Origin of the sequence: Sphingomonas changnyeongensis (assembly GCF_009913435.1) — a bacterium.
GTDB classification, from domain to species: Bacteria; Pseudomonadota; Alphaproteobacteria; order Sphingomonadales; family Sphingomonadaceae; genus Sphingomonas_B; species Sphingomonas_B changnyeongensis.
This window is the reverse complement of sequence record NZ_CP047895.1, coordinates 2,632,293-2,727,500: the sequence shown is the minus strand read 5'-3', so window position 1 is coordinate 2,727,500 and position 95,208 is coordinate 2,632,293. Positions and strand designations below refer to the sequence as shown.

Annotated in this window: 72 protein-coding genes, 2 tRNA genes and 5 pseudogenes (2 of these 79 running past the window's edge); 32 read left to right on the top strand and 47 right to left on the bottom strand. The window is 69.4% G+C overall.

Annotated features, from left to right (window positions below; translation table 11 throughout):
- Window positions 1–1,244, bottom strand: partial view of a sensor domain-containing diguanylate cyclase gene (locus tag GVO57_RS13320; protein WP_160593634.1) — the 5' portion only. Its footprint begins 181 nt before the window's first position; the window shows 1,244 of its 1,425 coding nt (coding positions 1–1,244); its start codon is at window positions 1,242–1,244; its stop codon lies beyond the left edge, outside the window.
- Between the two features lie 470 nt (window positions 1,245–1,714).
- Between GVO57_RS13320 and GVO57_RS13315 the strand changes: the two genes are divergently transcribed.
- The 3 genes from GVO57_RS13315 (at window position 1,715) to GVO57_RS13305 (ending at window position 5,513) form a co-directional block, all read left to right on the top strand.
- Window positions 1,715–2,932 carry a GTP-binding protein gene (locus GVO57_RS13315; protein ID WP_233281386.1) on the top strand — a complete coding sequence of 406 codons (1,218 nt, stop codon included), beginning with the start codon at window positions 1,715–1,717 and terminating at the stop codon, window positions 2,930–2,932.
- Window positions 2,929–3,570, top strand: coding sequence for a DUF1826 domain-containing protein (locus GVO57_RS13310; protein ID WP_160593633.1), 642 nt, complete (start codon window positions 2,929–2,931; stop codon window positions 3,568–3,570). The genes GVO57_RS13315 and GVO57_RS13310 overlap by 4 nt, the downstream gene beginning before the upstream one ends.
- Before the next feature lie 77 nt (window positions 3,571–3,647).
- Window positions 3,648–5,513, top strand: a complete 1,866-nt coding sequence (locus tag GVO57_RS13305; protein ID WP_160593632.1) for a TonB-dependent receptor domain-containing protein — start codon at window positions 3,648–3,650, stop codon at window positions 5,511–5,513.
- A 116-nt stretch (window positions 5,514–5,629) separates the two neighbouring features.
- On the opposite strand, the gene GVO57_RS13300 is transcribed toward GVO57_RS13305, so the two are convergent.
- The 5 genes from GVO57_RS13300 to GVO57_RS13280 all read right to left on the bottom strand — a co-directional run bounded on the left by GVO57_RS13300 (window position 5,630) and on the right by GVO57_RS13280 (window position 11,394).
- Window positions 5,630–6,700: a tyrosine-protein phosphatase gene (locus GVO57_RS13300; protein ID WP_233281385.1), complete on the bottom strand. Its 1,071-nt coding sequence runs from the start codon at window positions 6,698–6,700 to the stop codon at window positions 5,630–5,632.
- Between the two features lie 32 nt (window positions 6,701–6,732).
- Window positions 6,733–9,426 carry a TonB-dependent receptor gene (locus tag GVO57_RS13295; RefSeq protein WP_160593631.1) on the bottom strand — a complete coding sequence of 898 codons (2,694 nt, stop codon included), beginning with the start codon at window positions 9,424–9,426 and terminating at the stop codon, window positions 6,733–6,735.
- 236 nt (window positions 9,427–9,662) lie between these two features.
- The gene (bfr, locus tag GVO57_RS13290) at window positions 9,663–10,142 is read right to left on the bottom strand and encodes a bacterioferritin (RefSeq protein ID WP_160593630.1); all 480 of its coding nucleotides are present in this window, start codon (window positions 10,140–10,142) and stop codon (window positions 9,663–9,665) included.
- Between the two features lie 94 nt (window positions 10,143–10,236).
- Complete coding sequence (locus GVO57_RS13285) at window positions 10,237–10,407, bottom strand: (2Fe-2S)-binding protein (protein WP_160593629.1); 171 nt, start codon at window positions 10,405–10,407, stop codon at window positions 10,237–10,239.
- A 231-nt stretch (window positions 10,408–10,638) separates the two neighbouring features.
- Complete coding sequence (locus GVO57_RS13280) at window positions 10,639–11,394, bottom strand: queuosine precursor transporter (protein WP_160593628.1); 756 nt, start codon at window positions 11,392–11,394, stop codon at window positions 10,639–10,641.
- 75 nt (window positions 11,395–11,469) lie between these two features.
- Between GVO57_RS13280 and GVO57_RS13275 the strand changes: the two genes are divergently transcribed.
- Window positions 11,470–11,546: transfer RNA gene (locus GVO57_RS13275), tRNA-Arg, on the top strand.
- 388 nt (window positions 11,547–11,934) lie between these two features.
- Here the strand turns inward: GVO57_RS13275 and GVO57_RS13270 are convergent.
- On the bottom strand, window positions 11,935–14,061 hold the full coding sequence (locus GVO57_RS13270) for a hypothetical protein (RefSeq protein ID WP_160593627.1): 2,127 nt from the start codon (window positions 14,059–14,061) through the stop codon (window positions 11,935–11,937).
- A gap of 610 nt (window positions 14,062–14,671) precedes the next feature.
- Between GVO57_RS13270 and GVO57_RS13265 the strand changes: the two genes are divergently transcribed.
- The 5 genes from GVO57_RS13265 to GVO57_RS13245 all read left to right on the top strand — a co-directional run bounded on the left by GVO57_RS13265 (window position 14,672) and on the right by GVO57_RS13245 (window position 19,747).
- On the top strand, window positions 14,672–15,691 hold the full coding sequence (locus tag GVO57_RS13265) for a LacI family DNA-binding transcriptional regulator (RefSeq protein ID WP_160593626.1): 1,020 nt from the start codon (window positions 14,672–14,674) through the stop codon (window positions 15,689–15,691).
- A gap of 120 nt (window positions 15,692–15,811) precedes the next feature.
- The gene (locus GVO57_RS13260; protein ID WP_160593625.1) at window positions 15,812–16,444 is read left to right on the top strand and encodes an RpiB/LacA/LacB family sugar-phosphate isomerase; all 633 of its coding nucleotides are present in this window, start codon (window positions 15,812–15,814) and stop codon (window positions 16,442–16,444) included.
- A 26-nt stretch (window positions 16,445–16,470) separates the two neighbouring features.
- Window positions 16,471–17,226, top strand: a complete 756-nt coding sequence (gene kduD, locus GVO57_RS13255; RefSeq protein WP_160593624.1) for a 2-dehydro-3-deoxy-D-gluconate 5-dehydrogenase KduD — start codon at window positions 16,471–16,473, stop codon at window positions 17,224–17,226.
- Window positions 17,227–17,235: 9 nt separating this feature from the next.
- Window positions 17,236–18,240: a sugar kinase gene (locus GVO57_RS13250; protein WP_160593623.1), complete on the top strand. Its 1,005-nt coding sequence runs from the start codon at window positions 17,236–17,238 to the stop codon at window positions 18,238–18,240.
- On the top strand, window positions 18,227–19,747 hold the full coding sequence (locus GVO57_RS13245; protein ID WP_160593622.1) for a carboxylesterase/lipase family protein: 1,521 nt from the start codon (window positions 18,227–18,229) through the stop codon (window positions 19,745–19,747). Before GVO57_RS13250 ends, GVO57_RS13245 begins: the two co-directional genes overlap by 14 nt.
- A 12-nt stretch (window positions 19,748–19,759) precedes the next feature.
- Here GVO57_RS13245 and GVO57_RS13240 read toward each other — a convergent pair whose 3' ends face one another.
- From GVO57_RS13240 to GVO57_RS13225, 4 genes are all read right to left on the bottom strand, one after another.
- On the bottom strand, window positions 19,760–20,971 hold the full coding sequence (locus GVO57_RS13240; RefSeq protein ID WP_201752649.1) for a pectate lyase: 1,212 nt from the start codon (window positions 20,969–20,971) through the stop codon (window positions 19,760–19,762).
- A gap of 275 nt (window positions 20,972–21,246) precedes the next feature.
- Complete coding sequence (locus GVO57_RS13235) at window positions 21,247–23,097, bottom strand: TonB-dependent receptor (RefSeq protein WP_160593621.1); 1,851 nt, start codon at window positions 23,095–23,097, stop codon at window positions 21,247–21,249.
- A gap of 244 nt (window positions 23,098–23,341) precedes the next feature.
- Window positions 23,342–26,617 (bottom strand): VPS10 domain-containing protein, encoded by a 3,276-nt coding sequence (locus tag GVO57_RS13230; RefSeq protein ID WP_233281384.1) that lies wholly within the window; start codon window positions 26,615–26,617, stop codon window positions 23,342–23,344.
- 11 nt (window positions 26,618–26,628) lie between these two features.
- A complete protein-coding gene (locus GVO57_RS13225) occupies window positions 26,629–27,426 on the bottom strand; it encodes a LolA-like protein (protein ID WP_160593620.1) in 798 nt (265 codons plus the stop codon).
- 380 nt (window positions 27,427–27,806) lie between these two features.
- On the opposite strand from GVO57_RS13225, the gene GVO57_RS13220 reads away from it, so the two are divergent.
- The 3 genes from GVO57_RS13220 (at window position 27,807) to GVO57_RS13210 (ending at window position 31,689) form a co-directional block, all read left to right on the top strand.
- A complete protein-coding gene (locus GVO57_RS13220) occupies window positions 27,807–30,056 on the top strand; it encodes a TonB-dependent receptor (protein WP_160593619.1) in 2,250 nt (749 codons plus the stop codon).
- A 155-nt stretch (window positions 30,057–30,211) separates the two neighbouring features.
- Window positions 30,212–31,012: an energy transducer TonB gene (locus GVO57_RS13215; RefSeq protein WP_160593618.1), complete on the top strand. Its 801-nt coding sequence runs from the start codon at window positions 30,212–30,214 to the stop codon at window positions 31,010–31,012.
- Window positions 31,006–31,689 carry a Fe2+-dependent dioxygenase gene (locus tag GVO57_RS13210; protein WP_160593617.1) on the top strand — a complete coding sequence of 228 codons (684 nt, stop codon included), beginning with the start codon at window positions 31,006–31,008 and terminating at the stop codon, window positions 31,687–31,689. Before GVO57_RS13215 ends, GVO57_RS13210 begins: the two co-directional genes overlap by 7 nt.
- 132 nt (window positions 31,690–31,821) lie before the next feature.
- Here GVO57_RS13210 and GVO57_RS13205 read toward each other — a convergent pair whose 3' ends face one another.
- The 5 genes from GVO57_RS13205 to GVO57_RS13185 form a co-directional block, all read right to left on the bottom strand.
- A complete protein-coding gene (locus GVO57_RS13205; RefSeq protein ID WP_160593616.1) occupies window positions 31,822–32,799 on the bottom strand; it encodes an FAD:protein FMN transferase in 978 nt (325 codons plus the stop codon).
- Between the two features lie 34 nt (window positions 32,800–32,833).
- On the bottom strand, window positions 32,834–33,640 hold the full coding sequence (locus GVO57_RS13200; RefSeq protein WP_160594022.1) for a DUF4198 domain-containing protein: 807 nt from the start codon (window positions 33,638–33,640) through the stop codon (window positions 32,834–32,836).
- 30 nt (window positions 33,641–33,670) lie between these two features.
- Window positions 33,671–34,222: a DUF2271 domain-containing protein gene (locus tag GVO57_RS13195; protein WP_160593615.1), complete on the bottom strand. Its 552-nt coding sequence runs from the start codon at window positions 34,220–34,222 to the stop codon at window positions 33,671–33,673.
- A gap of 45 nt (window positions 34,223–34,267) precedes the next feature.
- Entirely contained in the window at window positions 34,268–34,969 is a 702-nt protein-coding gene (locus GVO57_RS13190) for a PepSY-associated TM helix domain-containing protein (RefSeq protein ID WP_160593614.1), read from the bottom strand.
- A gap of 133 nt (window positions 34,970–35,102) precedes the next feature.
- Complete coding sequence (locus tag GVO57_RS13185; RefSeq protein ID WP_160593613.1) at window positions 35,103–36,872, bottom strand: methyl-accepting chemotaxis protein; 1,770 nt, start codon at window positions 36,870–36,872, stop codon at window positions 35,103–35,105.
- Between the two features lie 289 nt (window positions 36,873–37,161).
- On the opposite strand from GVO57_RS13185, the gene GVO57_RS13180 reads away from it, so the two are divergent.
- Both GVO57_RS13180 and GVO57_RS13175 read left to right on the top strand, forming a co-directional pair.
- Complete coding sequence (locus tag GVO57_RS13180) at window positions 37,162–38,073, top strand: ABC transporter ATP-binding protein (RefSeq protein ID WP_233281383.1); 912 nt, start codon at window positions 37,162–37,164, stop codon at window positions 38,071–38,073.
- Window positions 38,070–39,263: an ABC transporter permease gene (locus tag GVO57_RS13175; RefSeq protein WP_160593612.1), complete on the top strand. Its 1,194-nt coding sequence runs from the start codon at window positions 38,070–38,072 to the stop codon at window positions 39,261–39,263. Before GVO57_RS13180 ends, GVO57_RS13175 begins: the two co-directional genes overlap by 4 nt.
- A 189-nt stretch (window positions 39,264–39,452) precedes the next feature.
- Here GVO57_RS13175 and rodA read toward each other — a convergent pair.
- The 5 genes and pseudogenes from rodA to GVO57_RS13150 form a co-directional block, all read right to left on the bottom strand.
- Window positions 39,453–40,561 (bottom strand): annotated as a pseudogene (gene rodA, locus GVO57_RS13170) (rod shape-determining protein RodA).
- Window positions 40,558–42,630: a penicillin-binding protein 2 gene (gene mrdA, locus GVO57_RS13165; RefSeq protein ID WP_160593611.1), complete on the bottom strand. Its 2,073-nt coding sequence runs from the start codon at window positions 42,628–42,630 to the stop codon at window positions 40,558–40,560. Before mrdA ends, rodA begins: the two are co-directional and overlap by 4 nt.
- Window positions 42,627–43,139, bottom strand: coding sequence for a rod shape-determining protein MreD (locus GVO57_RS13160; RefSeq protein WP_160593610.1), 513 nt, complete (start codon window positions 43,137–43,139; stop codon window positions 42,627–42,629). Before GVO57_RS13160 ends, mrdA begins: the two co-directional genes overlap by 4 nt.
- Window positions 43,136–44,062, bottom strand: coding sequence for a rod shape-determining protein MreC (gene mreC / locus GVO57_RS13155; RefSeq protein ID WP_160593609.1), 927 nt, complete (start codon window positions 44,060–44,062; stop codon window positions 43,136–43,138). The genes GVO57_RS13160 and mreC overlap by 4 nt, the downstream gene beginning before the upstream one ends.
- 16 nt (window positions 44,063–44,078) lie before the next feature.
- Window positions 44,079–45,119, bottom strand: a complete 1,041-nt coding sequence (locus tag GVO57_RS13150; RefSeq protein ID WP_160593608.1) for a rod shape-determining protein — start codon at window positions 45,117–45,119, stop codon at window positions 44,079–44,081.
- A gap of 140 nt (window positions 45,120–45,259) precedes the next feature.
- Between GVO57_RS13150 and mutL the strand changes: the two genes are divergently transcribed.
- Window positions 45,260–47,098, top strand: coding sequence for a DNA mismatch repair endonuclease MutL (mutL, locus tag GVO57_RS13145; RefSeq protein ID WP_160593607.1), 1,839 nt, complete (start codon window positions 45,260–45,262; stop codon window positions 47,096–47,098).
- A 220-nt stretch (window positions 47,099–47,318) separates the two neighbouring features.
- The gene (locus GVO57_RS13140; RefSeq protein ID WP_160593606.1) at window positions 47,319–48,179 is read left to right on the top strand and encodes an alpha/beta fold hydrolase; all 861 of its coding nucleotides are present in this window, start codon (window positions 47,319–47,321) and stop codon (window positions 48,177–48,179) included.
- 40 nt (window positions 48,180–48,219) lie between these two features.
- Here the strand turns inward: GVO57_RS13140 and GVO57_RS13135 are convergent.
- The 4 genes and pseudogenes from GVO57_RS13135 to GVO57_RS13120 form a co-directional block, all read right to left on the bottom strand.
- Window positions 48,220–50,519: pseudogene (locus GVO57_RS13135) on the bottom strand (ATP-dependent helicase).
- 86 nt (window positions 50,520–50,605) lie between these two features.
- On the bottom strand, window positions 50,606–50,779 hold the full coding sequence (locus GVO57_RS13130) for a YegP family protein (protein WP_160593605.1): 174 nt from the start codon (window positions 50,777–50,779) through the stop codon (window positions 50,606–50,608).
- Between the two features lie 99 nt (window positions 50,780–50,878).
- Window positions 50,879–51,400, bottom strand: coding sequence for a 16S rRNA (guanine(966)-N(2))-methyltransferase RsmD (gene rsmD / locus GVO57_RS13125; RefSeq protein WP_160593604.1), 522 nt, complete (start codon window positions 51,398–51,400; stop codon window positions 50,879–50,881).
- 6 nt (window positions 51,401–51,406) lie between these two features.
- A complete protein-coding gene (locus tag GVO57_RS13120; RefSeq protein WP_160594020.1) occupies window positions 51,407–52,876 on the bottom strand; it encodes a pseudouridine synthase in 1,470 nt (489 codons plus the stop codon).
- 114 nt (window positions 52,877–52,990) lie between these two features.
- Between GVO57_RS13120 and GVO57_RS13115 the strand changes: the two genes are divergently transcribed.
- Window positions 52,991–53,077 (top strand) — tRNA-Leu (locus GVO57_RS13115).
- Window positions 53,078–53,093: 16 nt separating this feature from the next.
- Here the strand turns inward: GVO57_RS13115 and GVO57_RS13110 are convergent.
- From GVO57_RS13110 to GVO57_RS13090, 5 genes and pseudogenes are all read right to left on the bottom strand, one after another.
- The gene (locus GVO57_RS13110; RefSeq protein WP_160593603.1) at window positions 53,094–54,521 is read right to left on the bottom strand and encodes an NAD-dependent succinate-semialdehyde dehydrogenase; all 1,428 of its coding nucleotides are present in this window, start codon (window positions 54,519–54,521) and stop codon (window positions 53,094–53,096) included.
- Between the two features lie 123 nt (window positions 54,522–54,644).
- A pseudogene (kdsA, locus tag GVO57_RS13105) lies at window positions 54,645–55,492 on the bottom strand (3-deoxy-8-phosphooctulonate synthase).
- Complete coding sequence (locus tag GVO57_RS13100) at window positions 55,492–56,808, bottom strand: RraA family protein (RefSeq protein ID WP_160593602.1); 1,317 nt, start codon at window positions 56,806–56,808, stop codon at window positions 55,492–55,494. The pseudogene kdsA and the gene GVO57_RS13100 overlap by 1 nt, the downstream one beginning before the upstream one ends.
- A 7-nt stretch (window positions 56,809–56,815) precedes the next feature.
- Window positions 56,816–57,754: a KpsF/GutQ family sugar-phosphate isomerase gene (locus GVO57_RS13095; RefSeq protein ID WP_160593601.1), complete on the bottom strand. Its 939-nt coding sequence runs from the start codon at window positions 57,752–57,754 to the stop codon at window positions 56,816–56,818.
- 82 nt (window positions 57,755–57,836) lie between these two features.
- Complete coding sequence (locus GVO57_RS13090) at window positions 57,837–59,000, bottom strand: hypothetical protein (RefSeq protein ID WP_160593600.1); 1,164 nt, start codon at window positions 58,998–59,000, stop codon at window positions 57,837–57,839.
- A gap of 271 nt (window positions 59,001–59,271) precedes the next feature.
- Between GVO57_RS13090 and cobT the strand changes: the two genes are divergently transcribed.
- The 3 genes from cobT to GVO57_RS13075 are packed head-to-tail and all read left to right on the top strand — an operon-like array spanning window position 59,272 to window position 61,591.
- Window positions 59,272–60,285, top strand: coding sequence for a nicotinate-nucleotide--dimethylbenzimidazole phosphoribosyltransferase (gene cobT, locus GVO57_RS13085; RefSeq protein WP_160593599.1), 1,014 nt, complete (start codon window positions 59,272–59,274; stop codon window positions 60,283–60,285).
- The gene (gene cobS / locus GVO57_RS13080) at window positions 60,282–61,061 is read left to right on the top strand and encodes an adenosylcobinamide-GDP ribazoletransferase (protein ID WP_160593598.1); all 780 of its coding nucleotides are present in this window, start codon (window positions 60,282–60,284) and stop codon (window positions 61,059–61,061) included. Before cobT ends, cobS begins: the two co-directional genes overlap by 4 nt.
- A complete protein-coding gene (locus GVO57_RS13075) occupies window positions 61,043–61,591 on the top strand; it encodes a histidine phosphatase family protein (RefSeq protein ID WP_160593597.1) in 549 nt (182 codons plus the stop codon). The genes cobS and GVO57_RS13075 overlap by 19 nt, the downstream gene beginning before the upstream one ends.
- 67 nt (window positions 61,592–61,658) lie before the next feature.
- Here GVO57_RS13075 and cobU read toward each other — a convergent pair whose 3' ends face one another.
- The 6 genes from cobU to purF form a co-directional block, all read right to left on the bottom strand.
- A complete protein-coding gene (cobU, locus tag GVO57_RS13070) occupies window positions 61,659–62,174 on the bottom strand; it encodes a bifunctional adenosylcobinamide kinase/adenosylcobinamide-phosphate guanylyltransferase (RefSeq protein WP_160593596.1) in 516 nt (171 codons plus the stop codon).
- Between the two features lie 4 nt (window positions 62,175–62,178).
- Complete coding sequence (locus tag GVO57_RS13065) at window positions 62,179–63,405, bottom strand: serine hydrolase domain-containing protein (RefSeq protein WP_233281382.1); 1,227 nt, start codon at window positions 63,403–63,405, stop codon at window positions 62,179–62,181.
- Window positions 63,402–64,787 carry a cryptochrome/photolyase family protein gene (locus tag GVO57_RS13060; protein WP_160593595.1) on the bottom strand — a complete coding sequence of 462 codons (1,386 nt, stop codon included), beginning with the start codon at window positions 64,785–64,787 and terminating at the stop codon, window positions 63,402–63,404. Before GVO57_RS13060 ends, GVO57_RS13065 begins: the two co-directional genes overlap by 4 nt.
- Window positions 64,788–64,860: 73 nt before the next feature.
- Window positions 64,861–65,772: a histone deacetylase family protein gene (locus tag GVO57_RS13055; protein WP_160593594.1), complete on the bottom strand. Its 912-nt coding sequence runs from the start codon at window positions 65,770–65,772 to the stop codon at window positions 64,861–64,863.
- On the bottom strand, window positions 65,769–66,512 hold the full coding sequence (locus tag GVO57_RS13050) for an SDR family NAD(P)-dependent oxidoreductase (protein WP_160593593.1): 744 nt from the start codon (window positions 66,510–66,512) through the stop codon (window positions 65,769–65,771). Before GVO57_RS13050 ends, GVO57_RS13055 begins: the two co-directional genes overlap by 4 nt.
- 45 nt (window positions 66,513–66,557) lie before the next feature.
- Window positions 66,558–68,015: an amidophosphoribosyltransferase gene (purF, locus tag GVO57_RS13045; protein ID WP_160593592.1), complete on the bottom strand. Its 1,458-nt coding sequence runs from the start codon at window positions 68,013–68,015 to the stop codon at window positions 66,558–66,560.
- A gap of 102 nt (window positions 68,016–68,117) precedes the next feature.
- On the opposite strand from purF, the gene hisI reads away from it, so the two are divergent.
- From hisI to GVO57_RS13030, 3 genes are all read left to right on the top strand, one after another.
- Window positions 68,118–68,477 (top strand): phosphoribosyl-AMP cyclohydrolase, encoded by a 360-nt coding sequence (gene hisI, locus GVO57_RS13040; protein WP_160593591.1) that lies wholly within the window; start codon window positions 68,118–68,120, stop codon window positions 68,475–68,477.
- Window positions 68,478–68,539: 62 nt separating this feature from the next.
- Window positions 68,540–69,883 carry a M20/M25/M40 family metallo-hydrolase gene (locus GVO57_RS13035; RefSeq protein ID WP_160593590.1) on the top strand — a complete coding sequence of 448 codons (1,344 nt, stop codon included), beginning with the start codon at window positions 68,540–68,542 and terminating at the stop codon, window positions 69,881–69,883.
- Window positions 69,884–69,891: 8 nt separating this feature from the next.
- On the top strand, window positions 69,892–70,437 hold the full coding sequence (locus tag GVO57_RS13030; protein ID WP_160593589.1) for a DUF1003 domain-containing protein: 546 nt from the start codon (window positions 69,892–69,894) through the stop codon (window positions 70,435–70,437).
- A 10-nt stretch (window positions 70,438–70,447) separates the two neighbouring features.
- On the opposite strand, the gene GVO57_RS13025 is transcribed toward GVO57_RS13030, so the two are convergent.
- Window positions 70,448–70,702: a TetR/AcrR family transcriptional regulator C-terminal domain-containing protein gene (locus GVO57_RS13025; protein ID WP_233281581.1), complete on the bottom strand. Its 255-nt coding sequence runs from the start codon at window positions 70,700–70,702 to the stop codon at window positions 70,448–70,450.
- A gap of 489 nt (window positions 70,703–71,191) precedes the next feature.
- On the opposite strand from GVO57_RS13025, the gene GVO57_RS13015 reads away from it, so the two are divergent.
- From GVO57_RS13015 to GVO57_RS13005, 3 genes are read left to right on the top strand one after another with little or no spacing between them, the layout of a single operon-like run.
- Window positions 71,192–72,739: an efflux transporter outer membrane subunit gene (locus GVO57_RS13015; protein ID WP_160593588.1), complete on the top strand. Its 1,548-nt coding sequence runs from the start codon at window positions 71,192–71,194 to the stop codon at window positions 72,737–72,739.
- A 2-nt stretch (window positions 72,740–72,741) separates the two neighbouring features.
- Window positions 72,742–73,884 (top strand): HlyD family secretion protein, encoded by a 1,143-nt coding sequence (locus tag GVO57_RS13010; protein WP_160593587.1) that lies wholly within the window; start codon window positions 72,742–72,744, stop codon window positions 73,882–73,884.
- Between the two features lie 5 nt (window positions 73,885–73,889).
- Complete coding sequence (locus GVO57_RS13005; protein ID WP_160593586.1) at window positions 73,890–75,488, top strand: DHA2 family efflux MFS transporter permease subunit; 1,599 nt, start codon at window positions 73,890–73,892, stop codon at window positions 75,486–75,488.
- Window positions 75,489–75,630: 142 nt separating this feature from the next.
- Here the strand turns inward: GVO57_RS13005 and GVO57_RS13000 are convergent, their stop codons facing one another.
- Both GVO57_RS13000 and GVO57_RS12995 read right to left on the bottom strand, forming a co-directional pair.
- Entirely contained in the window at window positions 75,631–76,335 is a 705-nt protein-coding gene (locus GVO57_RS13000; protein ID WP_160593585.1) for a UTRA domain-containing protein, read from the bottom strand.
- Window positions 76,332–77,683 (bottom strand): annotated as a pseudogene (locus GVO57_RS12995) (formimidoylglutamate deiminase). Before GVO57_RS12995 ends, GVO57_RS13000 begins: the two are co-directional and overlap by 4 nt.
- Window positions 77,684–77,851: 168 nt before the next feature.
- On the opposite strand from GVO57_RS12995, the gene hutI reads away from it, so the two are divergent.
- The 5 genes from hutI to GVO57_RS12970 all read left to right on the top strand — a co-directional run bounded on the left by hutI (window position 77,852) and on the right by GVO57_RS12970 (window position 83,631).
- Window positions 77,852–79,075 carry an imidazolonepropionase gene (hutI, locus tag GVO57_RS12990; protein ID WP_160594017.1) on the top strand — a complete coding sequence of 408 codons (1,224 nt, stop codon included), beginning with the start codon at window positions 77,852–77,854 and terminating at the stop codon, window positions 79,073–79,075.
- Window positions 79,072–80,592 carry a histidine ammonia-lyase gene (gene hutH, locus GVO57_RS12985; protein ID WP_160593584.1) on the top strand — a complete coding sequence of 507 codons (1,521 nt, stop codon included), beginning with the start codon at window positions 79,072–79,074 and terminating at the stop codon, window positions 80,590–80,592. Before hutI ends, hutH begins: the two co-directional genes overlap by 4 nt.
- Window positions 80,592–81,377 carry an N-formylglutamate deformylase gene (hutG, locus tag GVO57_RS12980; protein ID WP_160593583.1) on the top strand — a complete coding sequence of 262 codons (786 nt, stop codon included), beginning with the start codon at window positions 80,592–80,594 and terminating at the stop codon, window positions 81,375–81,377. Before hutH ends, hutG begins: the two co-directional genes overlap by 1 nt.
- A complete protein-coding gene (gene hutU, locus GVO57_RS12975; protein ID WP_160593582.1) occupies window positions 81,374–83,041 on the top strand; it encodes a urocanate hydratase in 1,668 nt (555 codons plus the stop codon). Before hutG ends, hutU begins: the two co-directional genes overlap by 4 nt.
- Before the next feature lie 107 nt (window positions 83,042–83,148).
- Window positions 83,149–83,631: a MerC domain-containing protein gene (locus tag GVO57_RS12970; protein ID WP_268830435.1), complete on the top strand. Its 483-nt coding sequence runs from the start codon at window positions 83,149–83,151 to the stop codon at window positions 83,629–83,631.
- On the opposite strand, the gene GVO57_RS12965 is transcribed toward GVO57_RS12970, so the two are convergent.
- From GVO57_RS12965 to GVO57_RS12945, 5 genes are all read right to left on the bottom strand, one after another.
- Window positions 83,586–84,863, bottom strand: coding sequence for a M24 family metallopeptidase (locus GVO57_RS12965; RefSeq protein WP_160593581.1), 1,278 nt, complete (start codon window positions 84,861–84,863; stop codon window positions 83,586–83,588). The two genes, GVO57_RS12970 and GVO57_RS12965, sit on opposite strands and share 46 nt — an antisense overlap.
- On the bottom strand, window positions 84,860–86,209 hold the full coding sequence (locus GVO57_RS12960; protein ID WP_233281380.1) for a M24 family metallopeptidase: 1,350 nt from the start codon (window positions 86,207–86,209) through the stop codon (window positions 84,860–84,862). Before GVO57_RS12960 ends, GVO57_RS12965 begins: the two co-directional genes overlap by 4 nt.
- Before the next feature lie 107 nt (window positions 86,210–86,316).
- Window positions 86,317–88,671 carry a TonB-dependent receptor gene (locus GVO57_RS12955; RefSeq protein ID WP_160593580.1) on the bottom strand — a complete coding sequence of 785 codons (2,355 nt, stop codon included), beginning with the start codon at window positions 88,669–88,671 and terminating at the stop codon, window positions 86,317–86,319.
- Between the two features lie 137 nt (window positions 88,672–88,808).
- Complete coding sequence (locus GVO57_RS12950) at window positions 88,809–90,026, bottom strand: MFS transporter (protein WP_160593579.1); 1,218 nt, start codon at window positions 90,024–90,026, stop codon at window positions 88,809–88,811.
- Between the two features lie 47 nt (window positions 90,027–90,073).
- On the bottom strand, window positions 90,074–91,075 hold the full coding sequence (locus GVO57_RS12945) for a LacI family DNA-binding transcriptional regulator (RefSeq protein WP_160593578.1): 1,002 nt from the start codon (window positions 91,073–91,075) through the stop codon (window positions 90,074–90,076).
- Between the two features lie 110 nt (window positions 91,076–91,185).
- On the opposite strand from GVO57_RS12945, the gene GVO57_RS12940 reads away from it, so the two are divergent.
- A complete protein-coding gene (locus GVO57_RS12940; RefSeq protein ID WP_160593577.1) occupies window positions 91,186–92,160 on the top strand; it encodes a quinone oxidoreductase family protein in 975 nt (324 codons plus the stop codon).
- A gap of 12 nt (window positions 92,161–92,172) precedes the next feature.
- Here the strand turns inward: GVO57_RS12940 and GVO57_RS12935 are convergent, their stop codons facing one another.
- From GVO57_RS12935 to GVO57_RS12925, 3 genes and pseudogenes are all read right to left on the bottom strand, one after another.
- On the bottom strand, window positions 92,173–92,934 hold the full coding sequence (locus tag GVO57_RS12935) for an enoyl-CoA hydratase/isomerase family protein (RefSeq protein WP_160593576.1): 762 nt from the start codon (window positions 92,932–92,934) through the stop codon (window positions 92,173–92,175).
- 106 nt (window positions 92,935–93,040) lie between these two features.
- Window positions 93,041–93,964 (bottom strand): annotated as a pseudogene (locus GVO57_RS12930) (CaiB/BaiF CoA transferase family protein); the annotation flags it as partial.
- A gap of 413 nt (window positions 93,965–94,377) precedes the next feature.
- A protein-coding gene (locus GVO57_RS12925; RefSeq protein WP_160593575.1) for an MFS transporter crosses the window boundary here: on the bottom strand, window positions 94,378–95,208 show its 3' portion. The gene runs 435 nt beyond the window's last position; the window shows 831 of its 1,266 coding nt (coding positions 436–1,266); the start codon falls outside the window, past its right edge; the stop codon is at window positions 94,378–94,380.

Below are 95,208 nucleotides of genomic sequence, written 5' to 3'. Positions count from 1 at the left end.
GCAATCGCGGCCCGCGCCTGATTGGCAAACTCGATCGCGCGGGCAGGGGAAAGATTGGCGGCCAGCAGCCCGAATTCCTCCCCGCCCAACCGGCCGATGGCGCGTGCATCGGGAACCCAGGACAGGGCGGCAGCCACCGCACGCAGCACGGCGTCGCCGGCGTCATGGCCGTGCCGGTCATTGACCCGTTTGAACCGGTCAATGTCGATCAGCACCAGCGTGACCGGGCTGGTTTCGAGCAGCAGCGTTTCCACCCGTTCGACAAAGCCGCGGCGATTGAGCAGGCCGGTCAGCGGGTCGGTCACCGCCAGCCGCGTCATCAGGCTGCTTTCGGCCTGTGCGGCGTCGCGTTCGATGCGGACGGCCCAGAGCTGGACGGCGACGACCCCGGTCAGCCACACCGTCTGGAGCGCACAGGCGCCGAGCACCAGATACATGCCGCCGTCATCGTCCGCCGCGATGCCGCGATCCGCAAAGATGCTCCACAGCACCGCCAGCATCGGAATGGTGAAGGAAAACAGGAAGTCGCGTGCCTGGGCATTGCCCCGCCGCCATTGCCACAGGCAGATCGCGGTCAGGCCGACCGCTGCCGAAAGGATCGTCAGATTGAGCGCGCTGGCGGCCATTGGCAGCCGGGCACCGGGGCAAAAGGCCGCGATCGCGCCCAGCAGGACGACGAGCACAGCCACAGCCGCAATCGCAGACCGCAGCCGGCGTGAGATCGGCCCTCCGGCACTCGCCAGGAAAAAGCCGATCGCACAGCCGATCGCACTGGTCGAAAACAGGGTCGCCAGCCGCGCCGACACGGTGCCGGCCATCGCGGGCGCGACAAACAGCAGGGTCTGGGTCCACAGCAGCGCCCAGGCGAGCACGCATCCGGCCCAGAGCGCGTTCCACACCGGCGGGGTCCGGCGCGCGGCAAAGGCGATCAGCAGATTGCCGATCAGCGACAGGGCGAGCAGCGCCAGCCCCGCACCGATGACCAGAGCCTCGCGCATCCCGGCCTGCATCGGCGGCGGACCGGTGACGGCGATGTCGAGCAGCCGGTCCCAGGCCGGGCGTTCAAACCCGATGCCGATCGAGGATACCGGCACCGCGCGCGCCGGCGCGTCGAACGTCACGGTTCCGCCGACACGCCAGCGGCGGCCGAAATCACCTTCGCGGACGCTCTGCCGGATGGTTGCGCCGTCGGCGTAATGAAACACGGTCTCGATCGCCGCGACCCGGGTCGACCGCACGATCACCCGCGGGGCGGGGTGACGCGGGACGGCGTCGATCCATAGCCAGCCGGCCAGATATCCGCCGGCGGAAATGCTGCACGTGACCGTCCGGGCGCCCTGCACATCCGGACAGGCGTGGGGGATCCCTGCGAGCATGGCTGGCGGCGACCCGGCGGCAGGGCGCGCAGCTGCGGCGTCGCCCATCGCGACCAGGGCAAGGAACAGCCCCAAAATGGCCGACATCCACCGCAAACTGCCTGCTTTCACCCTCTATCGGCGCGGGTCGATCGTCCGTCACCGCAATGGCGATGACTTGCACAAAAAACCCGATTTTCCAATCTGGCTGCGCGCATGGCGACCGCAAATCCGCCGGGCGGCACGGGGGAAATGTGCCGGATGCGTCTGCCGGGGGAGGGGGGGTGCCGCTGCCCTCGCTTGCCCCGGCGCGCAGCAGCTGGCATATGATACAACATAACATGACAGTGCATGGGGCCATGATGTTCGACACCGAAGATACGCGCCTGCCGGTGACGGTGCTTTCCGGTTTTCTGGGAGCGGGCAAGACGACGCTGCTCAACCATATTCTCGCCAATCGCGAGGGGCGGCGCGTGGCGGTGATCGTCAACGACATGTCGGAGGTGAACATCGACGCCGATCTGGTGCGCGGCGGCGAGGCGGCGCTGGCGCAGACGCAGGAAACGCTGGTTGAAATGACCAATGGCTGCATCTGCTGCACGCTGCGCGAGGATCTGCTGAAGGAGGTGCGCGCGCTTGCCGAGGCAGGGCGTTTCGACGCGCTGGTGATCGAATCGACCGGCATTTCGGAACCGCTGCCGGTCGCCGCCACCTTCAGCTTCGAGGATGAGGCGGGGGACAGCCTGTCCGACGTCGCGCGGCTCGACTGCATGGTGACGGTGGTCGATGCCGCCAATCTGCTCAATGATTATGCCAGCCAGGATTTTCTGGCCGATCGCGGCGAAACCGCCGGCGAGGGCGATGCCCGCAGCCTTGTCGGCCTGCTGGTCGAACAGATCGAGTTCGCCGATGTCATCATCCTCAACAAGATCAGCGAGGCGGCCGATCCGGATACGGTGCGCAAGCTGGTGCGCGCGCTAAATCCCGAGGCACAGCTGATCGAGGCCGATCACAGCCGCGTGCCGCTGTCGGCGGTGCTCGGCACCGGCCTGTTCGAGGAGGGCAAGGCTGAGCAGCATCCGCTCTGGGCCAAGGAGCTTTACGGCTTTGCCGATCATGCGCCCGAAACCGAAACCTATGGCATTGAAAGCTTTGTCTATCGTGCCCGCCGGCCGTTCGATCCGACCCGGTTCCGCGCGTTCCTCAATCAAACATGGCCCGGCGTGGTGCGCGCCAAGGGGCATTTCTGGCTCGCCACGCGCCCCGACTGGGTCGGGGAAATGAGCCAGGCCGGTGCCCAGGTCACCAGCCAGGCGCTCGGCCGCTGGTGGGCCGCCATTCCCGCCGAACGCTGGCCGCGCGACAATCCCGCCTTTGACCGGCTGGTGCGCGAGCACTGGGACGAGGATTGGGGCGACCGCCGCCAGGAACTGGTGTTCATCGGCATCGGCATGGACGAGGCTGCGCTGCGCCAGCGCCTCGATGCCTGTCTTGTTCCCGAAGCCGGCTTCCGGCCCGCGCTCTGGGCGGGGCTGGCCGATCCTTTCCCGGCCTGGGGTCAGAGGCAGGCGGCATGAGCGCGCTTGCCCTTGCTCCAGTCCCATCGCCCGCCATCCCATCGCACGTCGCCTGCGGTGCCGATGCCGGCTGTTTGCGGTCGATCGCCGATCCGGCGGTCAATCTTGCCATCTGGGAGCGCGCACTGACGCCGGTGCTGGCGGATGAGGCCGAGGCGCTGGCGCGCCATGCCGATGGCGAAGTGCGCGTGACCGCTGGCCTTGGCGCGGCCGCGCGCGGGCTTGCAGATGCGATGGCGGCCGCGGGCTGGCCGGCCGCCCCGGCGCTGATCGATGATGTCGGCGCGCTTGCGGCGCTGGCCGGGCCGGTGATGACCGCCCCGGCGGTCGATCTGCGGCTCGCGATCGTCACCGGCGATGCCTGCCGCAAGTTCCACGCCGATTATGTGCCGCTGCGCCTGATCACCAGCTATGCCGGGGCGGGCAGCCAGTGGCTGTCGAACGACGATGCCGCCGCGCTGGCCGCCGGGGCGGCCACCGGGGATCTGGACATCCGCCAGCTGGCGACCGGCGATGTGGCGCTGTTCAAGGGGCGGCTGCTGAGCGACGCGCCGATCATCCACCGATCGCCCCCCATTGCCGGCACGGGCGCGCGGCGTCTGGTGCTGGTGATCAATCCGGCGGTTGCGGGCGACTGATGCCGGCGATGCCGGCAGCCGGTCATCCGGTCCCGCGCCATGCACTCATTGCAGGTGCCTTTTGCCTGGCCGTGCCGATGCTCACGACAGGTCCGGCGATCGCCCAGGAGGTCAATGATGCCACGGCCGCAACCGGCGCGCGCGCGGCCGAAAATGCCGTGCGCAGCGCCGGCGATGCCTTTGGCACCTCGATCGGGCGCGAGACCATCGGGCTTTACAACGCGGCCAATGTACGCGGGTTTTCGCCGACCGTTGCCGGCAATGTGCGCATCGACGGCCTGTATTTCGATCAGGTCTGGGGGCTCAATCCGCGCCTGCGCCGGGCGACGACGATCCGGGTGGGGCTGTCGGCGCTGGGGAGCCCGTTTCCCGCGCCGACCGGCATTGTCGACTATGCATTCCGCAAGCCCGGCGACGAAGCGGCGGTCAGCCTGCTGGGCGCGCTCAACCAATGGGGCAATGCCGCGCTCGAGGTTGACGCCAATCTGCCGGTGGCGCGGGGACTGAGCGTGGCCGCCGGCGGCGCGCTGTTCGACGACCGCTTCTACAACGGCACGCGCGGCGGTTTCTGGCAGGTCTCGCTTGCGGTGCGCTATGCGCCGGACGACGCGATCGAGATCGTCCCCTTCATGGCCCGGTCCGAAGGGTTCGACCAGACCGGGCCGATCTTTCTGCCCGCGGGTGAAAACCTGCCGCCGCGCCTGCCGCGGCGGTTCTTCAAGGGGCCGGCATGGGCGCGCTATCGCGGCGTGGCGTTCAACGGCGGGGTGCTTGGCACCTGGCGGCCGGCGCCGGGCTGGGAGCTGCGGGCCGGGCTATTCCGCTCGCTGTTCGACGATGCCCGCGGCTTTGCCAATCTGGTGACCGATCTCGATCGCGATGGCACCGGCCGCCAGCTGGTGATCGCCGATCCGCCGACAAAATTCGCGTCGACCAGCGGCGAGCTGCGCCTGACGCGCAGCTTTCGGGACGGGCCGCGTACCCATCTGGTTCACGCCAGCATCAGGGCGCGGGCAGGGGACCGGCGCTTCGACGGATCGGATTTCATCGATCTCGGCCCGACCAGCATCTTTGCGCCGACCCGCGCCCCGGCCCCCCGGTTCGGTTTTGGCGAGCAGCAGCAGGACCGGGTGCGCCAGATCATCGGTGGCCTCGCCTGGGAAGTGCGCTGGCCTGGCGTGGGCGAACTCAGCCTTGGCGTGCAGGGCACGCGGTATCGCAAGCGCATCGGTCTGCCCAGCCTGCCGCCCGTCGCCACCGACGCATCCCCGCTGCTGCACAATGCGACGCTGGCGATCGAGATCAGCCCGCGCCTTGTCGCCTATGCCGGAACGGTGAGGGGGCTGGAGGAAAGCGGCATCGCGCCGGGCAATGCTGCCAACCGCAACGAGGCGCTGCCCGCGATCCGCACCAGCCAGCGCGATGCCGGCCTGCGCTGGGCGATCAGCGATGACATGCGGCTGGTCGCCGGGCTGTTCGATGTCCGCAAGCCCTATTTCAACCTCGACGCCGATGGCCGGTTCGACGCGCTGGGCAAGGTCATCAACCGCGGTGTCGAACTGTCGGTCTCCGGCCCTGTCACCAAAAGGCTGAGCATCGTCGCCGGCAGCGTGCTGCTGTGGCCGCGCGTTACCGGCGCTGGCGTGACGCTGGGCCGGGTCGGCGAACGCCCGGTCGGGGCAATCGGCCGGCGGCTGGAGCTGAACCTGGACTGGCAGCCGCCGGTGCTGGACGGGCTGGGCGTCGATCTGGCGGTCAGCCACCGCAGCCCGGAAACCGCGACGGTCAGCGCGCTGACCCGGATTCCGGCCCGCACGCTCGTCGATCTGGGCGCGCGTTATCGCTTCAAGCTTGCCGGCCAGTCGGCGCTGGTCCGGCTGCAACTGGAAAACCTCACCGATCTGCAAGGCTTTGAGCTGCAGGGGCCGGGGCCTATGACCTGATCGCCGGCCGGCGCATCGGTGGCTATCTGACCATCGACTTTTGACGCATTTCCGGGCCGGGCTGGACCAGCCGGCCGAGGCTCGGCCGCGCGGCCGTCCCCGGGGCCGGTGCTTGCTTACTCCAGATACATGGCGCGCAGCCGGGCGACGCGGTCCGGGGTCAGTGCGAAGGTTTTTTCCAGATAGGCCATCACCGATCCGTGCTTCGCCTCCAGCCCGGCGAGAAACTTTGCCAGATGCGAGACGCCGTCCCGGTCATAAAGCGGTTCGGCGCGCACGCCACCCGGCCGTTTGGCTGCCGCCGCATAATATTGGACGATCGGGTTGTCGGGATGCGCGGCCGGGTCGATCGGCGGCATTTCGAACTCGGGCCGGCGGGTCGGCGTCGACAGATGATAATCGGCCAGGATCACGTCGCGCGGCACGCCGAGCAGCGTCAGCACCAGCGCGCTGGTGATCCCCGTCCGGTCCTGCCCGGCAGAGCAGTGATAGACGAGATTGCCCTGACCCGCGAGCAGCCGGTCGAACACCGCGCGCAGCTGCGGCTCCAGCAGGTCGCCAAGGCCGGCATAGAGATTGTCGGGCAGCTCCACGCCGCCGCCCGGCGCGGGGCGCAGTGCGGCGAACATCGCCCGCGCCGAATAGTCATTGGCGATGAACAGCGCGCCGGTGCGGTCATCCAGCATCGTCGGCGCGACCGCGCGTTCCTCCAGCGAGCGCAGGTCGATCACCGCGCCCAGGCCAAGCCCCTTCAGATGGGCATAATCGCCGTCGCTGAGCAGAGGCATGGCGCCCGAGCGGAAGATGCGGCCCCATTTGACGCGCTTGCCGCCCGCCGCCGGATAGCCGCCCAGATCGCGGAAGTTCGATCCGCGTTCGAGCGGCAGCACGCGTTCGGCAACGCGCCTGACCTCGCCGGTCTGGCGGTCGCGGATCAGGAAATACTGGCGGATGCTGGCATTCGCCGCCACATCCTCGCGCCCGTCGCGGTCGTCCCGGATGACGGGGCGGGATCCGCGCCGCGTCGCATCGGGGCTGGGCGACACATAGATGTCGACCGCTGCCGCGTCGGTCCAGGTCAGCCGCACCGTCGCGGCATCAATCCGCTCGACCCGCGCATCGCCGATCGCCTGCGCCGGGGCCGCGACGGCGAGCAGCAGTGCGCCGGCCAGAAGCTTGTGCATCATCCTTGCCTCCATGGGGATAGCGCGTGCGCGCGTCACAGGCCGAACCGGACGCCGAACATGTAACGCCGGCCGATCTGCTCGACCTCGGTCGGGCGGCTGCGATCGCCCTGAAACGCGGTGTAGCGCGCATCGGTCAGATTGTTCATGTCGATGAACAGGCCGAGCCTGGGGCTGATGTCGTAGCGGATCGCGAGGTCCAGATTGTCATAGGCCCCGCGAAACTCGTCACCCGTCGCGCCGCCGCCGGTGCCGATGCCGAGCGTTTCCAGCCAGTCGTCGCGCCACTGATAGCTGAGCCGCACCGACAGCCCGTGCTTCTCATAGTAAAGCGAGGCGTTGACGATCGTGTCCGACGTGCCGGGAAAGCCGATATTGCGCCGCTCGGGCGTGTCGAACGTGCCGCCCAGGAAGGTCACATTGCCCTGAAAGCCAAGCCCGTCGAGCGGCCCGGGCAGGAAGGTGAAGGCCTGCTGATAGTTGAGTTCGACCCCGTAGAGCCGGCCATTGCCGCCATTGAAGGTCGAGGTGAGCAGATAGCCCGACCGATCCACCCCGCCGCCGTCAAAGGCGTCGCTGCCGACCGGGCGCTGGGTGGCATAGAGCACATTGTCGACCCAGCGGTGAAAGGCCGACAGCGCGATCAGCCCCTTGCCGGGCAGATAATATTCAAGGCTGGCATCCGCCCCCCAGGTATATTCGGGGCGCAGCGTCGGGTTGCCGCCGCTGATCGTGCCGGGCAGCGTCGTGTCGTTGATCGCCGCGCCCACGCGCACCTCGCCAAAGGAGGGGCGGGCGATCCCGCGCTGCACGGCGGCGCGCAGCACGATGTCGCGCCCAAGGTCGAAGCGCGCATTCACGCTGGGGAAAAAGTCGGTGTAATCCTGGACGACGCCCAGCGGCAGCAGCACGCCGCCGCCCAGCCGTGCGGTGCCGCGGCTGGCAAGACGGAAATTCTCGATGCGGACCCCGGCGGTCACCTGGCCGCTGTCAAAGGCGAACCGCGCCATCGCATAGCCGGCAAGCAGCCGTTCGCCGAGCGTGAAGCGGTTTTCCGGTGGCACGTTCGCTGCGGGATCATAGCGCCCGGCGGTCCGCAGCGTCGCCAGCAGCGTGTCGATGTCGCGCCGCATCGCGACATTGTCGACATAGGTGAAGTTGATCCCGAGCGGAAAGCCGGTCTGCCACGGACGGCCGGTGATGTAGCGCGCGGGATCGAAGGACAGGCCGACGGCGCCCGGCGCGGAGGCGAGGTTGATCGTGTTCGACAGGGCAAAGGTGAAGCCGTCAATGTTGCGATCGGCCGCCAGGAACCCCGCCGACAGCGTCAGGGCATCGGTTTCGCGGCTGATGTCGAACTTGGCGGTATAGCTGTCGGTGAACACGTCCTGCGTGATCGGCAGCAGGATGGCCGGCGAGGTGGGCGTGTTGACCAGGCTCGTCTGGTCGAACCCGTCCAGCGCCGGGCCGCGCGCAAAGCTGCCCGGCAGCACGCCCGCGACCGTGCGGAACAACTGCACCCGTGGCAGGATCGGCTGGCTGAAATCGAACGTCACCGACGGCGCGGCCGCGCCCGGCGTGCTCGCCTGGATCAGCGGCAGATAGGTGGTGTTTTCGGTGCGCGTGTAGTTGAGCGCTGCGCTCACCCGCCATGCGCCCGCCTTGTGCTCCGCGCCCAGCGTGTTGATGTAATTGCGGGTGCGATATTCGCCCAGGTTGAACGATCCGCGGACCGGCACGCGCACCAGATCGCCGCCCGACAGGTTGCGGACGCCCGATGCCGCGCGGTCGAGCCGGATTTCATACTGGTCGCGCTGTTCGTCGTCCTTGAACTCGGAATAGATCGCCTTCGCATAGAGCCGGCTGCCTTCGGCGGGGCTGAACTCCACCCCCGCGAACAGGCCGTTATTCTCGCGCACCAGCCGGTATTGGCGGATGTCCAGCTCGGTCGGGCCGAATTGCAGGTCGGCGGGGCCGGCCTGATCGTCATACAGCCCGACCTCGCGATTGTCGGTCACCTGATCGCGCCGGTAATGCGATCCGCCAAGCACGATCCCGAACCGGTCGCTTGCCCATGACAGGCGCAGCGACCCCTGACGCTGCGGCCCGTTGCCCAGATCCATCCAGCCATAGCCGGCATCGCCGGTCGCGTGAAAACCGGTCTGGCTGAGCGGCGAATAGGTTTTGAGGTCGATGGTGGCGACGATGGCTTCGGCCTGAATGTTGGGCGTCAGCGACTTGTTGATCGCCATCTCGCTCAGCAGCACCGCCGGGATCGCATCGAAGCGGAAGGCGCGCGATGCGCCGCCTTCGTCCGCGCCGATCACCGGCACCCCGTCAAAGCTGACCGAGGTCCAGCGATTGGGCGCGCCGCGCACCTGGATATAGCGTTCCTGGCCCTGATCGCGCTGCACGGCGACCGCCGGCAGGCGGGCGAGCGCCGCGGCGCTGTTCTGGTCCGGATAGCGGCCGACCGCATCGGCGGCGGCGATGTCGGCCAGATTGTCGGCCCGGCGCTTGGCGGTGATCGAGGCTTCCTGCGCGGCGACGATCGATCCGGTGACGACGATGTCGGCGTCGCCGGCATCTTCGGCGACCGGCTGTGCCGTTTCGTCCAGCCCCGGCTCCGGTGCCGGCGCGGCGTGCGCGCGGCCCGCCATGCTGCCCAGCGCCAGCGCCAGTGCCGACACCGCGCCCGCGCGGCGAACAATCTTTCCAACTGCCGTCATGTCGTTTCCCCCATTCCCCGGGGGAGGGCGCTAGGCCCGGCGGGTGACGGTGCGTTGACGGGACGGCAGTGGTTTCATGACGCTTTGATCATGGTTTGGTGACAGCGTCGCCGCGCGGGCGGGCGGGCCGAACCGGGGGCAACGCAAAAGGGGCGCGGCGTCACCCGACGCCGCGCCCCCAATCATTGTTGCGCCACGCGCGCCGGCGGGCGCGGCGCGCGGGCCTGGGCGGGAGGTCAGCCCTCCGCCGCTTCCGACTGGAGCTGGATGAAGTTCTGCAGCCCCATCAGGCGGATCTGGTCCTGCATCTTCTCGATCGTGTCGACATGCTCCTCCTCGCTTTCGAGGATGCGCTGCAGCAGGTCGCGGCTCACATAATCGCGTACATGCTCGCAATGCGCGATGCCTTCGCGCAGCAGCGGGATGGCGTCGTTTTCAAGCGCGAGGTCGCAGGACAGGATCTCCTCGACCGTCTCGCCGATGCGCAGCCGGCCGAGCATCTGGAAATTGGGCAGGCCGTCGAGGAACAGGATGCGCTCCGCCAGCCAGTCGGCGTGCTTCATCTCGTCGATCGACTCTTTATACTCGTATTTGGCGAGCTTCTTCACGCCCCAATGCTCGAGCATCCGGTAGTGAAGGAAATACTGGTTGATCGCCGTCAGCTCGTTCTTGAGCGCGTCGTTCAGAAACTGGATAACCTTGGGATCGCCCTGCATGTCTTTGCCTCCGTCTGGCGCGCCATATAGCGCCAAATCGGGGCAAAATCATCAAAAAATGGCGGTTTTCTGCGGGGTTAGGCCGGTGAAACCGCTAGTCACTCGCACGAGCGTCTTCGATCACTTCGCGGGCATAGGGGATGCACTGGCCACAGCGCGGGCGGCATCCCAGCGCCTTATAGGCCGATAACGGATCGCAATAGCCCTGCCGCGCGGCATGGCGCACATCGCGTTCGCGAATCGCATTGCAGTTGCAGACAATCATTGCCTGATCTGCCTAGCAAAGCTGCGACTGCCTCGCAATAGCCGACAGCCGGGCGGCGCGCGCCAATGGCCCGCCCGGGCGCGGATCGCGACGATATCGGCGTTTGTCGCCCCGATTGGCGAATCGCGGGCGAATCACCGGCGCGGCGGCAGGCGGACGGGCGCGGGCAGGGCGCACGCGCAGACGGTCACGCGCGCCGCAACCACCCGCCGCGCCGATCAGATGCGCCGGTCAGACGCGGGTGGCAAAGGGGGTGAAATCGGTGTCGGCGTCGAACACGTCCACGCCCTCGCGCCGCTTCAGCCAGCCGACGACGACATAGGTGACCGGGGTCAGCAGCGCTTCCCAGCCGACCTTCAGCGCCCATTGCGTCACCAGCACCTGGATCACCAGCGCCTCCGTCCACCCCTCTGCGCCCCAAAAGGCGAGGGGGTAGAAAATCAGGCTGTCCACCCCCTGGCCGGCAAAGGTGGAGCCGATGGTGCGCGCCCATAAATGCCGCCCGCCGGTCCACAGCTTCATCCGCGCCATGACATAGGAGTTGACGAACTCCCCCGCCCAGAAGGCGAGCATGGAGGCAAAGACGATGCGCGGCACCTGCCCGAACACCGCTTCATAGGCGGCCTGATTGCCCCAGCCGGGCGCGGGCGGCAGCGCGACGACGACGAACGACATGAACGCCATGAACAGCAGCGCGCCAAAGCCCGCCCAGATCACCCGCCGCGCCCGCGCATAGCCGTAAACCTCGGTCAGCACGTCGCCGATCACGTAGGAAACCGGGAAAAACAGGATGCCCGCGCCGAACGGCCAGGGGCCGATGCCGGGCAGCACGATTTCCGCCACCTTGCCCGCGCCCAGCACGTTCGACAGCAGCAGGATGGTAACGAATGCCGCCATCACCAGATCGAAGGTGCGGAAATGCGCGCCCTGAAGCGCCGCCGCATCCACCGCGCGGATGCCGCCGTCCTGCCCGTTGCCCGTATCCATGACGCCCCTTTTGCCGCTCCGGCCCACCGTATCGCGGTTTTCGCCCGCCGCAAACCGCGCTAAGGCCCTCCCCACGCGCCCGTAGCTCAGCTGGATAGAGCACGAGCCTTCTAAGCTTGGGGTCGCAGGTTCGAACCCTGCCGGGCGCGCCATTTTTTGGGGAAATGCCTGTCTTCATCCGCTGCACGAGCCGCCTGATGGGATCATGAGTGGCGCGGGAACCGCTCGATATGGGCTGGTTGAGGAACCGCAGGTTTCTGTCGCTGAAATGTGGAACGCAGCTTTGCAATCACGCCATGGTCTTCGGCTTTTCTCGACCCAGACCCGGTCGTTCATGACGCAACCAACGAAGTCTGCATCTTACAGAAGCTGCCAAGTGGGCGCTTCACGGTGGCTTGGCAGCTTTGCGCCATAAGCGTACCTTTCTGAGCAGCGACAATCTCTCTCGAATTGGGCCTAACATTCGCTCGGGGGCGGGCGTGACAGGGAGACTAATCCGGTAAACTGCTGAGGTGTCCGCCAGGCCGCTCATGCTGCGCCCTATTTCTTGGAGAAATCGATCTGAAGCTTCTCGCGATAGACTCCGATCCGCTGGCTGGCCCGCTGGACAATATCTTCGAAGAAGAGGGTCTCTGCATAGAGTTCGCCTAGGTTCCGGCCACTTTCAGGGTCCTCGAGCGGCGTCGAGCGGAAATAGCCTTTACCCGCCGCAAATCGGGTCCAACCCGCCATCCGGAGGGGCGCGATCGTGTCGCCGATCAGATAGCCGTAGAACTTCTTCAACCGGCCATTCGACTTGGCGGCAAGCAAGTGCGCATATTCTGAGAGGTCCCCGATATGGTTGTCCATGCTGACCCCGGGGGCCTTAAACTCGATGATGATTGCCGAACCTTCTTCTCCAAAGATCGCAATGTCGGGCCGCATCGCCCCGTTCTCATCGGCGCGCCGGCGCAACGTCTCGGCCAACTCGACATCAATGCTCGCATCGAAAAGCTTCTCGCCATCTGCCCATTCAATTTGCGCGAGCGGCTTATCTGAGGCGATATAGTCGTAAAATTGATACTCTTCGCTCAGCAGCCAGATATCGTGATCAGACGTCTCTTTGCTGTCCCTCTTCATAGGGAAGAAAATGCTGTGGATGATACGCTCGTCCTGCCGTCGCTCGCCTGCCTTCACCGTCTGGACCCCTAGCTGGCGGTCGCACGCGAGCGCGAGAATTTCGACGATCGCTGAGCGGCGCACGACCAACTGGGAGAGGTTGGCCATGTCGATCGCCTTGAGTGACGCGGTGTATTTCCACGAAAGCTCGTGGACCTTCTGCCGGAAATCCTCGGTGTGTGGCTCGGCTTTTTCGATCTCCTCCCTGAGGTCGAAGATCTCCGCTGTATCGGCGATAATGCGGTCCTGATATTTCCTCAGCACCCGCTCCGCGACGCTCTTCGGGGTATCGCCATAGACGACCCTCGTCTCGGTTTCGGCGAGCATGCCCGCGTTGACCCCGAACTTCTCGGTCACGTCCGCCACCACCTGGTCTCGGCTCCAGCCGGATGGCGACACCATCTCGTCGATGATCGGATCGATCTGCTCGAAGATGCCCGCATAGGAAACGGTCTCGTCGGCAAAGAAGTCGCCGACCGGTATCTCTTCCGGAATTCCATCGAAGCCGTCGCGCTGCTCGTTGACCCGCCGGTCGAGAAGCTCGCTCTCGATCAGGACGATGTGGTGAAAGCCGTCCATCGCGCGGTTTTGCTCGGTGATCGTGCGCAGATAGCGCCGCGTGATGTCTTGGACCGGCGACGATTTGGCACAGAACGAGATCGCGTTTCGCGGCAAATCGAAGACGCTCGCGTCGAGCTTGTAGTGCGACAGGGTGAATCGCGTCGTCTTGCCGAGCGGACTGCCTGACCGTGGATCCCGCTCCTCGATGTCCGCCGCTCGGACCTCGGTCACCGGCGGCAGGTCCGCCGCGCTGAGGCTTGCCGTTTCGACTCGACCCTTGGGATATTGCGTCTCGAAAGAAATGCTGAAGTCGCCAAGCTCGGACTTCAGGCTCACGAGGCGTTGCAGGAACGCGATCAGCATGTAACGCCGCATGCTGGCGGCGGAGAATACATCACCAAGCGCGTCCGTCTTGTAAAGGCGCTCGCGCGCGGCGAGTTTCAGACCATCCAATGTTATGGTCGTGCCGATACCCTCGGCCTTGCCGTCGCTCACGGCGAAGTCCGCCAGATCGATCTTCTTGCGCGCCGCGACGAGCGGCAGAGTTCGCATTAGGACCTTGCCGTCGGATCGATAGGTGCTACGAATTCCGACGCGCTCGAAATGGTGGAAGAACTGGATACGGCCCGCGCCCTTGCACTTGCCGATCCCGGCGATCGAGAGGTCGTCCTTGTAGGATGTGTCCTTGGTAAGAAACGCCTCGATCTGGTCGTCGCCAAGGCCGCAACCATTGTCGGTGCAGGAGATGGACAATTCCGGATCGTCGCCGACCAGCCCCGACGACCGGATCTCAGCAACAAGTTTTACCTCAAGGCTCCGTTTGGCGGGATCGTCGTGCTGCCGGATCAGGAAGGAGTCGATTGAGTTTGAGATCATTTCATCAAGAACCACATAGCGGTTCGAACTGATCTTGGTGTTCTTTAAGCTTCCGCGAATATCGAGTGTCATATGTGATCCCTGGGGAAGCCTTCCCCTCCACGAATGTCTGCGAGCCGGGCCATTGCGAAGTCAAGAAACTTCACGTCCAGCATGTCGCGCCTTGAGGAGTGGAGGGCCCTCTCAAGGACTGCTAGCTTAGCGAGTGCCCATCACCTGCCATCAACCGCTCCAAACCTGCCAGTCGGCACTCGGCCCAGTGCAGCCGCTGTGGGAGGGCTAACCAGAAAATGCCGAACGTCGGCTCGCGGCAAGACCTGACGTTCGGCCCGTGACTAGGGGGTGACGGCTTTGTCCCAGTTTCAGCCAATGGGATCATTGGCAATTCCTGTCGACTTTGGGCCGGCAGCGCGGCTGCCGCCATCACCGGCGTGCGGGCGTAAACCAGCGCCCTCCATAATCCCTCTCAGTCCATCCTGATCCCTAGCCGCAGTGTCCGCCCGGCGAGCGGAAGCCCCTTTGCGGCAGGATCAGCGCGTCGGCCAGATTGTCGGCGGCAAGCGTCCGCGACAGACGCGCCCTACCACCGGCCATTCACCCCAAAACACCCGAACTGTTGTGCATTTGGCGGATTGACCTCTAAAAGAGGCGCGCCTTGCGACAAGGCCATACCGGACGGATCATGCCAAAACAGACCAAGGCACCCACCATCAACGATGTCGCCCGCCTGGCCGGGGTGTCGAAAAAGACCGTCAGCCGGGTGATCAACCGGTCCGCGCTACTGAGCGAGGAAACGCGGGTGCGGGTGGAGACGGTGATTGCCGATCTGGGCTATGTGCCCAATCCGCAGGCGCGGGCGTTGGCGCTGCGGCGCAACTTTCTGCTCGGGCTGCTGCACGACAATCCCAATGCGCAGACCGTGCTCAACTTTCAGGAAGGCGTGCTCGACGCGATCCGCGACACCGAATTCGCGCTCGTCGTGCGCCCGGTCGACCGGCATTCGCCGACGATGATGGAGGATATCCGCCGCTTTCTGGAACAGCAGCGGCTGTATGGCGTGCTGATCCTGCCGCCGATTTCGGAGAACGACGCGCTTGCCCAGCTGTGCCTGGAAATGGGCTGCGGCTATGTCCGCATGGGATCGGCGATGCTCGATGATGGCGATCACATGGTTGCCTCCAACGACCGCGAAATGGTGGGGCAGGCGGTCGACCATCTGGTCGAACTCGGCCATCGGCGGATCGCGCTGATCGAGGGGCCGGCCGGCTTCCGCTCGGCGCTTGAACGGCGCGAGGGGTTTCTGGCGGCGATGCAGGCGCACGGGCTGAGCGTGCCGGCGGACATGCATGCCCAGGGGACGTACCGGTTCGAATCCGGCAAGGCGGCGGCGGCCCGGCTGCTCGACGCGGCGGAGCGGCCGACCGCGATCTTTGCCAGCAATGACGAAATGGCCGCCGGCGCATTCCACGCGGCGCGGCTGCGCGGCCTCAATGTGCCGGAGGATCTGTCGATCATCGGCTTTGACGATTCCCCGATCGCCGCGCTGATCTGGCCGCCAATGACCACCGTTGGCTGGCCGGTGCGCGAAATGGGCCGCGCCGCCGCGCTGAAGCTGATCGCGCCCGATGATCCCGCCGCGCAGGGCGCGCGCTTTCTGGCCAGGCTCGTCAAGCGCCAGTCGGTCGCGCCGCCCCGCGCCTGAACCGAGCTGCGCCTGAACCGGCACACCCGCGAAAAGGCGGTTGAACCCCCGGTCGAAACCGGCTAGGGAAGGACATGACACCGGTTTCCACGAGAAGCCGCACCAGGAGGGATTACAGCCATGAAAATCGCGCTCATCTCCGAAAACAGCCAGGCCGCTAAAAACGCCATCATCCATGATGCGCTGACCGCAGTGGCCGAGCCGCTTGGGCATCAGGTGTTCAACTATGGCATGTATTCGGCCGAGGATGCGGCCTCGCTCACCTATGTCATGAACGGGCTGCTCGCGGGGATCCTGCTCAACAGCAAGGCCGCCGATTTCGTCGTCACCGGCTGCGGCACCGGCATGGGATCGATGCTCGCGTGCAACGCCATGCCCGGCGTGTTCTGCGGGCTGGTGATCGATCCGACCGATGCGTTTCTGTTCAGCCAGATCAATGCCGGCAACGCGATTTCCATGCCCTATGCCAAGGGGTTCGGCTGGGCGGCCGAACTCAATCTGCAGGATTGCTATCGCAAGCTGTTCGAAAGCGAACCGGGCCTTGGCTATCCCAAGGAGCGCGCGGCGATCATGGCGAGCAACCGCGGCAAGCTTGCGGCGCTCAAGTCCGCGTCGTGCCACGACATGCTGAGCGTGCTCAAGGCCGTGGATCAGGATCTGCTGCGCGCGGCGATCGCGGGCGAGAGGTTCGCCGACTATTTCTACCCCAACTGCCAGGATGACGGCATCGCCGCCTATCTGAAGGCGCTGTAAGCCTGACGGCGGAAAGGGGGGAGCATATGGCGATTTCATTCGACCTGACCGGCCGGCGCGCGCTCGTCACCGGGGCCAATACCGGGATCGGGCAGGCGATTGCCGTCGCGCTGGCCGAAGCGGGTGCGGCGGTGGCGCTTGCCGGCCGCAGCCCGGCGACGGAAACCGCCGCGCTGATCGCGGCAAAGGGGGGCAGGGCGGTCGATCTGCGCGCCGATCTGTCGTCGATCGCGCCGGTCGATGCGCTGATCGCCGACACGGTGGCGGAGCTGGGCGGGCTCGACATCCTGGTCAACAATGCCGGGATCATCCGCCGCAACGATCTGGCCGTGTTCACCGAGGAGGATTGGGATGCGGTGGTCGATACCAACCTCAAAACCCTGTTCTTCCTCAGCCAGGCCGCGGCGCGGGTGATGATGGCGGCGGGCCGGGGCAAGATCATCAACATCGCCTCGCTGCTCAGCTTTCAGGGCGGGATCCGCGTGCCGAGCTATGCCGCGGCCAAATCGGGCGTCGCGGGGCTGACGCGGGCGATGGCGAACGAGCTGGCCCCGGCGGGCGTGCAGGTCAATGCGATCGCGCCGGGCTATATCGCCACCAACAACACCGCCGCATTGCAGGCCGACGAGACCCGCAATCGCCAGATCCTCGAACGCATCCCGGCGGGGCGCTGGGGCCGGCCCGAAGACATTGCCGGGGCGGCGGTGTTTCTGGCCTCGGGCGCGTCGGATTATGTCACCGGGCATATCCTTGCGGTCGATGGCGGCTGGCTGGCGCGGTAGGCCGCAGGCATGACCGTCACCTGTTTTGGCGAGCTGCTGCTGCGCCTGTCGCCGCCCGACCGGCATCTGCTGGTGCAGGCGTCCAGCCTTGATCTGGTGGTCGGCGGGGCGGAGGCCAATGTCGCCTCGGCACTTGCCGCACTTGGCCATGATGTGCGCTTTGCCGGCGTGATCAGCGACAATCCGCTGGGCGACCGGGCGCTGGCGGCGCTCAGGGGCAGCGGGATCGACACACGCCATCTCGCGCGTGCCGCCGGGCGCATGGGGCTGTATTTCCTTGAGGCCGGGTCCGGCCCGCGCCCGGCCGCCATCACCTATGACCGTGCCGGCAGCGCCTTTGCGCTCGCCCGGCCGGAGATGATCGATTTCGCCGCCGCGCTGGCGGGGGCGCGGCTGCTGCATTGCGGGGGGATCACCCCGGCGCTCGGCCCCGGCGGGGTGGCGCTGGCGCGGGCCGCGCAGGCGGCGGCGCGCGCGGCCGGGGTGCCGATCTGCTTTGACGGCAATTACCGCGCGCAGCTCTGGGCGGCGTGGGACAGCGATCCGGCCGCGATCCTGCGCGAGCTGGTCGCCGATGCGACGATCCTGATCGGCAATCACCGCGACATTTCGCTGCTGCTCGGGCAAAGCTTTTCGGGCGAGGGCGAGGGGCGGCGGCGCGAAGCGGCGGAGGCCGCCTTCGCCGCGTTCCCGAATCTGCAGCTGATCGCATCGACCGCGCGGCATCTGGTGACGAGCGACCATCACCGCATCTCGGCGCGGGTCGATGCCCGCACCGACAGCCACCAGACCGACGAGATCGACGTGACCGGCATCATCGACCGGATCGGCAGCGGCGATGCCTTTGCCGCCGGGGTGCTCGATGGCTGGCTGATGGACGGCGATCTGGCGGCGATGGCCGGGCGCGGGCTGGCGCTTGCCGCGCTCAAGCACAGCATTGCGGGCGACATGTGCCCGGTCAGCAGGGCGATGCTGGACGATTTCAGCGCCCGTGCGGGCGATGTCCGCCGCTGACCGCTGGAGCCGCCGCGCCGTGCTGGCGGGCGGGGCGACGGGGCTGGCGCTGGCCGTGACCGGGGCGCATGCCGCATCGAGCGACATGGTGGCGGTGCGCGCGCCGTCGGGCCATTATCTGGGCAGCATGGTCGATGGTCCGGGCGACCCGGCGAGCCCGCGGGTCAGGCGGTTCACCGGGATCCGCTATGCCCGTGCCGAACGCTTCGCAGCCCCGGTGGCGGTCGTGTCGCGGGCGCCGATGGCCGAACAGGTCGCAGGCTTCGGCCCGTCCTGCCCGCAGCCAGGCGCTGCGTATCACCCCCAATCGGAAGACTGTCTGTTCCTGAACGTCTGGACCCCGGCGGAGTTGGGGCAGGGGCTGCCGGTGATGGTTTACATCCATGGCGGCGGCTATGCGACCGGCAGCGTTGCCGATCCGCTTAATGACGGCGCGGCGCTGGCCGCGCAGGGCGTGGTGGTGGTGACGGTCAATCACCGGCTCAATGCGCTTGGTTATCTCTATCTGCCCGAACGCGCGCCCGACAGCGGCAATGCCGGCCAGCTCGACCTGATCGCGGCGCTCACCTGGGTGCAGCGCAACATCGCCGTGTTCGGGGGCGATCCGGGCAATGTGACGCTGTTCGGCCAGTCGGGCGGCGGCGCGAAGATCGCGACGCTGATGGCGATGCCCGCCGCCAAGGGGCTGTTTCACAAGGCGATCACCATGAGCGGGCAGCAGGTGACGGCATCGGGCCCGCAAAACGCCGCGCGCCGCGCGCGCGCCTATCTCGACGCGCTTGGCAGCGACGTTGATCCCGCCACCGCCCCGATCGACCGGCTGCTGGCGGCGCTCGGCGCTGCTGATCCGGTGCTGGGCGGGCGGGTCTATTTCGGGCCGGTTGTCGACATGCGACACCTTGATCGCCATCCCTTCTGGCCGGGTGCGCCGGCCCAATCGGCGGATATCCCGATGCTGCTGGGCAATTGCGTGGCGGAAAGCCGGGCTTTCTATCCGCCCGACGGGCCGGTGCTGCGCGGGCTGAGCTGGGACAATCTGGCGGCGCGGATCGCACCCGAAATGCGGGTGGATGCCGCCCCCGGCTGGGTCGTCGGCCAGTTCCGCGCCCGTTACCCCGACGCGTCCCCGGTCGAGCTGTTCCACCGCATCATCACCCCGGCGCGCAGCTGGCGCGGACAGGTGGAGGAGGTCGAGGCGCGGGCGCGCGCCGGCCGGAGCAACAGCTTTGTCTATCAGCTCGATTTCGACAATGCCGCGCACACCGACGATATCGGCCTCGCGTTCGGCACCTCGGCGCATCGCTCCCCGGCCCATGCCACGATGAGCCGGGTGATGATGGACGCCTTTGTCCGCTTCGCCCGCACCGGCACGCCGGGCTGGCCAGCCTATGATCTGGCGACGCGGCTGACGATGATCTTCGACCGCAACAGCCGCGTGGTCAGCGATCCGCGCCGGTGGGAGCGCGAGCTGTTCGCCCGCTTTCCCTATGTCCAGCCGGGCACTTGAGGGGCGGGGACGTTACGGTCTCCCGGTCCGCATCGCCCGGTCGCGCGCCGACAGCCCTTCCTGCGTGCCCGGTTTCTGGCCCGGATAAAGGCCCGATCTGGGCGTCATCGTCACCAGATCCCACTCCGCCTCGACGAACGGAGCCTTGGTTGGCGTGACGACCGGATAACCGCCGACCTCGCGCTCATCATCGATCACCTGCCCGCGTCCTTCGGCGATGAAGAACAGCACGCGCAGCTCCTCGCTCCCCCGGTCCCATGGCCGCGCACCCGCCGTGGCGAGCAGGGCCGTCTCGACCTGGTCGGCGGGCAGGATGCGATAGCCATCAAGGCTGGCAAGCGGGGCCTCGGCCTCGATCAGCCGGGCCTTTGTCGTGCCATAGCGGCCGAACATCGGCAGGGGGTTGCCCAGCCTGTCGACGGCCAGATTGTCGCGCCCGTAAAAGGCCAGGTCGCCCACCCCGCCCAGCATCAGGAAGGGCAGGCCCGGATCGGTGTCATTGCCGCCGCGCATGACATTGCCGACCGCGGTGATCTCCCCGGTCACATGCGGCTGGCCGGTCCATTCAAGGTCCATCAGATTGTAATGCACGGCGCGTTTCTGCGGGTTGTAGATCAGGTTGTTGACCATCAGCACCTGCGCGCCGCCCTTGACCAGCGGGCTGCGCTCGACATTGTGCGCCCAGATGTTGCGGTCAAAGACGATGCCGGTCGCATTGTCGTGCACCAGCGAGCCTTTGGAATGCTCGCCCTTGGGATGGCTGGCATTGGCCAGCCCTTCGGCCGCCAGGTTCAGCCGGAACACGATGTCATGGCTGGTGCCCGCCCGCCACTGCGCCACCGTCGTGCCGGTAAAGCGCGGGCCCGACGCGGACATGTTTTCATCCACGCCCCACATGAAGGTGCAGTTTTCGACCACCACCCGCGCGGCGCGGACGGTGGACAGCGCATCGGCTTCCCATCCGCTCAGCCTGGGCTGGCCATCGGCCCCGGTCAGCACGCGCAGATGCGACAGCTTGACGTCATGGGTCTTGATGTCGATCCCGCCCTTGATGATCGTGATGCCGGGGGCGGGTGCGGTCTGCCCGGCGATGGTGACGAACGGGCTGTCAATCTCGATGCCCGACCGTTCAAGATCGATCACGCCGCCCACCTCGAACACGATGACGCGCGGCCCCTTGGCCGCGATGGCGGCGCGCAGGCTGCCCGGCCCGTCCTTGGCCAATGTGGTGACCCGGATGATGCGGCCGCCAGCCCCCCTTTGGTCGGATCCTGCGGATGCGCCCAGGCCGGCGGCGGTGCCGCCATTGTGGTCAGCGCAACCGCTGCAAGAACAGTGAGAAATCCCCGCATTTCCGTCACTCTCCCACCTTTTGCCGCGTTGCTTCGCAGAATCGGCCATGCATGGCAATCAATAGTGACACCGGTTACCGGCTTGGGAAGCAAAATCCGCAACGGTTACGCCTGATCCCCTGCGGGGGTGCCCGGCGCGAGACTGCGTCAGTCGATCCTGATCCCCAGCCGCAGCGTGCGCCCGGCAAGCGGCAGCCCGGTTTGCGGCAGGATCAGCGCGTCGGTCAGATTGTCGGCGGCAAATGTCAGCGACAGGCGCGCCGCGCCCAGCCGGACGATGGGGACCGCCGCCTGCATGTTGAGCTCGGTTGCCGACGGCAGGGCGATGCGCGCGCCCGCCGCGTCCAGATCGACCGAGCCGCCGATATGGCGCAGCTCGGCGCGCAGATCGGCGTCGCCGGGGAACAGATAGTCGAGCGCGAGCGCGATTTCGGTGCCCGGCCGCTGGACGAGGCGGCGGAAGGGCAGCGCATCGTCGGCATCCGCGCGGGCGCGCAGCAGGCTGGCGGCCAGCTGCACGCTCAGCCTTTTGGCCGGGCGGGCGGTCAGCGTCGCGTCCAGCCCGGTGCTGAGCGTGCCCGACAGGTTGAACCGCTGGCGCAGCGCGGTGCCGTTCACCGTCACCACCCGCTGCGACAGCGTGCCGGTGCCGCGGATGATGAACGGGTTGAGGGTCAGCGACACGCCGTCTCCCTGCCAGTTCAGCTCCAGATCGCCCAGCCAGGCGCGTTCCGGCCGCAGATCGGGGTTGATGAGGAACCGGCCCAGCGCCTCGCCGAACAGCTCGCGCGGGGAGGCAAAGCGCGTCCGCCGTCCGCCCGACAGCGTGACCGACCAGCCCGGCCCCGGCGTCCAGGCGAGCGCCGCCGAAAAGGCCGGCGCGTCGGCCACCGGCTGGCGCGGCTTGTCGCCGGTCAGCGGGGTCGTCGCCCGGTCATAGGCAAGGCCGAAGGTCGCGCGCAGCGCCTCGGCCAGCGGGGCATCGGCCTCCACCCCCAGGCTCAGCAGCCGCTGCGCATAGGCAAGGCGCGGCCCCGGAATGGCGGCGGGGAAGGGGGTGTCCACCTGTTCATGGCGGCTGTGCTGGATCTGCCCGCTCCAGCGCAGGGCGAGCGGCCCGGCATCATGCGCCAGCGTCGCGCGCACGCCGCTGGTCACATCCGCGTCGCGCTGGCGGCTGCGCAGCGCGGTGTAGCTGACATTGCGGAAGGCATCGATCCGCTGGTCGAACCATTGCCGCCACGCGGTCATGCGCAGCTCCGCCCCGTCCACCGGGACGATCTGGCCGCTCAGCGTCGCCTGGGTCATGCGGAACAGCGGATAGCGCCAGTAACGCGGGGCGGCGCGCGCCGGATCGCGGTCCGATTCAGGCGCGATGCCGCGTTCGGCGTCGATGTGCAGCACCGATGCGCGCAGGCTGGTGGTGCCATGTTCATGGCCGATCGCCGCGAACAGGCTCTGGCCGTCGAAATCGCTGTTGGTGCGGCGGCGCGATGCCGCCTGGCTGAACGGCAGGGCAGCCGGATCGGCCACGCGCTCGGCATCGCGCGACAACAGGCTGGCGGCGGCGATCACCTCCAGCCCGTTGCGTTCGATCCCGGTGACGAACGCTGCCTGGGCAAACCCCATGGTGCCGGTCTGGGCGATGCCCGTCACCCCCGCATCGCCCGGCCCGCGCGTGCGCAGATCGACGACGCCCGACACCGCATTGGCGCCATATTCGATCGGCACCGCGCCCTTGGTGATCGCGATCCCGCCGATCAGCCCGGCGGGGATGAGGCCGAGATCGACCCGCCCGTCCCATGGCACGGCGAGCGGCGCGCCATCCAGAAACACCTGCGACTGGCGCTCCTCCGCGCCGCGCACGCGGATCGTGGTTTCCCCGCGCGAGTTGGGCCGGGTGGAAACGCCCGCCACGCCGCGCAGCGCATCGGCCAGCGTGCGCGGCTGCAGGTCGAGCAGCAGATCCGCGCCCAGCCGGATCTGCGGCGGCTTCACGCGGCGCGGCTCGTCCGCCGCGGTGATGACGATCGGCGGCCACCGGCCGGCGTCATCGCGTTCGGCCTGCGCGCCCGGCTCCGCCCATTCTCCGGCATCGGTTGGGGCAGTGGGGGTTGGGGCAGTGGGGGCGGGGCGGGGGACGCCAGTGCCGGCGCGCAGGGCGCGCCGGCAACAAGGGCGGCATATGCGGCCGCCCACAGGGGCGGCCGCATCGGTCCGGTCGTCTTCGTCACTTGGTGGCTCAGTCCTTTTCAGCCCGCGCCACCAGCGTGTCGAACGCGCCGAAGAAGCGGGTGCCGACCAGGCCGGCCGCCAGCGCATCGGCGCGGCCGCCGCCGCCCTGCTGCTCCTCGATGCGGATCGCCGCCAGATCGACCACCGGCTCCCCGGCGGCGCGTGCCGCCGCCATCAGCCGCGACACGTCGCCGGTCTTGAGCGCGGCAAAGCCGTCCTCGACCTCCTTCAGCTCGCGTTCCAGCGCATCGACGCGCGCGATCTGATAGGGCGTCGGCCGGCCTTCGGTCGACATGATCGCGCCATAGACGATGTCGAGCTGCTCGCGCAGCCGTTCCTCGCCGGTGATCGCGCCGCCTTCCTTGGTCGCCACCACCTGGGTCTTGAGCGCCGAGGCGCGGTCGAGCACCGACTTGGCAAGCGCCTGGTTCGGCCCGGCCGCTGCCGCGCCGCGCCCGGCCTGGCCGATCACCGCATTGAGCTGCGCGACCAGCACCGACATGCGCCCGAACAGCGCGCTGACGCGCTGGGCGGCATCGAACTGCATCTTGCGGTCATCGACCGTATAGGTCGCCCGCCGGTCCAGCCCGATGTCGAGCGGCATCGTCACCACCTGGTCCGCCTTGGTCAGCCTGACGGTGTAGCGGCCGGGCACCACGCGCGCGCCCTGCGTCGCCGAACCGGCAAGTTGGGCGGCCGGCGGCACGACCGGCGGCTTCACCCGCATCGACCATTCGATGCGGTTGAGGCCGCGCCGCTTGGACACCGGCAGCGTGTCGACCACCTTGCCCTCGGCATCGAGCACCTCGAGCTTCATCCGCCCGATGACATGGCGGTCCTTCTGGTAGAAGCTGATGACCGCGCCCGACGGCGGGTTGGCGCCTGCGAACACGGCATCGCCGCTTGCCCAGCCGCCATTGCCGCCGATCCGCTGCTGCACCGGCCGCCCGGGGAGCAGCGTCACCGTCGCCGCCCGCGTCGAGGCGTTGAGCGCGCGCCACGGGGTGATGTCGTCGATCACCCAGATGCCGCGGCCATGCGTCGCCAGCACCAGATCATTGTCGCGCGACTGGAGCACGATGTCGCGCACCGCGACCGAGGGGAAGTCCTTGCCCTTGAACTCCGCCCAGCTCGCGCCGCCGTCCAGCGACACGAACAGGCCATATTCGGTGCCCAGGAACAGCAGGTCGGGATTGACGCTGTCTTCCTTGATGACATGGGCATAGCCGCGCACCCCCGCCGTTTTCGGCGTGACCAGCGGCTGCCAGCTGCGCCCGCCGTCGCGCGTGCGGTAGAGATAGGCCCCCATGTCGCCATAGGTGTGCCGGTCAACCGTCACATAGGCGGTCGCCGCGTCATGGCGGCTCGCCTCGACCCAGCTGATCCAGTTGCCCGCATTTGGCAGCTTCAGATTGCGGGTGACGTCGGTCCAGGCCGCGCCGTCATTGGTCGTCAGCTGCACGCGGCCGTCATCGGTGCCCACCCAGATCATCCCCTTGGCCTTGGGGCTTTCGGAGATCGAATAGATGGTCGTGTGCATTTCAGCCGCCGAGTTGTCGACGGTGATGCCGCCCGACTGCTCCTGCTTCTGCCGCGCCGGATCGTTGGTGGTCAGATCGGGCGAGATGCGGTCCCAGGTCTGGCCCTGGTCGCGGGTGCGGAACAGATATTGCGCCCCGATATACAGCGTGCCCTTCTCATTGGGCGACAGATGCAGCGGCGTGTTCCAGTTGAAGCGCAGCTTTTCCTTGTAACCCGCCTGGGGCTGAATGCCGCGCTGCGACAGGGTGCGGCGGTCGATCCGCGCCAGATTGCCGCCCTGATATTCGGCATAGGCAAAGTTCGGATCGGCCGGATCGGAAAACACCCAGAAGCCGTCGCCGCCATAAAGGTTTTCCCAGCGGCCATTGGTGATGCCGCCCGGATAGGCGCTGTCGCCCACCCAGCTGGAGTTGTCCTGCAGCCCGCCATAGACCTGATAGGGGTCCTTGTCGTCGACGCTGACATGGTAGAACTGGCTGATCGGCAGGTTCTCGCTCTTGATCCAGCGATTGCCGCCGTCGAACGACGTCCACATGCCGCCATCGTCGCCGCCGATCAGGTGGCGCGGATTATTGGGGTTGATCCACAGCGCGTGCCAGTCGCCATGCGCGCCGCCCTGGGCGGAGCCGAAGCTCTTGCCGCCATCTTCCGACACGATCAGCGACAGGTTGGTCTTGAACACCCGGTCCGGATTGGTCGGATCGACGAACATCTTGGCGAAATAGAAGGGCCGCCAGACCATGTTCTGGCTGCGGTCGCGTTCGACAAAGGTCTTGCCGCCGTCATCCGACACATAAAGCGCCGAGCGGGTGTTTTCGACAAAGGCATAGACGCGCTTGGGGTTCGACGGCGCGAACACCACCTCGGTCCGGCCCCAGGGGCCCTTGGGCAGGCCCTTGTGCGTCTCCGCGGTCATCGCGGTCCAGGTCTTGCCGCCGTCACGCGATTCCATGAGCGCGCTGCCCGACGGCGCATCCGGCCCTTCGCCGCCCGAACGGAAGGTCCAGCCCTTGCGCCGGAAATCCCACAGCCCGGCGATCAGCCGGTTAGGGTCGGACGGATCGATCGCGACGGTTGCGCAGCCGGTCGACAGGTTCGGGCCTTTGAGCACCAGCGTCCAGCTCTTGCCGCCGTCGGTCGTCTTGTAGAGGCCGCGATCGGCCGAGTCCGACCAGAGCGCGCCCGGCGCGCAGACATAGACGGTGTTGCTGTCGCGCGGATCGATGACGATATCGCTGATCCGCTCGGTCCCAGGCAGGCCCATATTGGTCCAGGTCTCGCCGCCATCGGTCGATTTATAGACGCCGTTGCCGACCGACACCGAGTTGCGGGTCCAGGCCTCGCCGGTGCCGACCCAGATGGTGTCGCGGTTGTTGGGGTCGAGCTTGACGACGCCGATCGACTGCACCGGCTGCTTGTCGAACACCGGCTTGAAGCTGGTGCCGCCGTCATCGGATTTCCACACGCCGCCCGATGCGGCGCCGACGAACAGCGTGATCTTGCCGTCCTTTTCCTCGCGCGCGGCGAGCGAGGCGATGCGGCCCGACATGGCGGCCGAGCCGATGTTGCGGATGCCGATCCCCGAAATGGTCGCGGAATCAAGCGGGGCCGAGGCGGCGGCCTTGCCGGTCTGGGCGGCGGCGGGTGCGGCCAGGCACAAGGCCGGGGCAGCAAGGGCGACCGCAAGGCCGGTCATGGTGGCGAGGCGGCGCGCAGGCGCGGTCTTGGTGATCTTGGTCATGGCGGCGGATCTCACTTGGCAGCCGGCTTGGGCGCGGCGGGGGCGGCAGGGGCGACGAAAAAGTCGGTCGGCACGTCGACATTGGCCTCTGCCGTGTCGATGGTGATGCGCGACCGCTGCGACGCGCCCTTCGGACCGTTTTCAAGCGCCATCGGGAAATAGACGCCGGCAACCTTTTCATAATCGCCGAACTCGGCCTCGGTCACGGTTTCGGCGCCACGGATGCGGCGGGTTTCGGTGACTGCGATCTCGAGGAAGGTGCCCGGATCGAGCAGATAGACAAAGCTGTCGCCGTCCTTCTCGGTGACCTTGAGCTTATAGGCGTCGGTGCCGTCGAAATCCTCGCGGCCGAGCGCCGTCACCGTCGCGCCGCTCGCGCGCGAGGCGAGCAGCACGCCGTCGATGCGGCCGCTGTCGGCGAGCGCGCGGGCCTCGTCGGCGGACATCGTCTCGGGATCGCGCCGGCCCTGGAAGGGGTTGATCGTCCAGCCCGACTTGCCGTCATAGGCCTGAACCACGGTCAGCCCCTGCAGCGTCGCATCGACGCGCACGGCATCGTCGCCGCCCGGCCCCTTCCGGCCGCGCGTTTCTACATAGCTGAGCAGGAAATCGCCCGGGAAGCGCAGCGAGCCCTTGAAGCGCAGCGTCTTGATGGCGGCCAGCGCCTCGGCCCCGCCGCGTGCGGCCAGGTTGCGCGCGACCAGTTCGTTCGCTGACAGCTCCTGCGCCGATGCCGGCGCGGCCATGGCCGTCATCGCCAGCGCCGCCAGTGCGGTGCCGGCCCGGATCCCCCATTTTGCGATCGTCATTTCTCTCTCCGCCTTGAACAGCCATGGATGCCGGCCGGAACGGCAGGGCAAAGCTGCCCGCGCCGCGGCCGGCGGCTGCTGACGGAAGACGATGGATGGCGGGTGGCTGCATGCCCCGGTGTCCGGGTGCTTGTTCCTCCCCCTCGGCACGCTCCCCCAGCCGCCGCGCCGGAGGGCGGGCACGCCCGAACCCCGGCATGTGACAATGAAACATGGACCTTGCCGCCTGACCAGCGGGCGGACGACGAACAGACGATCTGGTCGGACGAACGACACGCAGCCCAAATGGCTGCCATTCATTAAAATGAAAATCAGTCGCAACAAGGGTTGACGGTGAGATCGATTCGCAATAGCGACGCGCGGCGAAAAGGGGTATTGCCATGTCTTATCGTTATGATTTCCTTGCCTTGGGCTGTGTCGGGGCGATCGTGTCCGCGCCGGCGCTGGCCGCGCCGCAGACAGCCCAGCCCGAACAGCCGCCCAAGGCCGAAGCCGGTGCCGACGGGGCCGCGCCGCGTGCGCTTGGCGGTGTCGTCGTCACCGACACGGTGGTCGAGGATGGGTACCGGGTCGAACGCGCCTCCAACCCGCTGCTGTCGCAGCCGCTGCGCGACACGCCGCGCACGGTGACGGTGCTCGACAAGGAATTCCTGTCCGACGTGCAGGCGGTGAGCTTTTCCGATGCGCTGCGTCAGGTGCCGGGCATCACGCTGGGCGTCGGCGAGGGCGGGGCGGGCTCCGGCGATTTCATCAATCTGCGCGGCTTTGATGCCAGCAACGACATCGCCATCGACGGCTTTGCCGACCGGCTGCAATATAGCCGCTCCGACGTGTTCAACCTTGAACAGATCGAGGTTTACAAGGGGCCGAACTCGGCGCTGTCGGGCGCGGGCGGGGCCGCCGGCCTGATCAATCTCGTCACCAAGACCCCGCAGGGCGAAACCTTTCTGCGCGCCGAAGCGGGGCTGGGCAATCGCGACTGGAAGCGCGGGACGATCGACGCCAATGCCGTGCTCGATGGCAGCGGCAATGTCGCGGCGCGCCTCAACCTGATGGCGCATGATCAGGGTGTGGCCGGGCGCGATTTCATCTTTCAGCGCCGCTTCGGCATCGCGCCCAGCATCGCCTTTGGCCTGAATGGCCCGACCCGGCTGATCGCCAGCCTGCAGTTTCAGGAGGACGACAATCTGATCGATTATGGCGTGCCGTTCCTGACCACCGGGGTGCGGCCGGACTTTCCGATCAGCAATTATTATGGCTGGCGCAATGTCGATGGCGAGGACCAGTCGCTGCTGATCGCGACCATTCGGCTTGAACATGATTTCAGCGACACGGTGCGCTTCCAGACCGGCGTGCGCTGGGGCGAGGTCGAGCGCACGGCGGTCTGGTCGACGCCGCGCCCGCTCAATCCGGCATCGCTGAACGCTGCCGCCGCGGCCATCGCCGCCGGCAACACCGCAGGGGCCATCTATACGGTCGGCGGGCCGCAGGGGCTGGGGCGGTTCAGCCGCAACGAGGTGCTGGCGGCGCGCGCGACGCTGACGCTCGACTGGCCGGCCTCGGGGCGCGGGCTGGGCAACACGCTGGTCGTGGGGGCCGAGGCCAGCCGCGAGCAGCTGGACCGCGAGACGATCACCACCACCGGTCTGGCGGGGGCGCAGCGCAACCTGTTCGCGCCGACCCCCGATTTCACCGGCACGCTGACCCAGACGCGCACCAGCGGCCAGTTCGAAAACCGCGCCGAGCGGCTGTCGGCCTTTGCGTTCGACACGCTGAAGCTGGGCGAATGGCTGCAGGTCAATCTGGGCGGCCGTTACGAACGGTTCGACGTGACGCTGGGCGGCACCAATTACGCCGCGCTTGCCGACCGGACGACGTCTGAAAATCTCTGGTCGTGGCAGGGCGGGCTGGTGCTGAAGCCGAGTGCGACGTCGAGCCTCTATGCCAGCTATTCGAACGCCCGCCAGCCGCAGACGCTTGCCGCGACCGCGACCGGCACGGTCACGACCGCGAACCTCGCGCTGCCGGCGCTCGAGAATGAAAATTACGAACTGGGCGGCAAGATCGACCTGTTCGGCGAGGCGCTCAGCCTGACGGCGGCGATCTTCCGCACCGAACGCGTCAACGAACCGATCACCGTCGATGGCGACATCGTGCTCGCCGGGCGCCGCCGGGTCGAGGGGCTGGAACTGTCGGCGACGGGCAACATCACCCCGCGCTGGCAGGTCTATGCCGCCTATGCCTATCTGCGCTCGGAAATCCTGCGCGCGGCCGATACGGCGCTTGTCACCCAGGGCGAGGAACTGGCGCTGACGCCGCAGCACAGCGGCACCTTCTGGACCAGCTACACCACCGGCTTCGGGCTGAGGCTGGGCGGCGGCGTCAACTATATGGGCCGTCTCGCCACCCGCAACTCGACCGCGATCCAGGCTGCCTGGGATCTGGATGATTATATGCTGGTCAACGCGATGGCCGAATACAGCTTCACCGACCGGTTGTCGGTGCAGGTGAATGTGAACAACATCGCCAACACCCGCTTCATCAACCGCATCCGCGCCAACGACACCTATGTCATCGCGGTGCCGGGCGAAGGGCGGACGGCGGTGGCGACGCTCCGGCTGCGCTACTGATGTCAACCGGGAAGGGCCGCGATTGCGCCCGGCCCTTCCCGGTGATAGTGCAAATGGATCGCATTTGCAGAGATGCTGATTGAGATGGTCGGGGGCGGCCGGGTCCCGGTTCGCCGTTTCAGCTTGGGCATCTTGTCTTGGGCAGGGGATTGATCATGGCGCTCGACAGTGCAGGCATCGCCGCCATGCCGGCCTGTGCCGGGGCGGATGCGGACGGCACGGGCGGCGGGCTGTTTGCCTGGCGCGGCGGCGCGGACGGTCGCGATCATTCCCCGCCACCCGCGCTGCCCGGCTGGCAGCGCAGCGCCTATGCGCCCCGGCGCGGCGGCAGCCGGTCGCTGCTGCTGGCGATCCTCGCGCTGCATGGGCTGGCGATCGCCGGGGTTCTCGCCGCCCGCGCCGAGATTGGCCGGCACAGCCTGCCGGTCATGAAGACATTCGATGTCCGGCTGGCGCCACCGCCCCCCGATGCGCCGCCGCCCCCGCCGGCAACCGCCAATCTGGCCCCTGCGGCGACGGTCCAGCCGGCTCCTGCCACGCTTGTCGCCCCGCCGGCGCTGATCGCGGTGCCCGCCCCGACACTCGCGGCCCCGCCGGCGGCCCAGCCGGTTCCCGCTGCTGCTCCGGCGGCCGCGCCCGCCGGGCGACCGGCGATGGCGGAGGGCGGCGATCTGTCGGCAACCATGGTGTCGGCCCCGCCGCCGCGTTACCCGATCGAGTCGCGGCGGCGCTGCGAACAGGGCGCTGTGCTGCTTGCCGCGCGGCTGGACACCGAAGGCCGGGTGGCCGCGCTCGAGATTGCGCGGTCGAGCGGGCATGACCGGCTCGACCGTGCAGCACTTGAGGCCGTGCGGCGCTGGCGCTGGTCGCCGGTGATGCGCGACGGCGTGGCCGTGCCGGTGCGCGGCACGGTCGAAATCCCGTTCATCCTCTCGAACGCCGCCGGCCGATGCTGATCGCCATCCCCGACATGCTCGATGCCGGCGGCGTCGCCCGGCTGCGCGCGCTGATCGATGCGGCCCCCTGGGTCGATGGCAATGAGACATCGGGCAGCCAGTCTGCGCTCGCCAAGCGCAATCTGCAGCTGCCGCAGGACAGCGAGGCCGCGCAGGCGGCCGGGCGGATGGTGCTGGAGGCGCTTGGCCGCAGCCCGCTGTTCATCGCCGCCGCGCTGCCGGCCAAGGTGTTTCCGCCGCTGTTCAACCGTTATGGCGCGGGGCAGGCGTTCGGCGCGCATATCGACAATGCGATCCGCATGCGTGGGCCGGATTTCCGCCTGCGCTCCGACCTGTCGGCGACGCTGTTTCTCGCCGATCCCGACAGCTATGACGGCGGCGAGCTGGTGATCGAGGACCGGTTCGGGGAGCAGCGGGTGAAGCTGCCGGCCGGGCATATGGTGCTGTATCCGGCATCGAGCGTCCACCGCGTCGAGCCGGTGACGCGCGGGGAGCGGGTGGCGTCGTTCTTCTGGATCCAGTCGATGGTGCGCGACGATGGCGCGCGGCGGCTGCTGTTCGATCTCGATCAGGCGGTCCAGCGCGTATCGGCGACGCTGGGCACCGGCGACCGGTCGGTGATCGAACTGGCCGGCGTCTATCACAATCTGCTGCGCCGCTGGGCCGAGATCGGCTGACGGGGATCTGTTGTCGCGGCACCGGCCCGCTCCCCCACCCGGCCTCCCAACGGCAGTATCATATGGGAGGCCGGGTGGGGGAGCGGGCCGGTGCCGCCCCCGCGCCGAGAGGCGCGCAACAAACCTATCCCCTCAGCCGAGCATCTCGCCCAGCGCGCGCGACTGCCATTCGCGGCCGTCGCGGCTGAGGCCGAGTGCTGCGATCCCATGTTCATCGGCAAGCGCCACGGCCCGGTCGGGCGGCAGCACGGTCAGCGCGGTCGCCCAGCCATCGGCGGTCATGCAGCGCGGGGCGATCACCGTGACCGAGGCGGTGCCATGGGTGATCGGCGCGCCGCTGCGCGGATCAAGGCTATGGGCATAAATGCGCCCGGCCAGCGTCAGCCGCCGCACATAGTCGCCCGAGGTCGCGACCGCCATGTCGACCGCCGCGATCCTGAGCAGCGGCGTGCGCCCGGCATCGGGGGCCTCGACATCGACCCACCAGGGCTGGCCGTCCGGGCGCAGGCCCGCGCCGCGCAGCTCGCCGCCGATCTCGACCAGGAAATGGCGATGGCCGGCGGCGATCAGCGCATCGGCGACCATGTCGACCGCATGGCCCTTGGCGATGCCGGACAGGTCGAGCAGCACCGGGCGGCGGCGCATCAGCCGCCGCGCCGCCGGATCCCAGGCCAGCGCGTCATGCCCGCTTGACGCCAGCGCCGCCGCAATCTCGTCCGGGCCGGGCAGGGTGTCGCGCGGCCCCGGCGGTCCGAAGCCCCAGAGATTGACGAGCGCACCCGCCGCCGGATCGAAGGCGCCGTCGCTCAGCCGCGCGAGGTCGAGCGCCGCTGCGATCACCGCCGCAAAGTCCGGCTCAAGCGCCTGCCACTGGCCGCAGGGCAGGCGGTTGAACCGCGACAGGCTCGATTGCGGGTCCCAATGGCTCATCTGCGCGACCGCGCGGGCGAGCACCGGCGTGACGAGCGCGGAAATGCCCGCGGCATCCAGCCCGGCGACCTGCGCCGACCAGACAGTCCCCATGGTGTCGCCGCTCGCCCGGCCGATCGCCGCATCCGGGGGGGATGCGGCGAACAGGCCCGGCGACAGCGGCGGAATCGCGATCCGCATCGTCCGTCTGTCGATCAGTGGCGTGGGCGGCGCGTCAGGGCGCCAGCACCTCGAGCGTGGTAACATAGCTGGCGCGCCGCGCCGGCATCGCCTTTTCCGGCTCCGCGTCGGTCGTCACGTTCAGCCAGTACATGCCCGGCCCCGGCCACCGCACGCTGATGCTGCCATCCGCGCCGGTCTTGAGGTCGATCTGGTTGAGCGTGTCGCGGTACCGGTTGCCGCCGGGAATGATCGTGACCGGCAGCCCGGCAGCCGGCTTGCCGTCGAGCAGGAAGCGGAAGCTGGCGGTTTCGCCCGCGACCAGATCATTGGGGTGGGTGACGGGAACCAGCTCGATCCCCTTGCCGGTCGGCGTGAACACGCCGGTCGTCGGTTCGCCGGCGGTGACGAAAATCTCGTTGCGCGACACATTGTGGCTGGTGCGCACATCGGTCGCGCCGGCGGGGATCGCCTCGGCCAGCCGGTCCGGCGACAGGCCGCGCGGCAGCCGCGTCTCGACGCCGTTCAGCTTGTAGCTGCCGAACACGCTGTCATTGACGCTCATGATCTTCCAGGTGCCGCGCGCGGTCAGATGCAGGTCGAAGGTCGAACGATAGCGGCCGGTTGCCCAATTCTCGATCTTGCCCGCGCTGCCGTCCGGGGCCATCGCCAGCGGCTGGGCGCGCAGCGGCTGATGCTCGAAATAGAACAGATCGTTCGAAACCGCGGCATCGACCGTCACCCAGGCATCGTCGCCCGACAGCACGGTGGCCGACGGCATCATCCATTGCCGGTGCGCGGCGGCAGGCGCGGCGAGCAGCGTGGTCGCGCCGAGCGCGAAAAGGGCGGCACGCAGGGTCATGGTCATTCTCCTTCAGGCAGGCATTCAAGGTCAGCGGCGGACGGTCAGCGCCACCGCGCCCAGTTCCGTCGTCCCGGCCGCGCGGGCGCTGGCGGTGCCGCCGGCCCCCGGCCAGGCAAAGGGCAGACGCAGCAGCTCGCGCCCGCCAACCTCGCGCGCCGCCTCGATCACCAGCACATATTGGCCGGGGGCAAGCGGCGGCAGCGGCCCGCGCCCGGCAGTCAGCGTCAGCCGGTGCGTGCCCGGCCCGCGCGTCGCGCCCGACACGCCATCGGCGGGCAGCCGCATCGACCGCCCGGCCGCGCGCCACCATTGGCGCACGTCGCGCAGCCATTTGGCGCCTTCGCCGCCCTTCTTGGCGACATCATACCAGATGCCGAGCGTGCGCGGGGCCGCGCCCTCCTGCTCCAGCCAGATCGCGACATAGGGCTTGTGATATTCAGCGACATCAAGGCGCGGCAGCGTGACCGACAGGTCGATCGTCTGCGCCGACAGCGGTGCCGCGCCAAAGGGCAGCATGAACGCGCCGGCCATGGTCGCGGCCATGGGCCGGGACATCGCGATGCGGTGGGTGAGGATCATGGGGCGTCTCCCGGCTGGTCGAAGGGGGGCTGGTTGACCCGTGGGTCAGTGGATGAAGAACAGGGCGATGGCCGCCGGGATGGCGAGGCCGAGGCCGACCAGCGGCCAGGTCGAGCGGCGCTTGGCGGCGTGAAGCTGGAGCAGGAACAGGCCCGTCACCGCGAACACCACACAGGCGATGACGAAAATGTCGATGAACCACGCCCAGACCGGGCCGGCATTGCGGCCCTTGTGCAGATCGTTGAGATAGGCGACCCAGCCGCGGCTGCTGGTTTCAGCGGTGACGGCACCGGTTTGACGGTCGATCGCGATCCACGCATCGCCGCCCGGGCGGGGCAGGCCCAGATAGATTTCATCGGCCGACCATTCGGCCAAGCCGCGCGTCCTGACCGGCAGATTGGCATCCAGCCAGTCCGCCACCGCCGGGGGCAGGGGGCGTTTCGCATCGCTCTGGGCCCCAGTCGCGCCCCCATCCGCGCCTGCATCCGCACGCACCCGCGCGGCGAGCGGCGGCGGCAGCTGCGCCTCGAAGCTCTGGCTGACCGCCTTGCCCTCGATATCGGCGGCATGGTTGAGCGTCAGCCCGGTGACCGCGAACAGCAGCAGCCCGATCAGCGAGATGGCCGAGCTCATCCAGTGCCAGCTGTGCAGCTGGCGCAGCCAGAAGGCCTTGCGGCTCTTGGGCTTGGGGGCTGCCTTGGGCGCGGGCGACGTTTCGGTGGAAAGCGTTGATCGGGAAGCGTGCATGGTCCGTTTCGCGTGGCGTGCCATCGCACTAACGCGAACGATTATCAAAAGCAAATCTTATCCGGCGATACCAGCCGGGGAGGAAACGCGCCCCGTGCCCCGCACCTTCCGCCGATGCGCAGTCCCGCCCGGCTCAGGCGCTCAGCAACGCGTCCAGCCTTTGTCCGCCCCGCCTGCCCGAACCTGGCAGATTGTCGTTCGAGATCCGGAACCGCCCGGCCTGTTCGGCCAGCAGCAGCGCCTCGTTAGACAGGCCGCGCGCAGCCGCCGATGTCTGCTCGACCATCGCGGCATTCTGCTGGGTCATCTGGTCCATGCCGGACATCGCACCGGTGATCTCGCCGATCGTCGAGGCCTGGGCGGCATTGTCGTCAGCGATGGTGCCGAGCAGCGCGTTGACCTCGGCAACTCCGCTGGCAATGCTCTGGAGCGCGCCGTCGACCCGCTCGACCGCTGCCACGGCGGTGCCGATATCGGCCTGGGTGGCGGTCAGCTGGTCGCGCGCGCGCTTGGCTTCTTCCTCGGCGCGCATCGCGAGTGCCGAAACCAGGTCGGCGACGACCGCAAAGCCGCGCCCGGCCTCGCCCGCCCGGCCCGCCTCGACCGCCGCGTTCATCGCCAGAACGCGCGTCTGGAACGCGATCTTGTCCAGCCCCTCGATCACGCTGTCGATGCCCTGGGCGCTGTCGGCAACCCGGCCCATCGCGGCGACGGCATCGTCCGCGATCCGCCGTCCTTCCTCGACCGTGCGGCTGGTGCTGCCGGCGTTGGCGAGCGTGTGGTTGGCGGCGGTCGCGGTTTCGCGGATACGCTTGTCGATCAGCGAGACGGCGACCGAGGTTTCCTCGATGCTCGCCGCGCTGCCTTCGGTGCGGCGCGACAGGTCTTCGGATGCCTGGGCGATCTCGGTCGAGGCGCTGCGGATGGTGGCGGTGCTCGCCATCACCGCGCCCAGCAGCTGCTGAAGGCTCAGGATCGCGCTGTTGAAGTCGCGCTTCAGCGCTTCATATTCAGCCGGGAATTCGGCGGTGACGATGGCCGTCAGATCGCCGTCGCTGACTGCGCGCAGGCTGGCGGCAAGACAGCTGGTCACATGGGTCTGTTCAGCGGCGATGCGGGCATCGGCGGCGGCGCGCGCCACGCCCAGCTCGCGGATGCCGACCACGGCCTTGGCGAGCGCGCCGACCTCGTCGGCCTTGTCGCAGCCGGGCACCTCGATATCCTGCGCGCCCTGCGCCAGCCGCTGCACCGTCGTCACCAGCCGATCGAGCGGCGCGAGCACGGCGCGCGCGATCACCAGCCCAGCCCCGGCGGCGGCGGCGGCGCTCATCAGCGCGACAATCACCCCGATCACCTGGAACAGCGTCGCCGTGCGGCTTTCATCGCGCGCCAGCGACTGGCCGACATCGATCTGGATCAGCATCAGCTTTGCGATCTGTTCGGTCAGCGGATCGATCGCGGGATAAAGCTCGCCGGTCACGAACCGGTCGAGCGCGGCACCGTCGCGTCGGCGGATGATGTCGACCAGCCGGCGGGTCGCGTCGTCGGCGACCGCCATGCGCTTCTTCGCTTCGGCGACATTGGCGGCTTCATCGGCGGTCATCTGCGACTGGACATAGGCATCCCAGTTGGCGCGGATATCGGCCTCGGCGCTTTTGAGATTGGCGAGCGCAGCGGCGGGCGACACGGCGCCCGACCGGGCCTTGTGCGCGGTATCGACGATCAGCACCGCATAGGCACCCGACACCCGGTTGAGCTGGTTGAGCGGCACCAGCCGGTCGTTGAGGATCGCCCCGAGCGCCTGTTTTTCCTTGCCCGACAGCGTGAGCAACAGCCCCGACAGCACAAGGAGCGCGAGGCTCAGCACCGCCAGACACCCGAACAGCTTCGACCTGATCGTCATGTTTGCCAGCATTCTCAACACCTTCATGTCTCGCCCGGCCACAATGGCGACCGGGAAGCCGGGGCATGGGGGTACCGGACGTCCGCCGACTGTGCGGATCAACACCCTGGCCTCCGCTGTCATCATAGGAAAAACGGGCCTGCAAACGTTACGGATCAGCGATATTCCGGGTGCCGGCCGCGGCGGCGGCGGCGGGCTGGCAGGCGGGCGGCGGCGTGACGCTTTCGCTTGACGGCTGGGGCGCAACCGGGCCTGTTGCACCGGGCGCTGGCTGACCGGCGCGGGGCTGGTGAGGCGGCGTTTGGATCAGGGCATCGTGCAGGCCAATGGCCTCATCAAACATTATGGCCAGCGGCGCGTGGTCGATGGCGTCGATCTCGCCGTGCCGCAGGGCGCGGTTTACGGCGTGCTCGGCCCCAATGGCGCGGGCAAGACGACGACGCTTCGGATGCTGCTCGGCATCATCGAACCCGATGGCGGCAGCCGGCAGCTGCTCGGGCTTGCCCATCCGCGCCAGGCGCGCACCCGGATCGGCTATCTGCCCGAGGAACGCGGCCTGTATCCGGCGATGACGGCGCGCGAGACCATCGCGTTCATGGGCGCGCTGCGCGGCCTGCCCTGGCGCGAGGGACGCGCGCGCGCCGACCGGATGCTGCACGACGCCGGGCTGGGCCATGCAGCCGGGCAGAAGATCCGAAAACTGTCGAAGGGCATGGCCCAGCTGGTCCAGCTGCTCGGCGCGATTGTCCACCAGCCCGAACTGATCGTGCTCGATGAGCCGTTTTCGGGGCTGGACCCGGTCAATCAGGAAAAGCTCGAGGGGCTGATCCTGGCCGAGCGGGCGCGGGGGGCGACGATCCTGTTTTCCACCCATGTCATGGCGCATGCGCAGCGGCTGTGCGACCGGCTGGCGATCATCGCCAATGGCCGGCGCTGCTTTGAAGGGACGGTTGCCGATGCGCGCGCGCTGCTGCCGATGCGCGCGCATTTCGTGCCGCGTTCGGGCGATGCCGGGGTGCGGGCGCTGCTGCCCGCCGATGCCGCGCCCAGCGGCGACGGGTTTGATTTTTCCGTGCCGGATGAGGGGATTGAACCGGTCATTGCCCGGCTGCTCGCCGCCGGGCACGGCATTGCCGGCCTGTCGATCGAGCGGCCGGGCCTGCACGAGGTGTTCGTCAAGCTGGTGCGGGAGGCGGCATGAGGGATTTGTTCCAGCCGGCATGGGCGATTGCGCGGCGCGATTTTGCCGCCACCGTGCTGACGCCGACATTCCTGCTGTTTCTGCTCGCGCCGCTGCTGATGTTCGGCGTCGGCGCGATCGGCGGTGTCGGTGCGGCGCAGGTGGCGCGCGATGCCGGGGCGGAGGCCGGGCCGGTCGCGCTTGCCGCCGGGGCCGAGGCGGCGGCGCTGCGCCGTGCGGATAAGGTGCTGCGCGCGGTGCTGCCGCGCCGGGCCGAGGCGATGCGGCTGACGGTCACGGCCCCCGCCGCCGATCCCGCCGCGCAGGCGCGCGCGCTGGTGCTGGGGGCGGGGCCGCGGGTGCCGGCGGTGCTTTACGGTCCGCCCGGCGCGCGGCGTGTGCTGGCGGCGGAGGGGGCGTCGTCAGGCTTTGCCGGCGATTATCTGGTCGCGCTCGATGCCGCAGCCGCCGCACCGGGCGCGCCGGCGCGGGTCGATACGGTCGCCCGCCCGCGTGCGGACCGGACGCGCGAGAGCGGCCGTTCGCTCGGCTTCGGGGTCGTGTTCACGATGTTCTTCCTGACGCTGCTGCTCGCCGGCCAGGCGGTCGGCACGCTTTCCGAGGAACGGGCGAACAAGGCGATCGAGATCCTGGCCGCCGCCGCCCCGCTCGAGGCGGTGTTCCTGGGCAAGCTGCTCGGCATGCTGGGCGTCGCTTTTCTGTTCATCGGCTTCTGGGGGGCGTTGCTGGCGCAGGGGGCGGCATTGCTGCCCGCCGATCTCGCCGCACCGCTGCGCGACGTGATCGTGCGGCCGGGCTTCATCCTGTTGTTCATCGCTTATTTCATGCTGGCTTTCCTGCTGCTCGGCGCGGTGTTTCTGGGCGTGGGCGCGCAGGCCGGCACGATGCGCGAAATCCAGATGCTGTCGCTGCCCATAACCTTGTTCCAGGTCGCGATGTTCGCGCTGGCGGGGGCGGCGGCCAATGCGCCCGATGCCCCGGTCGGAGTGTTTGCGGCGATCTTCCCGTTCAGTTCGCCCTTCGCAATGGCGGCGCGCGCGGCGATGGGCGTGCCGATGTGGCAGCATGCGGCGGCCCTTGCGTGGCAGCTGCTGTGGCTGGCGGGGACGATCCTGCTCGCTGCGCGGCTGTTCCGCATCGGCGTCCTGAAATCGGGCGGCCTGCGGCTGTTCGCGCGGCGCAGCGGCTGAGGGGGGCTCTGACGTCGCGGCACCGGCCCGCTCCCCCACCCGGCCACCCAACGGCAGTATCATATGGGTGGCCGGGTGGGGGAGCGGGCCGGTGCCGCCCCCCGCGCCGTGAGGCGCGCAACAGACAAACCGGAGCGGGCCGGTGCCGCGACCGCGCCGTGAGGCGCGCAGAACACCCCACCCCGTGCGTCAGAACCCTGGCGCGGCGCGGCGGTTGTCGCGGTCGATCGACATCAGGATGCCAAGGCAGATCATCACCGTCATCACCGCCGACCCGCCATAGGACACCAGCGGCAGCGGAATGCCGACGACAGGGGCCAGCCCCATCACCATCATCAGGTTGATGCCGAAATAGAAGAAGATCGTCATCGCCAGCCCGCCCGCCGTCAGCCGGGCAAAGCGCGTCCGCGCCGCCATCGCGACCAGCATCGCCCAGCGGATCAGCAGCAGGAACGCGCCGATCAGGAACAGGCCGCCCATCAGCCCCCATTCCTCGGCCATCGTCGCGAACACGAAATCGGTATGACCCTCGGGCAGATAGTCGAGATGGCTCTGCGTGCCTTGCAGAAACCCCTTGCCCGACAGGCCGCCCGATCCGATCGCGATCTTGGACTGGGTGATGTGATAGCCCTTGCCGAGCGGATCGGCTTCCGGGTTGAGGAAGATCAGCACGCGGTTGCGCTGATATTCGTGCAGCAGGCTGAACGCGATCGGCGCGGCGGCGGCAAGGCCAAGCCCCGCCCCACATAGAGGCGCAGCGGCAGCCCGGCGAGGAAGGTGACCGTCACCCCGCCGCCTGCGATCATCAGCGCGGTGCCCAGATCGGGCTGCAGCATGACCAGCCCCACCGGCACCCCGATCAGCAGTGCCGCCGGCCAGATTGCGGTCAGCGTGCGGGTCTGGGCCGGGGGCAGCAGCGCATAGAAGCGCGCGACCGTCAGCACGATCGCGGGCTTCATGATTTCGGATGGTTGCAGCCGGATCACCCCGAAATCGAGCCAGCGCTGGCTGCCACCGCGCACCGCGCCGAGCAGTTCGACCCCGAACAGCATCACCAGCACGATCCCGTAGAGCGGAAAGGCGATCACCTGCCATGTCGCCTCGCGCACCCGCGACAGGCCGAGCGCGAGGGCCAGAAACAGCGTGAAACGCACCCCCTGGTTGAGCGCCCAGGGGGTCACGCTGCCGCCCGCCGCCGAATAAAGCACCACCAGCCCGAAGCTGCCGATCGCGGCGACCAGCAGCAGCACCCGCCATGGCAGGGCGGCAAGCGGCGCGGGGATCAGGCTGTCCCTCATTCCGGGTCTTCCTCTGGCGGGGGCGGGGCGGCGGGCTGGCCGGGCGCTGCCGATCCTTCTGCGGCGGTGGGCGCACCGGGCGCGCCGGGCGGCGATGCGGCCGCGCCGGTCGCGGGCGCGCCGGGTGCAGCCGCCCCGGCCGCGCCTGCCGCCGGGGGCGCTTCCCCAGGCTGAGCGGCCGGGGTGCCGCGCGTCCTGAAGGCGGCGGCCTCGCGCGCCATGCGCTGGGTGATGTCGCCGCCCCAGCCGGCCTCCATTTCAGTGAGCGTCGCCATCGCCTGTTCGGGATTGAACAGGAACGTCATGATGTCGCGCGCAACCGGTGCTGCCGCGCCTGATCCCGACATGCCATGTTCGACCACCACCGCACCGGCATAGCGCGGATTGTCGGCAGGGGCGAAGAACACGAACAGCCCGTGATCGCGATATTTCCACGGCACGTTCAGCCCGCCGCGCTGGCCGCCGGCGATCCGCCGCACCTGCGCCGTCCCGGTCTTGCCGGCCATTTCGATGCCGGCGATCGGCAGCCGGCTGCGCCCGGCGGTGCCATCGCCATTGACCACCTGGCGCATGCCTTCGCGCACCGCGGCCAGATATTCGGGCGGGATCGGCAGCGCATCCGCCATGCCCTTTGCCTGCCCGGCGAGCAATTGCGGCTCGAGCATCCGGCCCGAGGCGATGCGCGCCGCCGCCACCGCCATCTGCAGCGGCGTCACCAGCACATAGCCCTGGCCGATGGCGGCGTTGAGCGTGTCCGCCGCCGACCAGTCCTGATCATATTTGCGCTTTTTCCACGCGCTGTCGGGCACGGTGCCGTAATTCTGCGACGGAAAGGGCAGATCGTATTTGCGCCCCAGCCCGGCGGTGCGCGCCGCCTCGGCAATGCGTTCGATGCCGATGCGGCGGCCCATCGCGTAGAAATAAGTGTTGCAGCTCTTGGCGATGGCGCGGGTCATGTCGACCGTGCCGTGCCGCCCCAGACAGCGGTAGAAACGGTTGCCGAGCCGGTAGCCGCCGGGGCAGTGCACCGTTTCTTCCGGGCTGATCCCCGCGCCCAGAATGGCGAGCGCATGGATCGGCTTGAAGGTCGAGCCGGGCGGATACATGGCGAGCAGCGCCTTGTTGTAGAGCGGCCGGCGCTCATCCTCCGACAGCATCCGCCATTCGTCGCGGCCGATGCCGTCGGAAAAGCTGTTGGGATCAAAGGCCGGCATCGACGCCATGGCGAGGATGCCGCCGGTCTGGCAGTCGATGACGATCGCCGCGCCCGATTGCGGGCCCATGCGCCGCGCCGCATAGGCCTGGAGCGGTTCGTCGATGGTGAGCTTGAGCGTCCGGCCCGGTTCGTCGGGCCGCGTCGCCAGTTCGCGCACCAGCTTGCCGCGCGCCGTGACCTCGACACGCTTCGCGCCGGGATTGCCGCGCAGCAGCGGCTCCAGCTGTTTTTCAACGCCGTCCTTGCCGACCTTGAAGCCCGGCGTGATCAGCAACGGGTCCTTGCTCTCCTCATAGGCCTTGGCCGAGGCCGCGCCGACATAGCCGATAAGATGGCCGACCGCCGCACCATCGGGATAGAAGCGCGAATAGCCGCGCATCGGCGACACGCCGGGCAGCTCGTCCAGCCTGACGCTCACCGCGGCAAAGCTGTTCCAGTCGAGATTTTCCGCCACCTGCACGGGCTGATAGCCGGCAGCGGCATCCAGATCCTCGCGGATGCGCGCCATTTCCTCGGGCGGGAGTTTCAGCAAGCTCTGCAGCGTGGCGAGCACCCGGTCGGCATCGGTCAGCCGGTCGGGGATGATGTCGATGCGGAAATCGGTGCGGTTGATCGCGATCGGCCGGCCATTGCGGTCGACGATCCAGCCGCGCCGGGGCGGGATCAGCGTCAGATTGACCCGGTTGCTTTCCGACAGCAGCGCATAGCGCTCATTCTCGGCGATCGACAGCCAGGCCATGCGCCCGGCAAGCACCAGCCCGACCCCGGCCTGGGCAGCGCCCAGGAACATCGCCCGGCGCGTGAAGGTGAAGGTCTGGCTGGCATCGGTGACGACCCGGGGCGGCCGCTTCATCGCAGCCGCCACTGGTCGAGCCGCGCGCACAGCCGCGCGGTCATCGGGAACAGCAGCACCGCCATCAGCATCTGCGGCACGATGACGGCAAAGGGCGCGGCTCCCCCTGCCGCCAGCGCGGCCACATAGCCGAACACGATGCCGCCGATCAGGCACAGCGCGGCGATCAGCCAGTCCTGCACATAATCGCGCCAGACGAGCGTGCGTTCCGACGCCTCGATGGCAAGAAAGATCAGCGTCCAGCTGAGCATCGCGCTGCCGACCGGCTGGCCGCTGGCCAGATCGTCGAACAGCCCCAGCGGCAGCGCCGCCCAGACCGGCCACAGGCCGGGACGCAGCAGCCGCCAGGCAAGCAGCATCATCAGCCCGGCGGGCGGCAGCAGCGGCTGATCGAGAATGACGGGCAGGCCGCTTACCATCGAACCGGCCATGGTCGCGGCGACGGGCACGATGCGTGCCCGCGCCGACAGGACGGGCGGCGGGCCGAACTGGCCGGTGCGGACGTTCATGGCTGCCCAGCCCCGTTCTGGCTCCCGTTCTGGCCCCCGCTTTCCGCCGCCGGTGCGTTGCCGCTTTCGGCATCGGCCAGTGCGGGCTGGAAAGGCTGTTCGACGATGGCGTAATCGAGCCGCGCCGGATCGGCCGCCGGCAGGGCGACCGCGCCGTCGCGCGTACGCCGCGTCACCCGCGCCACCGGCACGTCGGGCGGATAGACGCCGCCCGCGCCCGAAGTCAGGAAGATGTCGCCGGGGCGGAAGGGGTTGGATTCCGCGCCCAGCGTGCGGATTTCGATCCGCCCGTCGCCAAGACCGGTGGCGATCGCCGGCAGGCCGTCCGCCGCGCGCTTCACGGGCACCACGGTGCCGCCATCGGTGATCAGCTGCACGCGCGCCGAAATCGCGCCGGCCCCGGCCACGCGGCCCACCAGCCCTTCCGGCCCGCGCACCGGCATGCCGGTGCGCACGCCCGATGTCAGCCCGGCCGACAGCATCGCGAACCGGCGGATGCTGGTGCCCGACGAACTGACCAGCCGGGCGGTCGCAACCGGCGGGCGTTCCGCGTCGACGATGCCGAGCAGGCGCTTGAGCCGCGCATTTTCAACCGCAACCGCGCGCGCCTTGATCAGCGCTGTCTCGCGCGCCCGCGCCTCTGCCTCCAGCCGGCGGACCTTGCCGGCGGCATCGACATAGGCGCCCATGTCCGTGCCCAGATCGCCGGCCGTGCGCACCACCGCGCGCCCGCCGGCGCTGAGCGGCATCATCGCGTCGCCGACCGCACCTTTCAGCGCGCCGAACCCCTGCGGGTCGACCGCCGACAGGATCAGCAGCAACAGCGCCACGACCGCGCCGGACACCGCCGCGACATAGCTGAAGAACAGCCCATATTGCGCCCGCCGCGAATGGCCGGGCCGCCGATCGGAGGGGCGTGCCATGACCGCGCCGCCCGGTTCAGGCGGTCAGCAGGACGCCGCGGAACATCGGGTCTTCAAGCGCCCGACCGGTGCCCAGCGCCACGCAGGTCAGCGGATCGTCGGCGATCGTCACCGGCAGCCCGGTCTCGTCGCGCAGCACCTCGTCCAGCCCTTCGAGCAGCGCGCCGCCGCCGGTGATGACGATGCCCTGATCGACAATGTCGGCGGCGAGTTCAGGGGCGGTGTTTTCAAGCGCGATGCGCACGCCCTCGATGATCGTGCCGACCGGTTCGGACAGGGCTTCGGCGATCTGGCCCTGGTTGATCTCGATTTCCTTGGGCACGCCGTTCACCAGGTCGCGGCCCTTGATCTGGATGGTCTTGCCGACGCCGTCGGCCGGCGGCTTGGCGGTGCCCACTTCCTTCTTGATCCGCTCGGCAGTCGCTTCGCCGATCAGCAGATTGTGGTTGCGCCGGACATAGGAGGCGATGGCTTCGTCCATCTTGTCGCCGCCGACGCGCACCGAGGTGGTATAGGCAAGGCCGCGCAGCGACAGAACCGCCACCTCGGTGGTGCCGCCGCCGATATCGACGACCATCGAGCCAATCGGCTCGGTGACCGGCATGTCGGCACCGATCGCGGCCGCCATCGGCTCCTCGATCAGCCACACCTGGCTGGCCCCGGCATTGGAGGCGGCGTCGCGGATCGCGCGCCGTTCGACCGAGGTCGAGCCGGAGGGGACGCAGATCACGATTTCCGGCCAGCGCGGAAAGCGCCGCTGGCCGTGCACCTTGGTGATGAAATGCTTGATCATCTGTTCGGCGACGTCGATGTCGGCGATCACGCCGTCGCGCAGCGGGCGGATGGCCTGGATCGTGTCGGGCGTCTTGCCCATCATCAGCTTGGCATCATCGCCCACGGCCTTGACGCGCTTGACGCCGTTGACCGTCTCGATCGCGACCACCGACGGCTCGTTGAGCACGATGCCGCGCCCGCGCACATAGACGACCGTGTTGGCCGTGCCGAGGTCGATTGCCATGTCGTGCGAAATGAATTTGAAGAAACGCGAAAAGAACATGCCCAGATCCGTCCGATAAGGTCCCGCTTCCCCCAATGGGGCCTGTCGCCCGCTCCAACGGCCATCGGCACGGAATCTTTTCGCGTTTGCACAGAGGGACCGGGTCGCGGGCCTCGGCGGCTTGGGCTAGAGCGTGGGGCATGTCAATACGTCGCCTGCCCTCGCATCTGGTCAATCGCATCGCCGCCGGTGAAGTGGTGGAAAGACCGGCCAGCGCGCTGAAGGAACTGGTCGAAAACGCCATCGACGCGGGCGCGCGGCGCATCGCCATCCGGCTGGGCGCGGGCGGGACCGAGCTGATCGAGGTCGCGGATGACGGCTGCGGCATGACTCCCGCCGACATGCGGCTGGCGATCGAGCGTCACGCCACGTCGAAGCTGCCGGACGACGCCATCGATCAGGTGGCGACGCTCGGCTTTCGCGGCGAGGCGCTGCCCTCGATCGCCAGCGTCGCGCGGATGCGGATCGAAAGCCGGGTGCGCGGCGCCGATGGCTGGGCGCTTGAGATCGACAATGGCGCCGTCGGGCGCGAAGGGCCGGCCGCGCTGCCGCCGGGGACGCGCATCCGGGTCGAGGCGCTGTTCGAACGCGTGCCGGCGCGGCGCAAATTCCTGCGTTCGCCCCGCGCCGAATATGCCGCCTGTCTGGATGCGGTGCGGCGGCTGGCGATGGCGCGGGCGGACATCGGCTTCACCCTTGATCATGACGGGCGCACCACCTTGTCGGTGCCGCCCGGCGACAGCCGGCCCGGGCGTGTCGCCGCGCTCACCGACCGCGATCTGCCGGCCAACAGCATCGCCATCGATCTGGTGCGCGACACGCTGGTGCTGGGCGGGGTGGCCGGGCTGCCGACCTTCAGCCGCGGGGTCGCCGATCATCAATATCTGTTCGTGAACGGGCGGCCGGTGAAGGACCGGCTGCTCGCCGGCGCGGTGCGCGGGGCCTATGCCGATCTGCTGGCGCGCGACCGCCATCCGCTGGTCGCGCTGTTCCTCGATCTGCCGCTGACCGAGGTGGATGTGAACGTGCATCCCGCCAAGACCGAAGTCAGGTTCCGCGACCCGGCGGCGGTGCGCGGCCTGATCGTCGGCGGCATTCGCCGCGCGCTCGATGCCGCGGGGCATCAGAGCGCGCGGGCCCCCTCGATCCTGTCGGGCTGGCAGACGGGGATGCCCGCTGCGCCCGCAGGCGCTGCCGTGCATGATGCCCTGACCGGCTGGCCGGGGCCGGGGCAGATGGCGCTTGATGGTCTGGCGGGCGGCGCACCCGCCATGCTGGCCGGTTCGGGCGGGGCGGGGTTCCCGCCGCCCGCATCACCCGCGCCCGCATCCTCCGGTCCGGGATGGGCGCCGCTCGGCCGGGCGGAGGCGGCGTTTGCGCCCGTGCCGCAGGCGGTGCGCCATCCGCTGGGCGTGGCGCGCGGGCAGGTGGCGGCGACCTATATCGTTGCCGAGGCCGAGGATGGGCTGGTGCTTGTCGACCAGCATGCCGCGCATGAGCGGCTGGTGCTTGAACGCATGCGCCGCGCGACCGCCGATGGCCGCGTGGCCGCGCAGGCGCTGCTGCTGCCCGAAGTGGTCGAGCTGGACGAACCGGCGTGCGACCGGCTGGAGGCGCGGGCGGCAGAGCTGGCGGCCTTGGGGCTGGATCTGGAACGTTTCGGCCCGGCGGCGATGCTGGTGCGCGCGACCCCCGCGCTGCTCGGCACCGATGATCCGCAGGCGCTGGTGCGCGACCTGGCCGATGATCTGGCCGCGTTCGACGCCGCGCTCAGCCTTGGCGAACGGCTGGACGCGATCGCCGCCACCATGGCCTGCCATGGCAGCGTGCGCGCCGGCCGGTCGCTGTCGGTCGCCGAAATGAACGCCCTGCTGCGCGAAATGGAGGCAACCCCGCACAGCGGCCAGTGCAACCATGGCCGCCCGACCTGGGTGAAGCTGTCCATGGCCGATGTCGAAAAGCTGTTCGGGCGCAAATAGAGCATGGTCGGGCCGGGCTCGGCTCCCGGCATTCCGGATGCAGCGCCGTAACAAAGCTATTGGGGGGCATTCGCCAGCAATCGTGCGCGCGTGCTGGTTATCCTCCTGAGACCAAATTTCTGTTTTTGCGGAGCACGCACTCGGTTGACAGCGGTTCCTGTATAATCAAAATCTTGTCCGCCGCATCAACGACAACGGCTGTTCGGGCGAAAGGGCGCGCATGTCACTGTTCAGGTCGGTGCTGATCGGGGCGATGATTGCCGGTGGTGCAGGTGGCTGCACGGCGGTGATCACGCAGGCGAGCTTTTTCCCGCGCGAAACACTGGCGGCCCCCGATCAGGTGCTGAAAGCGCCGCCTGGTTATGTCGCCACCAGCCGGATGATCGATCTGGACGGGATCGGGCAGGTCCGGGTGGTGCGGCTCGACAATCCGGGCAGCGATGCGGCGATCATCTACAGCGCGGGCAATGGCGGGTTCGTCGATTCCGACGCATCCAGCCGCATGGCCGCGAGCCTTGCCGCCGTCACCGGCGCGGACATCATCCTTTACGATTATCCGGGCCGGGGCGGCACCACCGTGCCGGCGACGATCGCTGCGGCGGTCGCGTTCGGCCCGGCGATGGTCGAACGGCTGCGGCGCGACGGCTGGCTGGGGGCGGGGCCGGTCTATGCCTATGGCCTGTCCTTCGGCGGCAGCATGGCGGCGGCGATGGTGCGTGGCGGCGGCTTTGCCGGGCTGATCATCGAGGGCAGCGCCGCCGATTATCAGGCGATCGGCCGCGATTTCGTGCCCGGCATCGCCAAGCCGTTCGTCAAGGTGCGGACCGACGAGGCGCTGCGCGGGTTCGACTATTTCGGCTATGCGCTTGCCGGCCGCGCGCCGATCCTGCTGCTGTCGGGCACCGGGGACAAGGTGATCCGCCCCCGGCGGATGCGCGAGTTTGCCGACCAGCTGACGGCCAAAGGCGCGCAGGTCACGCTGCGCCCGGTGCCGGTCGGCCATGGCGGGGCGCTGGACAGCCAGGAAGGCCGCGACGCGCTGGCGGCGTTCATGGGCCAGCGCACGGCCAGCGCGGACTGATCACCCCTTTTCCCCGGCCTTTCCGGCCCCGCCGGGTTGATCAGCCGGGCGTGACGAAGCTGTCGATCACCCGCTTGCGGCCCGATTGCTCGAAATCGATTTCCAGCTTGTTGCCCTCGATCACCGCGATCGCGCCATAGCCGAATTTCTGGTGGAATACGCGCTGCCCGACCGTCAGGTCGCTGCGCCCCGGCTGGCCCAGGCTGACCGCGCTCGCCCGTGCCTCGACCAGCCGGGGCTGGGGCTGCACCCCGCTCACCGCCGCGCGCCGCCAGCCGGGGCCGCGCCCGGTCTCGCGCCCCGCGACATGGGCAAAGGGATCCTCATGCGGCGACCATGCGGCGCGCCACAGGCTCGCCCCGCCGGCCAGGCTGTCTTCGGCAACCACATGCTCGGCGGGCAGCTCGCCGATGAAGCGCGAGGGGATGGCGCTCGTCCACTGGCCATAGATGCGGCGATTGGCGGCGTGCAGGATCGTTGCCTGCCGCCGCGCGCGGGTGATCGCGACATAGGCGAGCCGGCGTTCCTCCTCCAGGCTGGCCGTGCCGCCTTCGTCGAGCGCGCGCTGCGACGGGAACACCCCTTCTTCCCAGCCGGGCAGGAACAGCGTGTCGAACTCCAGCCCCTTGGCGGCGTGGATGGTCATCAGCGTCACCTGATCGGCGCTGCGGCCATCGTCATTGTCCATGACCAGGCTGACATGCTCGAGGAACGCGCCCAGCGTGTCATACTCCTCCATCGCGCGGACGAGTTCGTTCAGATTTTCCAGCCGCCCGGCGGCATCGGCCGATTTTTCGGCCTGCCACATCGCGGTATAGCCGCTGTCATCGAGGATCTGGCGGGCAAGATCGGGATGGTCGAGGCTGGCAGCCAGATCGCGCCAGCGCGCGACCGCGCCGACAAAGCCGGTCAGCGCGCGCCGCGCCTGGGGCGTCAGCTCGTCGCTGTCGATGATCCGCGCCGCCGCCGCCATCAGCGGCACCCCTCGGCACGGGCGAGCGCGTGCAGCCGCGCCATCGCCTTGTCTCCCAGCCCGCGCTTGGGCGTGTTGATGATGCGCTCGAACGCCAGATCGTCGGCCGGCTGGCTGACCAGCCGCAGATAGGCAAGCGCGTCGCGGATCTCCTGCCGCTCGTAAAAGCGCAGGCCCCCGACGATGCGATAGGGCAGGCCGATGGCGATGAACCGGTCTTCGAACTCGCGGGTCTGGAACTGGGCGCGCACCAGGATCGCGCAGTCGGCCAGCGGCATCGGCCGGCCCGATGCGGCGCGGCGATGATCCTCGATCATCTCGCCCACGCGGCGCGCCTCTTCCGGCCCGTCCCATACGCCCAGCACGCGCACCTTCTCGCCGCCGTCCGCCGCCGTCCACAGCGTCTTGCCCAGCCGCCCGCTATTGGCGGCGATCAGGCCCGACGCCGCGCCCAGGATGTGGCCGGTCGACCGGTAATTCTGTTCCAGCCGGATGATCTCGGCACCCGGAAAATCGCGTTCGAACCGCAGGATGTTGGCGACTTCGGCCCCGCGCCATGAATAGATGGACTGATCGTCATCGCCGACGCAGCAGATGTTGCGCCGCCCCTGGGCCAGCAGGCGCAGCCACAGATACTGGCTGGCATTGGTGTCCTGATATTCATCGACCATGATATAGGCAAAGCGGCGCTGATAGCTCTCCAGCGCATCGCGGTGCGTTTTCAGGATCGTCAGCATGTGCAGCAGCAGATCGCCGAAATCACAGGCATTCACCGCCGCCAGCCGCTGCTGATAGGCGGCATAAAGCGCCGCCCCCCTGCCGCCGGCATAGGCCTCCGCCTCGCCCGGCCCGACATCCGCCGGGGTCAGCCCGCCATTCTTCCACCGGTCGATCAGCCCGGCGAGCTGGCGCGCGGGCCAGCGTTTCTCGTCAATGCCGTCGGCGACGATCAGCTGCTTGAGCAGGCGCAGCTGATCATCGGTGTCGAGAATGGTGAAGTTTGATTGCAGCCCGACCAGCTCGGCATGGCGGCGCAGCATCCGCGCGGCGATGGCGTGAAAGGTGCCGAGCCAGGGCATCCCCTCGACCGCCGCGCCGATCATCCGCCCGGTGCGTTCGCGCATCTCGCGCGCCGCCTTGTTGGTGAAGGTGACGGCCAGAATCTCTCCCGGCCGGGCGCGGCCGGTGGCGATCAGATGCGCGAGCCGCGCGGTCAGCGCCGCCGTCTTGCCGGTGCCTGCCCCGGCAAGCACCAGCACCGGGCCGTCGGTGGTCAGCACCGCGGCGCGCTGCGGCGGGTTCAGCCCGGCCAGATAAGGCGGGTCGGCGGGGCCGGGCACGGGGGGAGGGGGATCGGGCAGGGTCACGCGCGAACAACTAGGGAACACGGGCGATGATCGCAACCGCCGCCTGCTGTGCCGTCACGTCCCGGCCCGGTTTTCCCGCGCCCCGCTCACTCCTCTTCGATGGGGGCGGTCGGGCCGTTTTTCAGGATCGAGTCGATCGCGTTGCGCGCGCCGGCCTTGGCGGAATAGGCCTCGGTCCAGAAGATCGTTTCGCTGTTGTATTTGAAATAGGCGCGATATTCGCCGCCATCGGTCTTCTTGATCACGAATTTGTGCGCCATTGGTCCCTCCCGGCTGCCGCGCCCGATGCGGCGGGCGGGGCAGGCTCGCGCGGATCACGCGGCCCGTCAATGCCGGCCATCGGCGCGGGCGATGGGAGTTCAGAGCTTGCGCAGCAGCGTCAGCTTCGCCTTGCCATGGCGGCGCACCGCGTCGACCGCAAAGCCGGGCACCTCCACATCCTCGTCAAACGCCGTCTCGATGCTCGCCCAGCAGCCCGGCTCGAGCGCGAGGCGCGGCAGCACCTTCACCCCAAGGCCCGAGCGATAGGGCGGATCGAGGAACACGATGTCGAACGGCCCGCCGGCAAAGCCTTCGGCCGCCTGGGCGCGGATTTCGGCCCCGGTCGCGCCCAGCCGGGCGATATTGGCCTTGAGCGCGGCCAGCGCCGCATGGTCGCGTTCGACGAACACGCACGCGCCCGCGCCGCGCGACAGCGCCTCCAGCCCCAGCGCGCCGGTGCCGGCGAACAGATCGGCGACGCGCAGCGCCTCGAAACTGCCGAGCCGGCTGGTCAGCATCGAAAACAGCGCCTCGCGCGTCCGGTCGGCGGTCGGGCGGGTTGCCTCGCCTTCAGGCGCGATCAGCGTGCGGCCGCGCCACTGGCCCGAAATGATCCGCATCGCCGCTCAGCCCCGCCGGGGCCGCCCGCCGGGGCGGGTGGGACGCGGCGGCCGGCCCGGCCCGGTGGGCGCGGGCGAATGCGGGCCGCCGCCGCGCGCCGGGCGGTCAGCGTCGCCGGGGCCGCTGCCGGGCGCACGGCCCTTGCCGGCACGCGGCGGCCGGCCGGCCTGATCCTGGCGGCGCTCGGGGCGGGGGCCGCGCTCCGGCTTCGTCCCGAAATCACGCCCGGTGCCGCCGTCCGGCTCCCTCGCGCGCCTGGGCGGTCTGCCATCCGGCGCTGCCCGCCTGGGCGGCCTAGTGTCCGGCGCGGCGCGGTCGGGCCGGGCGCGTCCGTGTGCGCCCTTGGCCGTCTCGTCGGTCCCGCCATGCCGGTCCGCCCGCCCTCGCGGCGCGCGGGCCTGCCGCCCGTCGCCGCCCTCATTCTCGGCGCGCAGGCGCGGACGCGCACCCGGCGCACTGCCTGGCTGACGGACGCTGTCGGCGGGGCGCTCGTCCGGCCTGACCGGCTTTGGCCGCAGCGTGCGCCCCACAGCACCGGCACCGGCCTTGGGCGCGGCGTCGCGCCCGACGGGGCGGGGGCGGCCCGCGCCGGTCCGTTCCGGGCCGCGCCGTGCGGGCGGCGGCGGGGCGGGGCGGGGATCGGCCGGCTCGAACGCGCCCTTGCCGGGCTTGAGCGTGCGGCGGAACACGACCAGATCATGCTGGCGCACTTCCGCGACTGCGCCTTCGGCCAGATCGTCGAGCACGAACGGCCCGTAACGGGTGCGGATCAGCCGGCTGACCTCCAGCCCCAGATGCTCGAGCACGCGGCGCACCTCGCGGTTCTTGCCCTCGGTCAGCGTCAGCTCGATCCACACATTGGCACCGGTGCGCCGTTCCAGATTGGCGTCGATCGCGCCATAGCGCATGCCGTCAATCTCCACCCCCTCGATCAGCGCCTCCAGATCGGCCTGGCTGATCTGCCCGTAAGCGCGGGCGCGATAGGTGCGCGGCACCCCGGTCGACGGCAGTTCGAGGGCGCGTTTCAGCTCGCCGTCGGTGGTCAGCAGCAACAGCCCCTCGGTGTTGAGGTCGAGCCGCCCGACCGGCATCACCCGCGGCAGATCGTCGGGCAGCCGGTCATAGATGGTCGGCCGCCCGGCCGGATCGCGCGCCGCCGTCAGCAGCCCGCGCGGCTTGTGGAACAGGAACAGCCGCGCCGGCGCGGGGGCGCGGACCGGCTGGCCGTCCACCGTGACGCCGTGCAGCGATGTCAGGATCGTCGCCGGGGTCGTCACCGTCACCCCATCGATCGCGATCCGCCCTTCGGCGATCATCCGTTCGACGTCGCGGCGCGACGCGATCCCGGCGCGGGCCAGCAGCTTGGCGATGCGCTGCCCGGAAAGGTCGGGCGCGCGGGACGGGCTGCGGGGCGGTGGCGGCGGGGCGGGCGGCAAGGGCGGAAACTCCAGTGAACGGCCAGCGCCATGACGCATTTTCACGCCCCTGTCATCCGCTACAGCCTGTCATCCGCCACAGCCCTGCCGGTCGGGTGGCGGCCCCGGTTGCAGCGCCGGGGGCGCTTCGCTAGAGCGGGGCCAGCCAGGCATGCGGGCGTGGCGGAATTGGTAGACGCAGCGGACTCAAAATCCGCCGTCCTCACGGATATGTCGGTTCGAGTCCGACCGCCCGCACCAGCCCAGGAGCTGCCGCTCAGGCCTGGTGGATCGCCTTGGTCACCATATAGCTTTCAAGCCCTTCCGGCCCGCCTTCGCGGCCAAAGCCCGAATCCTTGACCCCGCCGAACGGCGCGTCGACGACCGAGATGGCAAAGCTGTTGATGCCGATCATCCCGGCCTCGATCATGTCGCCCAGCCGGTTGGCGCGGCGGCCATTTTCGGTGAAGGCGAAGGCGGCAAGGCCGTAAGGCAGGCGATTGGCCTCGGCCACCGCTTCCTCCTCGCTGTCGAACGGGCGAATGAGCGCCACCGGGCCGAACGGCTCGGTCGACATCACATCGGCGTCGAGCGGCACATCGGCCAGCACCGTCGGCTGGAAGAAAAAGCCCTGGCCGAAGCGCGCCCCGCCATGCGCCACCCGCGCCCCGCGCGCCACCGCATCGCCGACCAGCGCCTCGATCGCATCGGGGCGGCGGCGATTGGCGAGCGGACCCATGCGCGTCGCCGGATCCAGCCCCGACCCGACCGACAGCGCGGCGGTGCGGGCGGCAAAGCCGGCCACGAACCGGTCATAGATGCTGCGCTCGACATGGAAACGCGTCGGCGACACGCAGACCTGGCCGGCGTTGCGGAACTTCTGCGGCACGACCATGTCGAGCGTCCGTTCAAGGTCGCAATCGGCAAACACCATCACCGGGGCATGGCCGCCCAGTTCCATGGTGACGAGCTTCAGCCCGTCGGCGGCAAGCTTCATCAGATGGCGGCCGACCGGCACCGATCCGGTGAAGCTGAGCTTGCGGATCACCGGCGAGGCGATGAGCGTGCGGCTGACCGTGTCGGGCACGCCGAACACCAGCTGGGCGACATTGCCCGGCACCCCGGCATCGATCACCGCGCGCATCAGCGCCGAGGTCGAGCCGGGCGTTTCCTCCGGCGGCTTGGCGATCACCGAACAGCCGGCGGCGAGCGCCGCAGCCAGCTTCTTGGCCATCAGATAGACGGGGAAATTCCACGGCGTGAATGACGCGACCGGGCCGGCCGGCTGGCGGATGACGATCGAGCGGGTGCCGGTCGGGCGCACCAGCACCCGGCCATAAGCGCGCTTGGCTTCCTCGGCATAATAATCGAACAGCTGCGCCGCGCCCGCGACCTCGCCGCGCGCCTCGACCAGCGGCTTGCCCTGTTCGAGCGTCAGCAGCGTCGCGATCCGCTCGGTCCGCTCGCGCAGCAGCGCCGCCGCCTTGTGCAGGATCGCCGCGCGCGCCTCGACATCGGTGGCCCGCCAGGCGCGGAACCCGGCATCGGCCGCGACCAGCGCCTGTTCGAGATCGGCGGCGCTGGCGAGCGGCACTTCGGCAATCGCCGCGCCGCGCGCCGGATCGATCACCGGCTGGGCATCGCGCCCCTCGCCGGCGCGCCATGCGCCATCGACGAACAGCTTGAGTTCGGCATCATAATCCATCGCACACGTCTCCGTCGGCGGGGTGCCCCGCATGTTGCCGCCCCAGTGGCGCGGGCGCGCGCGCCGGTCAACGCCGGGTGGGCCGGAGAGATGCGGGACAACAGCTTCGGGACGGAGGCGGGGTCAGCGCGCCTTGGCCAGCCGGTCGAACGCCTGCAGCCGGGCGAGCAGCGCCGGCATGTCGGCCAGCGGCACCATGTTCGGCCCGTCGCTCGGCGCACGGTCCGGCTCTTCATGCGTTTCAAGGAAGATCGCGGCCACCCCGATCGCCGCCGCCGCGGTCGCCAGCGTCGGCACGAAGCGGCGCTCCCCGCCCGAGGCGTCGCCGCGCCCGCCGGGCTGCTGGACCGAATGGGTGGCGTCGAACATCACCGGAAAACCGGTTTCGGCCATGATCGGCAGCGACCGCATGTCGCTGACCAGCATGTTGTAGCCAAAGCTCGCGCCGCGTTCGCACAGGATCACCCGGTCATTGCCCGCCGCCACCAGCTTGGCGGCGACATTCTTCATGTCCCACGGGGCAAGGAACTGGCCTTTCTTGACATTGACTGCGCGGCCGGTGCGCGCAGCGGCGACCAGCAGATCGGTCTGCCGGCACAAAAAGGCCGGGATCTGCAGCACATCGACCGCCTCGGCCACCGGCGCACACTGCCCGGTTCATGGACGTCGGTCAGCACCGGGCAGCCGAAACGCTCGCGGATCTCGGCAAAGACGGGCAGGGCGGCGTCCATGCCGATCCCGCGCGCGCCGTTGATCGACGTGCGGTTGCCCTTGTCGAACGAGCTTTTGAAGATCAGCCCGATCCCAAGGCCTTGACAGATTTCGGTGAGCGCCGCCGCCATGTCCAGCGCATGGGCGCGGCTTTCCATCGCGCACGGCCCGGCGATGAGGACGAAGGGCCGGTCATTGGCGAGGCTCAGCCCGCCAATCTCGACGGTGCGCGGCAGGGTGGCGGCCGGGGTCTCGGTCATCAGAACGCTCCGCATTCGGCAAGGATTTCATCGACGTCGCGGCCGCGCGCGGCAAAATGGCGGATGCGCGCCTCGTTGCCGATCACCTCCCACGCCGCCGCCTCGATCTCGTCCCACATCCGGGCCGGGATCACGACCACCCCGTCTTCATCGGCAAAGACGACATCGTCGGGCGCGACGGGCACGCCGCCCATCGCGACCGGCCGGTTGATCGATCCCAGCGTGCCTTCATATTTGATGTCGTCGCAATGGCTTGTCCGCGCATAGACGGGCAGGCCGAGCGCGCGGACATCGGCGGTGTCGCGCGTCGCCCCGTCGACGATCGTGCCGACGGCGCCGGCGCGGATCGCCAGATTGGCGTTGAGATCGCCGAAATAGGCGCGTTCGGGCACCTCGGTCGCGACCATGATGACGTCGCCGGGCCGGACGAAGCGATAGGAATGGAGCGCGCCGTAAATGCCCTTCCACGCCTCGCCCTCAGGGGCCGGGCGGTTCGGCAGGGCAACCAGCTGGATCGGCCGCGCCCGCCCGAGGATGCGGCCCGGGCTGGTCGGCCGGATGGCGGGGGACAGCACGGCGCGGTGGCCGCGTTCCTTCATCAGATCGGCAAGCACCGACGACGACAGATGGCGGCTGAGCGCGCGGAACCGCGAGACCTCGGCGGCGCGCTGCCCGGCGGCGATGGTTTCGGCGAGCGCGAAATCGGCCGGCATATTGATGTCGATCTGTTCCAGCGGATCCAGTTCGAACAGGATCGGCCGGCGGCCGAAACGCTGGGTGGGCAGCGAGCCATCCGCCGGGCGGCGGACGATATACAGGCTCATCGCCTCGATCACGGTCGGCGGCAGCTCGACGCTGTTGGGCACGCGGCCCCGGCCATAAACGGGGTCGCGCCCCGCCCAGCAATATTGCTTGGCCGATGTGACCGCGACCAGGCTGTCGGCGTCGGGATCGGCGAGCAGCGCGTCGATCGCGCGGGTCACGGTGTCGGCGGTCACGAACGGGGCGGTGCACAGCACCTGCACCCACAGATCGGCATCGGGGCGCTGCGCGGCTTCCCAGGCGAACATCTGATGACCGTCGGCGGCGTTGGACGCCAGCTCGGCCGGGCGCTTCAGCCACGTGACCGGCAGGTCGTCGGCCAGCGCCGCCAGCTCGGCGGATTCGGTGTCGAGGCACAGCTCGGTCAGGTGCCTGCACGCCAGCAGCTGGCGCAGCTTGCGCTTGAACAGATGCTCGCCGTCGAGAATGCGGACATTCTTGTTGGCCACCCGTTCGCTCTGCCCCTTGGCGGGCACATAGGCGACGATCTTCATGTCTTCCTTATCCGTTCAGCACGTCATTGGCGTGGAGCATCCCGACCAGCGCGCCGTCCACGGCCACCACCGGCAGCACCGACACGCGGCGCGGCCCGTCGCGCAGCAGCGTCAGCACATCCCCGATCGTCGCATCTTCGCCAACCGTCACCGGATCGCGGGTCATCACCTCGCCGGCGGTCAGCGCATAGACGTCGCGCCGCGCCTGGATGTGGCGGCGGATGTCGCCATCGACGACGATCCCGATCAGCCGCCGGCCATGGTCGATCACCGCCGCCGCGCCCAGCCGCCGCGCGCTCATCACCGACAGCAGCTCGGCCAGCGACGCCGATGGCAGGACAAAGGGCAGGTCCGCGCCCGCGCGCATCACGCTGCGGACCGGGATCATCCGCCGGCCGAGCAGCCCGGCCGGGTGGTGCATCAGGAAATCGCGCGCGGTGATGCCGCGTGCCCGCGCCACCGCCACGGCCAGCGCATCGCCGATCGCCATGTGCAGCGTCGTGCTCGCGGTCGGGGCCATGCCGATATGATCCGCCTCGCGCGCGATTTCCGCCGGGATCAGATGATCGACGGCGCGCGCGAGCGGGGAATCGGTGCGGCCGATGATGCCGATCAGCACGCATCCCCGCGCCTTCAGCAGCGGCAGGATGCGGACAATCTCCTCGGTCGTGCCGCTGTTGGAAAACAGGATGACGACATTGTCGCGCTGCACCGCGCCCAGATCGCCATGCGCGGCCTCGCCGGCATTGAGGCAGAAGGCGGGGGTGCCGAGGCTGGAAAAGGTCGCCGCGATCTTGGCCGCGACCAGCCCCGATTTGCCCATGCCCAGGCAGGTGATCGGCCGGTCCTGCCCGGCGATCAGCGCGACCATGCGGTCAAGCCCCGGCGGCGGTGCGGCCAGAAACGCCGACAGCGCGTCGCGTTCGGCGGCGATCACCTCATGCACCCAGGCCGCAGCATCGCCGGGTGCGGCGGGTTCGGCAGGCCGGGGGCGGGAACGGGCTGAAGGGCGGGGGAAGGCCGCGCCGTCATGCCGCGCTTTCCATCAGCACGGCGTCCAGCCGCGCCATGCCCGCCGCCCAGCGTTCGGGCGCGACCGGGCGGTCGATCCGGTCGACGATGTCGGCAAGCCCCAGCTGCGGGTCGGCCGGATCGAACGCATTGTTGGCGATGTGGAACGCCGCCCAGGCGAGCGCGTCTTCGGGCGACGGGGAGCGGGCGCGGCCGCGCTTCAGATCCGCGATCAGCGGGTCGAGCGCCGGATAGGCGTTGAGCCAGCTTGCCGTCTTGAACCGCGATAGCCGGGCAAAGGGCAGGCCAAGGAATGCCGCGACGCCAAACGCCTTGGAATCGCCGACGATCATCGCATCGACCACCGCCGCCGCACGTTCGGACGCCGAAGGTGCGTCGCGGCATTCGGGCAGCATCGCCATCTGCCCGCGCGTCGCGGCGACAGCGGCCATCAGCGTGCCCCGACCCAGATGAAGGTCGTTGAGCGGATGATTGGCGAGCGTGACAAAGGCGCGGCCGCGCAGCTGCTGGGCGATGTGCAGGATCAGCGCGTCATTCGCCTCCGGCCCCGGCCGGTGCATCGGGAAGAAGTTTTCGTGATGCGCATATTCGATCGGCATCAACAGGCGCGGCACATCGTCGGGCCAGTTGAAATCATCCGGCCGATAGGCCGCACGCGCGATCCGCGCACGCAGCCTGTCGGCCAGCGGGCGCAGCCAGCCGGTCAGCTCCGCGCGCTGGTCGGTGTCCAGATCGGGCATCTCGCCATGATCGAACAGATCCTCGGCTAACCAGACCCACTGGCTCGGCAGCGGATAGGGCGCGACGCCCCCTTCCATCAGAAAGCGCACCTTGCCCGGAAAGCGGCGCGGCGTATCGCGGTCGGCGCTGCGGCAGATCACATAATCGGGCTGAAGATCGGCAACGAAGCCCGCCAGCCCGTCCGGATCGGCCGGGCGGGTGCGATAGCTGCGATGATCCTCGCCCTCGATCAGGCACCAGCGGATCTGCGGCAGATCGGCCAGCCGCTCAAGCTCGGCCGGGCCGATGCCCGTGCCCGACCAGGGGGCGGGCGCCAGCACCGTCACCTCTGCCTCGGCCGACACGCGGCGGATCATCGGCGCAACGATGTTTTCGAACCACCAGGGCGTGATGACGGGCAGATAGAACAGGACCTTCATCGGCCTGTGCCTCCGCTGACGCGCAGCGCCCGACTGGGCGAGACCGGGTGGGCAAGGGCGATGCGGGGCAGGCAAGGGACTGAGGGCACGGGTTCGGGCTTCCGTTCGGCCAATAATGTTTCCTTTATAGACGCTCGGGACGCGCCCGCCGGGCAGGGCGGAAATATTTGCCTAGTGCGGGGGCGGGCGCGGTGATCCGCCAACCGGCCGGCCAATCGGGGCGCGATCCGGCGGTGCTTGACCCGGGGGCGCGCGGCGGGCAGGGCGGGGGATGATCGATCAATCCAACGACCTGGCGGGGCAGATCCGCGCGCGCATCGACAGCCTGACCAAGCCGCTGGGCGCGCTCGGCCGGATCGAGGCGCTGGCCGCGCAGATTGCGGCCCTGCAGGGGCGCACCGATCCGCAGATGGCGGCGTGCGCGCTGATCATCTTTGCCGGCGATCACGGCATTGCGGGCGAGGGGGTGTCGGCCTTTCCGCAGGAAGTGACGCGGCAGATGGTGCTGAACTTTCTGGCCGGCGGGGCGGCGGCCAATGTCTTTGCCAACAGCCTTGGCGTGCCGCTCAGCGTCGTCGATGCCGGCATGGCCGGGCCGAGGATGGAGCATCCCGGCCTGATCGACCGCCGCATCGCGCGCGGCACCCGCAACAGCGCGGTCGAAGCGGCGATGACCGCCGAACAATGCGCGGCGGCGCTGCGCGCCGGCCATGCGCTGGCGCAGGAGGCGGCGTGCGACGCTCTGTGCCTGGGCGAAATGGGCATCGCCAACACCTCGGCCGCCAGCCTGGTTGCCCACAAGCTGACCGGCGTGTCGCTCGATCTGCTGGTCGGGCGCGGCACCGGGCTGGACGATGGCGCGCTGGCCCATAAGGCTGCGGTGCTGGCGCGCGCCGCCGCGCGCACCGCGCCGCAGCTCGACGCGCTGACCGCGCTTGCCGAATATGGCGGGTTTGAAATCGCGATGATGGCCGGGGCGATGCTCGGCGCGGCACAGGCGCGGCGGATCGTGATCGTTGACGGCTTCATCGCCGGGGCGGCGGCTGCCGCTGCGCTCGCCATCGATCCCGCGGTCCGCCCGGCGCTGGTCTTCGCCCATCGCTCGGCCGAGCGCGGCCATGCCGCGCTGCTGGAGGCGCTGGATGCCGAGCCGCTGCTCGACCTCGGCCTCAGGCTTGGCGAAGGCACGGGCGCGCTGCTCGCCTGGCCGCTGGTCCGCGCCGCTGCGGCGATGATCCGCGACATGGCAAGCTTTTCGGCAGCGGGCGTCAGCGGCCCGCAATGATCGCCCGGATCGCCGATGAGGGGCGGGCGCTGCTCGCCGCGATCCAGTTCCTCACCCGGCTGCCGGTGCCGGGCTTTGCATTTGATCCCCGCCATCTGGCGATGGCGGTGCGCTGGTATCCGCTGGTCGGCGCGCTCATCGGCCTGATCGCGGCGCTGGTGCTGCTGGGTGCGGCGCGCATCTATCCCGCGCCGGTCGCGGTGCTGCTGGCGCTGGCGGTGGCGCTGATGGCGACCGGCGGCTTTCACGAGGACGGGCTGGCCGATCTGTTCGACGGGCTGGGCGTGATGAGCCGCGCGCGGATGCTGGAGGTGATGCGCGACAGCCGGCTGGGCAGTTTCGGCGCGCTGGCGCTCATGACCGTGCTCGCGCTCAAGGCTGCGGCGCTCATCGCCATGGCCGCGCCTGTCGCCGCCGCCGCGCTCATCGCCGGTCATGCGCTGGGGCGGCTGTCGAGCGTGCTGGTGATCGCCACCAGCCGCTATGTCCGCGACGCCGGCACCGCCAAGCCGGTTGCCGATGCGGTCGGGCCGGGCGGGCTGGCCTTTGCGGTGGCGACGGGGGCGGGCGCCGCCTGGGCCGGGGCGGTGCTGGCCGGCCTGCCGCCCGTCGCGCTCGGCGCGGGGCTGGCGGGTGCGGCGGCGGGCCATGTGCTCGCCCGGGCGCTGTTCGAACGGCGGCTGGGCGGTTACACCGGCGACTGTCTGGGGGCGGTGCAGCAGCTGTCGGAAACCGGCCTTTATCTGGGGGTGCTGGCATGGCTCGGGACGGCCTGATCCTGATCCGCCACACCCGGCCCGAGGTCGCGCCCGGCATCTGTTACGGGCTCACCGATCTCGACTGTGCGGACAGCTTTGCCGACGAGGCGGCGGCGGTGTGTGCGGCGCTGGCCGATCAGGCCGGGATCGACACCATCGTCTCCAGCCCGCTCAGGCGGTGCCGCAAGCTGGCCCAGACGCTGGCCGAACATCTTGGGCAAGAGTTTGAGATCGAAGCGGATATCCGCGAAATGGATTTCGGTTCATGGGAAGGCCTGCCCTGGGACCGGATCGGCCGCGACGCGCTTGACCGCTGGGCCGGCGATTTCATGCACGCCCGCGACCATGGCGGCGAAAGCGTCGCGATGCTGGCAGCGCGGGTGAACGCGGCGCTCGCCGCCCATCGCGCCCGGCCCGGCCGCACGCTGTGGGTGACGCATATGGGGGTGATCCGCGCCGCGCTCGCCGCCGCCGGGGTCGACGGGGCATGGTCGGCGCAGGTCGGCTATGGCGCGGTGCTGCGCTGGCCGGAGGGCGCGGGGATTTAGGGCGGTTGATCCGGCGCAGCCGGATCGGGAACCGCTCTCACCGGGGCAGCCTCGTTTCAGGCCGGTTTCAGGCCGGTTTCAGGACCAGCGGCAGGCCGGCGGCGATGAACTCGACCCGGTCGGCAATCCTTGCCATCAGCTGGTTGAGCCGCCCCTGCGCGTCGCGAAATGCGCGGCCAAGCGGCGTTTCGGGCACCAGCCCCAGCCCGACCTCGTTCGACACCAGGAACACCGGCACGTCGATCCGCCCGAGCATGGCGGCAAGCTCCGCCCCCGCGCGCTCGACATCATGGCCCGCGAGCATCAGGTTCGACAGCCACAGCGTCAGACAGTCGATCACCACCGGGCCGGACGCGCGCGCGAGCGCCGGGGCAAGGTCCAGCGGTGCCTCGATCACGTCCCAGGCGGGGCCGCGTTCGGCCTGGTGGCGGGCGATGCGCGCGGCCATTTCGGCGTCGAACGCCTCGGCGGTCGCGATCATCAGGCAGGCACCGGCGACGCCCGCCGGGGCCGCCGCCTCGGCCAGCAGCTGCGCGCGCCGGCTCTTGCCCGACCGCGCCCCGCCCAGCAGCAGCGTGATCACCCGCTCAGCGGCCGGCGTCGATCGCGGCCTTGATCTGGTCGACAAAGCGCGCCCGCGCCGCGCCCAGATCGCTGCCCGTCGCCTTGGGCCAGGCGCTCGACATGGCGATGACCAGCTGGCGCTTGGGGTCGATATGGATCAGCTGGCCGAAAATGCCCTGCGCCTGATAGCTGCCGGCCGGCCCGGTCCACCATTGATAGCCATAGCCGCGCTCCCCGGCACCCGGAACCGGCGACCAGGCGCGCGTGGCATCGGCAAACCAGCCGCGCGGCACCACGCCCTTGCCGCCCGACAGGGTGAACAGGCCGATGCGCGCATAGTCCCTGAGGCTCGCCGACAGGCAGCAGCCGCCGATATTCTGGCCCGACTGGTCGACCATCCAGAACAGGTCGCGTTCCATGCCGAACGGCCGCCAGATCTTTTCCTCGGCATATTGGGTCAGGCTCTTGCCGGTCGCGCGGGTGACGAGAACGCCGATCAGATTGGTCTCGCCGGTCTTGTAGACCCATTTGCTGCCCGGCTCCGCCTCGCGGGACAGGGTCTTCAAAAACGCGGTGGTCGGATCGGCCCCCGCCGGCACCGGCATCAGATACATGCGCGCGACGTCGGATTTGGGATCGGTATAATCCTCGTTCCATTTGACGCCCGACGTCATCGTCAGCACCTGCGCGACGGTCACGCCGTCATAGGCGCTGCCGGCAAGTTCGGGGATGTAGCGGGTGACCGGATCGGCCAGCGACTTGATGTAACCGTCGCGCACCGCCGCCCCGACCAGCGTCGAGGTCAGCGATTTGGCGACCGAGAAGCTGGTGTAGCGGCCCTCGGCCGAATAGCCGCGCTGATAGCGTTCGAACCGCACCTTGCCCTTGTGCACGACGATCAGCCCGGCGGTGTTGTTGGCGGCCATGAACGCCTCCGCCTCGGGCAGGTCGAGCGCCCGTCCGGCGGGCAGCGCGCGCGGCCGCGCGGCGGCGCGGGCGGTGGTGCCGGGAAACTGCTGCTCCATCGCCGGGAAGTTCTGGTCGCGCTGCGCCTGGTTCCAGAACAGGATGGTCGCGCCGGCCATGCGGATGCGGTCGGCATTTTCGGGCGTCAGCGCGATCTGCGCGGCGACCGGCGACGCGCCGGCGAGCATCAGCGCAGCCAGCGCGGCCAGCGAGCGCAGCGGCGTGCGGGCGGGGCGGAAAAGGGGCAGGCGCGTCTTGCTGGTCGTCACGGGCGTCATCCTCATGGCTTGATGCTTTCATGGGCGGCGAGCGCCCGTTCGCGCGCGGCGCGGTGGTCGATCAGCTTGCGCGGATAGCCGCGCACGAACAGCCCTGCCGGATCATGGATCTGGCTGTCGCTGAGCCCGGCCAGTTCCGGCACCCATTGCCGGATATAGCCGGCGGCATCGAATTTGTCCGACTGGGTGAGCGGGGCCATGATCCGCACGAACATGTTGGAATCAACGCCGGTCCCCGCCGTCCATTGCCAGTTGACGGCGTTCGACCCGTAATCGGCATCGACCAGCGTGTCCCAGAACCAGGCCTCACCCTCGCGCCAGTCGATCAGCAGATGCTTGATCAGGAACGAGGCGGCGATCATGCGGACGCGGTTGTGCATCCAGCCGGTCGCCCAGAGCTGGCGCATCCCGGCATCGACGATCGGATAGCCGGTCATTCCCTTCGTCCAGGCGGTGAAATCGGCCGCCACGGCGGGGTCGTCGCGCATGCGCCACGGAAAGGCGTCGAACGCCGGGCGGGCATTGCGCCGGCCATATTCGGGCATTTGCAGGATGACGTTCTGGGCATAGTCGCGCCAGCCCAGCTCGCCCAGGAACGTATCGACCGACCCGCCGGCATCGGCCAGCCGGTGCCAGACGGTCGCCGGCGAAATCTCCCCGAAATGCAGATGCGGCGACAGGCGCGACGTGCCCTCGACCGATGGCAGGTTGCGCGCCTCGCCATAACGCGCGGCCAGCCGCACGAAGCTGTCGAGCCGCGCAGCCGCGCCCGCTTCGCCCGGCTGCCATGTCGCGCGCAGCCCGCCCGCCCAGTCGGGGGCGGTGGGCAGCAGCCCCCAATCCTCGATCCGGTCGCTGGCCGGCCAGCTGTCCGGCGCGGCCAGACGTTCGGGCGCGGGCCGGGGCGGCGGGGGCGGCATCGTCTGCACAAGCGCGCGCCAGAAGGGGGTGTAGATGCGGTAGGGGCTGCCGCTGCCGGTCAGGATCGATCCCGGCGGCGCGAGATAATTGCCATGGTGGAGCGCAAGCGGCGTGCCCGTTTCCGCCAGCGCCTTCGCCAGCGCCTTTTCGGCGTTCAGCCACCAGGGCTCGTAATGATGGAGCGCGTCGATGCCGGTCGCGCCGGTTTCCGCCATCAGCGCGGCGAGCGTTTCCGCCGCCGGGCCGCGCCGCAGGATCAGCCGGCTGCCGCGCGCGGCCAGATCCCCGGCCAGCCGCGACAGGCTGTGGTGCAGCCACCAGCGCGATGCCGCGCCCATGCGCCGGTGCCGCGGCGTTTCGTCGTCAAGGATATAGACCGGGATCACCGGCCCCTGCCGCGCGGCGGCGGCGAGCGCGGCCTGATCGGCGAGCCTGAGGTCGCGGCGGAACCAGACGATGCGCGTCATGCGGCTGGGAAGGCGATGGTCGTCACGGCCCCGGTCTGTAGCGCGATTTTCGCGGGGGCGGAACCGGGCCCGCTCAGCGGCTCAGCACATCATGGAGCGCGGCGATGGTGGCGGCATGGCGCGCGGCGACGGCGGCCAGATCCGTGCCATAGCCGCCGCCCGGCGTGCTGGCGAGCGGGATGCCGCGCGCCCGCGCCAGCCCGGCGACAAAGCGGTCGCGCGCGTCCAGCCCGGCATCGCTCAGCGCCAGCCGCCCCAGCCGGTCGTCGACATGCGGGTCGACGCCGCCCTGATAGAGGATGAGATCGGGTGCGAACCGGTCGACCAGCGGCGGCAGCGTTGCGCCCAGCGCATCCAGATAGGCATCGTCGCCGGTGCGGTCGGCGAGCGGCACGTCGAGCGTCGAGCGCGCCTTGCGCACGGGAAAGTTCTTGTCGGCATGGACCGAATAGGTGGCGATGTCCGCCCGCCCGGCGAGCAGGGCGGCGGTGCCGTCGCCCTGATGGACGTCGACATCGACGATCAGCACCCGGCGCGCATCGCCGCTGGCGATCAGCCGGGTCGCGGCGATCGCCAGATCGTTGAACACGCAATATCCAGCCCCGGTATCGGCCAGCGCATGATGGCTGCCCCCCGCGGTCTGCGCGGCAAAGCCATGTGCAAGCGCGAGCTTTGCGGCCAGCCAGGTTCCCCCCGGCGTCAGCTGCGCGCGGCGCGCGATGCGCGGCGTGACCGGAAAGCCGATGCGCCGTTCCTTGTCCGCTGGCACCCGGGCGGAGAGCACCTCGGCGACATAGGCGGGATCATGGACGGCGCACAGATCGGCCTCCGGCATCGGCTCCGGCAGGTGGCGGACGACCGGCCGGCCGATGCGGTCAACCGCCTCGACCAGCAGGCGGTATTTGTCCGCCGGAAAGCCGCCCGAAGGCGGACGCGGCGTCAGATAATCGGGATGATGGACGATATGGACGGCCGCGCCGCTCACCCGTCGACCCGCTCCCGGTGGCCGGTTTCAAAGCCGTTCGCGATGAGCGCGGCGATGCGTGCGCCGACGACCGCCGGGTCCTTGACGGTCTGCGGATCCTCGCCCGGAAAGGCGCGGGCGCGCATCGTCGTGCGGGTCGCGCCGGGATCGACGATGGCGACATGCACGCCGCCGAGATTGCGGTTTTCCTCGCCATAGGCGGCGACCAGGGTTTCAAGCGCCGCCTTGGACGCGCCATAGGCACCCCAGAAGGCGCGCGGCGTGGCCCCCACGCTCGACGTCACCGCGATCAGCCGGCCCGGCCGCGCCGCGCGCAGCATCGGGTCGAACGCCGCGATCAGCGCCTGCTGCGCGCCGACATTGAGGGTCAGCAGCCGGGCAAACTCCTTGGGGTCGATCGCCGGCACCGCCGACAGCGTGCCGAGCGTCGCGGCATTGAGCACCAGCGCGTCAAGCTGCTGCCAGCGCCCGCCGACCGCTGTGGCCAGCCGGCCGATGGACTCGCCGTCGGTCAGGTCGAGCGGCGCGATGGTCGCGCTGCCGCCCGCTGCATGGATGCGTTCTTCAACCGCTTCCATGTCGGCGGTCGTGCGCGCGGTCAGGATGACATGCGCGCCCATGAGCGCCACCGCCTCGGCGGTCGCCGCGCCGATGCCCCGGCTCGCGCCGGTGACGAGCACCAGCCGCCCGGCCAGCGGACGCGCGGCCTGATCCCGGTCGGTGTTGGGCTGTTCGGTCATCTGGTGTCCATTGGCTATTGGGTGTCGGCAGGGGGTGTCGGCAGGTCAGACGACCCGTTCGGCGAGCAGGCTCAGCTGGTCGGCCGGCGCGACCTCGTCATGATCGGTGAGCGTCGTTGGATAATCGCCGGTGAAGCAGGCGTCGCAATGCTGCGGGCGGGCAGCGGCGCGGCGCTCATGGCCGAGCGCCTTGTACAGCCCCTCGATCGAGATGAACGACAGGCTGTCGGCATGGATGAAGTCAGACATGCCCGGCACGTCGAGCCGCGCGGCTAGCAGCTTGGCGCGTTCGGGCGTGTCGACGCCGTAAAAGCAGCTGTGGCGCGTCGGCGGGCTGGCGATGCGCATATGCACCTCGGCAGCGCCGGCATCGCGCATCATCTGCACGATCTTGAGCGAGGTGGTGCCGCGCACGATCGAATCGTCGATCAGCACCACGCGCTTGCCGCCGATCAGCGCGCGATTGGCATTGTGCTTGAGCTTGACGCCCAGATGGCGGACCTGATCGCCCGGCTGGATGAAGGTGCGGCCGACATAATGCGACCGGATGATCCCCAGTTCGAACGGAATGCCCGATTGCTGGGCATAGCCGATGGCTGCCGGCACGCCCGAATCGGGCACCGGGATCACCAGATCGGCCTCGACCGGGGCCTCGATCGCCAGCTGCGCGCCGATCGCCTTGCGCACGTCATAGACCGACACGCCCTCGACGATCGAATCGGGGCGCGAGAAATAGACATGCTCGAAAATGCACGGGCGCGGATCGACCGGCCCAAACGGGGTGATCGAACGCACCCCGGCCTCGGTCACGATCACGATCTCGCCCGGTTCGACCGCGCGGATGAAGTCCGCGCCGATCACGTCGAGCGCGACGGTTTCGGACGCAAAGATCGTCGCATCGCCAAGCTTGCCCATCACGAGCGGCCGGATGCCGAGCGGATCGCGGCACGCCAGCATCCCTTCGCCGGTCATGCAGATCAGCGAATAGGCGCCCTCGACCTGTTTCAGCGCGTCGATGAACCGGTCGAGCAGCGTGCGATAGGCGGAGGTGGCGACCAGATGGATGATGACTTCGGTGTCCGAGGTCGACTGGAAGATCGAACCGCGCCGCACCAGCTCGCGCCTGAGCTTCATCGCGTTCGAGATGTTGCCGTTGTGCGCGACCGCAAAGCCGCCCGACGACAGCTCGGCGAACAGCGGCTGCACGTTGCGCAGCGCCGTCTCGCCGGTCGTCGAATAGCGGACATGGCCGCAGGCGACCCGGCCCGGCAGGCCGCGAATCACGTCGTCACGGTCGAAATTGCCCGCGACATGGCCCATCGCGCGGTGGGTGTGGAAATGGGCGCCGTCCCAGCTGGTGATCCCGGCCGCCTCCTGCCCGCGATGCTGGAGGGCGTGCAGGCCGAGCGCCACCACGGCGGATGCGGTCTCGGCCCCGTAAATGCCGAAAATGCCGCATTCTTCGCGCAGCTTGTCGTCGTCGAAAGGATTGGTGGTGAGCATGATCGTCCCGCGCCTCAGCAAAGGCTGGCCGCGATATAGGCAGCGGAATCGGGTTTGTCTCCCCATTGTCATACCGGGGGATTTGCGTATGCGTGGAGGGTCATGGCTGATCCCCGCGAAACAGGGCCCGCGCTTGATCCCAAATGGGACGCGCAGGGGCTGATCACCGGCGTCGCGACCGACGCCGACAGCGGTGCGCTGCTGATGGTCGCGCATCTGAACGCCGAGGCGCTGGCGCTCACTCTGTCGACCGGAGAGGCGCATTTCTGGTCGCGCAGCCGCCAGCGCATCTGGAAAAAGGGCGAGACGTCGGGCCATGTGCTGCGCGTCGTCGAGGCGCGGATCGACTGCGATCAGGATGCGCTGTGGCTGCGCGTGCGCCCCGCCGGCCCGGCCTGCCATACCGGCGCGCCAAGCTGTTTCTATCGCCGGATCGAAAACGGGGCGCTGGTCGCCGGCTGACGGGGGCGGTGCGGGGCGGCGGCCGCTTGCATGGGCCGGAAAACTCGCCGATTGTCCGCGCCATGCGCACCGCCCGAACCCTGATCGCCGCCGCCATTCTGGCTGCCATCGTCCCGCCCGTTGCCGCCGCTTCGCCGCCCGGCCCGATGCGGCCCGATCCCGCGCTGCTGCGTCGGAGCGTCGAGGCGCTGGTCGGTTTCGGCACCCGCCACACGCTGTCGTCCGCCACCGATCCGAAGCGGGGCATCGGCGCGGCGCGCGCCTGGGCGGCGCGGCGGTTCGGCGAGATCGGTGCCGCCTGCGGCGGCTGCCTGACGGTCGAGACGGTCGGCGATGTGGTGAGCGGCCCGCGCGCGCCCGCCGGCGTGCGCGTCGAAAATGTCATCGCCATCCAGCAGGGGCAGGGCGATCCCGGCCGTGTCGTCATCATCCAGGCGCATATCGACAGCCGCGCCTCCGATGTGATGGACGCAGCGTCCGACGCGCCGGGGGCCAATGACGATGCCTCGGGCGTCGCGCTGGTGATGGAGGCGGCGCGCATCCTGTCGGCGGAAAAGTTTGCCGGCACCATCGTCTATGCCGCGCTGTCGGGTGAGGAACAGGGGCTGTGGGGCGGGCGGCTGCTCGCCCGGCTGGCGCGCGAGCGCGGCTGGCAGGTGGCGGCGGTGCTCAACAACGATATCGTCGGCAACACCACCGGCCTGTCGGGCCAGCGCGTCGATGACCGGGTGCGGGTGTTTTCCGAAGGCGTGGGCGCGGCGGCGGAGCTGGATGCGGTCCGCGCGCTCAGGATGAACGGCGGCGAGGATGACGGCCCGTCGCGCGCGCTCGCCAAGGCGGTGCGCCGCATCGCCGAGCGCGAGCGGGGCCGCGACCCCCGCGCGCTGTCGGTGCTCGCCGTCCGCCGGCCCGACCGGTTCCAGCGCGGCGGCGACCATACGCCGTTCCTCGAAGCCGGAATGCCCGCCGTGCGCTTCACCGAGGCGGTCGAGAATTATGATCACCAGCACCAGAATGTCCGCACCGAAAATGGCCGTTTCTTCGGCGACACGATCGAGCATATGGATTTCGCCTATCTGGCGCGGGTGACGGCGCTCAACCTGGCGGTCGCGCGCGAACTGGCCGCCGCGCCGGCTGCGCCGCAGGGGGTGACGATCAGCGGCGCGCTCAGCGACGATATCGCCGTGCGCTGGACCCCGGTGCCGGGGGCGGCAGGCTACCGCGTCCGCTGGCGCGCAGCCGACCGGCCCGACTGGACCGACCAGCGCGACCTGCCGGCCGGCGCGACCGGCACCACGCTTGAGACTGTCGTGATCGACGATCATTTCGTCGGCGTGTCGGCGCTGTCGGCCAGCGGCGCGGAAAGCCTGGTCAGCTTCGCCGGCCCCGCGCCGCGCGGCCGTTAGGAGCCGCGATGCGCAGCGCCGACCAGATGGCCGCAGATCTGCTGGGCAAGGAACTGGCGGCGCTGGATGCGGAGGAGGCGCGGGTGCTGGCGGCGATGCGCGCGCGCACCCCGATCAGCCGCGATGCCGGCGACGTCGCCGAGGCCGAGGCGGTGTTCGGCGACCGGCTGGCCGACCGGGTGGCGGCGGTCGGCGGCTCCTGGGGGTTCATCATCACCTTTGCGGTCGTGCTGCTCGCCTGGATGGTGATCAACACCGATGTGCTCGGCCGGATGGGCATCCGCTTTGATCCTTACCCCTACATCTTCCTCAACCTCATCCTCTCGATGCTGGCGGCGATCCAGGCGCCGATCATCATGATGAGCCAGAACCGCCAGGCGGCGAAGGACCGGCTGGCGGCAAGGCTGGATTATGAGGTCAATCTGCGCGCCGAGCTGGAAATCCTGCGGCTGCATGAAAAGGTCGACACGGTGCTGGCGCTCAGGCTCGACGAACTGGCGCGGCGGCAGGAGGAACTGGCGCGGATCATCGGTGCGCGCCGGGACGGGGGCTGACCCGGCCGGCTCAGGGCGCCCAGGCGCGCAGGAACAGGTCGACCGCCATCTCAATCTCGGCATCCAGATCCGCCGTCGCCGGCGGTGTCTCGACCCCCAGCATGTGGAGCTGCGGCGAGCCCGCCTGCAACATACCCACGAACATGCGCCCGGCGAGCATCGGGTCTCCCGGTCGCAGCTTGCCGCGCGCCATCGCCTCGGCAAGATAGCCGCGCATCCGCGCCTTGCCGCGCGCCGGGCCGCGTTCGTAGAACAGCCGGGCCAGCTCGGGAAACCGCCGTGCCTCGCCGATCGCCAGCCGGTGCAGGTCGACGATCGGGGGGAATGGATCGTCGCCATCAGCGCCTGGCCGAAGCCGAGCAGCACGGTCCGCACATCGCCATCGGGATCAAGCGGCACATCGAGCGCGCGGCCATAGCGTTCGACCAGATCGTCGACCACGGCGGCGAACAGCTCCTCTTTCGACCGGAAATGCGCCCAGAGCGTGGTCTTGGACCCGCCGACCGTCGCCGCAATCGCCGACATCGAGGTCGCGCCATAGCCGCGCGAGAAAAACGCCGCCTGCGCCGCCGCGACGATCGCCTCGCGCCGGGCATCGCGCGCGCTGGCCGGGCGCGCCCTGTCTGCCGGGCGCGCCCTGTCTGGATGCGTGCTGTCCGGGTGCGCGCCGGCGGGCGCTGCATCTGCGCCGCCTTTCTCCGGGAATGTACTGTGTGGTATCATTTCGATTGACAACTGATCTGCCTGATCCCAAATGGGTGGGTGTACTGACCAGTATGGTGATTGTCGTGCCGCCTTTCAAACATGTTTTCGCCAGCACCGCATCCGGTCGCTCGACAGGCGGGGACCGCATCAGGGCCGGGGGCTGGCCCTGCTGCTCGCCACCGCCGGCTGTGCCGCAGTGCCCGATCTGGGCGCGCCGCCGCGCCTTGCCGATGCGTCAACGCTGGCCGCGACCGCCAGCCTCGCGCCGGCGGCACCGGCTGCCGCCGGTGAATGGCCGGGGCGCGGCTGGTGGCGGGGCTTTGGCGATCCGCAGCTTGACGCGCTGATCGCCGAGGCGCTGGCCGGTGCGCCCGATATCCGCGCCGCCGCCGCCCGGCTGCGCGCCGCCGACGGGCTGGCCGAACAGTCGCGCGGGGCGACGCTGCCGCGCCTTGGCGTCGAGGCATCGGCGGGCGGCCAGCAGCAGAGCCAGAATCTGGGCATCCCGCCCCAGTTCGTGCCCGACGGCATTCAGGATGTCGGCCGGATCGCCGGCACAGTCTCGTTCGATCTCGACCTGTGGGGGCGCAACCGCGCCGCGCTTGCCGCCGCCACCTCCGAAAGCCGGGCCGCGGCGATGGACGCCGCCCAGGCCGGGCTGATGCTGTCGACCGGCATCGCCGCCGCCTATGCCGATCTGGCGCTGCTGCATCAGCAGCGCGACGTCGCCGTCGCCGCCGAACGCATCCGCCGCGACACCGCCGCGCTCACCGCCCGCCGGGTGGACACCGGCGTCGACACGCGCGGCGAACTGGCCCAGGCCGAGGCGCGCGTCCCCGCCGCGCGGGCGGATATCGCCGCGCTCGACGAGGCGATCGCGCTGACCCGGCACCGCATCGCCGCGCTGATCGGCGCGGGACCGGACCGGGGGCTGGCGATTGCCCGCCCGGCCATGACGCCGCTTGCCGCCGGGGTGCCCGGCGACATCGCGCTCGATCTGGTCGGCCGCCGGCCCGATCTGGCCGCCGCGCGCCTGCGGGCCGAGGCGGCGGCGGCGCGCATCAAGGTCGCGCGCGCCGCTTTCTATCCGAACCTCAACCTGTCGGCGCTGGTCGGGCTGCAGTCGCTCGGGCTCGACCAGCTGATCGATGGCGGGTCGCGCATCGCCAATCTCGGCCCGGCGCTCACCCTGCCGATCTTTGAGGGCGGGCGGCTGAGCGGGGCCTATCGCGGCGCGCGCGGCCAGTATGACGAAGCCGTCGCGCGCTATGATGCGGCGCTGGCCGGCGCGCTGCGCGAGGTGGCCGATGCGCTTGCCAGCCTGAGGGCGCTCGACGTGCGGCTGGCCGAACAGCGCGCCGCCCGCACCGCCGCGCGCGAAGCGGCGCGGATCGCCCGCATCCGTTACGAAGGCGGGCTGGCCAATCAGCTGACCGCACTTGCCGCCGAGGACCAGTTGCTCGCCGCCGAACGCGCGGTCGCCGATCTCGACGGGCGGCGCCTCGCCCTTAACGTCGCGCTCGTCCGCGCGCTGGGCGGCGGCTTCGGCCAGCCGCCCGTCGCCGCTTCCCCGAACTCGCCTGCCCAAGGACATTGATCATGTCGGACATGTCGCCCGATCCCATCCTCTCCGACCGCGCGGTCGCCGCGCCTGCCGGCCAGCGCCGGCGCCTGTTCATGCTGCTCGGCGGCATTGTCGCCGCGCTCGCGCTCGTCTGGGCGCTGTGGTTCTTCCTCACCCAATATGGCCGGGTGTCGACCGACAATGCCTATGTCGGGGCCGATACCGCGCAGATCACGCCGCTGGTCGGCGGCCCGGTCGCGGCGGTGCCGGTCGCCAACACCCAGATGGTCGCCAAGGGCCAGATCCTGCTCGTCCTCGATCCCGCCGATGCGAAGATCGCGGTTGCCGAGGCGGAAAGCGCGCTTGCCCAGGCGGTGCAGCGTTACCGCCAGGCCCGCGCCAATCTGGGCGCGGCAAGCGGCCGCGCCGTCGCCCGCACATCGGAAATCGCCGAGGCGCGGGCGCGGCTCGCCGAGGCCGAGGCGGGGTATGAGCGCGCGCGGATCGAGCTTGGCCGGCGCGAGGCGCTGGCCCCGGGCGGTGCGGTGTCGGGCGACGAGCTGACGGCGGCGCGCACCGCCTTCCAGTCGGCGCGCGCGGCCCGCGAGCTTGCCCGGGCGGGCGTGGCGAGCGCCGAGGCGACGCGCCGCGCCGCCGGCGGCGATGTCGCCGCGACCGCCGCCCTGGTCGAGGGCACCGATCTCGACACCGCGCCCGACATTGTGGCGGCGCGTGCGCGGCTCCAGCAGGCGCGGCTCAACCTGGCGCGCACCGTCATCCGCGCGCCGATTGCCGGGATCGTCACCAACAAGCAGGTCCAGCTGGGCCAGCGCGTCGCCGCCGGCACGCCGGTGATGACGATCGTGCCGGTCGATGCGGCGTTCGTCGATGCCAACTTCAAGGAAAACCAGCTGGCACAGGTGCGCCCCGGCCAGCCGGTCGAGCTGGTGTCCGATTTCTACGGCGACGATGTCGTCTTCCATGGCCGGGTGGTCGGCTTTGCCGGCGGCACCGGATCGGCCTTCGCGCTCATCCCCGCGCAGAATGCGACCGGCAACTGGATCAAGGTGGTCCAGCGCCTGCCGGTGCGCATCGCGCTCGACCCGCGCGAGCTGCGCGCGCACCCGCTGCGCGTGGGGCTGTCGATGGAAGCCGTCATCGACACGCGGGAGCGCTGAGCATCATGGCCGGCACCCTTGCCGCCGGGCCGGGGGAGGGCGCGCGTCCCGCCGCCTTGCCCGCCGCGTCCCCCGCGACCGTCCCCGAAGAGCCGCAGCCGCTCACGGGCGCGCGGCTGATCATCGGCGCGTTCGCGCTGGCGCTCGCCAACTTCATCGTCGTGCTCGACACCTCGATCGCCAATGTCGCGGTGCCGCACATCGCCGGCGGCCTTGCCGTGTCGCCGACCCAGGGCACCTGGGTGATCACCAGCTATGCGGTTGCCGATGCGATCAGCGTGCCGCTGACCGGCTGGCTGGCGGGGCGGTTCGGCAGCGTGCGCTGGTTCCTGATCTCGATGCTGGGCTTTGGCCTGTGCTCGCTGCTGTGCGGGCTGGCGACCACGCTGCCGATGCTCGTCGCCTTCCGCGTGATGCAGGGGCTGATGGGCGGGCCGCTGATGCCGCTGTCGCAGACGCTGCTGCTGCGCATCTTTCCCAAGAACCGCCAGCCGGTCGCCCTGTCGATCTGGGCGATGACGACGACGACCGCGCCGATCCTCGGCCCGATCCTCGGCGGCACGATCAGCGACAACTGGAGCTGGCCGTGGATCTTCTTCATCAACCTGCCGATCGTCGCCATCTGCTTTTTCGGCGTCCAGCGGATGATCACCCCGTTTGAAACCCGCACCGTCCGCGCGCGCATCGACTATGTCGGGCTGGCGCTGCTCGTGCTGTTCGTCGGCGCGCTGCAGATCATGCTCGATACCGGGCGCGAATATGACTGGTTCGAATCGCGCTGGATCATCGGGCTGGCGATCACCGCCGCGATCGGCTTTGCCGCCTTCCTGATCTGGGAACTGACCGAGCGGGATCCGATCGTCGATGTGCGGGTGTTCCGCCATCGCGGCTTTGTCGCCGGGGTGCTCGCCATCTCACTCGGCTTCGGGGCGTTCTTCGCGCAGATCGTGCTGACCCCGCTGTGGCTGCAGCAGGTGCTCGGCTATACGGCGACCAATGCCGGCTATGTCGTCGCCTGGGTGGGGCTGTTCGCGGTGCTCGTGTCGCCGTTCGCGGCGCGGCTGGTGGCGCGGGTCGATGTGCGGTTCCTGATCACCGCGGGCATCGGCTGGCTGTTCCTGATGTCGCTGCTGCGCACCCAGTGGACGACCGATTCGGATTATTGGCAGCTCGCTCTGCCGCATCTGTTGCAGGGGATCGGGATGCCGTTCTTCTTCATCGGGCTGACCGCGCTCGCGCTCGGCGCGGTGCCGGCTGACAAGGTCGTGTCGGCAGCCGGGCTGATGAGCTTCATGCGCACGCTGGCCGGGGCCATCGGCACGGCCGTCGCCACCACTTTGTGGGACGACAGTTCGGAACGGATGCGCAGCGAACTCGTCCCCGCGCTCCATGATGTCGGCCGCACCTCCGCGCTGATCGAGGCGGGCGGGGCATCCCCCGAACAGGCGCGGGCGGCGATCGACCGGCTGGTCGAGGCACAGGCCGCGACCATCGGCGCCGCCCATGTCTATCAGGTGGCCGCAAGCGTGTTTCTGATCGCGGCACTGGCCGTGTGGCTGGCCCCCAAACCGCGCGGCGGCGGGATCCCCACGGCCAGCCACTGAGAAGAACGGCACCGTTATTTGGGAAGAACGGCACCGGCCCGCTCCCCCACCCGGCCACCCAACGGCAGTATCATATGGGAGGCCGGGTGGGGGAGCGGGCCGGTGCCGCCCCTGCGCCGGGAGGCGCAGCACATACACCCCCTTAACGCGCGGCGGGCGTGAATTGGGCGACCAGATCGTAACGATGGCCGGGAAACAGCTGGATCACATGGGTGATCCCCCGGCCCAGCCGCCAGGTCCAGCGTTCGATCTGCAGGCAGGCGGTGCCGGGCGGCACGTCGAGCGCGGCGGCATGGGCGCGACCTGCCGGCACCGCGCTGATCCGGTGGCGCGCCTCGCTCCACGGCACATGCGCGATCAGCCAGCGCCCCGGCTCGCCCGCGGCGAAATCGGCGGCGGCGGCGTCCGGCACCGCGTCGAGCGCGATCAGCCTTTGTTCATGGGCAAAGGGCCGGTCGCCGGCATGATGGATGCCGTCGAGCAGCAGCACCGGCCCGGCGGTGCCGAGCAACGCCGTCGCCGCATCGGCGGGCGGGGCAGCGTGTTCATGCCGCGCGCGCAACGCCCAGCGATAGGCATCGCCGCGCGCCGCCACCGCCGCGCCGATATCGGGAATGTCGAGCACGGCGGCTTCCAGATGCGGTTCGGCGACGAACGATCCCGCCTTGCGCCGCCGCTCGATCAGCCCTGAACGGGCGAGCGCCGCCAGCGCCTTGCCCACCGTCGCGCGCGCACAGCCATATTGGGCGACGAGTTCATGTTCATAGGGGATGCGGTGGCCGGGCTTCCACTCCCCGGCGCGGATCCTGCCTTCGATATCCGCCCGGATGCGCTGTTCGATCGTCACGCCGCCATCTTGGCCAGCGCCCGGCGGTAGCGCAAGGCGATGGTGTCGCGCGCCAGATGCCGTCCGCCGGCCACGCGCTTGCGCCCGGCGCGCCAGACGGTGTCGATCGCCGGCGCGCGCGCGGCAAAGATCCAGCCATCCAGCCAGCGATCGCCTGCCGCGCCGTAAAGTGCGGGATGATCGGCGGCCAGGGTGACGATATCGGCCGGTGCGCCCGCCGCCAGCCCGGCCGGTCCGGTCTGGCCCAGCGCCTGATGCCCCCGGCCAGCGCCGCCTCGAACAGCCACCGGCCGACCGAGGGGCAGTTGGCCGAGGCGAGGATGTTGCGCTGCCGCCGCTTCAGCCGCTGCGCATATTCAAGCTGCCTCAGCTCGCCCGCCGCATCGATCAGGATGTTGGAATCGGTGCCGATCGCCAGCCGCCCGCCACAGTGAAGCAGCGTGTCCGCCGGGGCGATGCCGTCGCCCAGATCGGCCTCGGTCAGCGGGCAGAAACCCGCGACCGCCCCCGACGCCGCCAGCGCTGCCGTTTCCGCATCGGTCATGTGGGTCGCATGAACCAGACACCAGCGGCGATCGACCGGCATGTTCGCCAGCAGCCATTCGACTGGCCGGGCGCCGAGCGCCGCGATGCTGGCTTCCACCTCGCGCAGCTGTTCGGCGGCATGGATATGAACCGGGCCGCCCGCCATCAGCGGCAGCAGCGCGGTCAGCTCGTCCGGCGTCGCGGCGCGCAGGCTGTGCGGTGCAATGCCCAGCGTGTCGCCGGGGGCGAGCAGCGCGCGGCTGTCCTCGACCAGCCGGGCAAAGCCGTCCGGATCGGTGATGAAGCGGCGCTGGCCGGCACCCGGCGGGCGGCCGCCGAAATCGCCATGCGCGTAAAAGACGGGCAGCAGCGTCAGCCCGATCCCCGCCGCCTGCGCCGCCGCCGCGATGCGCCCGGCCATTTCCGCCCGCGCCGCATAGGGCCGGCCGTCCGGATCATGGTGCAGATAATGAAACTCGCCCAGCCGGGTGAAGCCGCCCTCAAGCATCTCGACACAGGCAAAGGCGGTGATCGCCTCGACATCATCGGGGTCGAGCCGGTCGAGAAACCGGTACATGACCGTGCGCCAGCTCCAGAAATCATCGCCGCCCGGCGCGGCCACCGCCGACAGGCCGGCCATGCCGCGCTGAAAGCCGTGGCTGTGCACATTGGCAAGGCCGGGCAGGGCCACCGCATGGCGTTCATCGGCCTTGGCGGGATCGGCACCGGGCGTCACCGCTACAATCCGGTCGCCGCTGATCTGCACGGCGACCCTGGCGGCCCAGCCATCCGGCAGCAGCGCTTCGTTGAACCACAGGATCATCGCCGCTCTCCTCGATTGTGGGGGCCTTGAATGTGGAGGCCTTGGGTGTGGGGCCGCCCACGGCCGGGCGGGCTGTGAAAACCGCGCTTATTATGTCTAGACATATCAGCAGTGCGGCGACAGGATCAAGCCATGGCCGATGAGTCGTCCGATCCTGCCCGCGATCCGATCAGCTGCGACCGGCTGTGGCGCGGCGCGCGGCTGGCGATGATGACCGGGGGCAAGGGTGATCCGCTCGGGCTTGTCGGAGACGGCATCGTCGCGGTTGCCGATGGCCGCATCCTGTGGGCCGGGCCGGCTGCCGACGCGCCGGGCTTTGCCGCCGGCGAGGTCGTCGAGTGTGGCGGCCGCTGGATCACGCCGGGGCTGGTCGATTGCCACACCCATCTGGTCCATGCCGGCAACCGCACCGGCGAGTTCGTCGCGCGGCTGGGCGGGGCCGATTATGCGGCGATCGCCGAGGCGGGCGGGGGCATTCTGGCGACCGTGCGGGCGACGCGCGCGGCGGATGAGGCGGGGCTGGTCGCCCAGAGCCTCGCCCGGCTCGACGCGCTGCTTGCCGAGGGGGTGACGACGGTCGAGATCAAGTCCGGCTATGGCCTGACGCTTGCCGATGAACTCAAGATGCTGCGCGCTGCCCGTGCGCTCGCCGGGCTGCGGCCGGTCGGCGTGACCACCAGCCTGCTTGCCGCCCATGCGGTGCCGCCCGAGTTCAGGGGCGCCGGGATCGCCAGCCCCGCCGATGCCTATATCGACCATGTGATCGCCGCCATGCTGCCGGCGGCTGCCGGACTTGCCGATGCGGTCGATGCGTTTTGTGAGACGATCGCCTTTTCCCCCGCGCAGATCGACCGGCTGTTCACCGCCGCCCGCGCGCATGGCTATGCGGTGCGGCTGCACGCCGAACAGCTGTCGGATCAGGGTGGGGCCGAACTGGCGGCGCGGCACGGCGCGCTGTCGGCCGATCATCTGGAGCATCTGGGCGATGCCGGGATCGCCGCGCTCGCCCGCGCGGGCACGGTCGCGGTGCTGCTGCCCGGCGCCTATTATTTCCTGCGCGAGATCAAGGCCCCGCCGGTCGCGGCGCTGCGCGCGGCGGGCGTGGCGATGGCGGTGGCGACCGATCTCAACCCCGGCACATCGCCGCTCGCCTCGCCGCTTGTCGCGATGAACATGGCGGCGGTGCTGTTCGGCCTGACCCCCGATGAATGCCTGACCGGCATGACGGTGACGGCCGCGCGCGCGCTGGGGCTTGGCGGGCGGATCGGCGTGCTGCGGCCCGGCCATGATGCCGATCTGGCGATCTGGGACATCGACCATCCGCACGACCTTGTCTGCCGCATCGGGCCGAACCCGCTGTGGCGGCGCATCTTCAAAGGACAGGACACATGATCGAACTGGTGCCGGGGGCGGTGCCGCTGGCTGACTGGCGGCGGGCGATGGACGGCGTGCCGGTGCGGCTGGCCGATGCCGCGCGCCCGGCGATTGCCGCCAGCGCCGCCGCCGTCGAACGCATCGTCGCCCGCGATGCGCCGGTTTACGGGATCAACACCGGTTTCGGCCGGCTGGCGAGCGAATCCATCGCGCCCGGCGATCTTGCGGCCCTGCAGCGCAACATCATCCTCAGCCACGCCGCCGGGGTGGGCGATCTGATGCCGGCCCCGGTCGTGCGGCTGATGATGGCGCTGAAGCTGGCCAGTTTCGGCCATGGCGCGTCGGGGGTCAGGCCGCAGACGGTCGCGCTACTCGAAGCGATGCTCGCCGCCGGGGCGCTGCCGGTGGTGCCGGCCCAGGGGTCGGTCGGCGCGTCGGGCGATCTGGCACCGCTTGCGCATATGGCCGCCGCGATGATCGGCGTGGGCGAGATCGATCTGGGCGGGGTGCGGATGCCGGCGGCCGATGCGCTCGCTCGCGCCGGGCTGACGCCGCTCGACCCAGGCCCGAAGGAAGGGCTGGCGCTGCTCAACGGCACCCAGTTCTCGACCGCCTATGCGCTGGCCGGGCTGTTCGCCGCCGACACGCTGTTCCGCGCCGCTTTGCTGACCGGCGCGCTGTCGACCGAGGCGGCCAAAGGCTCCGACACGCCCTTTGACCCCCGCATCCATGCGCTGCGCGGTCAGGCCGGGCAGGCCGAGGTGGCGGCGGCGCTCGCCCGGCTGATGGCAGGCTCCGCCATCCGCGCCTCGCACCTGGCCGATGATGCGCGCGTGCAGGACCCTTATTGCCTGCGCTGCCAGCCCCAGGTGATGGGCGCCTGCCTTGATCTGCTGCGCCAGGCGGGGGCGACGCTGATGCGCGAGGCGAACGGCGTGTCGGACAATCCGCTGATCATGGCGGATGACGACACCGCGCTGTCGGGCGGCAATTTCCACGCCCAGCCGGTCGCCTTTGCCGCCGACATGATCGCGCTGGCGGTGTGCGAGATCGGCAGCATCGCCGAACGCCGGGTGGCGATGCTCGTCGATCCGGCGCTGTCGCGGCTGCCGGCATTCCTGACGCCGCGCCCCGGGCTCAACTCCGGCTTCATGATCCCGCAGGTCACCGCCGCCGCTCTGGTGTCGGAAAACCGCCAGCGCGCGACCCCGGCCTCAGTCGATTCGATCCCGACCTCCGCCAATCAGGAAGATCATGTGTCGATGGCGGCGCATGGCGCGCGGCGGCTGACGGCGATGACGGCCAATCTCGCCGCGATCCTGGGCATCGAATATCTGGCAGCCGCGCAGGGCTGCGACTTTCACGCCCCGCTCAGGTCGAGCGACATGCTCGAGTCGGCACGCGCGCTGCTACGCGCCCAGGTGCCGATGCTGGGCGACGACCGCCATTTCCACCCGGACATTGTCGCCGCCACCGCGCTGGTCGAGGGCGGGGCGCTGGCCGCGCTTGCCGACCTGCCGGGGATTGCCGGCTGATGCCCGGCTGGCTGGCCGTCACGCGCGGCGACGGCCCGCTGATCGTCAGCATCCCCCATGCCGGCACCGCGATCCCGGCCGGGATCGCCGCGCGGCTGCACGATCCGGCGGGCGCGCTGGGCGATACCGACTGGCATGTCGACCGGCTCTACCGCTTTGCCGCCGGGCTGGGCGCGACCGTGATCCGCACCCGCCGGTCGCGGGTGGCGATCGACGTCAACCGCGATCCCACGGGCGTGTCGCTCTATCCGGGGCAGGCGACCACGGGCCTGTGCCCGGTCACCGATTTTGCCGGCCGGCCGCTCTACCGGGCGGGGTGCGAACCCGGTGCCGCCGAAATCGCCCGCCGCCGCGCCTTGTGGTTCGATCCCTATCACGCCGCGCTCGATGCCGAGATCGCCCGGCTGCGCGCGCGCCATGCGGCGGTGGTCGTTTACGACGCCCATTCGATCCGCAGCGAACTGCCCTGGCTGTTCGACGGGCGGCTGCCCTGTTTCAACATCGGCACCAATGGCGGGGCGAGCTGCGACCCCGCGCTTGCTGCCGCGATTTCCGGGCTGTGCGGCCCGGATCAGGTGCTGAACGGCCGGTTCAAGGGCGGCTGGATCACCCGCCGGCTCGGGCGGCCCGGCGACGGCGTTCATGCCGTGCAGATGGAACTCGCCCAGCGCGCCTATCTGGACGAAGCAACCGGCCGGATCGATCCCGCGCGCATGGCCGGGGTGCAGCCGGTTTTGCGCGCAATCCTCACCCAATGTCTTGATTTTGCGAAAGGCCAGTCATGAACCGGACCGACAATCAGCGGCTGATCCGCGCCCCGCGCGGCCCCGAACGCACGGCGCGGACCTGGCAGGCCGAGGCGGCGATCCGCATGCTGATGAACAATCTCGACCCCGATGTGGCGGAAAACCCGCATGAACTGGTCGTCTATGGCGGCATCGGGCGGGCGGCGCGCGACTGGCGCAGCTTTGATGCCATTGTCGCGGCGCTCACCGCGCTGGGCGAGGAGGAGACGCTGCTCGTCCAGTCGGGCAAGCCGGTCGGCGTGTTCCGCACCCATGCCGATGCGCCGCGCGTGCTGATCGCCAACTCAAACCTTGTGCCGCGCTGGGCGACCTGGGAACATTTCAACCAGCTCGATCGCGCCGGGCTGATGATGTACGGTCAGATGACCGCCGGGTCCTGGATCTATATCGGCAGCCAGGGGATCGTGCAGGGCACATACGAGACCTTTGTCGAGGTCGGCCGCCATTATGGCGGCAGCCTCAAGGGCCGCTGGATCCTGACCGCGGGGCTGGGCGGCATGGGCGGCGCGCAGCCGCTTGCCGCGACCATGGCCGGGGCGTCTTGCCTGGCGGTCGAATGCCAGCCGAGCCGGATCGAGATGCGCCTGCGCACCGGCTATCTCGACCGGGCGACGACCGATCTCGACGAAGCGCTGGCGATCATCGCCGAAGCCGGGGCTGCCGGCGGCCCGCCGGTGTCGGTCGGCCTGCTGGGCAATGCCGCCGACATCTATCCAGAACTGGTGCGGCGCGGGGTGCGCCCCGATGTCGTCACCGACCAGACATCGGCGCATGATCCGGTCAATGGCTATCTGCCGCGCGGCTGGTCGCTCGACCGCTGGCAGAGCGCGCGGACCGACGATCCGGCGGCGGTCGACCGGGCGGCGCGGGCATCGATGCGCGATCAGGTCGAAGCGATGCTGGCCTTTCACCGCTCAGGCGTGCCGACGCTCGACTACGGCAACAACATCCGCCAGGTCGCGCATGACATGGGGCTGGACGGGGCGTTCGATTTCCCCGGTTTCGTGCCCGCCTATATCCGGCCGCTGTTCTGCCGGGGCATCGGGCCGTTCCGCTGGGCGGCGCTGTCGGGCGATCCCGAGGATATCTACCGCACCGATCAGCGGGTGAAGGAGCTGCTGCCCGACAATGCCCATCTGCATCACTGGCTGGACATGGCGCGCGAACGCATCCGCTTTCAGGGGCTGCCGGCGCGCATCTGCTGGGTCGGGCTGGGCGACCGGCACCGGCTGGGGCTGGCGTTCAACGAAATGGTGGCGCGCGGCGAGGTCAAGGCGCCGATCGTGATCGGCCGCGACCATCTCGATTCCGGATCGGTCGCCAGCCCCAATCGCGAGACCGAGGCGATGCGCGACGGATCGGATGCGGTGTCGGACTGGCCGCTCCTCAATGCGCTGCTCAACACCGCCTCGGGCGCCAGCTGGGTGTCGCTGCACCATGGCGGCGGGGTGGGCATGGGCTATTCCCAGCATGCCGGCATGGTGATCGTCGCCGATGGCAGCGCGGCCGCGGCGCGGCGGCTGGAGCGGGTGCTGTGGAACGATCCGGCGACCGGCGTGATGCGCCATGCCGATGCCGGCTATGATCTGGCGCTCGACTGCGCGCGCGACCATGGCCTGAACCTGCCCGGCATCACCGGCTGATGCGGCGGGTAAGGGCAAAGCGGGGCTTGCAAATGATATAATGTATCATCATCTGAGGGGGAACAGGGCGGCGGATCGGCCGGCGCCGCGACCAGAAAGCCGTGCAGATGCCCATCCGGCCCATTTCCCGCGCCCCGTTCGCCGACATGCCGGCGCGGCTGCTCGACGGGGCGGCGATTGCCGCATCGGCCCTGTGCCTTGTCCATTGTCTCGCCCTGCCGCTGGTCGCGCTGATGCTGCCCATGCTCGCCGCCTGGGTGGCGTGGCCGGAGGCGTTTCACCTCTGGGCGTTCGCCTTTGCCGTGCCGACCAGCCTTGTCGCGCTGGCGCTGGGCGTGCGGGGGCACCGCCGGGCGGCCCCGCTGCTGGCGGGCGGCGCGGGGCTGGCGCTGCTGGCGGCGGGGGTGGCGGCGGACGTGCCTGAACCGGCCGAGACGCTCTTGACCGTGGCGGGCGCGCTGGCGCTCGCGCGCGCGCATCTCGTCAACTGGCGCAGCCGCGCCCATGGCTGCGCCGCCGGCCCGGTCGCCCGGACCGGCAGCGGTCAGGCAAAGGGATCGTCGAGCGACGGCGGCGGCTCGGAGAAATAGCGCGGGCCGCTGTCGGTCATGTAGAAACAATCCTCGATGCGGATGCCATAGCGGCCGGGCGCATAAAGGCCGGGTTCGTTGGAAAAGCACATGCCGGGCTGGAGCGGCGTCGTCTCGCCATGGACCAGATTGACCGGCTCGTGCACGTCCATGCCGATGCCATGGCCGGTGCGGTGCGACAGGCCGGGCAGGCGGTAGCCGGGGCCATAGCCCAGCCGTTCATATTCGCGGCGCACCGCATCGTCGACCTGACCCGCCGGCACGCCGATCCGCGCCGCCGCCATCGCCACATCCTGGCCGCGCCGGACATTGGCGAACATCTCCCGCTGCGCCCGGTCGGGCGTGCCGAACACGAAGGTGCGGGAAATGTCGGCATGATAGCCATCGACTGTGCAGCCGCAGTCCATCAGGATCACCGACCCCTCGCGCACCGTCTGCCGCTCGCGCGAGCCATGGGGCAGGGCGCTGCCCTCGTTGATCTCCACCCCGCCCGACGGCGTCTCGCCGCCGCGCCGCGCGATTTCGCCGCGCATGATCTGGAAGATCTGCGCCCCGTCCATCCCCGCCTGCACCTGGGGCGCGGTGGCGCGATAGGCGGCGATCACGATGTCGGACGCGCGCTGCATCAGCGCGATCTCGGCCGGCGACTTGATCATCCGGCAGCCATTCACCAGCGCCGCGCCCGATCCGATCCGCACATCGGGCAGCGCGCGCTGCAGCCCGTCAACGGCAAAGAAGCGCGTCGTTTCCTCGACCGCCACCGGGCGCCCGGCCAGTTTCAGGTCGCGCAGCCAGCCCGCGACCAGCGCGTGCGGATTTTCATCCTCCTGCCACACCCGCACATCGCCGGGCACCGCGAGCATCTCGCGGATCGACGGTTCCTCGAAAAACGGCGTGACGATGGCGACAGGCCCTTCGACCGGGATAACCGCTGCGGTCAGTCGCTCGCTGCGCCACCAGTTGATTCCGGTAAAATAACGCAGCGTCGATCCCGCCTCGACCAGCAGCGCGCCGACCCCGGCCCGCGCCATCGCCGCCTGCACGCGCGCGATCCGCGCCAGCCGTTCGGCCGGGGCGATGGGTGCCGCCGCCCGGATCGCGGTGTCGCCGGGGATGCGCCCGGTGCCTGCGTGCGCGATGCCGCCGATCCGGCCGGGCAGCAGCCCGACGCCGAGCGCCGCCGCGCCGCCCAGCGCCGCGCGGCGCGACAGGATGATGCCCGCGCCGCTCATTTCGCACCGCCGATCAGATAATATTGCGTCTGCCGGCCATCGAGATAGGTGACGCTCCGCCCGTCGAAGAACGCATCCTCCTCGGTGCGGAAACCGACCGGCTGATTGTCCCATTCGGGCACCTTGTGGGTGGCGCTCAGCTCGATCGACCAGGCGGTGTCGGCATTGACCGGGCCGTCGCCGCGCGGATCGGGCTTCTGATTGTCCCAGAAACCGATCGACGGGCCGGCGGCATGGCCGTGATAGCCGATCGGGTGCGAATAGATGCTCGGCTCCAGACCCGCAGCGATCGCGGCGGCGCGGGCGCGGGCCAGCACCTCATTGCCGCTGATCCCGGTCCGGAACGCGGCGGTCAGCGCATCCTGCACCCGGTTGCTCGCCGCCAGACCGTCGCGCAGCCCCTTGGGCGCGTCGGTCTCGCCGGGGCGCAGCACATAGGCGTTCTGCTGGGTGTCGGTCGCCAGCCGCAGATAGGTGATGCCGAAATCGGTCCAGATCATGTCGCCCGGCTCGATCACCGTATCGCCCGACAGCATCGCGGCCGCGCCGCGCCGGTTGATGCCGACCGATGGCTGGAACCAGGTGTCGACGCCCAGTGCGCGGATCTTTTCGCGGTACCACCAGACCAGATCGCTCGCCCGCGTGACGCCGGGGGTGACGACCTTGTCCGACAGGCCTTCGCCGATGATCGCATGGGCGAGCCGCACGATTTCGCGGTAACGCTCGACCTCGGCCGGGATGCGCGTTTCCAGCCAGCGCACGGCCAGCACCTCGTCGCGCACCACGCGCGCCCGGAGCGCCGGGGGCAGGGCGGCCATCATCTCGTCATGCGCGCTCAGCGTCATGCCATCGGCATAGGCGGTCATTGGCGAGGAGTTGATGGCGATGCGGCGCGGCGACCGCTCGGCGATCAGCTCGGCCAGCCGCCGCCACTGGTCGGGCTGCGCCTCGGGCGACCACGCCGCCTCGAACAGCCCGCCCAGCCCGTACCGGCTGACTGTCAGCCGCTCGACCGGCCTGCCCTGGCCGGGGTCGAAAAAGATCAGGATCGTCCGCCGCCGCGCCGCCATGCTTTCGGCATCGAGCATGGTGGCAACCACCGGCTCCTCGAAATTCTCGCGCGCGACCAGCACCCACATGTCGACGCCGCGTTCGCGCATGATGCGTGGCACCACCGTGTCCAGCCGTTCCTTCAGCCAGCCATTGATGATCCCCGCCTGATCGCGCAGCGGCAGCACCGCCGGATAGGGGGTGCGCGCCGCCCCGGCCGCGATGGCCGGCGCGGACATGACAAGGCCGGCGACCATCGCCGCCGGCCCGAAAAATGTCAGAAACCTGTTCGTCACCGCGTCATTCCTCCCCTTTGGCGAAGGGCATAGCTGGGAACGGCGCGGCGTCAAACCGCCTTGGCAAGAGGCGGGGATGCGCCGTCCGGCGCATCCCCGGTCTCAGATCAGAAGCGCGCCGTGGCCTGAATGCCGTAGAAGCGCGGCTCGGCCGGGATGAAGGTCGGGATACCGAACCCGCCACCGGTGTTGCCGGCGTCGAGCAGATAATCCTTGTTGGTCGCATTGCGAATGAACGCCGCGATTTCATAGCGCTTGTCGGCAAAGCTCACGCCGCCGCGCGCGTTGATCAGCGTCACCGCGCCCTGCGAGATCGCCGGGTTGTTCGGCAGTTCAAAGAAGATGCGGCTGCGATAGGTCACGCTGGGCGTCAGGAAGAAGCGCATGCCTTCGCCGATCGGCGCATCGATGGTGAAGCCCGCCGCGCCCTGCCATTCCGGCTGCAGGCGGAAGCGGTTGCCGGCGAAGCGGCCATTGGCCGGATCATTGTCGATCCCGCCATCGATATAGCCGACATTGCCGAACAGGGTCAGCCATTCGGTCGGCTTCGCCTGCAGTTCAAGCTCGACGCCCAGATTGCTCGCATTGCCGGCGCTGCGCGTGATGTTCACGCCATTTTCGGTGATCGAGACCTGGAAGTCCTGATATTCCTGCAGATAGACGCCAAGCGCGCCCGAGAAGATGCCGGCCGAACCCTTGATCCCGGCTTCATAGTTCCAGACGGTTTCTTCCGACACATTCTGCAGCCGCCGCTGGACGACCCCGGCAACGCGCTGGGCATCGACCTGCAGCACCGGCGAACGCCGGCCCTTGGACACGGTCGCGAACAGGTTGATGTTCGGGCTGACGCGGTAGAGCACGTTCACGCGCGGCAGCCAGGCATCGAACGTGTCCTTGGCCGAAAACTCCTGCCCGCCGGTGTTGATCTGGCCGGGGATCAGCGGCGCGCCGCTGAGGACCGAGTTGGGGACGACCGACAGATAGCCCGAGCGGCGGCGTTCGAAGAGATAGCGCAGGCCCGCCGTGATCTCGAGCGCCGGGGTGGGGATGAAGGTCGCATCGGCAAACAGCGAATACTGATCGTTGCGGCCGCGATTCTCGAACACCGAGCTGTAGGGGATGCGCGTGAACAAACCGCCCGTTCGAATGGCGGTCGCCTGAGCGGCCGAGACCGTGCCATTGGCGGCGATGCAGGGCAGGCCCGGCACCAGCGTCCGCGTCGCGCACTGGATATAGGTGCCTTCTTCGGTCGAGAAGGGCACGCGCTGGCTGCCGTCTTCATGGAAATAATTCCACCCGGCAAAGCCGCGGAAGGTGTCGCTGGTGTAGGACAGGCGCAGTTCATGGTTGAACTGCCAGCCGCGCGCTTCCTCGGCAAACTCCAGATACCAGGCTGCCGAACCGTCGGCGTCGAACACCTCAAGGCTGTCGAACTGGCGATAGCCGTTGACGGTGGTCAGCGACCAATTGTCCGACAGCTCATAGGTCGCGCTCAGATTGAGGTCATAGACATTGCGGTCGAGGCCAAGCTCGTCCTTGCCCAGCACCTGCCCCGACAGCGGCGAGCCGCCCAGAAAGGCGCGGCCGAACGGATTGCCCGGCCCGTCGGTGGTCGGCAGCGCGCGCGAGATGAACGGCGTGCCGCTGTTGCGCTGACGGTCATAGGTGCCGATCAGGTCGATGGTCAGCACGTCGCTGGGGGTGAAGCGGATCGAACCGCGCACGCCCAGATTGTCCTGCGCGTAGAGATCGTCCTGATTGGGCGCGAGATTTTCGACATAGCCGTCGCGCTTGCGCCATTCAAAGGCAACGCGGCCGCCGATCTTGCCATTGCCGGCGTTGAAATAGCCCGACAGCTGCTTCTGGTCGAAATTGCCATAGCCGATGCTCAGCATGCCCTCGGTGCCCTCGCGCGGGCGCGCCGAGGTCAGGCTGATCGCGCCGATGGCGGAGGCGGTGCCGAACAGCGTGGCCTGCGGCCCCTTGATCACCTCGACGCGTTCCAGATCGTAAATGCCCTGATAGGACCCGCGCGAGCGCGAGATGTCGACGCCGTTGTAATAAAGCGTGACGCGCGGGCCCTGCTGCGCCGAGCCGCTGTCCGAGGTGATGCCGCGGATGACGATGCCGGGATTGTTGGCGCTCTGTTCCTGGATGTTGAGGCCGGGGATATAATTGGACAGTTCATCCAGATCGGTCACCCCCAGATCGCGGATGCGCTGGCCCGACACCGCCGAAATGGTGATCGGCACGTCGGTCAGCCGCTGTTCGATCTTCTGCGCGGTGACGATGATGTCGCCCAGCCCCTGTTCGTCATCGGCGGCGGCATCGGCCGGCGCGGCTTCGGTGGCGGCGGGCGCGGCCGGATCGACCGGCGCGGCCATCGCCGCTGCGGCCGGCAGGCCGGTAAATGACGCAAGGATGGTGCCCGCCAGCAAGGCGGACTGAAGGGTCGCGCGCATTTTGTTTTTCCCCCAAAAAGGATTGACTGCGCACCGCCGTTGCAGCGCCGACATGACGACGGCGCTGCCATTTTCCTACGAAATCATGACGAACGACGATTGTTCGGATGAAATCGCGGTTTTCTGTATACAGAAAATCAGCCCTGGGCCGGGCGGATCACCGGCACCAGCAGATGCACCCACAGCGTCGCGACCAGATAGGCGCTCGCACACACGGCGAACATCGGCCAATAGCCAAGGCCGTGATCGATGCTCCACCCCGCCAGCTCGATCATGCCCGCGCCCGACAGATTGCCCGCCACCGCGCCCGCGCCGATCACGGTTGCAACCCGCCCGGCCGGGATCGCATCGGCGGCCAGGCCGAAGATATTGGTCGAAAAGCCCTGATGCGCGAACAGCGCGATCCCGATCACGAACGCCGCCACCCAGGGGCCGGGGGCGAGGATCGCCAGCGGCATCGGCAGGATCATCAGCGCATAGAACAGCATCGAGCTTTTGCGCGCGCGGTTGACGCTCAGGCCCCGTGCGACCAGCCGGGGGAACAGCAGCCCCGATGACAGCGCGCCGAGCGCGGCGAGGCTGTAGATCAGCGCCACCGGCCCGCCCAGCGTCGCCTGGCTCATCCCGAATTGCCGCCCGAAGAAATCCGGGATCCAGAACAGCAGGAAGAACCAGCACAGATCGCTGAAGAATTTGGCGCCGATGATCGCCCAGCTGCGCCGGTCGCGGATCAGCTCGCCCAGCGGCACCCGCGCACCCTCGGCCGCGCCCTGATCGGCGACCGGGGTCAGGCCGCGCGTGCCGCCGATCCAGAAGATCAGCCAGACAAAGCCGAGCGCGCCGGTGACGATGAACGCCGCCTGCCACCCGAATGCGAGCGCGAGCGGCGGGATCAGCAGCGGCGTCACGATCGCGCCGATATTGGGCGCGGTGTTGCCAAGACCGAGCGCCAGCGACCGCTGCCGGAGCGGCAGATAGACCGCCGCCGATTTGACCGCCGCCGGTGTGCCGACCGTTTCCGCCGCCGCCAGCGCGATGCGCGCGGCGACGAACTGGCCGACACTGGTTGAAAAGGCATGGGCGATGCCGGCGAGGCTCCACAGCGCCACGCCCCAGCCGAGCGCGCGGCGCACGCCGAACCGGTCGACGATATAGCCGACGAACAGGAACGAGATCGCCGCCGTGACCTGAAAGGCCGAGCCGAGCAGCGCATAATCGCGGTTCGACCAGGAAAATGCCGCCTCGAGCGTCGGCTTGAGCAGGGCGAGCACCTGCCGGTCAACGTAATTGAGCGCGATCGCGACAAAGATCAGCGCGATCAGCAGCCAGCGCCGCGCGGCCAGGGGGTCGGTCATCAGGGCATCCTCTTTTTCGAGTGAAGAGGATAACGTTGTCAGGCGTTTCAGCAAGCGCCCGGCGCGGCGACCGTTTCGCGCCGCACCAGCTCGTACGGCACCAGCCTCAGCCCCGGCTCGGCACGCTCGAACAGCAGCTCGGCGGCCCGCTCGGCCAGCACGGCGATCGGCTGGCGGACGGTGGTGAGCGGCGGCCACACCGAACGGGCGAGATCGGTGTCGTCAAACCCCGCGATCGACAGGTCGCCGGGCACCGACAGCCGCCGCCGGTGCGCGGCGGCCAGCACGCCTGCCGCCATGTCGTCGCTCGAGGCGAAGACCGCGGTCGGCGGGTCGCGGAGGTCGAGCAGCCGGTCGGCCGCCGCCTGGCCCGAGGCGAAATCGAACCAGCCCTGCTGCACCAGTTCCAGATCCACGCCCAGCCCGGCATCGCGCAGCGCATCGAGATAGCCGGCCAGCCGCTGGTTGCTGACCGCATAGCTGCGGTGCCCGACGACAAAGCCGATCCGGCGATGCCCGAGGCCGATCATCATGCCCGTGACCGCGCGCGCCGCGGCTTCATTGTCGATCGCGACCGCCGCGCTGCGGCCCGGCGAAATGCCCGGCGAGATGCGGACATAAGGGGTATTCGCCGCCTCCAGCGCGTCGAGCACCGGCTCCAGATCGGCGATCGGCGGCGTCAGGATCACCCCGTCGGGGCTGAGCTGGCGCAGCATGTCGCGCACATCCTCGCTCAGTTCGGTCCCTTCGATGTCATAGGCATGGACGATCAGCCGCACGCCTTCGGCGGCGCAGCGGCCACGCAGCCCGGCGATCAGGCCGTGCAGATAATAAGGCCCGGGATTGCTGCACATCAGCGCGATCTGGAACGAGCGGCCGCCCGCGAGCGCGCGGGCGGCGGCGCTGGGGCGGAAGCCGAGCCTGGCCATCGCCTCTTCCACCCTGGCGCGCGTCGCCGGTCGCACATAGCGCTCATTGTTGAGCACCCGCGACACCGTCTTGATCGACACGCCGGCTGCGCGCGACACGTCCTTGATGTTGGTGGCCATTGCCGGACTGTCGCCAAGCTTCCGATTATTGTCCAGCCATGTCAGAACCGATCCGGTTGCAATCGCGCGGTCCTGTCGGGCCGCGCGGCGGGGCGATTGAGGGGAGAGCGATGGCGCAGACGGTGATGATCGAACGGACCGGTGGCCCGGAGGTGATGGCGCTTGTCGATGCGTCGCTGCCGCCGCCGGGGCCGGGCGAGGTCAGGATGCGCAACACCGCGATCGGCCTGAATTATATCGACACCTATCACCGTTCCGGCCTCTATCCGGTCGAACTGCCCGGCGGGCTGGGGATGGAGGCCGCCGGGCTGGTCGAGGCGGTTGGGCCGGGGGTGGAGGGGCTTGCCGCCGGAGACCGGGTGGCAACCTTCGGCCCGGCGCGCGGGGCCTATGCCGCGGCGCGCAACGTGCCCGCCGCCAGCCTGTTCCATGTTCCCGACGGCATTGATGACGAGACGGCGGCGGCAGCCCTGCTCAAGGGCTGCACCGCCGAGTTCCTGGCCGAGCGGGCGGCGCAGGTCGCACCCGGCGATGCGGTGCTCGTCCATGCCGCAGCGGGCGGGGTGGGGCTGATCCTGACCCAGTGGCTGAAGGCGCTGGGCGCGACGGTGATCGGCACCGCGTCGAGCGCGGCCAAATGTGCGGCGGCGAGCGCGGCGGGCGCTGATCACATGCTGCTGGCCGATGATCCCGATGCCGCGCGGCAGGTGCGGGCGCTGACCGGCGGGGCGGGGGTGCGCGTCAGCTTTGACGGCGTCGGCGCGGCCAGCTGGGCGCTGTCGCTGGCCGCAACCGGCCGGCGCGGGCTGATCATCAGCTACGGCAACGCCTCCGGCCCGGTCAGCGGCGTCGATCTGGGCGTGCTCGCGCGCGCGGGATCGCTGTTCGTCACCCGGCCGACGCTGTTCGATTATTATGCCGCCCCCGCCGAACGGGCAGCGGGCGTCGCGCGGCTGTGGGACATGATCCTGAGCGGCCGGGTGACGGTGACGATCGGCCAGCGTTATGCGCTTGCCGATGTCGTGACCGCGCACCGCGACCTCGAGGCGCGGCGGACCAGCGGATCGACGCTGCTGATCCCCTGACCGGCGTCTGCCTCAGGTCTCCGGACCGGTGAAGCGGGGCGCGCGTTTCTGCGTGAAGGCGGCAGTGCCCTCGGCGAAGTCGGGCAGGGTGAAGGCGCGGGCGAAGATCGCCCGTGTCGCTTCATCCTCATCCGCCTGCCCGTCGAGCACGCGGCGCACCATCGCCTTGGCCTCGCGCACGCTGTGCGGCGAGGCGGCGAGGATCGGTGCGGTCAGCGCGTCGGGCGTGTCGGCGATCAGATCGACAAGGCCGATCCGCTCCGCCTCCGCCGCATCGATCAGCTGGCCGGTGAACAGCAGCCGCTTTGCCCGTGCCGGGCCGACCAGATCGACCAGCAGCTTGGTGTCGTGGAACGGATAGACAAGGCCCAGCCGCGCCGGGGTGATGCCGAACCGCGCGCGCGGCGTCGCGACCCGCAGATCGCAGGCCAGCGCCAGCCCGCAGCCGCCGCCGATACAGTCGCCATCGACAAAGGCGATGCTGGGCAGCGGCGTGCGGGTCAGCGCGTGCTGGGCGGCGAACAGCGCCGCCTGATTGTCCGCCCGCCACGCCGGATCGCCCGAACGGGCCAGCAGCTCGGCAATATCGGCCCCGGCGGAAAACATCCCTGCGACCGCCGAGCGCAGCAGCAACAGCCGCACCCCCGGCGTCGCTTCGGCCTCGGCGAGCAGGCCGGGCAGGGCCTGCCACATGGCCAGATCGAACGCGCCCCGCCGTTCGGGCCGGTCGATGCGCAGTTCGGCGCAGGGGCCGTCGATCACCAGCCTCAGCATCCCAGCGTCTCCCCGTCATTGACCGGGCCGAGCGGCGGCGCCGGCCGGTCGGGCGGGCAGGTGTCGGCAAAGCGGATTGCCGGGCCGATCTGGCGGCCGCCCCCGCCTCGACCAGCAGGCCGCGCCCGGCGACATGCGGCTGGTCGAGCGCCTCGCGGAAATCGAGCACCGGGGCGAAGGCGACATCCTTGTCGGCGAACCATTGGACCCAGTGATCGCGGTCCTGAGCGGCAAAGGTCGCGGCCAGAAAGGCGCGCACCGGCTCCTGCCCCGCACCCGCCGGGCCGAGCGCGGTGTCGATCAGGTCCGGCCGCCCGAGCGCGCCGAGCAGATTGCGGACGAACTTTTCCTCGCGCCCGCCCAGCGCGACATGGCGGCCGCAGGCGGTGCGGTAGATCTGGTAAAATGCCGCCCCGCCCAGCGAGCGCTGTTCGGCAGAGCGCGGCGGCGGGCCGCCGATGATCGCATCGCCGGCGGTGTGCGCGCACCAGGGCAGCAGGCTGTCGAACATCGCAATGTCCAGATAATCGCCGCGCCCGGTGCGCTGGCGGCCGATCAGCGCTATCAGCACGCCGGCAAGGCCCGTCAGCCCGGCGGCGACGTCCGACGCGGCGACGCCCGGCACCACCGGCGTGCCGTCCGGCCCGTCATTGACCGACAAAAAGCCGGCCAGCGCCTGCACGGCCATGTCGTGCGCGGGATGATCGGCGAGCGGGCCGTGCTGGCCAAAGGCGGTGACCGAGCAATAGACGATGCCCGGATGGCGGGCGGCGACCGCCGCATAGTCAAAGCCCAGCCGCGCCATCACGCCGGGCCTGAACCCTTCGACCAGCACATCGGCATCGGCGAGTTCGCGCCACAGCCGCGCGCGCCCGGCCTCGCTCTTGAGGTCGAGCGTCAGGCTGGTCTTGCCGCGGTTGAGCGAGCGGAACCAGACCGACTGGCCGCCCTCGACCGGGGCCTGGGTGCGGGCGGGATCGCCGCCCGGTGGCTCGATCTTGACCACATCGGCACCCTGATCGGCCATCATCAGCGTCAGCATCGGTCCGGGCAGAAACTGGGTCAGGTCGACCACCTTGATGCCCTGAAGCTTGCCCATCGCGCGTCCCGCTCCCCTTTTTGTCATCCCGTCCGGTCGTGCCGCGTCACGCCGTCCTTTTCCGGGACGGCGTTAACCATATTCGCCGCGAGACGGAATCGTAAACGGCGCGTTAACCTCTCGCCCATGAAACGCCGACTTGTCCTGACCAACGAAGGCGCCGGCCATCCTCTGCGCCGCCGGCTGCCGCGTCCCGCCACCGCCATGATCGAGGCGCTGCCCGACGACCGCAACGATCTGCGGCTGTTCGCGCTGAGCTTCACGGCCTTTTTCGTCGCGATCTACAGCTTCATCGCCTGACAGGCCCACATCAGTTACAGGCCCAAATCAGTCGCAGGCCCATATCAATCGCAAGCGCGGTGCAGCTTCCACGCCAGCGCGGCGGAGATCAGGCACATGCCTGCGGTCATCAGAAACTGGTCGACCGCCGACACGCCGACAAAGCTGAGGCCCAGCGCGCAGACCGATCCGATCACCATCGCGCCCGAGTTGACGATGTTGTTGGCGGCAACGGTGCGCGCCGTTTCCCCCTGCGACACGGTGGTGGTCAGGAACGCATAGAGCGGCACCACGAACACCCCGCCCGCAATCGCGACGCCCAGCAGCGCGCCGAGCAGCGCGGGCGCGCCCGGATGGGCGATGAACTCCATCACGTCATACAGGTCGCGCCCGTCCGGCACCCAGCTGCGCGCGATCAGATAGAAAGCGAGCACGAACCCGCCCATCACGATCACCGCCGGGGGCGAATAGCGCGCCGACACCTCACCCTTGAGCAGCCGGTTGATGATCACCGATCCGATCGCGACGCCGACCGAAAAGACGGCGAGGAACAGGCTGGCGACCGCCTTGTCGGCGGTCAGCACGTTTTTGACGAGCGGCGGGAACTGCACGAACAGCACCGCGCCGATCATCCAGAAAAAGCTGATCGACAGGATCGCCAGGAACAGCTTGCGGATGTGCATGGTCGACGACACCAGCCGGTAGGATGCGGTCAGCGGGTTGTGATCGACATGGTCAAGCTCGCCGGTCGGCGGGGCGGGCGGCACCTGACGCCCGGCCAGATAGCCGAGCACCGCGACGATCACGACCATCGCCGCCGCCGCCTTGACCGGGATGACGCCTGCGATGATCGTGCCGGCCAGGATCGAGATATAGGTTCCCGCCTCAACCAGCCC

What these genes read in the sequence shown, in the direction of transcription:
- kduD (WP_160593624.1), top strand. Translation starts at nt 16,471, where the DNA reads ATGGCGATTTCATTCGACCTGACCGGCCGGCGCGCGCTCGTCACCGGG.
- mreC (WP_160593609.1), bottom strand. Translation starts at nt 44,062, where the DNA reads ATGGCACGCCCCTCCGATCGGCGGCCCGGCCATTCGCGGCGGGCGCAA.
- GVO57_RS13015 (WP_160593588.1), top strand. Translation starts at nt 71,192, where the DNA reads ATGGGTGGGTGTACTGACCAGTATGGTGATTGTCGTGCCGCCTTTCAA.
- GVO57_RS13295 (WP_160593631.1), bottom strand. Translation starts at nt 9,426, where the DNA reads ATGACGGCAGTTGGAAAGATTGTTCGCCGCGCGGGCGCGGTGTCGGCA.
- cobS (WP_160593598.1), top strand. Translation starts at nt 60,282, where the DNA reads ATGATCGCCCGGATCGCCGATGAGGGGCGGGCGCTGCTCGCCGCGATC.
- GVO57_RS13205 (WP_160593616.1), bottom strand. Translation starts at nt 32,799, where the DNA reads ATGCGGATCGCGATTCCGCCGCTGTCGCCGGGCCTGTTCGCCGCATCC.
- GVO57_RS13195 (WP_160593615.1), bottom strand. Translation starts at nt 34,222, where the DNA reads ATGATCCTCACCCACCGCATCGCGATGTCCCGGCCCATGGCCGCGACC.
- GVO57_RS13185 (WP_160593613.1), bottom strand. Translation starts at nt 36,872, where the DNA reads ATGACGATCAGGTCGAAGCTGTTCGGGTGTCTGGCGGTGCTGAGCCTC.
- hutH (WP_160593584.1), top strand. Translation starts at nt 79,072, where the DNA reads ATGATCGAACTGGTGCCGGGGGCGGTGCCGCTGGCTGACTGGCGGCGG.
- GVO57_RS13090 (WP_160593600.1), bottom strand. Translation starts at nt 59,000, where the DNA reads ATGAAGGTCCTGTTCTATCTGCCCGTCATCACGCCCTGGTGGTTCGAA.
- rsmD (WP_160593604.1), bottom strand. Translation starts at nt 51,400, where the DNA reads ATGCGGATCATTTCGGGCCAGTGGCGCGGCCGCACGCTGATCGCGCCT.
- GVO57_RS13305 (WP_160593632.1), top strand. Translation starts at nt 3,648, where the DNA reads ATGCTCACGACAGGTCCGGCGATCGCCCAGGAGGTCAATGATGCCACG.
- GVO57_RS13060 (WP_160593595.1), bottom strand. Translation starts at nt 64,787, where the DNA reads ATGACGCGCATCGTCTGGTTCCGCCGCGACCTCAGGCTCGCCGATCAG.
- GVO57_RS13120 (WP_160594020.1), bottom strand. Translation starts at nt 52,876, where the DNA reads ATGCGTCATGGCGCTGGCCGTTCACTGGAGTTTCCGCCCTTGCCGCCC.
- GVO57_RS13010 (WP_160593587.1), top strand. Translation starts at nt 72,742, where the DNA reads ATGTCGGACATGTCGCCCGATCCCATCCTCTCCGACCGCGCGGTCGCC.
- GVO57_RS12940 (WP_160593577.1), top strand. Translation starts at nt 91,186, where the DNA reads ATGGCGCAGACGGTGATGATCGAACGGACCGGTGGCCCGGAGGTGATG.
- GVO57_RS13315 (WP_233281386.1), top strand. Translation starts at nt 1,715, where the DNA reads ATGATGTTCGACACCGAAGATACGCGCCTGCCGGTGACGGTGCTTTCC.
- GVO57_RS13270 (WP_160593627.1), bottom strand. Translation starts at nt 14,061, where the DNA reads ATGACACTCGATATTCGCGGAAGCTTAAAGAACACCAAGATCAGTTCG.
- GVO57_RS13110 (WP_160593603.1), bottom strand. Translation starts at nt 54,521, where the DNA reads ATGGATTATGATGCCGAACTCAAGCTGTTCGTCGATGGCGCATGGCGC.
- mutL (WP_160593607.1), top strand. Translation starts at nt 45,260, where the DNA reads ATGTCAATACGTCGCCTGCCCTCGCATCTGGTCAATCGCATCGCCGCC.
- GVO57_RS13175 (WP_160593612.1), top strand. Translation starts at nt 38,070, where the DNA reads ATGAGGGATTTGTTCCAGCCGGCATGGGCGATTGCGCGGCGCGATTTT.
- GVO57_RS13310 (WP_160593633.1), top strand. Translation starts at nt 2,929, where the DNA reads ATGAGCGCGCTTGCCCTTGCTCCAGTCCCATCGCCCGCCATCCCATCG.
- mrdA (WP_160593611.1), bottom strand. Translation starts at nt 42,630, where the DNA reads ATGAAGCGGCCGCCCCGGGTCGTCACCGATGCCAGCCAGACCTTCACC.
- GVO57_RS13140 (WP_160593606.1), top strand. Translation starts at nt 47,319, where the DNA reads ATGTCACTGTTCAGGTCGGTGCTGATCGGGGCGATGATTGCCGGTGGT.
- GVO57_RS13250 (WP_160593623.1), top strand. Translation starts at nt 17,236, where the DNA reads ATGACCGTCACCTGTTTTGGCGAGCTGCTGCTGCGCCTGTCGCCGCCC.
- GVO57_RS13280 (WP_160593628.1), bottom strand. Translation starts at nt 11,394, where the DNA reads ATGGATACGGGCAACGGGCAGGACGGCGGCATCCGCGCGGTGGATGCG.
- GVO57_RS13190 (WP_160593614.1), bottom strand. Translation starts at nt 34,969, where the DNA reads ATGCACGCTTCCCGATCAACGCTTTCCACCGAAACGTCGCCCGCGCCC.
- GVO57_RS13065 (WP_233281382.1), bottom strand. Translation starts at nt 63,405, where the DNA reads ATGAGGATGACGCCCGTGACGACCAGCAAGACGCGCCTGCCCCTTTTC.
- GVO57_RS12965 (WP_160593581.1), bottom strand. Translation starts at nt 84,863, where the DNA reads ATGAGCGGCGCGGGCATCATCCTGTCGCGCCGCGCGGCGCTGGGCGGC.
- GVO57_RS13075 (WP_160593597.1), top strand. Translation starts at nt 61,043, where the DNA reads ATGGCTCGGGACGGCCTGATCCTGATCCGCCACACCCGGCCCGAGGTC.
- GVO57_RS13030 (WP_160593589.1), top strand. Translation starts at nt 69,892, where the DNA reads ATGCGCAGCGCCGACCAGATGGCCGCAGATCTGCTGGGCAAGGAACTG.
- GVO57_RS12950 (WP_160593579.1), bottom strand. Translation starts at nt 90,026, where the DNA reads ATGACCGACCCCCTGGCCGCGCGGCGCTGGCTGCTGATCGCGCTGATC.
- GVO57_RS13035 (WP_160593590.1), top strand. Translation starts at nt 68,540, where the DNA reads ATGCGCACCGCCCGAACCCTGATCGCCGCCGCCATTCTGGCTGCCATC.
- GVO57_RS13215 (WP_160593618.1), top strand. Translation starts at nt 30,212, where the DNA reads ATGGCGCTCGACAGTGCAGGCATCGCCGCCATGCCGGCCTGTGCCGGG.
- GVO57_RS13150 (WP_160593608.1), bottom strand. Translation starts at nt 45,119, where the DNA reads ATGTTCTTTTCGCGTTTCTTCAAATTCATTTCGCACGACATGGCAATC.
- GVO57_RS13300 (WP_233281385.1), bottom strand. Translation starts at nt 6,700, where the DNA reads ATGATGCACAAGCTTCTGGCCGGCGCACTGCTGCTCGCCGTCGCGGCC.
- GVO57_RS13265 (WP_160593626.1), top strand. Translation starts at nt 14,672, where the DNA reads ATGCCAAAACAGACCAAGGCACCCACCATCAACGATGTCGCCCGCCTG.
- GVO57_RS13245 (WP_160593622.1), top strand. Translation starts at nt 18,227, where the DNA reads ATGTCCGCCGCTGACCGCTGGAGCCGCCGCGCCGTGCTGGCGGGCGGG.
- GVO57_RS13220 (WP_160593619.1), top strand. Translation starts at nt 27,807, where the DNA reads ATGTCTTATCGTTATGATTTCCTTGCCTTGGGCTGTGTCGGGGCGATC.
- GVO57_RS13160 (WP_160593610.1), bottom strand. Translation starts at nt 43,139, where the DNA reads ATGAACGTCCGCACCGGCCAGTTCGGCCCGCCGCCCGTCCTGTCGGCG.
- GVO57_RS13005 (WP_160593586.1), top strand. Translation starts at nt 73,890, where the DNA reads ATGGCCGGCACCCTTGCCGCCGGGCCGGGGGAGGGCGCGCGTCCCGCC.
- GVO57_RS13260 (WP_160593625.1), top strand. Translation starts at nt 15,812, where the DNA reads ATGAAAATCGCGCTCATCTCCGAAAACAGCCAGGCCGCTAAAAACGCC.
- hisI (WP_160593591.1), top strand. Translation starts at nt 68,118, where the DNA reads ATGGCTGATCCCCGCGAAACAGGGCCCGCGCTTGATCCCAAATGGGAC.
- GVO57_RS12945 (WP_160593578.1), bottom strand. Translation starts at nt 91,075, where the DNA reads ATGGCCACCAACATCAAGGACGTGTCGCGCGCAGCCGGCGTGTCGATC.
- hutU (WP_160593582.1), top strand. Translation starts at nt 81,374, where the DNA reads ATGAACCGGACCGACAATCAGCGGCTGATCCGCGCCCCGCGCGGCCCC.
- GVO57_RS13285 (WP_160593629.1), bottom strand. Translation starts at nt 10,407, where the DNA reads ATGATTGTCTGCAACTGCAATGCGATTCGCGAACGCGATGTGCGCCAT.
- GVO57_RS12935 (WP_160593576.1), bottom strand. Translation starts at nt 92,934, where the DNA reads ATGCTGAGGCTGGTGATCGACGGCCCCTGCGCCGAACTGCGCATCGAC.
- GVO57_RS13050 (WP_160593593.1), bottom strand. Translation starts at nt 66,512, where the DNA reads ATGACCGAACAGCCCAACACCGACCGGGATCAGGCCGCGCGTCCGCTG.
- hutG (WP_160593583.1), top strand. Translation starts at nt 80,592, where the DNA reads ATGCCCGGCTGGCTGGCCGTCACGCGCGGCGACGGCCCGCTGATCGTC.
- GVO57_RS12955 (WP_160593580.1), bottom strand. Translation starts at nt 88,671, where the DNA reads ATGCGCGCGACCCTTCAGTCCGCCTTGCTGGCGGGCACCATCCTTGCG.
- GVO57_RS13230 (WP_233281384.1), bottom strand. Translation starts at nt 26,617, where the DNA reads ATGACCAAGATCACCAAGACCGCGCCTGCGCGCCGCCTCGCCACCATG.
- bfr (WP_160593630.1), bottom strand. Translation starts at nt 10,142, where the DNA reads ATGCAGGGCGATCCCAAGGTTATCCAGTTTCTGAACGACGCGCTCAAG.
- GVO57_RS13210 (WP_160593617.1), top strand. Translation starts at nt 31,006, where the DNA reads ATGCTGATCGCCATCCCCGACATGCTCGATGCCGGCGGCGTCGCCCGG.
- GVO57_RS13225 (WP_160593620.1), bottom strand. Translation starts at nt 27,426, where the DNA reads ATGACGATCGCAAAATGGGGGATCCGGGCCGGCACCGCACTGGCGGCG.
- GVO57_RS13200 (WP_160594022.1), bottom strand. Translation starts at nt 33,640, where the DNA reads ATGACCCTGCGTGCCGCCCTTTTCGCGCTCGGCGCGACCACGCTGCTC.
- cobT (WP_160593599.1), top strand. Translation starts at nt 59,272, where the DNA reads ATGATCGATCAATCCAACGACCTGGCGGGGCAGATCCGCGCGCGCATC.
- GVO57_RS13130 (WP_160593605.1), bottom strand. Translation starts at nt 50,779, where the DNA reads ATGGCGCACAAATTCGTGATCAAGAAGACCGATGGCGGCGAATATCGC.
- GVO57_RS13100 (WP_160593602.1), bottom strand. Translation starts at nt 56,808, where the DNA reads ATGAAGATCGTCGCCTATGTGCCCGCCAAGGGGCAGAGCGAACGGGTG.
- GVO57_RS12970 (WP_268830435.1), top strand. Translation starts at nt 83,149, where the DNA reads ATGCCCATCCGGCCCATTTCCCGCGCCCCGTTCGCCGACATGCCGGCG.
- purF (WP_160593592.1), bottom strand. Translation starts at nt 68,015, where the DNA reads ATGCTCACCACCAATCCTTTCGACGACGACAAGCTGCGCGAAGAATGC.